The sequence below is a fragment of the Enterobacter sp. 04-C-12-SI-ECC genome, from assembly GCF_047530715.1.
Taxonomy (GTDB): Bacteria; Pseudomonadota; Gammaproteobacteria; order Enterobacterales; family Enterobacteriaceae; genus Enterobacter; species Enterobacter bugandensis.
The window spans coordinates 57672-173014 of record NZ_JBLKDI010000007.1 but is presented as its reverse complement, the minus strand read 5'-3'; the positions used below and the strand labels follow the sequence as shown (position 1 = coordinate 173014).

General features: G+C 56.2%; 104 protein-coding genes and 1 pseudogene (2 of these 105 cut by a window edge). 51 read left to right on the top strand and 54 right to left on the bottom strand.

Going from position 1 to position 115343, the window contains the following annotated elements:
- The 12 genes from trpS to ACMWL8_RS12385 all read right to left on the bottom strand — a co-directional run.
- Positions 1–504 carry the 5' portion of a tryptophan--tRNA ligase gene (trpS, locus tag ACMWL8_RS12440; protein ID WP_023298773.1) on the bottom strand. Its footprint begins 501 nt before the window's first position, so only the first 504 of its 1005 coding nucleotides appear in the window; its start codon is at positions 502–504; its stop codon lies beyond the left edge, outside the window.
- Entirely contained in the window at positions 497–1258 is a 762-nt protein-coding gene (gene gph, locus ACMWL8_RS12435; RefSeq protein WP_045259348.1) for a phosphoglycolate phosphatase, read from the bottom strand. The genes trpS and gph overlap by 8 nt, the downstream gene beginning before the upstream one ends.
- Entirely contained in the window at positions 1251–1928 is a 678-nt protein-coding gene (rpe, locus tag ACMWL8_RS12430; RefSeq protein WP_023333698.1) for a ribulose-phosphate 3-epimerase, read from the bottom strand. The genes gph and rpe overlap by 8 nt, the downstream gene beginning before the upstream one ends.
- Before the next feature lie 41 nt (positions 1929–1969).
- Entirely contained in the window at positions 1970–2782 is an 813-nt protein-coding gene (gene dam, locus ACMWL8_RS12425) for an adenine-specific DNA-methyltransferase (protein WP_028014659.1), read from the bottom strand.
- 67 nt (positions 2783–2849) lie between these two features.
- A complete protein-coding gene (damX, locus tag ACMWL8_RS12420; protein ID WP_045259349.1) occupies positions 2850–4151 on the bottom strand; it encodes a cell division protein DamX in 1302 nt (433 codons plus the stop codon).
- A gap of 92 nt (positions 4152–4243) precedes the next feature.
- Positions 4244–5332: a 3-dehydroquinate synthase gene (gene aroB, locus ACMWL8_RS12415; protein ID WP_045259350.1), complete on the bottom strand. Its 1089-nt coding sequence runs from the start codon at positions 5330–5332 to the stop codon at positions 4244–4246.
- A gap of 57 nt (positions 5333–5389) precedes the next feature.
- A complete protein-coding gene (aroK, locus tag ACMWL8_RS12410; protein WP_003861630.1) occupies positions 5390–5911 on the bottom strand; it encodes a shikimate kinase AroK in 522 nt (173 codons plus the stop codon).
- 287 nt (positions 5912–6198) lie between these two features.
- The gene (gene hofQ / locus ACMWL8_RS12405) at positions 6199–7437 is read right to left on the bottom strand and encodes a DNA uptake porin HofQ (RefSeq protein WP_045259351.1); all 1239 of its coding nucleotides are present in this window, start codon (positions 7435–7437) and stop codon (positions 6199–6201) included.
- Positions 7349–7753 carry a HofP DNA utilization family protein gene (locus ACMWL8_RS12400; RefSeq protein WP_045259352.1) on the bottom strand — a complete coding sequence of 135 codons (405 nt, stop codon included), beginning with the start codon at positions 7751–7753 and terminating at the stop codon, positions 7349–7351. The genes hofQ and ACMWL8_RS12400 overlap by 89 nt, the downstream gene beginning before the upstream one ends.
- A complete protein-coding gene (locus tag ACMWL8_RS12395; RefSeq protein ID WP_045259353.1) occupies positions 7743–8198 on the bottom strand; it encodes a hypothetical protein in 456 nt (151 codons plus the stop codon). The genes ACMWL8_RS12400 and ACMWL8_RS12395 overlap by 11 nt, the downstream gene beginning before the upstream one ends.
- Before the next feature lie 3 nt (positions 8199–8201).
- Positions 8202–8696: a PilN domain-containing protein gene (locus tag ACMWL8_RS12390; RefSeq protein WP_045259354.1), complete on the bottom strand. Its 495-nt coding sequence runs from the start codon at positions 8694–8696 to the stop codon at positions 8202–8204.
- Positions 8693–9469, bottom strand: a complete 777-nt coding sequence (locus ACMWL8_RS12385) for a hypothetical protein (RefSeq protein ID WP_045259355.1) — start codon at positions 9467–9469, stop codon at positions 8693–8695. Before ACMWL8_RS12385 ends, ACMWL8_RS12390 begins: the two co-directional genes overlap by 4 nt.
- A 120-nt stretch (positions 9470–9589) precedes the next feature.
- Between ACMWL8_RS12385 and mrcA the strand changes: the two genes are divergently transcribed.
- A complete protein-coding gene (gene mrcA / locus ACMWL8_RS12380; protein ID WP_045259356.1) occupies positions 9590–12142 on the top strand; it encodes a peptidoglycan glycosyltransferase/peptidoglycan DD-transpeptidase MrcA in 2553 nt (850 codons plus the stop codon).
- 79 nt (positions 12143–12221) lie between these two features.
- On the opposite strand, the gene nudE is transcribed toward mrcA, so the two are convergent.
- Positions 12222–12782, bottom strand: a complete 561-nt coding sequence (nudE, locus tag ACMWL8_RS12375; protein WP_028014666.1) for an ADP compounds hydrolase NudE — start codon at positions 12780–12782, stop codon at positions 12222–12224.
- A 322-nt stretch (positions 12783–13104) separates the two neighbouring features.
- Between nudE and ACMWL8_RS12370 the strand changes: the two genes are divergently transcribed.
- The 5 genes from ACMWL8_RS12370 (at position 13105) to pckA (ending at position 19268) form a co-directional block, all read left to right on the top strand.
- Entirely contained in the window at positions 13105–15240 is a 2136-nt protein-coding gene (locus ACMWL8_RS12370; RefSeq protein WP_045259357.1) for an intracellular growth attenuator family protein, read from the top strand.
- 67 nt (positions 15241–15307) lie between these two features.
- Positions 15308–15991, top strand: a complete 684-nt coding sequence (gene yrfG, locus ACMWL8_RS12365) for a GMP/IMP nucleotidase (protein ID WP_045259358.1) — start codon at positions 15308–15310, stop codon at positions 15989–15991.
- The gene (gene hslR / locus ACMWL8_RS12360; RefSeq protein ID WP_028014669.1) at positions 15988–16389 is read left to right on the top strand and encodes a ribosome-associated heat shock protein Hsp15; all 402 of its coding nucleotides are present in this window, start codon (positions 15988–15990) and stop codon (positions 16387–16389) included. The genes yrfG and hslR overlap by 4 nt, the downstream gene beginning before the upstream one ends.
- An 18-nt stretch (positions 16390–16407) precedes the next feature.
- Positions 16408–17292, top strand: coding sequence for an Hsp33 family molecular chaperone HslO (hslO, locus tag ACMWL8_RS12355; RefSeq protein ID WP_161495995.1), 885 nt, complete (start codon positions 16408–16410; stop codon positions 17290–17292).
- A 356-nt stretch (positions 17293–17648) separates the two neighbouring features.
- On the top strand, positions 17649–19268 hold the full coding sequence (gene pckA / locus ACMWL8_RS12350) for a phosphoenolpyruvate carboxykinase (ATP) (protein ID WP_045259359.1): 1620 nt from the start codon (positions 17649–17651) through the stop codon (positions 19266–19268).
- A gap of 66 nt (positions 19269–19334) precedes the next feature.
- Here the strand turns inward: pckA and envZ are convergent, their stop codons facing one another.
- Together envZ and ompR are read right to left on the bottom strand one after the other, a co-directional pair.
- Positions 19335–20681, bottom strand: a complete 1347-nt coding sequence (envZ, locus tag ACMWL8_RS12345; protein WP_045259360.1) for a two-component system sensor histidine kinase EnvZ — start codon at positions 20679–20681, stop codon at positions 19335–19337.
- The gene (gene ompR / locus ACMWL8_RS12340) at positions 20678–21397 is read right to left on the bottom strand and encodes a two-component system response regulator OmpR (RefSeq protein WP_001157751.1); all 720 of its coding nucleotides are present in this window, start codon (positions 21395–21397) and stop codon (positions 20678–20680) included. The genes envZ and ompR overlap by 4 nt, the downstream gene beginning before the upstream one ends.
- Positions 21398–21625: 228 nt before the next feature.
- Between ompR and greB the strand changes: the two genes are divergently transcribed.
- The 5 genes from greB to feoC all read left to right on the top strand — a co-directional run bounded on the left by greB (position 21626) and on the right by feoC (position 27619).
- Positions 21626–22099, top strand: a complete 474-nt coding sequence (greB, locus tag ACMWL8_RS12335) for a transcription elongation factor GreB (protein WP_014885539.1) — start codon at positions 21626–21628, stop codon at positions 22097–22099.
- Positions 22100–22185: 86 nt separating this feature from the next.
- Positions 22186–24516 carry a Tex family protein gene (locus tag ACMWL8_RS12330; RefSeq protein ID WP_045259361.1) on the top strand — a complete coding sequence of 777 codons (2331 nt, stop codon included), beginning with the start codon at positions 22186–22188 and terminating at the stop codon, positions 24514–24516.
- Positions 24517–24793: 277 nt separating this feature from the next.
- Positions 24794–25021: a ferrous iron transporter A gene (feoA, locus tag ACMWL8_RS12325; protein ID WP_006177893.1), complete on the top strand. Its 228-nt coding sequence runs from the start codon at positions 24794–24796 to the stop codon at positions 25019–25021.
- Positions 25022–25051: 30 nt separating this feature from the next.
- The gene (gene feoB / locus ACMWL8_RS12320; RefSeq protein WP_045259362.1) at positions 25052–27370 is read left to right on the top strand and encodes a Fe(2+) transporter permease subunit FeoB; all 2319 of its coding nucleotides are present in this window, start codon (positions 25052–25054) and stop codon (positions 27368–27370) included.
- Between the two features lie 12 nt (positions 27371–27382).
- On the top strand, positions 27383–27619 hold the full coding sequence (feoC, locus tag ACMWL8_RS12315; RefSeq protein WP_045259363.1) for a [Fe-S]-dependent transcriptional repressor FeoC: 237 nt from the start codon (positions 27383–27385) through the stop codon (positions 27617–27619).
- Positions 27620–27652: 33 nt separating this feature from the next.
- Here the strand turns inward: feoC and ACMWL8_RS12310 are convergent, their stop codons facing one another.
- Together ACMWL8_RS12310 and bioH are read right to left on the bottom strand one after the other, a co-directional pair.
- Positions 27653–27922, bottom strand: a complete 270-nt coding sequence (locus tag ACMWL8_RS12310) for a YdgH/BhsA/McbA-like domain containing protein (protein WP_045259364.1) — start codon at positions 27920–27922, stop codon at positions 27653–27655.
- A gap of 111 nt (positions 27923–28033) precedes the next feature.
- Positions 28034–28807 carry a pimeloyl-ACP methyl ester esterase BioH gene (gene bioH / locus ACMWL8_RS12305; protein WP_045259365.1) on the bottom strand — a complete coding sequence of 258 codons (774 nt, stop codon included), beginning with the start codon at positions 28805–28807 and terminating at the stop codon, positions 28034–28036.
- Positions 28808–28842: 35 nt separating this feature from the next.
- Between bioH and gntX the strand changes: the two genes are divergently transcribed.
- The 3 genes from gntX to gntT all read left to right on the top strand — a co-directional run bounded on the left by gntX (position 28843) and on the right by gntT (position 31786).
- On the top strand, positions 28843–29526 hold the full coding sequence (gene gntX, locus ACMWL8_RS12300; protein ID WP_045259366.1) for a DNA utilization protein GntX: 684 nt from the start codon (positions 28843–28845) through the stop codon (positions 29524–29526).
- 61 nt (positions 29527–29587) lie between these two features.
- On the top strand, positions 29588–30163 hold the full coding sequence (nfuA, locus tag ACMWL8_RS12295) for a Fe-S biogenesis protein NfuA (RefSeq protein ID WP_003861601.1): 576 nt from the start codon (positions 29588–29590) through the stop codon (positions 30161–30163).
- 306 nt (positions 30164–30469) lie between these two features.
- Entirely contained in the window at positions 30470–31786 is a 1317-nt protein-coding gene (gene gntT / locus ACMWL8_RS12290; RefSeq protein ID WP_028014680.1) for a gluconate transporter, read from the top strand.
- Between the two features lie 59 nt (positions 31787–31845).
- Here gntT and malQ read toward each other — a convergent pair whose 3' ends face one another.
- Positions 31846–33927, bottom strand: a complete 2082-nt coding sequence (gene malQ, locus ACMWL8_RS12285; RefSeq protein ID WP_045259367.1) for a 4-alpha-glucanotransferase — start codon at positions 33925–33927, stop codon at positions 31846–31848.
- Positions 33928–33936: 9 nt separating this feature from the next.
- Positions 33937–36330, bottom strand: a complete 2394-nt coding sequence (malP, locus tag ACMWL8_RS12280; protein ID WP_045259368.1) for a maltodextrin phosphorylase — start codon at positions 36328–36330, stop codon at positions 33937–33939.
- Positions 36331–36915: 585 nt separating this feature from the next.
- Here malP and malT point away from each other — a divergent pair.
- On the top strand, positions 36916–39621 hold the full coding sequence (gene malT, locus ACMWL8_RS12275; RefSeq protein ID WP_045259369.1) for an HTH-type transcriptional regulator MalT: 2706 nt from the start codon (positions 36916–36918) through the stop codon (positions 39619–39621).
- Positions 39622–39682: 61 nt separating this feature from the next.
- Here the strand turns inward: malT and ACMWL8_RS12270 are convergent, their stop codons facing one another.
- From ACMWL8_RS12270 to glpE, 3 genes are read right to left on the bottom strand one after another with little or no spacing between them, the layout of a single operon-like run.
- Entirely contained in the window at positions 39683–40441 is a 759-nt protein-coding gene (locus tag ACMWL8_RS12270; RefSeq protein ID WP_045259370.1) for a DeoR/GlpR family transcriptional regulator, read from the bottom strand.
- Positions 40442–40457: 16 nt separating this feature from the next.
- On the bottom strand, positions 40458–41288 hold the full coding sequence (gene glpG, locus ACMWL8_RS12265) for a rhomboid family intramembrane serine protease GlpG (protein WP_045259371.1): 831 nt from the start codon (positions 41286–41288) through the stop codon (positions 40458–40460).
- 47 nt (positions 41289–41335) lie between these two features.
- Positions 41336–41668, bottom strand: a complete 333-nt coding sequence (gene glpE / locus ACMWL8_RS12260; protein ID WP_028014686.1) for a thiosulfate sulfurtransferase GlpE — start codon at positions 41666–41668, stop codon at positions 41336–41338.
- A 188-nt stretch (positions 41669–41856) separates the two neighbouring features.
- Between glpE and glpD the strand changes: the two genes are divergently transcribed.
- Positions 41857–43365 carry a glycerol-3-phosphate dehydrogenase gene (glpD, locus tag ACMWL8_RS12255; protein WP_045259372.1) on the top strand — a complete coding sequence of 503 codons (1509 nt, stop codon included), beginning with the start codon at positions 41857–41859 and terminating at the stop codon, positions 43363–43365.
- Between the two features lie 36 nt (positions 43366–43401).
- On the opposite strand, the gene glgP is transcribed toward glpD, so the two are convergent.
- From glgP to asd, 6 genes are all read right to left on the bottom strand, one after another.
- Positions 43402–45849 (bottom strand): glycogen phosphorylase, encoded by a 2448-nt coding sequence (gene glgP, locus ACMWL8_RS12250; protein ID WP_041911899.1) that lies wholly within the window; start codon positions 45847–45849, stop codon positions 43402–43404.
- A gap of 18 nt (positions 45850–45867) precedes the next feature.
- Positions 45868–47301 carry a glycogen synthase GlgA gene (gene glgA / locus ACMWL8_RS12245; protein ID WP_041911898.1) on the bottom strand — a complete coding sequence of 478 codons (1434 nt, stop codon included), beginning with the start codon at positions 47299–47301 and terminating at the stop codon, positions 45868–45870.
- Positions 47301–48596 carry a glucose-1-phosphate adenylyltransferase gene (gene glgC / locus ACMWL8_RS12240; protein ID WP_028014690.1) on the bottom strand — a complete coding sequence of 432 codons (1296 nt, stop codon included), beginning with the start codon at positions 48594–48596 and terminating at the stop codon, positions 47301–47303. Before glgC ends, glgA begins: the two co-directional genes overlap by 1 nt.
- A gap of 17 nt (positions 48597–48613) precedes the next feature.
- On the bottom strand, positions 48614–50587 hold the full coding sequence (gene glgX / locus ACMWL8_RS12235) for a glycogen debranching protein GlgX (RefSeq protein ID WP_045259373.1): 1974 nt from the start codon (positions 50585–50587) through the stop codon (positions 48614–48616).
- Positions 50584–52770: a 1,4-alpha-glucan branching enzyme gene (glgB, locus tag ACMWL8_RS12230; protein ID WP_045259374.1), complete on the bottom strand. Its 2187-nt coding sequence runs from the start codon at positions 52768–52770 to the stop codon at positions 50584–50586. Before glgB ends, glgX begins: the two co-directional genes overlap by 4 nt.
- A 239-nt stretch (positions 52771–53009) precedes the next feature.
- A complete protein-coding gene (asd, locus tag ACMWL8_RS12225; RefSeq protein WP_414751591.1) occupies positions 53010–54113 on the bottom strand; it encodes an aspartate-semialdehyde dehydrogenase in 1104 nt (367 codons plus the stop codon).
- A gap of 177 nt (positions 54114–54290) precedes the next feature.
- Here asd and yhgN point away from each other — a divergent pair, with 177 nt between their 5' ends.
- Entirely contained in the window at positions 54291–54884 is a 594-nt protein-coding gene (gene yhgN / locus ACMWL8_RS12220; protein WP_003861574.1) for an NAAT family transporter YhgN, read from the top strand.
- Between the two features lie 63 nt (positions 54885–54947).
- Here the strand turns inward: yhgN and tusA are convergent, their stop codons facing one another.
- Positions 54948–55190, bottom strand: coding sequence for a sulfurtransferase TusA (gene tusA / locus ACMWL8_RS12215; RefSeq protein ID WP_032653764.1), 243 nt, complete (start codon positions 55188–55190; stop codon positions 54948–54950).
- A gap of 167 nt (positions 55191–55357) precedes the next feature.
- Here tusA and ACMWL8_RS12210 point away from each other — a divergent pair, with 167 nt between their 5' ends.
- The gene (locus ACMWL8_RS12210) at positions 55358–56023 is read left to right on the top strand and encodes a 7-cyano-7-deazaguanine/7-aminomethyl-7-deazaguanine transporter (protein WP_028014693.1); all 666 of its coding nucleotides are present in this window, start codon (positions 55358–55360) and stop codon (positions 56021–56023) included.
- Positions 56024–56095: 72 nt separating this feature from the next.
- Entirely contained in the window at positions 56096–56653 is a 558-nt protein-coding gene (locus ACMWL8_RS12205; protein ID WP_028014694.1) for a DcrB family lipoprotein, read from the top strand.
- A 4-nt stretch (positions 56654–56657) separates the two neighbouring features.
- On the opposite strand, the gene ACMWL8_RS12200 is transcribed toward ACMWL8_RS12205, so the two are convergent.
- Positions 56658–57875, bottom strand: a complete 1218-nt coding sequence (locus ACMWL8_RS12200; protein WP_045259375.1) for an MFS transporter — start codon at positions 57873–57875, stop codon at positions 56658–56660.
- A gap of 145 nt (positions 57876–58020) precedes the next feature.
- Between ACMWL8_RS12200 and ACMWL8_RS12195 the strand changes: the two genes are divergently transcribed.
- The 20 genes and pseudogenes from ACMWL8_RS12195 (at position 58021) to acpT (ending at position 75064) form a co-directional block, all read left to right on the top strand.
- Positions 58021–59070, top strand: coding sequence for an AI-2E family transporter (locus tag ACMWL8_RS12195; protein WP_041911893.1), 1050 nt, complete (start codon positions 58021–58023; stop codon positions 59068–59070).
- A gap of 321 nt (positions 59071–59391) precedes the next feature.
- Complete coding sequence (locus tag ACMWL8_RS12190; RefSeq protein WP_045259376.1) at positions 59392–59781, top strand: hypothetical protein; 390 nt, start codon at positions 59392–59394, stop codon at positions 59779–59781.
- Between the two features lie 68 nt (positions 59782–59849).
- Positions 59850–60914, top strand: coding sequence for a class I SAM-dependent methyltransferase (locus ACMWL8_RS12185; RefSeq protein WP_045259377.1), 1065 nt, complete (start codon positions 59850–59852; stop codon positions 60912–60914).
- A 47-nt stretch (positions 60915–60961) separates the two neighbouring features.
- Positions 60962–61684 (top strand): beta-ketoacyl synthase chain length factor, encoded by a 723-nt coding sequence (locus tag ACMWL8_RS12180; protein ID WP_045259378.1) that lies wholly within the window; start codon positions 60962–60964, stop codon positions 61682–61684.
- A complete protein-coding gene (locus ACMWL8_RS12175) occupies positions 61681–62496 on the top strand; it encodes a lysophospholipid acyltransferase family protein (RefSeq protein ID WP_045259415.1) in 816 nt (271 codons plus the stop codon). Before ACMWL8_RS12180 ends, ACMWL8_RS12175 begins: the two co-directional genes overlap by 4 nt.
- Positions 62477–62734 (top strand): phosphopantetheine-binding protein, encoded by a 258-nt coding sequence (locus tag ACMWL8_RS12170; RefSeq protein ID WP_028014701.1) that lies wholly within the window; start codon positions 62477–62479, stop codon positions 62732–62734. Before ACMWL8_RS12175 ends, ACMWL8_RS12170 begins: the two co-directional genes overlap by 20 nt.
- A gap of 10 nt (positions 62735–62744) precedes the next feature.
- Positions 62745–62996, top strand: coding sequence for an acyl carrier protein (locus ACMWL8_RS12165; RefSeq protein ID WP_024908875.1), 252 nt, complete (start codon positions 62745–62747; stop codon positions 62994–62996).
- Between the two features lie 6 nt (positions 62997–63002).
- Positions 63003–63590 (top strand): hypothetical protein, encoded by a 588-nt coding sequence (locus ACMWL8_RS12160; protein ID WP_045259379.1) that lies wholly within the window; start codon positions 63003–63005, stop codon positions 63588–63590.
- Positions 63583–64944: an acyl-CoA synthetase gene (locus tag ACMWL8_RS12155; protein ID WP_045259380.1), complete on the top strand. Its 1362-nt coding sequence runs from the start codon at positions 63583–63585 to the stop codon at positions 64942–64944. The genes ACMWL8_RS12160 and ACMWL8_RS12155 overlap by 8 nt, the downstream gene beginning before the upstream one ends.
- Complete coding sequence (locus ACMWL8_RS12150; RefSeq protein WP_028014704.1) at positions 64931–65284, top strand: hydroxymyristoyl-ACP dehydratase; 354 nt, start codon at positions 64931–64933, stop codon at positions 65282–65284. The genes ACMWL8_RS12155 and ACMWL8_RS12150 overlap by 14 nt, the downstream gene beginning before the upstream one ends.
- Positions 65275–66966: a glycosyltransferase family 2 protein gene (locus tag ACMWL8_RS12145; RefSeq protein ID WP_045259381.1), complete on the top strand. Its 1692-nt coding sequence runs from the start codon at positions 65275–65277 to the stop codon at positions 66964–66966. Before ACMWL8_RS12150 ends, ACMWL8_RS12145 begins: the two co-directional genes overlap by 10 nt.
- A gap of 3 nt (positions 66967–66969) precedes the next feature.
- Entirely contained in the window at positions 66970–67392 is a 423-nt protein-coding gene (locus ACMWL8_RS12140; RefSeq protein WP_045259382.1) for an acyl-CoA thioesterase, read from the top strand.
- The gene (locus tag ACMWL8_RS12135) at positions 67389–67994 is read left to right on the top strand and encodes an outer membrane lipoprotein carrier protein LolA (protein ID WP_414751590.1); all 606 of its coding nucleotides are present in this window, start codon (positions 67389–67391) and stop codon (positions 67992–67994) included. Before ACMWL8_RS12140 ends, ACMWL8_RS12135 begins: the two co-directional genes overlap by 4 nt.
- The gene (locus ACMWL8_RS12130) at positions 67963–70287 is read left to right on the top strand and encodes an MMPL family transporter (RefSeq protein ID WP_045259384.1); all 2325 of its coding nucleotides are present in this window, start codon (positions 67963–67965) and stop codon (positions 70285–70287) included. The genes ACMWL8_RS12135 and ACMWL8_RS12130 overlap by 32 nt, the downstream gene beginning before the upstream one ends.
- Positions 70284–70862 carry a DUF3261 domain-containing protein gene (locus ACMWL8_RS12125; protein ID WP_045259385.1) on the top strand — a complete coding sequence of 193 codons (579 nt, stop codon included), beginning with the start codon at positions 70284–70286 and terminating at the stop codon, positions 70860–70862. The genes ACMWL8_RS12130 and ACMWL8_RS12125 overlap by 4 nt, the downstream gene beginning before the upstream one ends.
- Before the next feature lies 1 nt (position 70863).
- A complete protein-coding gene (locus ACMWL8_RS12120; protein ID WP_045259386.1) occupies positions 70864–72033 on the top strand; it encodes a beta-ketoacyl-[acyl-carrier-protein] synthase family protein in 1170 nt (389 codons plus the stop codon).
- Positions 72030–72503, top strand: coding sequence for a 3-hydroxy-fatty acyl-ACP dehydratase (locus ACMWL8_RS12115; protein ID WP_045259387.1), 474 nt, complete (start codon positions 72030–72032; stop codon positions 72501–72503). Before ACMWL8_RS12120 ends, ACMWL8_RS12115 begins: the two co-directional genes overlap by 4 nt.
- Complete coding sequence (locus ACMWL8_RS12110; RefSeq protein ID WP_028014712.1) at positions 72500–73231, top strand: 3-ketoacyl-ACP reductase FabG2; 732 nt, start codon at positions 72500–72502, stop codon at positions 73229–73231. The genes ACMWL8_RS12115 and ACMWL8_RS12110 overlap by 4 nt, the downstream gene beginning before the upstream one ends.
- Positions 73228–74457 carry a beta-ketoacyl-ACP synthase gene (locus ACMWL8_RS12105; RefSeq protein WP_045259388.1) on the top strand — a complete coding sequence of 410 codons (1230 nt, stop codon included), beginning with the start codon at positions 73228–73230 and terminating at the stop codon, positions 74455–74457. The genes ACMWL8_RS12110 and ACMWL8_RS12105 overlap by 4 nt, the downstream gene beginning before the upstream one ends.
- Positions 74458–74459: 2 nt before the next feature.
- A pseudogene (acpT, locus tag ACMWL8_RS12100) lies at positions 74460–75064 on the top strand (4'-phosphopantetheinyl transferase AcpT).
- Here acpT and arnF read toward each other — a convergent pair.
- The 8 genes from arnF to ACMWL8_RS12060 form a co-directional block, all read right to left on the bottom strand.
- Entirely contained in the window at positions 75021–75401 is a 381-nt protein-coding gene (arnF, locus tag ACMWL8_RS12095; protein ID WP_028014715.1) for a 4-amino-4-deoxy-L-arabinose-phosphoundecaprenol flippase subunit ArnF, read from the bottom strand. The pseudogene acpT and the gene arnF sit on opposite strands and share 44 nt — an antisense overlap.
- Positions 75398–75733 (bottom strand): 4-amino-4-deoxy-L-arabinose-phosphoundecaprenol flippase subunit ArnE, encoded by a 336-nt coding sequence (arnE, locus tag ACMWL8_RS12090; protein ID WP_045259389.1) that lies wholly within the window; start codon positions 75731–75733, stop codon positions 75398–75400. The genes arnF and arnE overlap by 4 nt, the downstream gene beginning before the upstream one ends.
- Positions 75733–77388 carry a lipid IV(A) 4-amino-4-deoxy-L-arabinosyltransferase gene (arnT, locus tag ACMWL8_RS12085; RefSeq protein WP_045259390.1) on the bottom strand — a complete coding sequence of 552 codons (1656 nt, stop codon included), beginning with the start codon at positions 77386–77388 and terminating at the stop codon, positions 75733–75735. The genes arnE and arnT overlap by 1 nt, the downstream gene beginning before the upstream one ends.
- Complete coding sequence (arnD, locus tag ACMWL8_RS12080) at positions 77385–78287, bottom strand: 4-deoxy-4-formamido-L-arabinose-phosphoundecaprenol deformylase (protein WP_045259391.1); 903 nt, start codon at positions 78285–78287, stop codon at positions 77385–77387. The genes arnT and arnD overlap by 4 nt, the downstream gene beginning before the upstream one ends.
- The gene (gene arnA / locus ACMWL8_RS12075; RefSeq protein WP_045259392.1) at positions 78284–80266 is read right to left on the bottom strand and encodes a bifunctional UDP-4-amino-4-deoxy-L-arabinose formyltransferase/UDP-glucuronic acid oxidase ArnA; all 1983 of its coding nucleotides are present in this window, start codon (positions 80264–80266) and stop codon (positions 78284–78286) included. Before arnA ends, arnD begins: the two co-directional genes overlap by 4 nt.
- On the bottom strand, positions 80263–81246 hold the full coding sequence (gene arnC / locus ACMWL8_RS12070) for an undecaprenyl-phosphate 4-deoxy-4-formamido-L-arabinose transferase (RefSeq protein ID WP_041911876.1): 984 nt from the start codon (positions 81244–81246) through the stop codon (positions 80263–80265). The genes arnA and arnC overlap by 4 nt, the downstream gene beginning before the upstream one ends.
- Position 81247: 1 nt before the next feature.
- Entirely contained in the window at positions 81248–82387 is a 1140-nt protein-coding gene (gene arnB, locus ACMWL8_RS12065) for a UDP-4-amino-4-deoxy-L-arabinose aminotransferase (RefSeq protein ID WP_045259393.1), read from the bottom strand.
- Positions 82388–82711: 324 nt separating this feature from the next.
- On the bottom strand, positions 82712–83218 hold the full coding sequence (locus ACMWL8_RS12060) for a phenolic acid decarboxylase (RefSeq protein ID WP_028014722.1): 507 nt from the start codon (positions 83216–83218) through the stop codon (positions 82712–82714).
- A gap of 99 nt (positions 83219–83317) precedes the next feature.
- Between ACMWL8_RS12060 and ACMWL8_RS12055 the strand changes: the two genes are divergently transcribed.
- Together ACMWL8_RS12055 and ACMWL8_RS12050 are read left to right on the top strand one after the other, a co-directional pair.
- Positions 83318–84199, top strand: coding sequence for a LysR family transcriptional regulator (locus tag ACMWL8_RS12055; protein ID WP_045259394.1), 882 nt, complete (start codon positions 83318–83320; stop codon positions 84197–84199).
- A gap of 32 nt (positions 84200–84231) precedes the next feature.
- A complete protein-coding gene (locus ACMWL8_RS12050; RefSeq protein WP_028014724.1) occupies positions 84232–85026 on the top strand; it encodes an SDR family NAD(P)-dependent oxidoreductase in 795 nt (264 codons plus the stop codon).
- Positions 85027–85031: 5 nt separating this feature from the next.
- Here the strand turns inward: ACMWL8_RS12050 and ACMWL8_RS12045 are convergent, their stop codons facing one another.
- Positions 85032–85559: an NlpC/P60 family protein gene (locus ACMWL8_RS12045; protein WP_045259395.1), complete on the bottom strand. Its 528-nt coding sequence runs from the start codon at positions 85557–85559 to the stop codon at positions 85032–85034.
- A gap of 240 nt (positions 85560–85799) precedes the next feature.
- On the opposite strand from ACMWL8_RS12045, the gene ACMWL8_RS12040 reads away from it, so the two are divergent.
- Positions 85800–86462, top strand: coding sequence for an HAD family hydrolase (locus ACMWL8_RS12040; RefSeq protein ID WP_028014726.1), 663 nt, complete (start codon positions 85800–85802; stop codon positions 86460–86462).
- Positions 86463–86957: 495 nt separating this feature from the next.
- On the opposite strand, the gene ACMWL8_RS12035 is transcribed toward ACMWL8_RS12040, so the two are convergent.
- Positions 86958–87983, bottom strand: a complete 1026-nt coding sequence (locus tag ACMWL8_RS12035; RefSeq protein WP_045259396.1) for a TerC/Alx family metal homeostasis membrane protein — start codon at positions 87981–87983, stop codon at positions 86958–86960.
- Between the two features lie 576 nt (positions 87984–88559).
- Between ACMWL8_RS12035 and ACMWL8_RS12030 the strand changes: the two genes are divergently transcribed.
- From ACMWL8_RS12030 to ACMWL8_RS12010, 5 genes are all read left to right on the top strand, one after another.
- Positions 88560–89114, top strand: coding sequence for a fimbrial protein (locus ACMWL8_RS12030; RefSeq protein WP_045259397.1), 555 nt, complete (start codon positions 88560–88562; stop codon positions 89112–89114).
- Positions 89115–89169: 55 nt separating this feature from the next.
- Positions 89170–89853, top strand: coding sequence for a molecular chaperone (locus tag ACMWL8_RS12025; RefSeq protein WP_041911869.1), 684 nt, complete (start codon positions 89170–89172; stop codon positions 89851–89853).
- A 37-nt stretch (positions 89854–89890) separates the two neighbouring features.
- Entirely contained in the window at positions 89891–92398 is a 2508-nt protein-coding gene (locus ACMWL8_RS12020) for a fimbria/pilus outer membrane usher protein (protein WP_065366017.1), read from the top strand.
- Positions 92399–92409: 11 nt separating this feature from the next.
- Entirely contained in the window at positions 92410–93453 is a 1044-nt protein-coding gene (locus tag ACMWL8_RS12015) for a fimbrial protein (RefSeq protein ID WP_045259398.1), read from the top strand.
- Between the two features lie 107 nt (positions 93454–93560).
- Positions 93561–95384 (top strand): integrin alpha, encoded by a 1824-nt coding sequence (locus ACMWL8_RS12010; RefSeq protein WP_045259399.1) that lies wholly within the window; start codon positions 93561–93563, stop codon positions 95382–95384.
- Positions 95385–95776: 392 nt separating this feature from the next.
- Here ACMWL8_RS12010 and pcoE read toward each other — a convergent pair whose 3' ends face one another.
- The 7 genes from pcoE to pcoA all read right to left on the bottom strand — a co-directional run bounded on the left by pcoE (position 95777) and on the right by pcoA (position 102628).
- Positions 95777–96211, bottom strand: coding sequence for a copper resistance system metallochaperone PcoE (pcoE, locus tag ACMWL8_RS12005; protein WP_000723069.1), 435 nt, complete (start codon positions 96209–96211; stop codon positions 95777–95779).
- Between the two features lie 217 nt (positions 96212–96428).
- A complete protein-coding gene (pcoS, locus tag ACMWL8_RS12000) occupies positions 96429–97829 on the bottom strand; it encodes a copper resistance membrane spanning protein PcoS (protein WP_001211180.1) in 1401 nt (466 codons plus the stop codon).
- Positions 97826–98506, bottom strand: coding sequence for a copper response regulator transcription factor PcoR (gene pcoR, locus ACMWL8_RS11995; protein WP_001188930.1), 681 nt, complete (start codon positions 98504–98506; stop codon positions 97826–97828). The genes pcoS and pcoR overlap by 4 nt, the downstream gene beginning before the upstream one ends.
- 54 nt (positions 98507–98560) lie before the next feature.
- Positions 98561–99439 (bottom strand): copper resistance inner membrane protein PcoD, encoded by an 879-nt coding sequence (gene pcoD, locus ACMWL8_RS11990; RefSeq protein WP_229692861.1) that lies wholly within the window; start codon positions 99437–99439, stop codon positions 98561–98563.
- Between the two features lie 55 nt (positions 99440–99494).
- Positions 99495–99875, bottom strand: coding sequence for a copper resistance system metallochaperone PcoC (gene pcoC, locus ACMWL8_RS11985; RefSeq protein WP_000025662.1), 381 nt, complete (start codon positions 99873–99875; stop codon positions 99495–99497).
- 39 nt (positions 99876–99914) lie between these two features.
- Positions 99915–100805, bottom strand: coding sequence for a copper resistance outer membrane transporter PcoB (gene pcoB / locus ACMWL8_RS11980; RefSeq protein ID WP_001378118.1), 891 nt, complete (start codon positions 100803–100805; stop codon positions 99915–99917).
- Between the two features lie 5 nt (positions 100806–100810).
- The gene (gene pcoA / locus ACMWL8_RS11975; RefSeq protein ID WP_000925240.1) at positions 100811–102628 is read right to left on the bottom strand and encodes a multicopper oxidase PcoA; all 1818 of its coding nucleotides are present in this window, start codon (positions 102626–102628) and stop codon (positions 100811–100813) included.
- Positions 102629–102886: 258 nt separating this feature from the next.
- Between pcoA and ACMWL8_RS11970 the strand changes: the two genes are divergently transcribed.
- Together ACMWL8_RS11970 and ACMWL8_RS11965 are read left to right on the top strand one after the other, a co-directional pair.
- The gene (locus tag ACMWL8_RS11970) at positions 102887–103336 is read left to right on the top strand and encodes a copper resistance protein (protein ID WP_001023257.1); all 450 of its coding nucleotides are present in this window, start codon (positions 102887–102889) and stop codon (positions 103334–103336) included.
- A 288-nt stretch (positions 103337–103624) separates the two neighbouring features.
- Positions 103625–104362, top strand: a complete 738-nt coding sequence (locus tag ACMWL8_RS11965; RefSeq protein WP_001724005.1) for a peptidoglycan DD-metalloendopeptidase family protein — start codon at positions 103625–103627, stop codon at positions 104360–104362.
- Between the two features lie 33 nt (positions 104363–104395).
- On the opposite strand, the gene ACMWL8_RS11960 is transcribed toward ACMWL8_RS11965, so the two are convergent.
- From ACMWL8_RS11960 to silC, 7 genes are all read right to left on the bottom strand, one after another.
- Positions 104396–104593: a DUF2933 domain-containing protein gene (locus ACMWL8_RS11960; protein ID WP_000843494.1), complete on the bottom strand. Its 198-nt coding sequence runs from the start codon at positions 104591–104593 to the stop codon at positions 104396–104398.
- A 40-nt stretch (positions 104594–104633) separates the two neighbouring features.
- The gene (gene silP, locus ACMWL8_RS11955) at positions 104634–107081 is read right to left on the bottom strand and encodes an Ag(+)-translocating P-type ATPase SilP (protein ID WP_001353604.1); all 2448 of its coding nucleotides are present in this window, start codon (positions 107079–107081) and stop codon (positions 104634–104636) included.
- Between the two features lie 126 nt (positions 107082–107207).
- The gene (locus tag ACMWL8_RS11950) at positions 107208–107648 is read right to left on the bottom strand and encodes a DUF411 domain-containing protein (RefSeq protein ID WP_000758225.1); all 441 of its coding nucleotides are present in this window, start codon (positions 107646–107648) and stop codon (positions 107208–107210) included.
- 86 nt (positions 107649–107734) lie between these two features.
- The gene (gene silA / locus ACMWL8_RS11945) at positions 107735–110881 is read right to left on the bottom strand and encodes a Cu(+)/Ag(+) efflux RND transporter permease subunit SilA (RefSeq protein ID WP_000574029.1); all 3147 of its coding nucleotides are present in this window, start codon (positions 110879–110881) and stop codon (positions 107735–107737) included.
- 10 nt (positions 110882–110891) lie between these two features.
- A complete protein-coding gene (gene silB / locus ACMWL8_RS11940) occupies positions 110892–112184 on the bottom strand; it encodes a Cu(+)/Ag(+) efflux RND transporter periplasmic adaptor subunit SilB (RefSeq protein ID WP_000157620.1) in 1293 nt (430 codons plus the stop codon).
- Between the two features lie 113 nt (positions 112185–112297).
- Positions 112298–112651 carry a cation efflux system protein CusF gene (gene cusF / locus ACMWL8_RS11935; RefSeq protein WP_001246155.1) on the bottom strand — a complete coding sequence of 118 codons (354 nt, stop codon included), beginning with the start codon at positions 112649–112651 and terminating at the stop codon, positions 112298–112300.
- Positions 112652–112678: 27 nt separating this feature from the next.
- Positions 112679–114064 (bottom strand): Cu(+)/Ag(+) efflux RND transporter outer membrane channel SilC, encoded by a 1386-nt coding sequence (gene silC, locus ACMWL8_RS11930; RefSeq protein ID WP_000475506.1) that lies wholly within the window; start codon positions 114062–114064, stop codon positions 112679–112681.
- A gap of 189 nt (positions 114065–114253) precedes the next feature.
- Here silC and silR point away from each other — a divergent pair, with 189 nt between their 5' ends.
- On the top strand, positions 114254–114934 hold the full coding sequence (gene silR / locus ACMWL8_RS11925) for a copper/silver response regulator transcription factor SilR (protein WP_000697968.1): 681 nt from the start codon (positions 114254–114256) through the stop codon (positions 114932–114934).
- Positions 114927–115343, top strand: partial view of a copper/silver sensor histidine kinase SilS gene (gene silS / locus ACMWL8_RS11920; protein WP_000555736.1) — the 5' end (the start) only. The gene runs 1065 nt beyond the window's last position; 417 of the gene's 1482 nt are visible here — the first part of the coding sequence; it begins with the start codon at positions 114927–114929; the stop codon falls past the right edge of the window. The genes silR and silS overlap by 8 nt, the downstream gene beginning before the upstream one ends.

The following is a 115343-nucleotide window of genomic DNA, read 5'->3' as shown; positions in this document are numbered from 1 at the left end:
GTAAAGCGCGTTAAAGCGCTGGGCGATATCACGGCTCAGCTCCAGGTGCTGCTTCTGGTCTTCACCCACCGGCACCTGGTTGGTCTGGTACAGCAGGATGTCGGCCGCCATCAGCACCGGATAGTCGAACAGGCCAGCGTTGATGTTTTCAGAGTAGCGGGCAGACTTATCCTTGAACTGGGTCATGCGGCTCAGCTCGCCGAAATAGGTATAGCAGTTCAGCGCCCAGCCCAGCTGCGCATGCTCCGGCACGTGAGACTGAACGAAAATGGTGCTCTTTTCAGGATCGATACCGCAGGCCAGATAGAGGGCCAGGGTGTCCAGGGTGGCTTTGCGCAGCTTCTCAGGATCCTGACGCGCGGTGATAGCATGCAAATCTACGATGCAGTAAATGCAATGGTAGTCATCCTGCATGCTGACCCACTGACGCAACGCACCCATGTAGTTACCAATGGTCAATTCACCTGAAGGCTGTGCGCCACTAAAAACGATGGGCTTAGTCATTATTCAATTCCTGATGTTCACTGTGCGAAAGCCCGAGTGCGGGCAACAAATCTTTGAAGTGGTCGAACACAACATCCGGCTCACTCAGCGTAATGGCCTCACCGTAGTTGTAGCCATAGGTTAAACCGACGGAAGGACACCCCGCCGCTCGGGCAGCCAGAATATCATTACGCGAATCCCCGACAAAGAGTAGCTCCGCAGGCGTTAAGGATAATTTTCCTGCCACCAGCAATAGCGGCTCCGGATGCGGCTTTTTGTTCTGCACGTCATCCCCGCCTACAATCACGGAGAAATATTTCGCGATATCCAGCGCCTCCAGCAGCGGCGCAACAAACGGCGTCGGCTTGTTGGTCACCAGTCCCAGCGGGATGCCTTTCGCGTGCAGCACGCTCAGGGTTTCCTGGACGTCCGGGAACAGGAAGCTCCCCTCCTCGACGGCCTCTTCGTAGAAGCGATCGAACAGCTTGCGCAGAATACGCAGCTGCTCATCCTGCGGGATATCGGCGTGATCGACGCTTGGTTTCCCCTGCGCGGAACGCTGCGACGCGCGTTCCTGACGAGCCCACGTCAACGCGCGCTCCATCAGGACATCGGCACCGTTGCCAATCCATGTAATCACACGATCTTCGCCCGCAACGGGCAGTTCCAGTGCATACAGCGCCTGATCGACGGCGCTCGTTAAGCCCGGCGCGCTGTCCACCAGCGTGCCGTCGAGGTCGAATGCCACACCCCGAATTGCCTGCAATTTATCCATGACTTACCTTCGCCAGCTCGCGGCGCATTTCATCAATGACTTTTTTGTAATCCGGTTGGTCGAAAATTGCCGAACCTGCAACGAACATATCCGCGCCCGCTGCCGCAATTTCGCCAATATTATTCACTTTCACACCGCCGTCCACTTCCAGACGAATATCATAGCCAGACTCGTCAATGCGACGGCGCACTTCGCGCAGCTTATCCAGCGTGTGAGGGATGAACGACTGGCCGCCAAAGCCCGGGTTAACGGACATCAGCAAAATCACGTCCAGCTTGTCCATCACGTAATCGAGATAGCTCAACGGTGTTGCCGGGTTAAACACCAGCCCCGCCTTACAGCCGTTCTCTTTGATCAGCTGCAGCGTGCGGTCAACGTGCTCGGAGGCTTCCGGATGGAAAGTGATAATGCTGGCGCCCGCTGCGGCAAAGTCAGGCACGATGCGGTCGACAGGCTTCACCATCAGGTGAACGTCGATCGGTGCGGTAATGCCGTAGTTACGCAGGGCCTTGAGCACCATCGGACCGATGGTCAGATTGGGAACGTAGTGGTTATCCATAACGTCGAAATGGACGACATCTGCGCCAGCTGCGAGAGCTTCCGCCGTGTCTTCACCCAGGCGGGCAAAATCGGCCGACAGAATTGAGGGGGCAATCAAAAACTGTTTCATCCGCATCTCCTTGAAATGTGTTTACCGGCGGGCAAAACGGCTCAGGGGCGATAAAGAGCCAGGAGTTCGTCCACCTTTTTACGTGTGCCGCCGTTGCTGCTAATGCTACGCCGCACCTTAACCTGAAAATGCTTCGCGGCTTTGTACCATTCGCGCGTATCAGGGGTATCGTGATTTGAAATTAACACCGGAATTCTTTTGCTGACCAGTTTTTCCGCCATCTCCGCCAGGCGGGCCTGTTCGGCCGGGCTGAAGCTATTGGTGTGGTAGGCGGTGAAGTTCGCCGTCGCAGACAGCGGCGCATAAGGCGGATCGCAGTAAACCACCGAGTTTACGCCTGCCAGTTCCATGCACTCTTCATAGGAGAGGCAGTGGAACTCTGCATTCTGCGCTTTCTTCGCAAAATGATACAGCTCGTCCTGCGGGAAGTACGGGCGCTTATAACGACCAAACGGCACGTTAAATTCGCCGCGCAGATTATACCGGCACAGGCCGTTGTAACCATGACGGTTGAGGTAAAGGAACAGCAGCGCGCGGCGGAACGGATCCTGGCTCTGATTAAATTCCGTGCGGAACTGATAGTAAACGTCAGGGCTGTTGTTCTCTGGCGTAAACAGCTTGCGCGCCTCTTCCACATACTCATCGGTACGCAGCTTAACGATGTTATAGAGGCTGATAAGGTCGCTGTTGATATCCGCCAGGATATAACGAGAAAAATCGGTGTTCAGGAACACCGATCCCGCGCCCACGAAGGGCTCGATCAGACACTCGCCTTTTGGCAGGTGCTTTTTAATATCATCGAGCAGGGGGTATTTCCCCCCTGCCCATTTCAGAAAAGCGCGATTTTTTTTCATGCTGACTAACTGATTACACCTTCTCCGGCTGTGGAGAAAGCTCCGACAGCATCCTGCGCTTTAAACATTACTTCAGATCGGCCTGCACCTGATGAATCGGCTTCGCCCACGGGTTTTTCGCCTGAACGTCTGCTGGCAGTGTCGCCACGGCGCGCTTCGCTTCATCTTTGGAAGCATACACACCGCTCACCAGCACGTACCACGGCTGTCCGTTACGGGTTGTCTGATAAACCACGTAGTTTTTCAGATTCGATTTCTTCGCCCAGCCGTTGAGGTTGTCATAGTTAGACGAACTGCTCAACTGCAGCGTGTAGTTGCTGGACGGTGCAGATTTCAGCGAACCGACGTTGCCAGCTGTTTTACCTGCTGCAGCACTGGAAGCCGTCGCCGTCGCGGCAGGCGCAGCGGTGGCAGCAGGTGCCGTTGTGGTTGCCGTTGCTTTCGGCGCAGTCTGCGTGACTGACGCTTTGGCCGGCTCGCTCACGGCAGCCGTTTCAGTGCGTTTCGGCTGTGCCGGTGCGGCTTTCACTTCAGGCGCTTTTACCACGGCCTGAGGCTTGGTTTCACGCTTCGGCTCAATGACCGCCTGCTTACGTTCAGGACGCGTCGCAGTTTGCGTCTGGCGCGGTTTAGTTTCCGTTGCTGCCGTCTGCGGCTGCGCGGTAGCACCGTGGATCGGCGCGACGGTTGCAGGTTCAGTTGGCAGCGTAGAGTTAACCACAACGTTATCAACCTGCTGCTGGTTTTGCGGCTGCATCAGCGCATTGTTCAGGTCTCCCTGAACTTCAACACGCTGCTGGCCTTCGGGCGTGACAGGTGCCTGGCCCTGAGCAGGCGTTGATGAAACGGGCGGCAGAGAAACATCCTGCGGCGTCGTTGTGTTGCTGGCAGTCTGCTCAGCGGAAGTGGTGCCCGGCGCTGGCTGTGCACCATTCGCCTGATCCGTCGCATCATTACCGGAGAGGTTGATGCTCTTCTCTGCGGAGGCGGTTTGATCGGTTGAGTTGGTGGACGGTGCTTTCAGCGCGGAGCCAATGCCAACAATCAGCAGCACAAGCACCAGAACGCCAAGTCCCATCATGATGTACTGACGGGAGGCCGGTTTCTGCGCAGCGGCTTTTTTACGTTTACGCGGGCGACGCTCTACAGGCTGTTCGTCCATTGAATCTTCTTCGGACTCATAATCCTCTTCTTCTCGCTCATCACGCGCGTTGCGGCTGCGCGAAGGGCGACGATCGTCTGCATCCAGATCAACATCGTCAAAGTTGATCTGCGGCTCGTTATCACGTTCTGAAGATTGACGAGAACGACCAGTACGACGATCGCTGGGATCGGGTTTCAGCTCGTCTTCTGGTTTGAATTCATCCATTTAACACCCCACTCAAAGGCTTATGCCTACGTCTTTGCATTTCGCCTGAAGCTAAACGACCACCGATAACAGTGGCCTGACCTTTCTAGTTGTTACGCCAGCTGGCAATCAGCAATGGCGCCAAGAACGACATCGTGCGACACTCCGCCGCGCACTTCACTCTTCCCTATTGCAAGCGGGAGTACAAGACGCATCTCACCTGCCAATACTTTTTTATCGCGCATCATGTGGGGTAAATACGCCTGCGCCGACATCTCCTGCGGCCCGGTTACCGGCAAACCTGCACGTTCAAGTAGCGCAATGATACGTGCCGTCTCTTCCGATTTAAACTGCCCAAGACGTTCAGAGGTGCGGGCTGCCATGACCATGCCAGCCGCGACGGCTTCACCGTGCAGCCAGTTGCCGTAACCCATTTCAGCTTCAATGGCGTGGCCAAACGTATGCCCAAGATTCAGTAAAGCACGTAAGCCGGTTTCACGCTCGTCTGCCGCGACAACTTCTGCTTTCAGCTCACAACAACGACGAATGCAGTATGCCAGTTTCGCCTCATCCAGGCGCAGCAGCGCATCCATATTCTCTTCAAGCCAGTTAAAGAACTCGCCATCCAGAATAATGCCGTATTTGATCACTTCAGCCAGGCCAGAGGCCAGCTCGCGTTTCGGCAGGGTTTTCAGGCAGTCGAGATCCACCACCACCGACGCAGGCTGGTAGAACGCGCCAATCATGTTTTTGCCGAGGGGATGGTTGACTGCCGTTTTGCCACCGACAGAGGAGTCGACCTGAGACAGCAACGTGGTAGGGATTTGAATAAACCGAACGCCACGCTGATAGCTTGCGGCCGCAAAGCCGGTCAGATCGCCCACAACACCGCCGCCCAGGGCAAGCAGTGTTGTATCGCGACCGTGCGGTTTTTGCAGCAATGCGGTAAAGACGGTATCGAGTACCGTCAGGCTTTTATACTGCTCGCCATCGGGCAGAATCACATTGTCGACTTTTACGCCTGCCTGCTCAAGCAGGTGGCGCACGCGGTCGAGATAAAGCGGAGCCAGCGTCTCATTGGTGACCAGCATCGCCTGATCACCCGCTTTTAGTGGTAAAAAGGAAGCTGGGTCGTTAAACAAACCAGCCGCGATGGTGATAGGGTAACTACGTTCCCCGAGAGTAACTGTAATCCTCTCCATGACGCGACATCCACCTTTAATGCTTTTACCCGCAGGCGAGTGTATATAAAGCCAGAATCAGTTGCTTTCCAGCATATGAATAATCTGGTTTGCAACCACTTTAGCGCTCTGATCGTCAGTACGAATGGTCACATCGGCAATCTCTTCATACAGGGGATTGCGTTCGTCGGCCAACGCTTCCAGAACTTCGCGTGGTGGCGTTTCAACCTGCAGCAGCGGGCGCTTTTTATCGCGCTGCGTACGTGCCAGCTGTTTCTCAATGGTCGTCTCAAGATAGACCACTACGCCACGGGCGGAGAGACGGTTGCGGGTTTCGCGAGATTTCACAGAGCCGCCGCCTGTTGCCAGTACGATGCCCTGTTTTTCCGTGAGTTCGTTGATCACTTTTTCTTCTCGGTCACGGAAACCTTCTTCGCCTTCTACATCGAAAACCCAGCCCACATCAGCTCCGGTTCGTTTCTCAATCTCTTGATCAGAATCGTAAAATTCCATATTGAGTTGTTGAGCTAACTGACGCCCAATAGTGCTTTTGCCGGCACCCATAGGCCCAACCAGAAAGATATTGCGTTTCTCTGCCATTTTATCGGTACTACTAAGACTATTCGTTAATGGTAATCCCCGCTTCGCAGACACCCGGCGTAGCAGGACATGAACTGAAACCTCATATGCAATAGAGCGAGAGTCAGACTAAAAATTATCTCAATACTCCGGCTTGTTTGGCAACTGATTAAATCACCGCGCCGGACGCATAAGGTAATAAGACGTAAGTCCAACTCAAATCGGTACTCCTTGTATGCTAATTCATGCCCCACGTCAAACATCTGCAACAAACTGAATGCAAAATCATTGCGGGGGATCGTTACCCGTTAGTGAATACCGACCAGACGTGGCGTAATAAACACCACTAACTCACGCCGCTCATTATCTTTTCCATCATGGCGAAAAAGCTGTCCCAGCCAGGGGATGCTCCCAAGCCCGGGCACGCTGTCACTGCCGGTTTTGTTCTTTTGCGAGAAAATTCCCCCCAGCGCCAGCGTTTCTCCACTTTTTACCTCCACCTGGGTTTCTATCTCCTGCTTATCGATGGCAAGCGTTTCGCCATCGGCCTGCTGCAGCACCTGTCCCGGCATGTTTTCACTGATGTGTAGTTTCAGGCGCACGCGCCCACCGGGCAATACTACCGGCGTGACCTCCATTCCTAGTACCGCCTCTTTGAACTCCACCGAGGTCGCCCCGCTTTCACCGCTTGAAACCTGATACGGGATCTCACTCCCCTGCTTAATGCTGGCCGGTTGCATGTGCGAGGCCAGCAGCCGCGGGCTGGCAATGATATCGACCTGCTGTTTTTGCTCCAGCGCAGAGAGCTCCAGATCCAGCAGCCTGCCGTTAATCCGCCCGATGTTAAACCCCGCATGCGTGGTAGCACTGGCCACGGAAAGATCGCTGCCAAGCGTCGTGAGCTGTCCAACCTTGCCCGCCTCAGTGGCCTCGGCAAGATTCCACTTCACCCCCAACTCCCGCAGGCTTTTTTCATTAATGGTGACAATGTGCGCCGCCAGTTCGACCTGCTCGACGGGAATATCCATCTGAGCCGCCCACTGCTGCAGCGCCTCCAGTACCACCTGGTTATCCCTGATGAGTAGACGGTTGGTGCGTTTGTCGACAGATAAACTCCCCTTTGGGCTCAGGAGCTTTTCAGCCGCTTTTTGCAGTTCTCCGGCATCCGCATAAGAAAATGGGATGCTGTGCGAGACCAGCGGAGCATCAAGCTGTCGACGCGCTCGCTCCTGCTCTAAACGTTCCCGCTGTTCACGCTGCCAGGCCGCGGTATGGACATAATAAATACCGCCCTCCTCTCGTAAAACGAGTCCGGCGCTGGTGACTACCGTCTGTAACGCCTGCCGCCAGGGAACGCGCGTCAGGTTAAGCGAGAGCGTGCCGCCGACATCCGGCGATACCACCAGATTACGGTTCTCCTGCGCAACCAGCGCCTGTAGCACCTGAACCACCGGCACGTCATCCACCACCAGCGTGACCGGCTTTGGCGCGACTGCCCACAGCGGGCGGCTGAACGCCAGCAGCAACAGCACTATCCTTAACTTCATTTTTATCCTTTCCTTCTCGTTGCCACGCCCATTCTTCGGGATCGCATGTGTCACCCACATCAACAACCAGTTCCGTTTCATTGATGGCCGTTATCCGCCAGCCCGCCGGGAAACGATCGTGCTCTTTCAGACGATGCCAGCGCCGTTGCCCATCCAGCAAAATACCAACGCGCTGCTGCCCTCCCACCATTCCGCGGTAGTGCCACTGTGCCAGTTCGGCTGTGGCGCAGGGGTCGTCCGGCGGGCGAAACGGATCGCGCATGCCGGTCAACAGCAGCGCCGAGCAAACCAGCAGGTATCTCGCGCTATTTCGCATGTTCCAGCTCCAGCCTCAGGCGTAACGCCGTACTTTGTGGCGCAAGCGTGAAAGCAGCGACCCGCACATCCCGCTGCGCCAGCCGGGAAAAAAGAGGCGGGATCGCCTGCCACTCCGCCTCCAGCGCCAGTTCACCGCCGTTTTTCAACGGCTTCCAGTGAAGAAGCCTTGTGCCCTCTCCCTGAAAATCGAGCGGTGAAAAGGGCTTTATCTCCAGTGCCGTCCGGGTTTGCGGGCTAAACGGCACCTGACTGGCGGTGGGCCACAGCGACGCGTTAGTCCTCGCCGCCTGGCTCAACTGCTGCCGCTGATCCGCACACTGCCTCTCTGCTGGCCGGAGCAATACACCCCATGCAGTCAGGCCCATCAGGAGAATACCCAGCCCCCCACAGACCAGCCGACACCAGGGACGACTTTCACACCAGCGTTCTAGCAAGGTCTCCACGCATTACCCCTCGCTTTTCAGGTGCAAAGTGAACATCCAGCGCCCCTGGCTATCCTGCCGGAGTTCCCCCTCAGAACCGGGCGTAAAGCCGTCTATGTGCTCCAGCCCATTACGCAAGGCAGAAAGCGCCTGCAGGGTAGTGGCATATCCGATCAACATCAGAGCAGGAGGCTGATAACGCAGCTCTGTCAGCCATACCTGCGCAGGCATGGACTCAGAAAGTGACTCCAGCACCCGTTGCCATGCGCGGCGCGGCGGCGTGCCCGCAGGGTTCTGCACCTCTGCGGTGGGTCGCTGGCGAGACAAAAGACCACGCTGCACGGACTGCGTACCTGCCAGTTGAGCCTGCAGCGCGCGCAGCGTTACCAGATGATTCATCCTTATGCTAAAAACGGCCATCAGCATGAGCAGCAGTGCGCCGACAAATACGCCGCCCCAGAAACGCAGGCATCGCGCGCGCCGCTGCTGACGCCAGGGCAGGAAGTTGGTCACGTTCATTCAGGCACCTCGCTCATGGCCAGCGCCAGCGCGACGGTATAGTCAGCCCCGCATTCGGGAAGAGGCGCATGCCAGCGCTGCAGCGTTTCCCATGGGGACCGTTCGGCATCAAAGAACGCGATGTCATTCTGGTTGAGGGCCAGCAGCGCCGCCAGCTCAGTGACGTTTTCTGCTTCAGTGGTATAACGACGCCCCCACTTATGGCGCATAGCCCACAGCCAGTGATGCGCATCCCGCCAGGCGACGCACTGCGTCGGCGCTAACGCAGGCAGCAGGTTCGTCAGCGCGCTGGCATCCGGGGTGATGGTCGCCAGCCGCAAACGTAGCGTTTTCGCCAGGTCAAGAAGCGTTTCAACCTCTTTGTTTTGTGCGGCAGTCACGTGAAACGTATTGCTGAACGTGTCCTGGGTGTAGTCGAAACAGAGGGACTCTGTCGACATCTCCAGTTCGCGCGAAAGCGCCGCCCCCATCCACGAGAGCTGCTCGCTGTCGCGCAATGCAAGAGCCGGTCGGGGCAACGTTTTTTGCAGAGTCCGTGCAGCAGGAAAGGAGAGAAATATCCGGTGGTAGTGCGGGAGCGCTTTTCGCCAGTCGCGTAAGGCATCGGCCAGCGCTTCTGGCTGACAAATTTTGCCGTCACGAATGATGCCTTCGGCCAGAGAAATGGCCCACCAGCGGCGTAAGCACCAGCCGCCTCTCTCCCGGACCAGTGCCGTAATCAGGACCTTATCCTGTTGAATATGAACGCCCGTTTGCCATGTTTTGAAAGCCATGCTTCACGATCTCCTTATCGCCCGTCGCCTTGACGGCTATATCAATGAATCAGGCTTGCCTTTATACTACCGCGCGATTGTTTAGAAACTGCCCAAGTGAAACCAAATGGGAAATCTCCGGTGAAGTTCGTAAAGTATTTATTCATCCTTGCAGTCTGTTGCATTCTGCTGGGAGCAGGCTCGATTTACGGTTTGTACAAATATATTGAGCCACAGCTACCTGATGTCGCCACGCTCCGCGATGTGCGTCTCCAGATCCCAATGCAGGTCTATAGCGCCGATGGCGAGCTGATGGCGCAGTATGGCGAGAAGCGTCGTATCCCGCTGACCTTAAACCAAATTCCCCCCGTGATGGTGAAAGCTTTTATCGCCACGGAGGACAGCCGTTTCTACGAGCACCACGGTGTCGATCCGGTCGGGATTTTCCGTGCTGCAAGCATTGCGTTGTTCTCCGGTCACGCCTCCCAGGGGGCGAGCACCATTACGCAACAGCTGGCGCGTAACTTCTTCCTCAGCCCTGAAAAGACGCTGACGCGTAAGATCAAAGAGGTGTTCCTGGCGATCCGTATTGAGCAACTGCTGAACAAGGACGAGATCCTTGAGCTGTACCTCAATAAAATCTATCTGGGCTACCGTGCCTATGGCGTGGGGGCAGCCGCGCAGGTGTACTTCGGTAAGCCTGTTGAACAGCTCACCCTAAGCGAAATGGCAACCATTGCCGGTCTGCCAAAAGCGCCGTCCACGTTTAACCCGCTTTACTCGCTCGATCGCGCTACCTCACGTCGTAATGTCGTCCTGTCACGTATGCTGAGCGAAGGCTATATCAGCCAGAGCGAGTACGACCAGGCGCGTAACGACGTCATTGACGCCAATTATCACGCCCCTGAGATCGCCTTCTCTGCCCCTTATTTGACCGAAATGGTGCGCCAGGAGATGGTGAGTCGTTATGGCGACAAGGCCTATGAAGATGGCTATCGCGTGTACACCACCGTTACCCGTAAAGTGCAGCAGGCGGCTCAGGACGCGGTGCGCAATAACGTGATGGATTACGATATGCGTCACGGCTATCGCGGACCGTCGAACGTGCTCTGGAAAGTGGGCGGAAGCGCATGGGACAGCAAAAAAATCACCAGCACGCTGAAAGCGCTCCCAACCTATGGTCCGCTCCTTCCAGCCGTAGTGACGCAGGCCGATCCTCAGGAAGCCGTTGCGACGCTGGCGGACGGCACGTCCGTCTCCCTGCGCATGGACGGTATTCGCTGGGCGCGTCCATACCGTTCGGACACCCTGCAGGGGCCAACGCCGCGCAAGGTGACCGACGTGGTACAGGCCGGGCAGCAGATTTGGGTGCGCAAGTCAGGCGATGCCTGGTGGCTGGCGCAGGTACCGGATGTGAACTCGGCTCTGGTCTCCATCAACCCACAGAACGGGGCGGTAATGGCGCTGGTCGGCGGGTTCGATTTCAATCAGAGCAAATTTAACCGCGCCACCCAGGCGCTGCGTCAGGTGGGTTCCAACATCAAGCCGTTCCTCTACACGGCTGCGATGGATAAGGGACTGACCCTTGCCAGCATCCTTAACGACGTGCCGATCTCCCGCTGGGATGCCGGTGCCGGTTCCGACTGGCAGCCGAAGAACTCTCCTGCGGAGTATGCCGGTCCTATTCGTCTTCGCCAGGGTCTGGGGCAGTCGAAAAACGTGGTGATGGTGCGTGCCATGCGCGCGATGGGCGTCGACTATGCGGCAGAGTACCTGCAGCGCTTCGGCTTCCCGGCGCAGAACATCGTTCGCACCGAGTCGCTGGCGCTGGGCTCAGCCTCCTTTACGCCGCTTCAGGTCGCCCGCGGATACTCGGTGATGGCCAACGGCGGCTTCCTGGTTGACCCGTACTTCATCAGCAAAATCGAGAACGACCAGGGCGGCGTGCTGTTTGAAGCAAAGCCGAAAATTGCCTGCCCTGAATGTGATATTCCGGTCATTTACGGCAATACGCCGAAATCCGAGGTGCTCGAAAATAAGGACATGGAAGACCCTGCCGTTTCTCAGGAGCAGCCAAATATCGTCTTGCCGCAGCCGCAGCTGGAGCAGGCTAACCAGTCGCTGGTGGCGCAAATCGGCGCGCAGGAGTACGCACCGCACGTGATCAACACGCCGCTGGCGTTCCTGATCAAGAGCGCGCTGAACACCAACATCTTCGGTGAACCCGGCTGGCAGGGTACCGGCTGGCGAGCAGGGCGCGATCTGCAGCGCCATGATATCGGCGGTAAAACCGGGACAACTAACAGCTCGAAGGATGCGTGGTTCTCCGGCTATGGGCCGGGCGTGGTGACGTCAGTCTGGATCGGTTTCGACGATCATCGCCGTGATTTAGGCCGTACCACGGCATCCGGCGCGATTAAAGATCAGATTTCCGGCTACGAAGGCGGTGCCAAAAGCGCGCAGCCGGCCTGGGATGCCTACATGAAATCCGTTCTTGAAGGCGTGCCGGAGCAGCCGCTGACGCCGCCACCGGGCGTGGTGACGGTCAATATTGACCGCAGCACCGGCCAGCTCGCTAACGGCGGTAATAGCCGTGCCGAGTATTTCATCGAAGGTACGCAGCCAACCACACAGGCGGTGCATGAGGTGGGTACAGAGATAATTGATAACGGCGAGACGCACGAGCTGTTTTAAGCATAAAAATGCCCGGTAAAAACCGGGCAAAGAATTGCAGGCCGGGTAAGGCGAAGCCGCCACCCGGCTTTTTTATGGCCTACAGCCGCCCTTGCCCCTTCAGCCACTCGCGAACCAGGAATAGCGCGCTCACGTTGCGAGCCTCGTTAAAGTCAGGGTCTTCAAGCAGATCCATCAGATGCGCCAGCGGCCAGCGAACCTGCGGCAGCGGCTCTGGCTCATCTCCCTCCAGCGATTCAGGATAGAGATCTTCAGCCACCACAATGTTCATTTTGCTGGAAAAATAGGACGGCGCCATGCTCAGCTTTTTCAGGAACGACAGTTCGTTCGCGCCAAAACCCACCTCTTCTTTCAGCTCGCGGTTTGCTGCTTCAAAGACCGTTTCACCCGGATCGATGAGCCCTTTCGAGAACCCAAGCTCGTAAGATTCCGTCCCCACGGCGTATTCGCGGATCAAAATCAGATGATCGTCGACGATAGGGACAATCATCACCGCTTCGCGCGAAGAGGGGCGCATACGCTCATAAACACGACGCACACCGTTGCTGAACTCCAGATCCACACTCTCGACGTTAAACAGGCGCGATTTGGCGACAGTTTCAACGTGCAGAATGGTGGGTTTTTGTAGTGGTTTGCTCATCTTGATGGGGTCTTAGCAGTGTGAACTGGCGTTATTGTGCGATATGCCGCACGGTTTCGGCAATGTCAATTGTTCTTTATTTACATTTATGCAACGCAGCAGGGATCAATCCTCAATTCAAAACAAATGTCAAGAGGTTGAAATGTTTCCAGGAATTTGCTGATATCGCGCCATGACAGGCTTTGCTATCATCACCGGTCACTGGGATGCGCTTTAGAATGCTCAAGTTCGACTCCATACTTGCCGATAGCCAGCCACAGACTCTCATTCAATGTAAAGGTGCTACTGACTACACCTGTAAGATAAGTAAGATGGGGAAAGCATGAGCACCATTTTGATTGTTCTCGCTGCTATGCTGGTCAGCGCATTGATTGCAGGGTGGCTGTACAGGCGACGCATACAGCGCCGTTACCGGCTGCCCTTTTTAAATGCCTTCGCGGGTGCGACAACGCGTAAACTCACGCAAGACGAGCGCGATGCAGTTGAAAACTATCTCGAAACGCTGAACCGTTCTCAGTTAACGCCTGGGCCGACGGGAGCCACGACTGCACCTGTCGCGCTTAAGCTTAACGCGCAAAGTGACACCGTGCTCTGCGTGACGCGCTCCATCACGCGCTACGGCATTACGACTGACGACCCCAACAAGTGGCGCTACTACCTGGATTCGGTTGAGGTGCATCTTCCTCCGTCCTGGGAGCAGTACATTAACGACGAAAACAGCGTTGAGCTGATTCACACCGATTCGCTGCCGCTGGTAATCTCGCTCAACGGCCATACCCTGAATGACTATCTTCACGAAGCCCCGCGCTTTGCGCTGGAACGCGCGAGTTCAACGCAGGCCTCTATTCGTGGTGAAGAGACCGAGCAGATTGAACTGCTGAATATTCGTCAGGAGACGCATGAAGAGTACGCCCTGAGCCGTCCGGACGGTATTCGTGAAGCCATCCTGATCGTTGCCGCTTTCCTGCTCTTTTTTGTCTGCCTGCTGACGCCGGACGTCTTTGTCCCATGGCTGGCGGGTGGCGCGGTGTTGCTTCTTGCGGCCGGGCTGTGGGGGCTCTTTGCCCCGCCGGCCAAAACCTCGCTGCGGGAGATCCACTGCCTGCGCGGCACGCCAAAGCGCTGGGGCCTGTTCGGTGAGAACGATCAGGAGCATCTCAACAATATCTCACTCGGGATTATTGACCTGATCTACCCGCGCCACTGGCAACCGTGGATTGCGCAGGATTTAGGGCAGAAAACCGATATTGATATCTATCTTGACCGCCACGTTGTGCGACAGGGGCGCTTCTTATCCCTGCATGATGAAGTAAAAAATTTCCCGCTTCAGCACTGGCTCCGCAGCACGGTCATCGCCGCCGGCGCCGGGCTGGTGTTTATCATGCTGCTGCTTTTCGTGCCGCTGGATATGCCCATCAAATTTACCCTGTCGTGGATCAAAGGCGCGCAGACCATCGAGGCGACCAGCGTCAACCAGCTCGATGAAGCGGGTGTACGGGTGGGCGATACGCTGCGCCTGAAAGGCACCGGAATGTGTAATATCCATACTCCGGGGGCGTGGAACACGCGCCAGAATTCACCGTTCACGCCGTTCGACTGTTCGCAAATTATCTGGAACGACGCCCCGCCGCTGCCGCTACCAGAATCCGAAGTGGTGAATAAAGCCACGGCGCTGACCCAGACGGTCAACCGCCAGCTGCACCCGAAACCGGACGATGATTCACGCGTCAGCCCCGCGCTGCGTTCCGCCATTCAGAAATCAGGCATGATTCTGCTGGATGATTTTGGCGACATTGTCCTGAAAACCCAGGACTTGTGCTCATCGCAGGATGAGTGCATACGCCTCAAGAACGCGCTGGTTAACCTCGGGAACAGTAAAGACTGGGACTCGCTGGTGAAACGCGCCGAGGCGGGACGACTGGATGGCGTCAACGTGCTGCTGCGTCCGGTCAGCGCGGAATCGCTTGATAACCTGGTCGCCACCTCGACATCGCCGTTTATGATGCGCGAAACCACCCGGGCGGCTCAGGCGCTCAACAGTCCGGCACCAGGCGGCTTTGTGATTGCCAGCGATGAAGGCAGCGACCTGGTCGATCAGCCTTACCCGCAGGTAGCGCTTTATGACTACCCGGCCCAGGAGCAGTGGAGCCAGTTCCAGCGTCTGGCGCAGATGCTGATGCAAACGCCGTTCAGTGCCGAAGGGATTGTCACAAGCATCTACACCGACGCCAACGGCACGCGCCATATCGGCCTGCACCGGATGCCGGACAGCGCAGGATTGTGGCGTTACATTGGCACCTCTCTGCTGATGATCGCCATGCTGATCGCCATTTTCTGGAACGGTTTTATGGCCCTGCGCCGCTACCAGCGCTCCCGCACGCGTCTGGCTGAGATCCAACAATATTATGAGAATTGCCTCAATCCTAAGCTGATCCCCTCCTCTGAGAGCGTGATCTGATAACGTCGTTGCGCGACAAGATGTGCTACCCTGTCGCGCACGTTTCTTCTGGCTGGAGTTCCCCCCTATGCATCTTGATATCGACTGGCAGCAGGTCGACACCGTTCTGCTGGATATGGACGGCACGTTGCTCGATCTCGCCTTTGATAACTATTTCTGGCAAAAGCTGGTGCCGGAAACCTATGGTGAGCAGCAGGGTATCTCCCCGGCAGAAGCGCAGGCGTTCATTCGTTCGCAATATAGCGCGGTGCAACATACGCTAAACTGGTACTGTCTGGACTACTGGAGCGAGCGCCTCGGTTTGGATATTTGTGCCATGACCACTACCCAGGGACCACGCGCCGTGCTGCGCGAAGATACGGTTCCGTTCCTGGACGCGCTGAAAGCAAGCGGCAAGCGCCGTATTTTGCTGACTAACGCGCATCCACATAACCTGGCCGTGAAGCTGGAGCATACGGGACTGGCGTCGCACCTTGATTTATTACTTTCCACCCACACATTTGGTTATCCGAAAGAGGATCAGCGGTTGTGGCATGCGGTGAAGGAAGAGACCGGCCTGCAGCCGGAGCGCACGCTGTTCATTGACGACAGCGAGCCTATTCTGGATTCTGCGGCAACGTTTGGCATTCGCTACTGTCTGGGCGTCACTAATCCTGACTCTGGCCTGGCTGAAAAAAGCTATCTGCGCCATCCGGGACTGAACGACTACCGCCAGATGATCCCCTCACTGACCGTGAAGGAGACGCCATGAAAGAAAAGCCCTCAGATGGGGTAAGACTGGATAAATGGCTGTGGGCAGCCCGTTTTTATAAAACGCGCGCCCTTGCCCGTGAAATGGTTGACGGCGGTAAAGTGCATTACAACGGCCAGCGCAGCAAGCCGAGCAAGCTGGTTGAGCTGAACGCCACCTTAACGCTGCGCCAGGGCAACGACGAACGTACGGTAGTGATTAAAGCCATTACCGAACAGCGGCGGCCCGCATCGGAAGCCGTACTGCTTTACGAAGAGACGGCTGAAAGCGTTGAAAAGCGCGAGAAGACCGCGCTGGCGCGCAAAATGAATGCGCTGACCATGCCCCACCCGGACCGGCGACCGGATAAAAAAGAGCGCCGCGATCTGATGAAATTTAAACACGGTGAGAGCGAGTAACCCTCACCCGCACGAGAGATGAAAATGGCCCAACACGACCAATTACACCGCTATCTGTTTGAACAATTCGCCGTGCGCGGCGAGCTGGTCACCGTATCCGAAACCTGGAAACAGATTCTGGAAAACCACAACTACCCGCTGCCGGTGAAGACCCTGTTGGGCGAACTGCTGGTTGCCACCAGCCTGCTGACCGCAACGCTGAAGTTTGCCGGTGATATCACCGTGCAGCTGCAGGGTGACGGCCCGATGACGCTGGCGGTGATCAACGGCAATAACCAGCAGCAGATGCGCGGCGTAGCGCGCGTTCAGGGCGACGTTCCTGAAAATGCGGATCTCAAAACGCTGGTGGGCAATGGCTACCTGGTGATCACCATCTCCCCGGAGGAAGGTGAACGCTATCAGGGCGTGGTCGGTCTGGAAGGCGATACCCTGGCAGCCTGCCTGGAAGATTACTTCATGCGCTCCGAACAGCTGCCGACGCGTCTGTTCATCCGTACCGGTGAAGTGGACGGCCAACCTGCTGCGGGCGGCATGCTGCTGCAGGTTCTGCCAGCGCAGGACGCGCAGACCAATGACTTTGAGCATCTGGCGACGCTGACCGAAACCATCAAGGCGGAAGAACTGTTCAACCTGTCGGCGACTGACGTGCTGTGGCGTCTGTACCACGAAGAAGAAGTGACCGTGTACGATCCGCAGTCCGTGGAGTTTAAGTGTACCTGCTCGCGCGAGCGCTGCGCTGGCGCACTGAAAACTCTGCCGGATGAAGAGATCGACAGCATCATGGCTGAAGACGGCGAAATTGATATGCACTGTGACTACTGCGGTACGCACTACGTGTTCAATTCAATGGATATCGCTGAAATCCGCAATAATGCCTCTCCGGCAGATCCGCAGGTTCATTAATACGCTACCCCTCACCCTGCCCTTTTCCCTTTGCGGAGAGGGTTAGGGTGAGGGGCAAAAATCTCCCAAAAGCTGAATCGTTTTCCCTGTGTAACTCTTACGTAATTTTCTTACATGTATGCGATTACATTCACATTCTTTCCGATAAAATCACCACCTCTTAACCTTTTCGGAACATTTTCCCCAACCAAAAAGCGATTCCTGCGATAATCCGCCTGCACTGTGACTGGAGTCGCAGCGTTTTCCGTTAGTAAGGGTTTTATCCAGATGCACAAATCTATGAGCCCCGTCGCGGTTAACATCCCCAGAAAAACCCTACAATTTCAGGCAGTACATATTGGCTAAGGAGCAGTGATATGCGTGTTACTGGTTTAACCCCGCAAGATCTCAAGGCTTATGGTATTCACGACGTCCAGGAAGTGGTCTACAACCCCGATTACGATACGCTGTATCAGGAAGAGCTCAATCCAGCACTGGAAGGATACGAGCGCGGTGTGTTGACGAACCTTGGTGCTATCGCCGTCGATACCGGTATCTTTACCGGTCGTTCGCCGAAAGATAAGTATATCGTCCGAGACGAAACTACCCGCGATACGCTGTGGTGGGCTGACAAGGGCAAAGGGAAGAACGACAACAAACCGCTCTCCCCGGAAACCTGGCAGCATCTGAAAGGGCTCGTCACCCATCAACTTTCCGGCAAGCGTCTGTTCATTGTCGACGCTTTCTGCGGCGCTAACGCCGACACCCGCCTTTCCGTGCGTTTCATTACCGAAGTGGCCTGGCAGGCGCATTTCGTTAAGAATATGTTTATTCGTCCGACCGACGAAGAGCTGCAGGACTTCACACCTGACTTCATCGTGATGAACGGTGCGAAATGCACTAACCCACAGTGGAAAGAGCAGGGTCTGAACTCCGAAAACTTCATTGCCTTCAACCTGACCGAACGTATTCAGCTGATCGGCGGTACCTGGTATGGCGGCGAAATGAAGAAAGGGATGTTCTCGGTCATGAACTACCTGCTGCCGCTGCGCGGTATTGCCTCTATGCACTGCTCGGCGAACGTCGGCGAGAAAGGCGACGTCGCGGTGTTCTTCGGGCTGTCCGGCACCGGCAAAACCACCCTGTCTACCGATCCAAAACGTCGTCTGATCGGCGATGACGAACACGGCTGGGACGATGACGGGGTGTTTAACTTCGAAGGCGGTTGCTACGCGAAGACCATTCGCCTGTCTGAAGAGGCCGAGCCGGATATCTTCCACGCGATCCGCCGCGACGCGCTGCTGGAAAACGTCACCGTGCGTGCCGACGGCTCTATCGACTTCGACGATGCGTCAAAAACCGAAAACACCCGCGTCTCTTACCCGATCTACCACATCGACAACATCGTGAAGCCGGTGTCAAAAGCGGGCCATGCCACGAAGGTGATTTTCCTGACGGCGGATGCGTTCGGCGTGCTGCCACCGGTTTCCCGCCTGACCGCCAGCCAGACGCAGTACCACTTCCTCTCTGGCTTTACCGCCAAGCTGGCGGGTACCGAGCGTGGCGTCACGGAGCCAACCCCAACCTTCTCCGCCTGCTTCGGCGCGGCATTCCTGTCGCTGCACCCGACGCAATACGCTGAGGTGCTGGTGAAACGCATGCAGGCATCCGGCGCGCAGGCCTACCTGGTGAATACCGGCTGGAACGGTACCGGCAAGCGTATCTCCATCAAAGATACCCGCGCCATTATCGACGCCATTCTGGATGGTTCTCTGGATAACGCCGAAACCTTCACGTTGCCGATGTTCGATCTGGCCATTCCGACGGAACTGCCGGGTGTGGACACGCGTATCCTCGACCCGCGCAATACCTACGGATCGCCGGAACAGTGGCGCGAGAAGGCGGAATCGCTGGCGAAGCTGTTTATCGAGAACTTCGAGAAGTACACCGATACCCCGGCAGGTGAAGCGCTGGTGAGCGCGGGTCCGAAGCTGTAGTCCATGTCGGGTGGCGGCTTCGCCTTACCCGACCTGCAAAAAAGGGTGGCTCGTGCCACCCTTTTTTCAACTCTCTTTCACCTGCCCTCGCGTCACCGGAACCGGCAACCAGGCGCGAATGCTCAACCCGCCCCGCTCGCTGGTACCAATCTCCAGCAACCCGTTATGGTTATCCACAATACGCTGCACAATCGCCAGGCCTAAGCCCGTACCGCTGGTGCTGCGCGCGCTGTCGCCGCGCACAAACGGCTGGAACAGATGCTTACGCTGCTCGGGCTTAATGCCCGGGCCGTCGTCTTCCACCTGGAACCAGGCGCGGTTGAGTTCAGACCCGCTGCTAACCTTAATCCAGCCGTTACCGTAGCGCGCCGCGTTAACCACCATATTGGCCACCGCACGCTTAATGGAAAGCGGGTGCATACGAACCTGAATTTCACCGTCCTGAAGGTCAGTATCAATTTCACGCTCATAGCCACTTTCTGCGGCCACCACTTCGCCCAGCACCGCGTTCAGATCGGCCATTTCCATCGGCATCTCCTGACCGGTGCGCAGGTAGTCGATGAACTGCTCGATAATGGCGTTACACTCTTCGATGTCCTTGTTAATAGACTCGGCGAGATAACCGTCCTCTTCACCCATCATCTCCGTCGCCAGACGAATACGCGTTAGCGGGGTGCGCAGGTCATGACTGACGCCGGCCATCAGCAGCGTACGGTCATCCGCCAGCTGCTTAACGCCTGCCGCCATGTGGTTAAACGCGCGCGTTACTGAACGCACTTCAGAGGCACCATATTCGCGCAGTGGAGGAGGAATAATGCCTTTACCGACCTGGAGCGCCGCGTGCTCCAGGTCGACCAGCGGTCGGTTCTGGATACGGATAAACAGCCACGCGCCGCCTATCGCCAGCAGCATAATGGCAAGGGTGTAGCGGAACAGCGGCGAGAAATCGCCCTGATGGATTTCAGTCAGCGGAACGCGTACCCAGATGTTGGGTGACAGCCAGGTTTTCAGCCAGACGACGGGCGAGCTTTTGTTGACCTCAACGCGCACTTCCGTTGGGCCACCCAGCTGCTGCGCCATCTGCTGGCTGAGGAATTCATAGTGCTGCGCCCAGCGCAGGCCAGCATCTTCCGCCGCTTCATTGGAGTAAAGCGAAATGCCCAGTTCACGGTAGATTTCACGGCGAAATGCCGGGGGAACAACCAGCTGCGTGCCGTCCTCCAGCTGCAGTTTATCGGTCATCAGCATACGCACTTCGTAGGCCAGAACCTTATTAAACTGCTGGAGGCTCGGCAGAATCGCAAAGTTCAGCACCACCAGGTAGGTCGTCACCAGGCTGACGAACAGCAGGGTGACGATCAGTAAGAGGGTGCGGGCAAACGAGCTTCGCGGCGAGAAGCGCATTCGCCTCATGCTTTAGAGCCGTCCGGAACGAACACGTAGCCCAGACCCCATACGGTCTGAATATAACGAGGATGCGCCGGATCTTCTTCCACCATGCGGCGCAGGCGGGAGATCTGCACGTCGATGGAGCGTTCCATTGCGGAGTATTCGCGACCGCGCGCCAGGTTCATCAGCTTGTCGCGGGAAAGCGGCTCGCGCGGGTGGCTGACCAGCGCTTTCAGTACGGCAAACTCGCCGCTGGTGAGCGGCATTGGCTCATCTTCACGGAACATCTCGCGCGTGCCGAGGTTCAGCTTGAACTTGCCGAAGGCAATGACGGCTTCTTCCTGGGACGGCGCGCCCGGCAGTTCGTTCGCCTGACGGCGCAGCACGGCACGAATACGCGCCAGCAGCTCGCGCGGGTTAAACGGTTTTGGAATGTAGTCGTCGGCGCCGATTTCGAGGCCCACGATACGGTCAACTTCTTCGCCCTTCGCCGTCACCATGATGATCGGCATCGGGTTGCTCTGGCTGCGCAGACGGCGGCAGATAGAAAGCCCGTCTTCACCCGGCAGCATCAGGTCGAGAACCATCAGATGGAAAGATTCGCGGGTCAGCAGACGGTCCATCTGCTCAGCGTTCGCGACGCTACGAACCTGGAAGCCCTGCTCGGTCAGATAACGCTCAAGCAGCGCGCGCAGGCGCATGTCGTCATCCACGACCAGAATTTTGTAGTTTTCTTGCATTGTGTGTACTCCCAAAGGTTCGGATAGTCTTTGTAACAGCGTATTCTAAAAAAGTGCACGTATTCGACCAGTTAATTCTGGTATAAATTCTAGTCGAAATTGTTACAAAGCATATTTAACAGCAGCTTATCTGTTCATTTCATCACATAAATCATTATTAATCCTGTCTGTTACACTGTGTGGTACGTATTGTGCGCAAAACAGAGAACCGGCAGCAAAGGCAGCACCATGAAAACGCCCCTGATCACCCGCGAAGGGTACGAAAAGCTCAAAAAAGAGATGGATTACCTGTGGCGCGAAGAGCGTCCTGAAGTAACCAAAAAGGTGACCTGGGCGGCAAGCCTGGGCGATCGCAGCGAAAATGCTGATTATCAGTACAACAAGAAGCGGCTGCGCGAAATTGACCGCCGGGTACGCTATCTGACGAAGTGTCTTGAGAATCTAAAAATCGTCGATTACTCCCCGCAGCAGGAGGGCAAAGTGTTCTTCGGCGCGTGGGTGGAGATTGAAAACGACGATGGTGACACCCTGCGTTTTCGCATCGTCGGTTACGATGAAATTTTTGGTCGTAAAGATTACATTTCTATCGACTCCCCTATGGCCCGCGCGCTGCTGAAAAAGGAAGTGGGCGATTTAGCCGTCGTGCAGACCCCAGCCGGTGAAGCCAGTTGGTACGTCAATGAGATCGTCTACGTAAAATAGTCCGAGAGCGCCCTCCCCGGCTGGCATTTTGCCGTGTCAGCCCGTATAACTATCCCCTGATTTTTGACCCACAAGATGATAAAGCCATGATGAAAGATTCGCTCTGCCGCATTATTGCGGGTGAACTTCAGGCCAGAGCCGAACAGGTAGAAGCTGCCGTTCGCCTGCTTGATGAAGGGAACACCGTGCCGTTTATTGCACGTTATCGTAAGGAAGTCACAGGCGGTCTGGATGACACGCAGCTGCGTAACCTGGAGACCCGTCTGGGCTATCTGCGCGAGCTGGAAGAACGTCGTCAGGCGATCCTCAAATCCATCGGCGAACAGGGCAAGCTGACCAGCGAGCTGGAAAGCGCCATCAATGGCACCCTGAGCAAAACCGAACTCGAAGACCTCTATCTCCCGTACAAACCGAAGCGCCGTACCCGCGGGCAGATTGCGATTGAAGCGGGTCTTGAGCCGCTGGCCGACCTGCTGTGGAACGAGCCGTCTCACGACCCGGAAACCGAAGCGGCGAAATTCATCGACGCCGACAAAGGCGTAGCGGACACCAAGGCCGCCCTCGACGGCGCGCGCTACATTCTGATGGAGCGCTTCGCGGAAGACGCCGCCCTGCTGGCCAAAGTGCGTGATTATCTGTGGAAGAACGCCCATATCGTCTCTACCGTCGTCGCGGGTAAAGAGGAAGAAGGCGCGAAGTTCCGCGACTACTTCGATCACCACGAACCAATTTCGACCACCCCTTCCCACCGCGCGCTGGCAATGTTCCGCGGCCGCAACGAAGGCGTGCTCCAGCTCTCCCTGAACGCCGACCCGCAGTTTGACGAGCCGCCGAAAGAGAGCCACTGCGAGCAGATTATCATCGACCATCTCGGCCTGCGCCTGAACAACGCCCCGGCGGACAGCTGGCGCAAAGGCGTGGTGAGCTGGACCTGGCGCATCAAGGTGCTGATGCACCTGGAAACCGAGCTGATGGGCACCGTGCGCGAGCGTGCCGAAGATGAAGCGATCAACGTCTTCGCCCGTAACCTGCACGACCTGCTGATGGCCGCTCCTGCGGGCCTGCGCGCCACCATGGGGCTCGATCCGGGCCTGCGTACCGGCGTGAAGGTGGCGGTCGTTGACGGCACCGGCAAGCTGGTCGCCACCGATACCATTTACCCGCACACCGGCCAGGCAGCGAAAGCCGCCGTCGTGGTGGCGGCGCTGTGCGAGAAGTACAACGTGGAGCTGGTTGCCATCGGTAACGGCACCGCATCACGCGAAACCGAGCGTTTCTACCTCGACGTGCAGAAGCAGTTCCCGAAAGTGACGGCACAGAAAGTGATCGTCAGCGAAGCGGGCGCATCGGTCTATTCCGCCTCTGAGCTGGCGGCGCAGGAATTCCCTGACCTGGACGTTTCCCTGCGCGGCGCGGTCTCCATCGCCCGTCGTCTGCAGGATCCGCTGGCGGAGCTGGTGAAGATCGATCCGAAATCCATCGGCGTGGGCCAGTATCAGCACGACGTGAGCCAGACGCAGCTGGCGCGCAAGCTGGACGCGGTCGTGGAAGACTGCGTAAACGCCGTCGGCGTGGACCTGAACACCGCCTCCGTTCCCCTGCTGACCCGCGTGGCGGGGTTAACCCGCATGATGGCGCAGAACATCGTCGCCTGGCGCGATGAGAATGGCCAGTTCCAGAACCGTCAGCAGCTGCTGAAAGTGAGCCGTCTTGGGCCGAAAGCGTTTGAGCAGTGCGCGGGCTTCCTGCGCATCAACCACGGCGATAACCCGCTGGATGCCTCTACCGTTCACCCGGAAGCGTATCCAGTGGTGGAACGCATCCTGGCCGCCACCCAGCAGGCGCTGAAGGATCTCATGGGCGACAGCAGCGCTCTGCGCAACCTGAAAGCCGTTGATTTCACCGACGAAAAATTTGGTGTACCAACCGTTACCGACATTATCAAAGAGCTGGAAAAACCGGGCCGCGATCCGCGTCCTGAGTTCAAAACGGCGACCTTTGCTGACGGCATCGAGACCATGAACGATCTCCTGCCGGGCATGGTGCTGGAAGGTGCGGTGACCAACGTCACCAACTTCGGCGCGTTTGTGGATATCGGCGTGCACCAGGACGGTCTGGTGCATATCTCTTCCCTTGCCGACAAGTTCGTTGAAGACCCGCACACCGTGGTCAAAGCGGGCGACATCGTGAAGGTGAAAGTGCTGGAGGTGGATCTGCAGCGCAAGCGTATCGCCCTGACCATGCGTCTGGATGAGCAGCCGGGCGACACCAGCGCGCGCCGTGGCGGCAACGGCGGAGGCCGCGAGCAGCAGCGTCCGGCCACGAAAGCCACAAAACCGCGCGGGCGTGACGCGCAGCCTGCGGGCAACAGCGCGATGATGGACGCGCTGGCGGCGGCGATGGGTAAGAAACGCTAAGGTAACCCCCCTCTCCCCAAAAGGGAGAGGGGAATAAAATCCTCTCGAAATATATGAAACCGATTGCACACCCATATTTAAACCGCTATTTATCACTCCATTAACAAATACGCTTTTTATTCCTTCCCGGGTAATTCTGCAAATATTGAGCAAGGTCAATCAGACCGCAAATTAATACGATTAACAACATCCCGTCACATTTTTATTATTGCTGATAAAAACTATTCTCATTATCATCGCAGTGTAGATTATTTAACCTCTCGTGGAATCAGGCATTATGCAATTCACTCCAGACAGTGCATGGAAAATTACCGGTTTTACCCGCGAAATTAGCCCGGCCTATCGGCAGAAGCTGCTGTCACTTGGCATGCTGCCCGGCTCATCATTCCAGGTCGTGCGTGTGGCGCCGTTGGGCGATCCAGTTCATATCGAAACCCGGCGCGTAAATCTGGTTCTGCGCAAAAAAGACCTCGCATTAATTGAAGTTGAATCTTTATCCCGTTAACAAGCCAGCGGTTTCGGTGGGTCTAATACAATGAAAAAATTAACTATTGGCTTAATTGGCAATCCTAATTCCGGCAAGACAACCTTATTTAATCAGTTAACCGGCGCGCGCCAGCGCGTGGGAAATTGGGCAGGCGTAACGGTTGAACGTAAAGAAGGCCAGTTCACGACAACGGACAATCAGGTCACCCTGGTTGACCTTCCCGGCACCTACTCCTTAACCACGATTTCATCCCAGACTTCGCTCGATGAGCAAATTGCCTGCCACTACATTCTAGGCGGCGACGCGGATCTGCTGATCAACGTGGTCGACGCTTCGAACCTCGAGCGAAACCTTTACCTGACGCTACAGCTGCTGGAGCTGGGGATCCCCTGCATCGTGGCGCTCAACATGCTCGACATTGCGGAAAAACAAAAGCTGCGCATCGACGTCGATGCGCTCTCCGCGCGCCTGGGCTGTCCGGTGGTTCCGCTGGTCTCGACCCGCGCTCGCGGTATCGACGCCCTTAAGCTGGCGATTGACCGCCACGCGGGAAACCGCGACGTTGAGCTGGTGCACTACGCCCAGCCGCTGCTGCGCGAAGCCGAACGGCTGGCGCAGGAAATGGACAACAGCATGCCTGCAAAACAGCGCCTGTGGCTCGGCCTGCAGATGCTGGAAGGGGATATCTACAGCCGCGCCTATGCCGGACATGCGGCGGATAAACTGGACGTGGCCCTCGCCCGTCTCAGCGACGAGCTGGACGATCCGGCGCTGCACATCGCCGATGCGCGTTATCAGGCCATTGCGTCAATTTGCGACGTGGTCAGCAACGCCCTTACCGCAGAGCCCAGCCGCTTCACGGCGGCGGTGGATAAGATTGTGCTCAACCGCTTCCTCGGCTTACCCATCTTCCTGCTGGTGATGTACGTGATGTTCCTGCTCGCGATTAACATCGGTGGCGCGCTGCAGCCGATTTTTGACGCCGGTTCTGTCGCGGTCTTCGTACACGGTATTCAGTGGGTAGGTTACACCCTGCACTTCCCGGAATGGCTGACCATCTTCCTTGCCCAGGGGATTGGCGGCGGTATCAACACCGTTCTGCCGCTGGTACCGCAGATCGGCATGATGTATCTGTTCCTCTCGTTCCTCGAAGATTCCGGCTACATGGCGCGCGCCGCCTTCGTGATGGACCGCCTGATGCAGGCGCTGGGCCTGCCGGGCAAGTCCTTCGTCCCGCTGATCGTCGGCTTCGGCTGTAACGTGCCGTCGGTAATGGGCGCGCGCACCCTGGATGCACCGCGTGAACGCCTGATGACCATTATGATGGCGCCGTTTATGTCCTGCGGTGCCCGACTGGCGATCTTTGCGGTCTTCGCGGCAGCCTTTTTTGGCCAGCAGGGCGCGCTGGCGGTCTTCTCGCTGTACGTGCTGGGCATCGTGATGGCGATCCTGACCGGCTTAATGCTGAAACACACCATCATGCGTGGTGAAGCGTCACCGTTCGTGATGGAGCTGCCGGTGTACCACGTTCCCCATCTGAAAAGCCTGGCGATCCAGACCTGGCAGCGCCTGAAAGGCTTTGTGCTGCGCGCCGGTAAGGTGATTGTTATTGTCAGTATTTTCCTGAGCGCGCTGAACAGCTTCACCCTCACCGGTCAGGCGGCAGATAACATCAACGACTCTGCCCTCGCCACCGTCAGCCGCGTCATCACGCCGGTCTTCAAACCGATTGGCGTACAGGAGGATAACTGGCAGGCGACCGTGGGCCTGTTTACCGGTGCAATGGCGAAAGAGGTGGTCGTCGGGACCCTGAACACGCTCTACACCGCAGAGAACATTCAAGAGCAGGAATTTAACCCGGCGGAGTTTCACCTCGGTGACGAACTGCTGGGTGCCGTAGAGGAGACCTGGCAGAGCCTGAAAGACACCTTCAGCCTGAGCGTGCTGGCTAACCCGATTGAGGCCAGCAAAGGCGATGGCGAAATGGCGACCGGTGCCATGGGCGTGATGGGCGAGAAGTTTGGCAGCGCGTCAGCGGCCTACAGCTATCTCATCTTCGTTCTGCTCTATATTCCGTGCATCTCGGTGATGGGGGCGATTGCCCGTGAGTCCAGCCGCGGCTGGATGGGCTTCTCCATTCTGTGGGGGCTGAATATCGCCTACTCGCTGGCGACGCTGTTTTACCAGACCGTTAACTTCAGCCAGCACCCGCGCTACAGCCTGGTCTGCATCCTGGCGGTCATCCTGTTTAACGTGATTGTGATTGGCCTGCTGCGCCGGGCGCGAAGCCGCGTTGATATCAACCTGCTGGCGACGCGTAAAACCCCGGCCACCTGCTGCAACAGCCCGGCTGGCGACTGTCACTAAGGGAAAAAACAGATGGCATCGTTGATTCAGGTTCGTAACTTACTGGCATTGCAGGGACGCATGGAGGCAAAACAGCTCAGCCTTAGCCTGCATACCCCGCAGCCGATGATCGATGCCATGCTGGAGCGCCTGGAAGCCATGGGTAAAGCCGTGCGGATTCAGGAAGAAGCAGAGGGTTGCCTCTCCGGCAGTTGTAAAAGCTGTCCGGAAGGAAAGGCCTGTCTCAGGGAGTGGTGGGCACTGCGCTAATAAAGCCGGGCATTGGTGCCCGGCTTTATCGTATTACTTATAGACGTCCGCAGTAGCGCGTACGTTTTTGGTATATTTCTCAGCGCTGGTAATCACGTAGTAAGTGCCGCCAAGCTCATCCGCTTTCTTAGACAGCTCACGTTTCGCGTCCATCGGCGCAGTGGTGTCAGACGTAGAAATCTCACCAATTTTCGTCAGATTCATCCCGGCAACCTTATCTTTTTCCAGCTCTTTTGCCGCAAAGGCGCCAAATGACAATGACCCAATAACCAGAGAAGTGACAATACCCGTAACAAGTTTCATAGCCTGACTCTCCATAGGATTGTTGTTTTGATTATCGTAGGCAGAACAACCGCAACGACATCTGGAGTATGGTTGCGGTGTGTAACTTTTTCCAGGCAGGATAGAAAATAATCAGTCTAAACGTTGACTTAACGCAACCAACGCTGAACAAAATTCCGTCGGATGAGAGATAAACGGCGCATGCGCGGCTTTTGCTATGACATGTGATTCGCTGTCCGGCCAGAGGGAATCCAGAAGTGGGATCACTTTGCGCGGCACCAGCCCGTCGAGATAGCCATAGATGCGCAGGTGCGGCATGCTCAGCCCGGCCAGCGGCTCGCGCAGATCGGCCGTTTTCAGGATCTCCAGACCGCCGTTAAGCACCTCGACGTCCGGCATCGGCAGGGAGAGCACCACCTGCTTTAACGCTCTGGCATCCTGACGCGCGGTTTCGGTGCCCATCGTCTGCAAGGCGAGGAATCGCTCGACGGTCCGCTGGAAATCGTCGCTCAGCTGCTGCTGGAAGCCCGCCAGAACGTCAGGTTTGATGCCGGGCCACGCCTCTTGTGCGCTAAAGCATGGCGACGAGGCCACGGTGACCAGCGCCCTAACGCGCTCGGGCCAGGAGAGCGCAATCTGGCTTGCCACCAGCCCGCCCAGACTCCAGCCCAGCCAGATGGCATTTTGCGGCGCGGCGTCTACAACGTGCTGCGCCATTTCATCAAGCGACATCGCGCCAAAGCCACGGCTGCGACCATAGCCCGGCAGATCAACCAGATGTAATGTAAATTGCGAGGCAAGTTCCTCGCTTATGCAATGCCACACTTCCGCATTCAGGCCCCATCCGTGCAGCAGCACAAGATGGCAATTTCCTGTCCCTACGGTCTGCCACCACAGCGTATTCATCAGTTACTGTTCTCTTTTTCACATGGAGGTTGCACATGCTAACAGTGCCTGGCTTGTGCTGGCTATGCAAAATGCCGCTTGCCCTCAGCGCGTGGGGCGTCTGTTCCGTCTGCACGCGTTCGCTGGAAAGGCGTATCACAACCTGCCCGCAATGTGGTTTACCGGCGGCGAACCGCGATTTGCCCTGCGGCCGCTGCCTGAAAAAATCCCCGCCGTGGAGCGCGCTGGTGGCCGTGGATGATTATGTTCCGCCGCTGAGCGGGCTTATTCACGCCCTGAAGTTTTCCGGCCAGAGTTCGCTGGCGCAGCCCCTTGCCCGCCTGCTTTTGCTGGCCGTTTTACAGGCGCGACGAACCCGCGCTTTGCCGAAAATCGACATGGTGGTGAATGTCCCCTTATACCGACGCCGGCACTGGCGGCGCGGATATAATCAAAGCGACCTGCTCTGCCGCCCGCTCGCCCGGTGGCTGGGTTGTCGCTACGATGCCAGCGCGCTTACCCGCGTTCATGCCACCGCCATCCAGCATCAGCTCAACGCCCGGCTTCGCAAAAGGAACCTGAAAAACGCCTTTCGCCTTGAATTGCCGGTCCACGGCCTCCATATCGCCATCGTGGATGACGTCGTCACCACAGGCAGTACCGTTGCTGAACTTTCCCGACTGCTTTTGCAAAGCGGCGCCGCGTCGGTTCAGGTATGGTGTCTGTGCCGTACCTTGTAGCCCTTCTTCAATGGGCGTATGATTATACCCAGGTAATTTAGTCAACTATTAGGCCAAAGCTATGATCCGTATTTCCGATTCTGCACAAGCGCACTTTGCCAAACTGCTGGCAAATCAGGAAGAAGGGACGCAGATCCGCGTGTTTGTGATCAATCCAGGCACTCCGAATGCAGAATGTGGTGTCTCTTATTGTCCTCCGGACGCTGTGGAAGCAACTGACACTGCCCTTAAATTTGAACAGCTCACCGCTTACGTCGATGAACTGAGCGCGCCGTATCTTGAAGATGCGGAAATCGACTTTGTCACCGACCAGCTGGGTTCTCAGCTGACCCTGAAAGCGCCAAACGCCAAAATGCGTAAAGTCTCTGACGATGCGCCGCTGATGGAGCGCGTTGAGTATCTGCTGCAGTCCCAGATCAACCCACAACTGGCCGGCCACGGTGGTCGCGTTTCCCTGATGGAAATCACGGAAGACGGCCTGGCGATCCTGCAGTTCGGCGGCGGCTGTAACGGTTGCTCCATGGTCGACGTGACCCTGAAAGAAGGGATCGAGAAGCAGCTGCTGAACGAATTCCCGGAACTGAAAGGCGTGCGCGACCTGACAGAGCACCAGCGCGGCGAGCACTCTTACTACTAATTCAGTACCCGTCTGTATTGCCCGGTGGCGCTGCGCTTACCGGGCCTGACTCCCTTGCCTTCCCCCTCTATATGTTGACCTGCGTCTCATAATTCAAATTTTGCCTCACCGGGTGATTCTCAACCACGATATGTTACCCGTATCATTCTCGTGGGCACTCAACACCCTTATAACAGCCGACTAAACTTAACTGTTTCACAGGCATCAGTATGAGTGCCGTTAACCACTCTGTTCCCAGTTGGGACAACCGGAATTTGTCGTTGAAACAATGACGTTACCCATAACAATTCAAAGGCCAGGTAAATCATGCCATTAGTCATCGTTGCTATCGGTGTTGTGTTATTACTGCTCTTGATGATCCGCTTCAAAATGAACGGATTTATCGCTCTGGTTCTGGTGGCACTTGCAGTCGGTCTGATGCAGGGGATGCCGCTGGTTAAAGTTATCAGCTCTATCAAAGCCGGTGTCGGCGGCACGCTCGGCAGCCTGGCGCTGATCATGGGCTTCGGCGCCATGCTCGGTAAAATGCTGGCGGACTGCGGGGGCGCGCAGCGTATTGCCACCACGCTTATCGAAAAGTTTGGCAAGAAGAACATCCAGTGGGCGGTGGTGTTAACCGGTTTTACCGTCGGTTTCGCGCTGTTCTATGAAGTGGGCTTCGTGCTGATGCTGCCGCTGGTGTTCACCATCGCCGCCGCGGCCAACATCCCGCTGCTGTTCGTGGGTGTGCCAATGGCTGCTGCGCTGTCCGTGACCCACGGCTTCCTGCCGCCGCACCCGGGTCCAACCGCCATCGCCACCATCTTCCACGCCGATATGGGTAAAACCCTGCTGTTCGGTACGATTCTGGCGATCCCGACCGTAATTCTGGCAGGCCCGGTGTATGCCCGCTTCCTGAAAGGCATTGATAAGCCTATTCCGGAAGGTCTGTACAGCGCCAAAACCTTCACTGAAGAAGAGATGCCAGGCTTTGGCGTCAGCGTCTGGACCTCGCTGGTACCGGTGATCCTGATGGCAATGCGCGCCGTGGCGGAGATGATCCTGCCGAAAGGCCACGCTTTCCTGGCCGTTGCCGAGTTCCTCGGCGACCCGGTGATGGCAACGCTGATTGCGGTATTGATTGCGATGTTCACCTTCGGCCTGAACCGTGGCCGCTCCATGGATCAGATCAACGACACGCTGACCTCGTCCATCAAAATCATTGCCATGATGCTGCTGATTATCGGCGGTGGCGGTGCGTTCAAGCAGGTGCTGGTCGACAGCGGCGTGGACAAATACATCGCTTCCATGATGCATGAAACCAATATCTCTCCAATCCTGATGGCGTGGTCTATTGCTGCCGTGCTGCGTATCGCGCTGGGTTCTGCAACCGTTGCGGCGATTACAGCGGGCGGTATCGTTGCGCCGCTGATTGCCACCACGGGCGTCAGCCCTGAGCTGATGGTTATTGCGGTAGGCTCCGGCAGCGTGATTTTCTCTCACGTAAACGATCCGGGCTTCTGGCTGTTCAAGGAGTACTTCAACCTGACCATCGGTGAGACCATCAAGTCCTGGTCAATGCTGGAAACCATTATTTCGGTCTGCGGCCTGGTAGGGTGTCTGCTGTTGAATATGGCTCTCTGACTCTCCTGCTCGATCGGTTCCCTCTCCCCTTTGGGGAGAGGGCTAGGGTGAGGGGCAAATTACGACTTCTTACCCACCGCCTTTCTGCGCTTATCCAAATCTTTAATCAGCCTGTTCACCCCGTCATCGGTAAACATCGTCTCAAGCGTTGTGGACAGCTTGCGGCGCCAGTTCTTGTACTGATAGCTGGTGCCCGGAACGTTCACCGGCTCCGCCATATCAATCCAGTCTTCCGGCTGCAGGCCGAGCAAAGCGCTGTTGCTGTCGGCAATATAGCGCTGCAGGCCACGGTTGAGCGTTGGGGTCATTGCCATCAGCGACGCCTTATGTCCGGCACGCTTCGGCAGACAGCCATGCTTGTGCAGCGCGTCCAGCAGCCCCTGCTTCGCCAGCTCGCGGTCCTGATACAGTCCGCGCAGAACCTCTTCATCTGGATAGAGGCCCAGCGTTTTGCCGAGGGTCAGATCGCCGCTTTCCCAGTAGCCTCTGAGCGTAGGAAGATCATGCGTCGTCGCGACTGCCATTGACTGTTCAGGGTACGCTTTCGGCGCGCGGAAGGTTTTCTCATGGTCGTTTTCAAAATAGAGCACTTTGTAGGAATAAACCCCGCTGTCGCGGAGCTTGCTGACAATTTCCACCGGTACGGTACCGAGATCTTCACCGATCACCATGCACTGATGACGTTTACTCTCCAGCGCCAGGATCGACAGCAGATCGTCAACCGGATACTGCACGTACGCCCCGTGATCGGCCGTTTCACCGTACGGGATCCACCACAGGCGCAGCACGGACATCACGTGGTCGATGCGCAGCGCCCCGCAGTTCTGCATGTTCGCGCGCAGCAGGTCGATAAACGGCTCGTAGGCGCGCGCCGCCATCACGTGCGGATCCATCGGCGGCAGGCCCCAGTTCTGACCGAGCGGGCCGAGGATATCCGGCGGCGCGCCGACGGACGCTTTCAGGCAGTAAAGCTCACGGTCACACCAGGTTTCCGCGCCGCCTTCCGCCACGCCCACGGCCAGATCGCGATACAGGCCGATCGGCATCTTATAGCCCTGGCTCACCTGCCAGCAGGCGGCAAACTGGCTGTACGCCAGCCACTGCAGCCACAGGTAGAAGTCCACCTCGTCGGCATGATTTTTACAGAAGGCTTTGACTTCAGGGGTATCCACGGTCTGATACGCTTCCGGCCAGACCGGCCAGCCCCAGCGCATTTCGTCCTCTTTCACCTGATACGCGTGCAGCGCATCAAATGCCGCCTGCCAGTAGAGGCTTTCACCTTCCTGCATCACGAACTGGCGGAAGGCCGCCATCTGCTCGTCGTCGCGCTTCGCAAAGCCTTTCCACGCCAGGTGCAGAGCCGCCATTTTCAGCGCGGTCACGGAGGCATAATCTACCCAGTCCGCATTGCGGGCCTGCTTCAGCAGCTGCTGGGTGGTCTCAAGCTTCCACCACGCCTGCGCCTCTTTGCTGTTTTTGAAATCGTCTAACGCGTTAACGTCGATGTAAATCACGTTCAGCCAGCGTCGGGAAGACGGGCTGTACGGGCTCGCGCTTTCCGGGTTGGCCGGATAGAGCGCGTGGATCGGGTTGAGGCCGATAAACGCGCCGCCGCGCTCACCAACAGATGCCAGCATCTTTTTCAGATCGCCAAAATCGCCGATGCCCCAGTTGCTGTCTGAACGCAGCGTATAGAGCTGCACGCAGGCGCCCCACAGCTTTTTGCCTTCGAGCAATGCCTGCGGCTCATAGCAGCGTTTTGGCGCGACGATCACCCGGCAGTGAAAACGCTGTTCGTCCTGGGTGAGCGTCAGGCTGTGATAGCCCTCCGGCAGCTTTGCCGGAAGGTTTAACGTTTTGCCGCCGGTGGCGTGGCCTTTATGCTGATGCCCCTCTTCGGTGGTGAGCAGCCAGCTATACTCGCCGCGCCCCTCCACCGCCAGCGGCATCTTTTTGCCTGCGGTAAAGACCTTCACGTTTGGCACCGGAGCAACCGACGCGTTCGCGTCGGTTTTGTGCATGGCATCCAGCAAACGTCTTTTGGTGTCCGCACCAATAGACTGCGGTTTGCCGTGCGCATTGATGTAACTGAGGCTAATTCCCGCCGCCTGCGCGGCACTGTCCAGACGTTTACTCTCCATCGCGCTTCCTTAGCGTTTTGCCTGCCAGATACGGGCCTGATAATCACGGATTGAGCGGTCAGAGCTGAACATGCCGCAGCGCGCGGTGTTCAGAATGCACGCCCGGGTCCACGCCTCCTGGTCGCGGTACAGCACGTCGACCTGTTTCTGCGCTTCAACGTAGGCCGTGAAGTCCGCCATCACCAGGTACGGGTCGCCGCCGTGTTTGTCCATGCTGTGCAGCATCTGGTCAAACGCGTGCTTGTCGCCATCACTGTATTTGCCGCTTTCCAGCTCCTTCAGCACCGCATCCAGCACTTTGTCTTTTTTACGCCATTTCACCGGGTCGTAGCCTTTGGCCTTGATGGCTTTCACTTCTTCAACAGTATGGCCGAAGATAAAGATGTTCTCTTCACCGACCTTCTCGGCGATTTCGACGTTCGCACCGTCCAGCGTGCCGACGGTCAGCGCGCCGTTCAGCGCCAGCTTCATGTTGCCAGTACCGGACGCTTCTTTCCCTGCGGTCGAGATCTGCTCGGAGATATCCGCCGCCGGGATCAGCATTTCAGCCGCCGAGACGCAGTAATCCGGCAGGAACACGACCTTCAGCTTGTCGCCCACTTTCGGATCGCTGTTGATCGCCGCCGCCACTTTATTGATGGCGAGGATAATGTTTTTCGCCAGGTAGTAGCCCGGCGCCGCCTTCGCACCGAACAGGAACACGCGCGGCACGCGGTCGGCCTGCGGGTTCTCGCGGATCTCTTTGTACAGCGCCAGAATGTGCAGCAGGTTCAGGTGCTGACGCTTGTACTCGTGCAGGCGTTTGATCTGGATATCGAAAATCGCGTTCGGGTTGATCTCAATCCCGGTACGCATTTTCACAAACTCCGCCAGGCGAACCTTGTTCTCCAGCTTGATCGCGCGGTACTGCTCGCGGAATTTCGCGTCGTCGGCGTATTTTTCCAGGTTAATCAGCTGGTCCAGATCGTTGGCCCACTCTTTCTTCAGGGTCTTATCCAGCAGGCCGGCCAGCAGCGGATTGCACTGCTTGATCCAGCGACGCGGCGTAATGCCGTTGGTCACGTTGTGGAACTTAGTCGGCCACAGCTGGTGATATTCCGGGAACAGATCTTTCACCACCAGATCGGAGTGCAGCGCCGCCACGCCGTTAACGGCAAAGCCGCTCACCACGCACATGTTCGCCATACGCACCTGTTTGTCGTGCACCACCGCCAGCTTCGCCCAGACGGCTTTGTCGCCCGGCCAGGTTTTCTCCACCAGCGTTTTGAACTGGTCATTAATCTTGTTGATGATCTGCATGTGGCGCGGCAGCAGCGTTTTCACCAGCTTCTCATCCCAGCACTCCAGCGCTTCCGGCATCAGGGTGTGGTTGGTATAGGCGAAGGTGCGGCTGGTGATGGCCCAGGCGTCGTCCCAGCTCAGCTGATGCTCGTCAATCAGCACGCGCAGCAGTTCCGGGATGGCAATAGTCGGGTGCGTATCGTTAAGCTGAATGACTTCGAAGTCCGGCAGTTGCGCCAGCTTGCGGCCCGCCAGGTGATGGCGACGCAGAATATCCGCCACGGAGCAGGCGCACTGGAAGTACTGCTGCATCAGGCGCAGCTTTTTACCCGCCAGGTGGTTATCGTTCGGATAGAGGACTTTGGTCAGCTTCTCGGCGTCGATCCCCTGCTGCTCGGCGCGCAGGAAATCGCCGTCGTTGAATTTGGTCAGGTTGAACGGATGCGCGTGCTTCGCCTGCCACAGACGCAGCGGCTGCGCCACGCCGTTACGGTAGCCGAGCACCGGCAGGTCCCAGGCTTCACCGGTAATAGTGAACGCCGGTTCCCAGAGCCCCTGCTTCGTCACTTTCCCGCCGATGCCGACCTGCACGTCCAGCTGCGCGTTGTGGCGGAACCACGGGTAGGTATTGCGATGCCAGTCGTCCGGCGCTTCCATCTGGTGGCCGTCGGCAAACGACTGACGGAACAGGCCGTACTGGTAGTTCAGGCCATAGCCAATCGCCGACTGGCCGACCGTTGCCATAGAGTCAAGGAAACAGGCCGCCAGACGCCCCAGTCCGCCGTTGCCCAGCGCCGGGTCGATCTCTTCTTCCAGCAGGTCGGTCAGGTTAATGTCGTGCTCTTTCAGCACATCACCCACCTCCTGATACCAGCCAAGGTTCAGCAGGTTGTTGCCGGTCAGGCGGCCAATCAGGAACTCCATCGAGATATAGTTAACGTGACGCTGGCCTTTGACGGGCTTCGCCATGGGCTGAGCATCCAGCTGCTCTGCGAGCGCCCCGCTCACCGCCTGCCACCACTGGTGAGGCGTCATCTCGTTTGCAGCATGAAGGCCAAAACGCTGCCACTGACGCGTCAGGGCAGCCTGGAATTGAGCTTTGTTGAAGGTAGGCTGTGACATAGGGGATCGGCATCCTTTAGAAAGAAAACACAAGTTGGCGCTAGTGTGCCTGGCTCATTTCACCTCTTCCTCCTCCCGTGGGGGATTAGACAGGGAGGAGTGGCGGGGATGAGCGTAAAAGTGTGATCGAGGCCACTCTGAGAGCATAGCTTGAGTGTGCCCGGAAGATAAAAAAGTAACCGGGGAGAATGTCAAAGAAATGAAATGCGGTTTTGGATGAAATTAATCCACGCTGAAATGATTGCTTACGGAGAATAATATTTCAGCAATCGGGTCCTGCCTAAGGAGATTATTAATCTCACTCAACTTTACCCGAAGTTTATTAAATTCGACGTCATTATACCTTTCTGAAACCAGTTTCAGCCCAGCCTCGTGACATCCATACAAGCCAGCATTGACGCGGCATCAAAGCCTTTTCAAAAAAGTTCCAGCACTGGCCGGAATGTTTTGTGACAGAGTGCAAATTCAGAGCCACAAAAGCCAGACATAACTTGCAATAGTTCTCTTTCTGACCGACCTTATAGCTATTAATTACGAAGCGCAAAAAAAATAAATTCTCTCGTTCCCCACAGTGAAGTGAAACCTATGTTGATTCCGTCAAAATTAAGTCGCCCGGTTCGTCTTGACCATACAGTGGTCCGCGAGCGTCTGCTGGCTAAACTTTCCGGCGCGCATAATTTCCGACTGGCGCTGGTTACGAGCCCTGCAGGTTATGGAAAAACAACGCTCATTTCACAATGGGCCGCAGGTAAGAGCGATCTTGGCTGGTACTCCCTCGACGAGGGCGATAACCAGCAAGAGCGTTTTGCCAGCTATCTGATTGCCGCTATTCAACAGGCAACCAACGGACACTGCGTCGCCAGCGAGGCAATGGTGCAAAAGCGCCAGTACGCCAGTCTGTCCTCCCTTTTCTCTCAGCTGTTTATCGAACTGGCCGAATGGCATCGCCCGCTGTACGTGGTGATTGATGACTATCATCTGATCACGAACCCGGTTATCCATGAGTCTATGCGCTTCTTCCTGCGCCACCAGCCGGAAAACCTGACCCTGGTCGTGCTGTCACGCAACCTGCCGCAGCTCGGTATTGCCAACCTGCGCGTGCGCGATCAGCTTCTGGAAGTGGGCAGCCAGCAGCTGGCCTTTACCCACCAGGAAGCGAAACAGTTCTTTGACTGCCGCCTGACCTCACCCATTGAGGCCTCCGAAAGCAGCCGCTTGTGTGATGATGTCGCAGGCTGGGCCACGGCGCTACAGCTGATTGCCCTTTCTGCCCGGCAAAACAACAGCCCGACGCACCAGTCTGCGCGCCGTCTGGCCGGCATCAACGCCAGCCATCTTTCGGATTACCTGGTGGATGAGGTGCTGAACAGCGTCGATCCCTCCACCCGCAATTTCCTGCTGAAAAGCTCCCTGCTGCGCTCCATGAACGACGCGCTGATTGTGCGCGTAACAGGCTGTGAGAACGGTCAGCTGCAGCTGGAAGAGATTGAACGTCAGGGCCTGTTCCTGACGCGCATGGACGACCCCGGCGAGTGGTTCAGCTATCACCCGCTGTTTGGCAGCTTCCTGCGCCAGCGCTGCCAGTGGGAGCTGGCAACGGAATTGCCGGAAATCCACCGCGCCGCCGCCGAAAGCTGGATGGCGCAAGGCTTCCCGAGCGAGGCCATTCACCACGCGCTTGCCGCCGGTGACGCCAGCATGCTGCGCGATATCCTGCTTAACCACGCGTGGGGGCTGTTTAACCACAGCGAACTGACGCTGCTGGAAGAGTCGTTGAAAGCCTTGCCGTGGGAGAGCCTGCTGGAGAACCCGCGTCTGGTGCTGCTCCAGGCCTGGCTGATGCAGAGCCAGCACCGCTACAGCGAAGTGAATACCCTGCTGGCGCGCGCCGAGCAGGAGATGGAAAGCGAAATGGATATCACCCTGCACGGCGAATTTAACGCCCTGCGGGCGCAGGTCGCGATTAACGACGGCGATGCGGATGAAGCGGAACGGCTGGCGATGGTCGCGCTGGATGAACTGCCGCTGGCGAATTTCTACAGCCGGATTGTGGCTACCTCGGTGCACGGCGAAGTGCTGCACTGCAAGGGCGAACTGACGCGCTCCCTTTCGCTGATGCAGCAAACCGAGCAGATGGCGCGCCGCCATGATGTGTGGCACTACGCCCTGTGGAGCCTGATTCAGCAAAGCGAGATTTTATTCGCACAGGGGTTCCTGCAGGCCGCCTGGGAAAATCAGGAAAAAGCGTTCCAGCTGATTCGTGAACAGCACCTGGAACAGCTGCCGATGCACGAGTTCCTGTTGCGTATTCGCGCTCAACTGCTGTGGGCATGGTCGCGTCTGGATGAAGCAGAAAGCTGCGCCCGTCAGGGTGTGAACGTGCTCTCTGGCTTCCAGCCTCAGCAGCAATTGCAGTGTCTGGCCCTGCTGGTGCAGTGCTCGCTGGCGCGTGGCGATCTGGATAACGCCCGCAATCACCTTAACCGTCTGGAAAACCTGCTCGGCAACGGTCAGTACCACAGCGACTGGGTATCGAACGCCGACAAGGTTCGGGTGATTTACTGGCAGATGACGGGAGACAAAAAATCCGCCGCCAACTGGCTGCGCCAGACGCCTAAACCGGAATTTGCCAATAACCACTTCCTGCAAAGCCAGTGGCGCAACATCGCCCGCGTGCAGATCCTGCTGGGTGACTTTGAGCCTGCCGAAATTGTGCTGGAAGAGTTAAACGAAAACGCCCGCAACCTGCGTTTGATGAGCGACCTGAACCGCAACCTGCTGCTGCTCAACCAGCTTTACTGGCAGGCGGGCCGCAAAAATGATGCCCAGCGCGTGCTGCTGGAAGCCTTGCAGCTGGCGAACCGCACCGGGTTTATTAGCCACTTCGTGATTGAAGGTGAAGTGATGGCGCAGCAGCTGCGCCAGCTGATTCAGCTCAACACGCTGCCGGAGCTGGATCAGCATCGCGCCCAGCGCATTCTGCGCGAGATTAATCAGCACCATCGCCACAAGTTTGCGCATTTTGACGAGAACTTTGTTGAACGCCTGCTGAACCACCCGGAAGTGCCGGAGCTTATTCGCACCAGCCCGCTCACCCAGCGCGAATGGCAGGTGCTGGGGCTGATCTATTCAGGCTATAGCAACGAGCAGATTGCCGGTGAGCTGGCGGTGGCGGCAACCACCATCAAAACGCACATTCGCAATCTGTATCAGAAGCTGGGCGTGGCGCACCGTCAGGACGCGGTGCAGCATGCGCAGCAGCTGTTGAAGATGATGGGGTACGGAGTTTAGTTTTGTGCGGCCTGATGCCCTCACCCCGGCCCTCTCACTGTGGGAGAGGGAGAACGGCTTTTCAACACAACTCTAACTGCACATTATTATCCTTAATCACCTGCATTACGCCCGCCGGTGGCATCACGTCGGTGTAGACCGCATTCACCATGCTGATGCTGCCCATGTTCACCATCGCGTTTCGGCCAAACTTCGAATGGTCCACTACCAGCATCACGTGGCGCGAGTTTTCAATAATCGCGCGCTTGGTGCGCACCTCGTGGTAATCAAACTCCAGCAGCGAGCCATCGGTGTCGATGCCGCTGATCCCCAGGATGCCGAAGTCGAGGCGGAACTGAGAGATAAAGTCGAGCGTCGCTTCGCCGATAATTCCGCCGTCGCGGCTGCGCAGTTCGCCGCCCGCGAGGATGATGCGGAAATCATCTTTCTGCATCAACGTGTTGGCGACGTTCAGGTTGTTGGTCACCACGCGCAGGTTCTCGTGATCCAGCAGCGCATGGGCGACCGCTTCCGGCGTGGTGCCGATGTCAATAAACAGCGTCGCACCGTTCGGGATTTGGCTCGCCACTTTACGCGCAATGCGCTCTTTCTCGGCCGTCTGCGTGGCTTTACGGTCGTGCCAGGAGGTGTTGACCGAGCTGGACGGCAGCGCCGCGCCGCCGTGGTGGCGCAAAATACGGTTCTGATCGGCCAGATCGTTCAGGTCACGACGGATGGTTTGCGGGCTGACGGCAAACTGCTCGACCAGCTCTTCGGTGCTGACGTATCCCTGTTTTTTGACCAGTTCGATAATGGCGTCATGACGTTGTGTTTGTTTCATCAATTATCCCTGAGAATTATGTTCGTTTTCGCGCATGGAGCGTGTCGGCAAGCGCCATTGCAAGACCGACGGCGAGGCCGGTGACGTGCGCACCATTGGCGATAGACATACCAAACAGATCAAACCATCCGGCAATTAGCCATATTAACGCAAAGGCTATTAATCCGCGTTGTAAATAGATGCCGCTTTCCGGGTCGCGCTCCCCGCGAAGCCAGACGTAGCCCATCAAAGCGTAGACGACACCCGACAGCCCGCCGAACCACGGGCCGCTGAATTTATGCTGTACATAGCCGCTCAGCAGGGCGCTGATTACGGTGATGACAATCAGCTTGCCGCTGCCGAGCCGCTTCTCAACGATACCGCCGAGATACCACCACCACAGCAGGTTAAAGAGGATATGCATCACCGAGAAATGCATCAGCGCGTGGGTAAAGTAGCGCCAGACGTCAAAATCCAGCGACGGATCATACGGCCACGCCAGCGCGATCATCACGCTCTGGTCGCCCACCACGTTCATAATAATGAAGACGATAATGCAGGCTGCCATCAGCAGCAGCGTAAACGGGCCCGCGCGCTCGCGAATCGTGGCAAGGAAGGGAAAGCGGCTGTAATGCAGTCCGCTGCCGGTCTGCCCGGATTGCCAGCTGGCCGCCAGATAACGCGGGTCGCCGGGGTTCTCAAGGAAACGCGCCAGCTCCTCGTTGACCCGCCCTGCCTGGCTCTCATCGGCCAGCCAGACGTCGGTCTGAGTATGTTGCTGAATGGTCAGAATAACGCCCTGCGTCGCCATATAGTCGACAAACGCCTGGGCGACGCGCGGGTTGGTAAAAGAGGTGATCATCAACATGGGCAGCGGTCGCTTATTTCCACACAAAAGGGGACAGTATAGCGGGATTAGCGCTCAAACGCGTATTCCACTTCTGCCGGGAAATGACGATGCCAGGCATCAAAGCCGCCGTCGACGCTGTATACCGCGTCATAGCCTTGCTGAATCAGATACTGCGCCGCGCCTTTGCTGCTGTTGCCGTGGTAGCACATGACCATAACGGGCGTTTCGAAGTCGTTATCGCGCATAAACGCGCCCAGCGTGTCGTTGGTCAGATGAAACGCGCCCGGCGTGTGGCCCATCGCAAAACTCTGCGGGTCGCGGATGTCCACCAGCACCGCTTTTCCCTGGTGCATCTTCTGGTGGGCTTCTTCTACGTTAATACATTCAAACTGATCCATGGTGTTCTCTTTACAGTGGTCAACGACAAGATTTTACCCCGTAGTGTACGTCCTGGCGGCGGGTAAACGCCATTATGTTATCCATATCACTCTAAATTGTTTTTTTGATGTTACCAAAAGCGCGTTCCTTTGCTATTATGAGCGATATCGAACATTTTTGAGCTTTAACGAAAGTGCATGAGGGTGTTATGGAAACCAAAGATCTGATTGTGATAGGCGGTGGCATCAACGGTGCCGGTATTGCGGTTGATGCCGCAGGACGCGGTTTATCCGTGCTGATGCTGGAAGCTAACGATCTCGCCTGCGCGACGTCGTCCGCCAGCTCCAAGCTGATCCACGGTGGCCTGCGCTACCTGGAACACTACGAATTCCGCCTGGTCAGCGAAGCGCTGGCCGAACGCGAAGTGCTGCTGAAAATGGCCCCGCATCTGGCGATCCCGATGCGCTTCCGCCTGCCGCACCGTCCGCACCTGCGTCCGGCGTGGATGATCCGCATCGGCCTGTTTATGTACGATCATCTGGGCAAACGCACCAGCCTGCCGGGTTCGAATGGTTTGCGTTTTGGCTCAGAATCGGTCCTTAAGCCGGAAATCGTGCGCGGTTTCGAATATTCAGACTGCTGGGTGGACGATGCGCGCCTGGTTCTGGCGAATGCGCAGATGGTCGAGAAGAAAGGCGGCGAGGTGAAAACCCGCACCCGCGCGACCGCCGCCCGCCGCGAAAACGGCCTGTGGATTGTGGAAGCGGAAGACGTGGATACCGGCGAGAAGTTCAGCTGGAAGGCGCGCGGCCTGGTGAACGCCACCGGCCCGTGGGTGAAGCAGTTCTTCGACGACGGCATGCACCTGCCTTCCCCGTACGGCATCCGCCTGATCAAAGGCAGCCACATTGTGGTGCCGCGCGTGCATACCCAGAAGCAGGCCTACATTCTGCAGAACGAAGACAAACGCATCGTGTTTGTGATCCCGTGGATGGACGAATTCTCCATCATCGGGACCACCGACGTGGAGTACAAGGGCGATCCGAAGAACGTCGAGATCGACGAGAGCGAAGTGAACTACCTGTTGAAAGTGTATAACGCGCACTTTAAGAAACAGCTGTCGCGCGACGACGTGGTCTGGACCTACTCTGGCGTGCGTCCGCTGTGCGATGACGAGTCTGACTCACCGCAGGCCATCACCCGCGACTACACGCTTGATATCCACGACGTAGACGGTCAGGCACCGCTGCTGTCGGTGTTTGGCGGCAAGCTGACTACCTACCGCAAGCTGGCCGAGCACGCGCTGGAAAAACTGGCGCCGTACTACAAAGGTATTGGCCCGGCGTGGACCAAAGAGGCAGTGCTGCCCGGCGGAGATATTGGCGGAAACCGCGACGATTACGCCGCGAAGCTGCGCCGTCGCTTCCCGTTCATCACCGAAGGAATGGCGCGCCACTATGCCCGCACCTACGGCAGCAATACCGAGCTGTTCCTGGGCGATGCGAAATCGCTTGCCGATCTGGGCGAGCATTTCGGCCACGAGCTGTACGAGGCCGAACTGCGCTACCTGGTTGAGCACGAGTGGGTGCGTCGTCTGGACGATGCTATCTGGCGCCGTACTAAGGAAGGGATGTGGCTCAACGCCGAGCAGCAGTCTCGCGTGGCGCAGTGGCTGCAGCAGCATGCGGGGAAGCGTGAGCTGTCGCTGGCGTCGTGATGTAAAAAAGCCCGGTGGCGCCACCGGGCTTTGTTTTTACAACCGCACCGGATCAATATGCCAGATGTTCTCGGCATACTCCTTGATGGTCCTGTCAGACGAGAAATACCCCATGTTGGCGATGTTGTGCATCGCCGCGCTGGTCCACTTCTCCTGCTGACGGTACAGCTCGTCCACTTTATCCTGGCAGTCCACGTAGCTGCGATAATCCGCCAGCACCTGATAGTGGTCGCCAAAGTTAATCAGCGAATCCACCAGATCGCGATAGCGGCCCGGCTCGTCGGGGCTGAACACACCGGTCGCAATCTGCGTCAGGACCTGACGTAGCTCTTCATCCCCTTCATAAAACTCACGCGGGGAATAGCCTTTCCTGCGCAGCGCCTCCACTTCTTCGGTGGTATTGCCGAAGATAAAGATATTCTCTTCCCCTACGTGCTCCAGCATCTCGACGTTCGCCCCGTCCAGGGTGCCGATGGTCAGCGCGCCGTTGAGGGCAAACTTCATGTTGCTGGTGCCGGACGCTTCCGTTCCCGCCGTGGAGATCTGCTCGGAGAGATCTGCCGCCGGGATGATCAGCTGCGCCAGGCTGACGCTGTAGTTCGGGATGAATACCACCTTCAGCTTGTCGCCAATCTCCGGATCCTGGTTCACCACCTTCGCCACGTCGTTGATCAGGTGAATAATGTGCTTCGCCATGTAGTAGGCGGAAGCCGCCTTACCGGCGAAGATCTTCACGCGCGGCACCCACTCTGCGGTTGGATCGGCCTTAATGCGGTTGTAGTGGGTAATCACGTGCAGCACGTTCATCAGCTGACGCTTGTACTCGTGGATGCGCTTGATCTGCACGTCAAACAGCGCTTTCGGGTTTGCGACCACGTTGAGGTGCATCGCCAGCCAGACCGCCAGACGTTTCTTGTTCAGCAGCTTGGCTTCCCGCACTGCCTTGTTCACCGTCGGGAAATCAATATGCTGCTTAAGCTCGCTCAGCTGGCTCAAATCGGTGCGCCAGGTGCGGCCGATATTCTCATCCAGCACGTCAGAGAGCGGCTGGTTGGCCAGCGCCAGCCAGCGGCGCGGCGTAACGCCGTTGGTGACGTTGCAGAAGCGTGTCGGGAAGATCTTCGCGAAGTCCGCAAACAGGGACTGCACCATCAGGTTCGAGTGCAGCTCGGACACCCCGTTGACCTTGTGGCTGATGACAACCGCCAGCCAGGCCATGCGCACGCGACGACCGTTGGATTCATCAATGATCGAGGCACGGCTCAGCAGCCCGGTATCGTTCGGGTACTGCTCCTGCAGCGTCTTGAGGAAGTAGTCGTTGATCTCGAAGATGATTTGCAGGTGGCGCGGCAGAATTTTGCCGAGCATGTCCACCGGCCAGGTCTCCAGCGCTTCGCTCATCAGGGTGTGATTGGTGTAGGAGAACACCTGGCACGTCACCTCAAACGCGTCGTCCCAACTGAACTTGTGCTCGTCGATCAGCAGGCGCATCAGCTCGGGAATGGAGAGCACCGGATGGGTGTCGTTAAGGTGAATCGCGGTTTTCTCCGCCAGGTTGGCGTAGGTTTTGTGCAGCTGATGGTGACGGCTGAGGATGTCCTGAATCGTCGCGGAGACGAGGAAATACTCCTGACGCAGGCGCAGCTCGCGCCCGGAGTAGGTTGAGTCATCCGGGTACAGCACGCGGGAGACGTTCTCGGAGTGGTTTTTATCTTCCACCGCCGCAAAGTAGTCGCCCTGGTTAAATTTACCGAGGTTGATTTCGCTACTCGCCTGGGCGTTCCACAGGCGCAGCGTATTGGTCGCATCGGTGTCATAGCCGGGGATGATCTGATCATAGGCCACGGCGAGGATCTCTTCGGTTTCCACCCAGCGGGACTTTTTCCCTTCCTGCTGAATGCGTCCGCCAAAGCGCACCTTGTAGCGCGTGTTGTGGCGCTTGAACTCCCACGGGTTGCCGTATTCCAGCCAGTAGTCCGGGGACTCTTTCTGGCGGCCGTCAACGATGTTCTGCTTGAACATGCCGTAGTCGTAGCGAATACCGTAGCCGCGCCCCGGCAGCGCCAGCGTTGCCAGCGAGTCAAGGAAGCAGGCGGCAAGACGGCCGAGACCGCCGTTACCCAGCCCCGGGTCGTTCTCTTCGTCAATCAGCTCTTCTAAATCCAGCCCCATCTCTTCCAGCGCGGTTTTGACGTCGTCGTAGATACCGAGCGACAGCAGCGCGTTGGAGAGGGTGCGGCCAATCAAAAATTCCATCGACAGGTAGTAAACCTGCCGCGTCTCCTGCGAAAGCTGGGCGCGGTTAGAGCGCAGCCAGCGTTCGACCATGCGGTCACGCACCGCAAACAGGGTGGCGTTCAGCCACTCGTGTTTGTTGGCGATGACCGGATCTTTCCCGATGGTAAACATCAGCTTGTAGGCGATGGAGTGCTTTAACGCCTCAACGCTGAGCGTGGGGGAAGAGTAGCTAAATGGAGCGTTCATATCAGTAACTTCGCCTCGTTACATCAAGCGTTGATAAAGGTCGCGGTACGACTGCGCCGCAACGTGCCAGCTAAAGTCCATGGACATCGCCTGACGCTGAACGTAACGCCACAGGGATGGACGGGACCACAAGACGAACGCACGCCGAATCGCCCGAAGCAGCGACCAGGCATTACTGTCTTCAAAGACAAACCCGCTGGCGATACCATCCGCCAGGTTTTCCAGAGAGCTATCCGACACCGTATCCGCCAGCCCGCCCGTGCGGCGCACCAGCGGCAGCGTGCCGTATTTCAGGCCGTAGAGCTGCGTCAGGCCGCAGGGTTCGAAACGGCTTGGCACCAGAATCACGTCCGCGCCGCCCATAATGCGGTGCGAGAACGCTTCGTGATAGCCAATCTGCACGCCCACCTGCCCCGGATGTTCCGCGGCGGCGGCGAGGAAACCTTCCTGCAGCACCGGGTCGCCCGCGCCGAGCAGCGCCAGCTGTCCGCCCTGCTCCAGTAAACCGGGCAGCGCCTCCAGCACCAGATCCAGCCCTTTCTGGCTGGTCAGGCGGCTGACCACCGCAAACAGCGGCACCTTGTCGTTGACCTTCAGCCCCATCGCAATTTGCAGCTGGCGTTTGTTTTCAGCTTTATCTTCCACCGAGTCGCGGCCATAGCGCGCGGCAAGCAGGAGATCGGTTTCAGGGCTCCAGATCTGCTCATCCACGCCGTTCAGAATGCCCGACAGGCGGCCTTCACGATGGCGCTGCTGCAGCAGCCCTTCCAGACCGTAGCCAAACTCCGGCTGGGTAATTTCACGCGCGTAGGTGGGGCTCACCGCCGTGATGTGGTCGGCGTAGTACAGCCCGGCCTTCAGGAACGAAATTTGCCCGTTGAACTCCAGCCCGTGCATGTTATAGAACGACCATGGCAGATCGATGTCATTCATATGATGCGCATAGTACATGCCCTGATACGCCAGGTTGTGCACCGTAAACACCGATTTTGCCGGATGCCCTTTTGCCGCCAGATACGCTGGCGTCAGCCCGGCGTGCCAGTCGTGCGCGTGGACCACATCCGGACGCCAGAATGGATCCAGCCCGACGGCCATCTCCGCCCCCACCCAGCCGAGCAGCGCAAAGCGCAGCACGTTGTCGGTATAGGCGAACAGGTTGGTATCGTGATACGGGCTGCCCGGACGGTCGTACAGATGCGGCGCGTCGATCAGGTAGATCCCTACGCCGTTGTAATGCCCAAACAGCAGGGTGATGCGTCCGGCAAACGTTTCACGGCGGGTCACCACCTTTGCATCAGGTATGCCGCGCCGGATATCCGGAAAGGCGGGCAGCAGGACGCGGGTATCGACTCCACCGGCGATTTGCGCCGCCGGTAATGCACCAAGAACATCCGCCAGGCCGCCCGTTTTTAACAACGGGAACATCTCAGAACATACGTGTAAAACCTGCATCATCGCTCCTGTTTGATCTGCAGCTTCCGCAACATTTCCCGTGTGACTAACACGATCCCCTCTTCAGAACGGTAGAAGCGACGCGCATCTTCTTCCGCGTTTTCACCAATCACCATTCCCTCAGGAATGACGCAGGCACGGTCGATCACGCAGCGACGCAGACGACACGAACGCCCTACCCAGACATCCGGCAGCAGAACCGCCGAATCGATATTACAGAATGAGTTTATACGCACGCGCGGGAACAGCACGGACTGCACCACCACCGAACCGGAGATGATGCACCCGCCGGAGACCAGCGAGTTCAGGGTCATGCCGTGGCTGCCGGAGCGGTCCTGCACGAACTTCGCCGGCGGCAGGGATTCCATGTGGGTACGAATCGGCCAGTTCTGGTCGTACATATCCAGCTCAGGCGTCACGGACGCCAGATCGAGGTTGGCTTTCCAGTACGCTTCCAGGGTTCCCACATCACGCCAGTATGGCTCCGCATTCGGATCGGACTGCACGCAGGACAATGGGAAGGGATGTGCATAGGCCATGCCAGCTTTGGTAATTTTCGGGATGATGTCTTTACCGAAGTCGTGGCTGGAGCTTTCGTCTTTGTCGTCTTCTTCGAGCAGCTCATAAAGATAATCTGCATCAAAGACATAGATCCCCATGCTGGCGAGCGATTTGGTGTCATCGCCCGGCATGGTTGGCGGGTTCGCCGGTTTTTCAACGAAGTCGATAATCTTGTCGTCCGCATCCACGTGCATCACGCCAAACGCCGTCGCCTCGGCAACGGGCACCGGCAGACACGCCACGGTGCAGCGCGCCCCTTTTTCGACGTGGTCGATAAGCATGTGCGAGTAATCCTGCTTGTAGATGTGGTCACCCGCGAGGATCACGATGTATTCCGCGCTGTAGCGGCGAATAATGTCGAGGTTTTGGGTCACCGCATCCGCCGTGCCGCGGTACCAGTTTTCCCCGTGTACGCGCTGCTGCGCCGGGAGCAGATCGACAAACTCGTTCATCTCTTCGCTGAAGAATGACCAGCCGCGCTGAATGTGCTGTACCAGGGTGTGCGACTGATACTGAGTAATGACGCCAATGCGGCGAATGCCCGAGTTCAGGCAGTTTGAGAGCGCAAAGTCGATAATGCGGAACTTACCACCAAAGTGAACGGCCGGCTTGGCGCGCTTGATGGTCAAATCTTTCAGACGGGTACCACGCCCGCCCGCAAGTATCAGGGCAACGGTTTTTAATGGTAGCTGGCGCGCCAACATTAACGGATCGTTCTTCTCTAATCTAACCATGACTAACTCCTTTTTTATCATCTTTGGAATACGCACACTCCGTGCGCAGGCCCGTGCCAGACAGCCATTACTACCGGATTATCCGCTCCGGCAAAGGGGGGAACAGCTCGCCACTCCCCGTCAGGTAAAACAATCTCTGCGACGTCGTCCGTCGCGTTCAGCGTCACCAGCCACTTATCCGAAAGCAGGATTTGCAGGCAGGTGATGCCGTGTTGCCACTCTTGCGCGCTCAACGGCTGCGCGTCTTTATTCAGCCAGCTAACGTTGCCGTCGCCCTCTTCCCACCAGCTGTCGGCGGTAAGGGCGGGGATCTGCTGGCGAAGGTGGATCAGCGCCGCGGTGAAATGGGTCAACCCGCTGTTCGCCTCCCCCCAGTCGAGCCAGGTTAAGGTATTGTCCTGGCAATAGGCGTTGTTATTGCCGTGCTGGCTGTGGCCGTACTCGTCGCCCGCCAGCAGCATCGGCGTGCCCTGAGACAGCAAAAGCGTCGTCAGCAGCGCATGAACGCTGGCGCGTCGCCGCTCGATCACATCCAGACTTCCGCCTAACCCTTCTATACCATGATTGAAGCTATGGTTATTGTTAGTGCCATCGCGATTCTCTTCGCCGTTGGCCTCATTGTGTTTCTGATTGAAACAAACGCAGTCGCGCAGCGTAAAACCGTCATGCGCCGTCACCAGGTTGATGGTGGCCGACGGACGTTTTCCGTCGCGCTTAAAGAGATCGCTGGAGCCGGCAAAGCGTCCGGCGAACTCGCCCAGCGACAAATCGCGCGCCAGCCAGAAGCGGCGGATGGCATCGCGGTAGTGGTCGTTCCACTCGGCAAACAGCGGCGGGAAGTTCCCCACCTGATAACCGCCTTCACCAATGTCCCAGGGTTCCGCAATCAGCTTCACCGTTGAGAGCACCGGGCAGTTTTTTATCGCCTCAAACAGCGGCGCCTGCTGGCTAAATGCTGGAGTGCGCCCCATCACCGGCGCCAGGTCGAAACGAAAACCGTCCACGTGGAACGTTTCAACCCAGTATTTCAGGCACTCGTACGCGTAATGCGTGACCGCCGGATGGCTGAGGTTGAGGGTGTTACCGCACCCGGTCCAGTTCTCGTAATCACCATCTTCCCTGATCCAATAATAGCTACGGTTATCGATTCCGCGCTGTGAGAGCGTCGGGCCGTCAAGATCGCTTTCCGCACTGTGGTTCAGCACCACGTCCAGAATGACCTCAATGCCCGCGGCGTGGAGTGCCTTCACCGCGTCGCGAAACTCGTCCCGCGCTTTCTCCGGATGCACCGCGTAGCGCGGGTCGAGAGCGAACATCGCCAGCGGGTTGTAGCCCCAGTAGTTGCTTAACCCAAGACGCTGAAGACGCGGCTCGCTGGCGAAATGCGCCACCGGAAGCAGCTCCAGCGCGGTGATGCCCAAATGCTTCAGGTAAGCGACCATGGTCGGATGCCCCAGCGCTTTGTAGGTGCCGCGCATCTCTTTGGGGATCGACGGGTGCAGGTAGGTCAGCCCTTTGACGTGCGCTTCATAGATGACGGTGTTACCCCACGGCGTGCGCGGCGGGGCATCGTCTTCCCAGTCGTAGAGATCGTGCACCACCGCGCTTTTCGGCGCGACGGGCGCGCTGTCGCGGTGGTCCGGTTCGCCGTAGCCGACGTGGAACAGCGGGTCGTCTTTAAACTCGCCGTCCACGCGGCGCGCGCACGGGTCAATCAGCAGCTTCGCCGGGTTAAACCAGTGCCCCTGAGAAGGCTCCCACAGGCCGTGTACGCGAAAACCGTAGTGCATTCCCGGACGCCCGCCGGACAGGTAACCGTGCCAGATGTCTCCCGTGCGGGACGGTAAATCGTAACGGTGCTCGTTACCCTCCCCGTCAAACACGCAGAGCTCCACCCGCTCCGCGTGAGCAGAAAAGAGCGTGAAGTTCACACCCTTTCCGTCAAAACTCGCGCCGAGCGGTTCGGGTTTACCTGCCGTAAGCTGCGTCATTCTCCCTCCCGCATCAGCCAGATGGTGCCAAGCGGCGGCAGCGTCAGGCTCAGGGAGTTTGGACGCCCGTGGCTTTCAATCGCATCGCTCTGCACCAGCCCGCCATTACCGGCGTTACTGCCGTGGTAATGCATGGAATCGGTATTCAGGATCTCGCGCCATTTGCCCGGCTGGTTAATGCCGAAGCGGTAGTGTTCGCGCGGCACCGGCGTGAAGTTGCTGGCGACGATAATCTCGTTGCCCGCTTTATCGCGACGTACAAAGACAAACACCGAGCGCTCGTGGTCGTCCACCACCAGCCACTCAAAGCCGTACGGGTCGAAGTCCAGCTCGTGTAGCGCTTTGTGGTGGCGGTAGGTCAGGTTCAGGTCGCGCACCAGACGCTGTACGCCGTGGTGCCAGTTGTCGCCGCCCTCCAGCAGATGCCAGTCGAGGCTGGTGTCGTGGTTCCACTCGCGACCCTGGGCGAACTCATTGCCCATAAACAGCAGCTTTTTGCCCGGGAAGGCAAACATCCAGCCGTAGTAGGCGCGCAGGTTGGCAAACTTCTGCCACGCGTCGCCCGGCATGCGGTCGAGAATGGATTTTTTGCCGTGCACCACTTCATCGTGCGACAGCGGCAGCATGAAGTTTTCGGTGTAGTTGTAGAGCAGCCCGAAGGTGAGCTTATCGTGGTGATACTGACGATAAACCGGGTCGAGCTTCATGTAGTCGAGCGTGTCGTGCATCCAGCCCAGGTTCCACTTGTACCAGAACCCCAGGCCGCCTGATGACGGAGGGCGGGAGACGCCCGCAAAATCCGTCGACTCTTCCGCCATGGTCACGGCGCCTTCCACCTGCTCGCCAATGATGCGGTTGGTGTTGCGCAGAAACTCAATCGCTTCGAGGTTTTCACGGCCGCCATACTCGTTCGGGATCCACTCCCCCTCTTTGCGGCTGTAGTCGCGGTAGATCATCGAGGCCACCGCATCCACGCGCAGGGCATCAATGCCGAAGCGTTCGATCCAGTACAGCGCATTCCCCACCAGGTAATTCGACACTTCACGGCGACCGTAGTTGTAGATGAGCGTGTTCCAGTCCTGGTGATAGCCTTCGCGCGGGTCGCTGTGCTCGTACAGCTTCGTGCCGTCGAACTCTGCCAGCGCAAAATCGTCCGACGGGAAATGGCCCGGCACCCAGTCGAGGATCACGTTCAGCCCGGCGGCGTGCGCGGCATCAATGAAATAGCGGAAATCATCGCGCGTGCCGAAGCGCCGCGTGGGCGCATACAGCCCGGTGGGCTGATAGCCCCAGCTGCCGTCGAACGGGTGCTCGTTAACCGGCAGCAGTTCGAGGTGGGTAAAGCCCATCCATTTGGCGTACGGCACCAGCTGGTCGGCGAGCTCCCGGTAGCTGAGCCAGAAGTTGTTATCGGTGTGGCGGCGCCAGGAGCCGAGATGCACTTCGTAAACGGAGATCGGCGCATCAAAGCGGTTGGCCTGCTTGCGCTCCTCGGTCTGGACGACCTTCTCCGGCAGGCCGCAGATCAGCGATGCGGTATCCGGGCGCATCTGCGCCTCAAAGGCGTACGGGTCGGCTTTAATGCGCAGCTTGCCGTGCGCGTCGATCATCTCAAATTTGTAGAGCTGGCCGTTATGCGCCCCGGGGATAAACAGCTCCCAGATGCCCGTCTCACGGCGCAGGCGCATCGGGTGGCGGCGACCGTCCCAGTAGTTGAACTGCCCAACGACGGAAACGCGCTGGGCGTTTGGCGCCCATACGGCAAAGCGCGTGCCAGTGATACCGTCCATGGTATCCGCGTGGGCACCCAGCGTTTCGTAGGGGCGTAAATGGGTCCCTTCGGACAGCAGCCAGGCATCCATCTCTTTTAAGAGCGGCCCAAAGCTGTAGGGATCGTCAATCAGGTTTTGCTGGCCGTGCCAGATAACGGCGAGCTGATAGCGAAAGGGGTTTTTACGGCGGGGCATGACGCCCGAGAAGAAGCCGCGCGAGTCGAGGCATTCCAGATTACCCACCTTGCGGCCGGTTTTGGGTTCGATAACCCACACTTCTGTCGCATCCGGCAACAGCGCCCGAACTTCCAGTCCGGCCTCTGTACGGTGCATCCCTAGCACAGAAAAGGGGTCAGCAAAATGACCCGCAATAAGCGCATTAATCACGTCTCTCGAAATACGATCGGACATGGTATTCATCCTGTTTTTTTATGTCGCCCTTTTTACGCGCTCCGGGACGACTTTTAATGTGACCTAAACGGTGCAGTTGATCCTCTCTGCTCCGCCCTACCCTCAGGTGAGAAATAAATCTTCCTTAAAGCATAGCCAACGTCGTGGTTCCTCCTGATAAAAAATAAGACATCTGCGTTTTACTCCATGTAGTACGCAAAAAAAGGGGGTGACAATCACCCCCCGTGTTTAACAAATTATTACGCCAGCTGGCGCAGCATGCGGCGCAGCGGCTCGGCGGCCCCCCACAGGAGCTGGTCGCCGACGGTGAACGCGGAGAGATACTCCGGCCCCATGTTCAGCTTGCGCAGGCGGCCAACCGGCGTGGTCAGCGTGCCGGTAACGGCAGCCGGGGTCAGTTCACGCATGGTGATATCGCGATCGTTTGGTACCACTTTCGCCCACGGGTTGTGCGCGGCCAGCAGCTCTTCCACGGTCGGAATAGACACATCTTTTTTCAGTTTAATGGTGAAGGCCTGGCTGTGGCAGCGCAGCGCGCCGATACGCACGCACAGACCGTCAACCGGAATGGTATTCGCGGTGGCGAGAATTTTGTTGGTCTCCGCCTGGCCCTTCCACTCTTCGCGGGTCTGGCCGTTATCCAGCTGTTTGTCGATCCACGGGATCAGACCGCCGGCCAGCGGTACGCCGAAGTTATCCACCGGCAGCTCGCCGCTGCGGGTCAGCTGAGTGACTTTGCGCTCGATGTCGAGGATGGCGGACGCCGGGTTTGCCAGCTCGGTCGCGACGCTTTGGTGCAGCTGGCCCATCTGGGTCAGCAGCTCGCGCATGTGTCGCGCGCCGCCGCCGGACGCGGCCTGGTAGGTCGCCACGGAGACCCACTCCACCAGGTCCTGCGCGAACAGGCCGCCGAGTGACATCAGCATCAGGCTGACGGTGCAGTTGCCGCCAACAAAGATTTTCACGCCGTTGTTCAGGCCGTCGGTGATGACGTCCTGGTTAACCGGGTCGAGAATAATGATGGCATCGTCTTTCATGCGCAGTGAAGAGGCCGCGTCAATCCAGTAGCCCTGCCAGCCGCTTTCACGCAGCTTTGGATAGATTTCGTTGGTATAATCGCCGCCCTGGCAGGTCACAATAATGTCGAGTGCCTTCAGCGCTTCCAGATCGTAAGCGTCCTGCAACGTGCCTGTGGTACCACCAAAGGACGGAGCAGCCTGGCCGAGCTGAGAAGTGGAGAAGAAGACCGGGCGGATAGCGTCGAAATCGCGCTCTTCAACCATGCGTTGCATGAGTACAGAGCCGACCATACCGCGCCAGCCGATGAAACCAACGTTTTTCATAGCATTTTTTTCCTGCTGAGGGTGTGTGCTGATTGTGCAAGCCAGTATTGAACTGGGATATGCTTCACATTACAAAATGCTGCCAAAGTCGCAAGCGAAATTAATCGATGATTGCCCGGCAATCAGAAATACAGCTAATTATCATAATAACCATAGAGAGTTTCAGGGATAATTTACATGAGTGAAATCATTTCAGCAGCGGTTTTATTGATCCTGATAATGGATCCACTGGGCAACCTGCCCATCTTCATGTCGGTGCTGAAGCACACCGAGCCGAAGCGCCGCCGGGCGATCATGATCCGCGAGCTGCTTATTGCCCTGCTGGTGATGTTTATCTTCCTGTTTGCCGGTGAAAAAATCCTCGCGTTCCTGAACCTGCGCGCCGAAACGGTCTCTATTTCCGGCGGGATTATTCTCTTCCTGATTGCCATTAAGATGATCTTCCCGAGCGCCGAAGGCAGCAGCAGCGGCCTGCCCGCGGGCGAAGAGCCGTTTATCGTGCCGCTGGCGATTCCCCTCGTCGCGGGGCCAACCATTCTGGCGACGCTGATGCTGCTGTCGCATCAGTATCCGAATCAGATGAGCCATCTGGTGATTGCCCTGCTGATTGCCTGGGGCGGAACGTTTATTATCCTGCTGCAGTCGTCGCTGTTCCTGCGCCTGCTGGGTGAGAAAGGGGTGAACGCGCTGGAGCGTCTGATGGGGCTGATTCTGGTAATGATGGCGACGCAGATGTTCCTGGACGGCATCCGGGCGTGGATGAAAGGATGACTTTCTCCCTCTCCCCGTGGGAGAGGGCCGGGGTGAGGGCATCAGGCCGCTGAGGCCGACCACCTACCCCTTACGAATCAAATACCGGTACGGCAGCGTTTCCGTCTGCTGTGCCACCAGTTCATGCTCCATAAAGGTACAAAAACCGGGAATATCGCGCGTGGTGGCCGGATCGTCGGCAATAATCAGCAGCGTTTCACCGGTCTGCATGTTACGCACGGTCTTACGTACCATCATTACCGGCTCCGGGCAGCGAAGGCCCTGGGCATCAAGGGTGTGGTCTGGGCTGGAAAACAGGTCGGTCATGATCTTCTCGGTCAGATAAAAACGGCAGTAGTTTACGCCCCGGCGCGGGCAATGCAAACCAGGTTAACGATTGCGCAAAAACTAACCATTGCAAAGTCCAGCCAAAGCAGTATCATGCTGCGGTTTTTATTGGGTTCCCTCACCCCAACGTATAAAAAGGTCACAATATGACGCAGTTCTCTGAATCACAGCGCGTAAAAGCGTTGTTCTGGCTTTCGCTTTTCCATTTGCTGGTGATCACCTCCAGCAACTACCTGGTGCAGCTCCCGATCTCCATTTTTGGTTTTCATACCACCTGGGGCGCGTTCAGCTTTCCGTTTATTTTCCTCGCCACCGATCTGACCGTGCGTATCTTCGGCGCACCGCTGGCGCGCCGCATTATCTTTGCGGTCATGCTTCCGGCGCTGTTCATCTCGTACGTGATCTCCTCCCTGTTTTACATGGGTAGCTGGCAGGGCTTTGAGGCGCTGACACACTTCAACCTGTTTGTCGCCCGTATCGCCGCGGCAAGCTTTATGGCCTACGCGCTGGGGCAGATCCTCGACGTGCACGTGTTTAACCGCCTGCGTCAGAATCACCGCTGGTGGATGGCGCCGACCGCGTCCACGCTGTTCGGCAACGTGAGCGATACGCTGGCCTTCTTCTTCATCGCCTTCTGGCGCAGCCCGGATGCCTTTATGGCCGAACACTGGATGGAGATCGCGCTGGTGGACTACTGCTTCAAGGTGCTCATCAGCATTGTTTTCTTCCTGCCGATGTACGGCGTGCTGCTGAATATGCTGCTGAAAAGGCTGGCAGATAAATCTGAAATCACGGCATTGCAGGCTGGTTAAGAGTTCGCTTTATCAGTTGTGATAAGATGGGTGAATGAGCCGCTATGGCCGTTTATCGAAAGGAAGAAGTCAATGCGCAATCTGGTTAAATATGTCGGGATTGGCCTGCTGGTTGTGGGTCTTGCAGCCTGTGATAACAGCGACACGAAAACGCCTGCTCAGGGCGCATCCGCAGAAAGCAACGCGACCGGTCAGCCGGTGAATCTGATGGATGGCAAACTCAGTTTCTCTCTGCCAGCCGATATGACTGACCAGAGCGGCAAGCTGGGCACCCAGGCGAATAACATGCATGTTTACTCCGACGCAACCGGCCAGAAAGCGGTCATTGTGATTGTGGGCGACGACACCAGCGAAGACCTGGCCGTCCTGTCCAAACGTCTGGAAGATCAGCAGCGCGGCCGCGACCCGCAGCTGCAGGTGGTAACCAATAAATCCATCGAGCTGAAAGGCCATAAGCTGCAGCAGCTGGACAGCATCATCTCCGCAAAGGGCCAGACCGCCTGGTCTTCTGTGGTGCTGGGCAAGGTTGATAACAAACTGCTGACCCTGCAGATCACCCTGCCAGCGGAAGATCAGCAGAAAGCGCAGACGGCTGCTGAAAACATCATTAACACCATCGTGATCCAGTAACCCTTCACGACGATGACGTGGCCTCCGGTGCCTGCACCGGGGGCCATTTTTTTAGCCGCCACGTCAGCAGCAGGGCAATTATCACCAGACCCGCCGCGGCAAGATAGATCACCGGTACCCCCGCCCAGGCCATCACCAGCCCCGCCAGCGGCCCGGTTATGCCTAAAGACATATCCATAAATACCGTATAGGTCGCCAGCGCCGCCCCCTGGTTCTGCTGCGGCACCGCTTTAACCGCCACCACGCCCAGTGCCGGGAAGACCAGAGAGAAACCGGCTCCCGCCAGGAAGACGCCAATTTTCGCCATCCAGGGCGCGCTGGCGATGCCGGTTAACAGCAGCCCGACAATCTCTACCGCAAAGCAGATCATCGCCACGTTCAGCCCACCCAGACGGTTGATACCGTTCGGGAAAAGCAGGCGTGCGCCAACAAACGCACCACTGAAAAGGGTTAACGCAAAGGCCGCGCCCTCCCAGCCTTTGGCGTCATAAAACAGAGTAATGAAGGTCGCAATGACGCCGAAGCCGGTGGTCGCCAGGGCCAGCGCCATGCCGTACGGCCAGACGCGCCCCAGCACGGCCCGAAACGGCAGCGGCTTGCCCTTGCTGGCCTTCACCTTCGGGCGCGGCAGCGCAAACAGTATCGCCACAAGCGCGACCGCTATAATGGTCAGCGACAGTCCATACAGACCGCCAAAAGCGTAACAGGCCACGCCAAGCGGCGCGCCGAGCGCCATCGCCCCGTAGGTGACGATCCCGTTCCACGAGATAACCCGGCCAATGTGTGGTGCACCGACAACCCCCACACCCCATAGCGTCGAGCCGGTTCCTGCCAGGCTTTGCCCAATCCCGAGAATGACGCGGCCCAGGCAAAGCAGCGCCAGGCTGACCAGCGGCCAGTGGCTGGTAGCGGCAGCCAGCAGGTAGCTCAGACCACTGAGCAAACAGCCGCACAATCCCACTACCACGATGCTTTTGGGACCGAACAGGTCGGCGTAGCGCCCGGCGTGCGGGCGGCTAAGGAGCGTGGCGAAATACTGCAGGCTGATGACCAGCCCCGCCCAGAACGCGCTAAAACCCATCACGTCATGGACGTAGCCCGGCAGAACCGCCAGCGGCAGGCCGATCGTGAAATAGCTGGCAAAGTTGAAGATAACGACGGAAACAATGCGCAGATTGAGGCGCAATCCGCTCAGTGCCGGTTCGGCGGCAGGTTCTGGCATGGGGTTCTACCTGAATTTTTTGCAACAGTGTTTCACTATTACCACGGAGCAATAAGAAAATCAGCCCCGACTTTCAGATTATCGGTGCCAGACGAAGCGGCCCTAAGGCACTACACTTATCGGGTCATCTTATTAAGGAACGCGCATGTTAGCTCCCCAGCCTGATAAAGCAGGACTCCACATCTTATTAAAACTCGCCTGTCTGGTGGTTATCCTTGCGGGTATACATGCTGCCGCTGACATTATCGTCCAGCTCCTGCTGGCGCTCTTTTTTGCCATTGTCCTCAATCCGCTGGTGACCTGGTTTTTACGCCGGGGCGTGAGCCGCCCGGTGGCCATCACCATCGTGGTTATCGTGATGCTGATTGGCCTGACGGCGCTCTTCGGCGTACTGGCGGCATCGCTGAGCGAATTCTCCACCATGTTGCCGCAGTACAATAAAGAGCTGACGCGTAAAATCGTCGCGCTGCAGGAGATGATGCCCTTTCTTAACCTGCATATTTCGCCAGAACGGATGCTGCGCAGGATGGATTCCGAGAAGGTCATGACCTACGCCACCACGCTGATGACCGGTCTTTCCGGCGCGATGGCCAGCATTTTGCTGCTGGTCATGACGGTAGTGTTTATGCTGTTCGAAGTGCGCCATGTTCCGTATAAGCTGCGCTTTGCTTTAAATAACCCGCAAATACACATTGCCGGCCTACACCGCGCCTTAAAGGGCGTCTCCAAATATCTGGCGCTGAAAACGCTGCTAAGCGTCTGGACCGGGATTATTGTCTGGCTGGGGCTGATGCTGATGGATGTTCAGTTCGCGCTGATGTGGGGGGTGCTGGCGTTTCTGCTGAACTACGTGCCGAATATTGGCGCGGTGCTTTCCGCCGTGCCGCCGATGATTCAGGCGTTTCTGTTTAATGGTTTCTACGAATGTATGCTGGTCGGGGCGCTGTTCCTCGTCGTGCATATGGTGCTGGGCAATATTCTTGAACCGCGCATGATGGGGCACCGGCTGGGTATGTCGACGCTGGTGGTGTTTTTATCCTTGCTGATTTGGGGATGGCTGCTGGGCCCTGTCGGCATGCTGCTGTCGGTCCCGCTGACCAGCGTATGTAAAATCTGGATGGAAACCACCAAAGGGGGCAGCAAGCTGGCGATCCTGCTTGGGCCGGGGCGGCCGAAAAGCCGGTTGCCGGGGTAACGTATCTGTCTGTGTAAACGGGTTTATACCGTCAAATACCGCGACGCTCACCGTCGCGGTATTTTTATTTGCGTTAAGGCTTATTTCTTCCGTTTTTTATCAACTCAGCCAGATTTCGCTTAAATGCACCCCTCCCCCTTAATGCAAATTAAAAAAAACGGAATGATTAATTATTTTGCGTGATATTATACCCCACCTTAGCGACTACGTAATGTAAACATTAATATTGATTAAAACACATCTGACTTAATCCCTAAGCCTGGTGATGCTTATTTGTAAAAAACACTACCTTTAATTGTTATTATTGATATGGAGTTGTTGATGAAAAAGCTCGTTAAATGGTGCACTGCCGCCGTATTCATTGGCGCACTGGCTGGCTGTGCGCGTACCGCCCCTATCGCTCAGGTTCACTCTGTCGTGAGCGCGGGTCATACTGCCGATCAGGTGAAAACAGCCATTTTGAAAGCAGGCCAGAAGCGTGACTGGATCATGACGGAAGCGGGCCCGGGCGTGATTAAGGGCCGTCTGCAGGCACGCGATCACTCGGTCCAGGTGCGTATTCCCTACTCTGCGACAAGTTATTCAATTAATTACGAAAGCAGCCTGAACCTGAAAGCGGCAGACGGTAAAATTCACAAAAATTATAACCGCTGGGTGAACAACCTCGACCACGATATTCAGCTGAACCTTTCTGCGGGTGCCGCGCTGTAATATTTTTCTAAAGTCGGGCCGGACATGGCCCGATAACCTCATTTCTTACCCTGAAAGGTTACGCAACAATGTACGAAAAGGACACGCTCAGCGCGCTGGATGCCATTACCGAAGCGCAACGCATCGCTTTTGCGCCGATGTTATTTCAGACCGCGCTTTGTCTGCGTAACTCGGGCGTTCTCGCCTGGCTCGATAAACAGGGTAATAAGGGGGCGAGCCTCGACGAAATAACCGAAAACAGTACACTGAGCAGTTATGCCGTCAGCGTATTGTTAGATATGGGATTAAGCGGACGGATAATTACTTATAAAGATAGCCGTTATTTCCTGGCGAAAGTGGGCCATTTCTTACTCCACGATCCCATGACCCGCGTTAATATGGATTTCACGCAGGACGTCTGTTACCAGGGGTTATTTTATCTGGCCGATGCCCTGCAGAAAGAAAAACCGGCTGGATTATCCGTGTTTGGCGACTGGCCAACCATCTATCCGGCTTTATCCCAGCTTCCTGCCCCGGCAAAAGAGAGCTGGTTTGCCTTCGATCATTACTATTCCGACGCCGCTTTTGACGCTGCGTTGCCATATATATTCGCAAGCTCGCCGACAAAATTGTACGATGTGGGCGGAAATACAGGTAAATGGTCGTTACGCTGCTGCCGCTATGACGACAATGTTGCCGTGACGATCCTCGATCTCCCGCAGCAGATAGCGCTGGCGCAGGAAAACATCGAAAAAGCAGGTTTTTCTCATCGTATTGGATTCCATGCTGTCGATATGCTTAGTCCGTCGGCATTGCCGGGAGATGCCGACGTCTGGTGGATGAGCCAGTTCCTCGACTGTTTCTCTCCGGATCAGATTGTCGCCATGCTGACGCGCGTCGCAGAGGTCATGAAGCCTGGCGCACGGTTGTGCATCATAGAGCTTTTCTGGGATGCCCAGAAATATGAAGCGGCGGCTTTCAGCCTGAATGCCACCTCGCTCTATTTCACCTGTATGGCGAATGGCAATAGCCGGTTTTACAGCGTAGAGAAGTTTTATCACTACCTGGAAAGGGCGGGCTTCAGCATAGCACAGCGGCTGGATAACCTTGGGGTAGGTCATACCCTGTTAATTTGCACCAAACGTGAACAATAGCGCAGCCTGGCTGCCCTTTGAATACGGTATTCCGCGGACGCGCGTAGATGAAATTTTCACTGAACATTATTGACTGGCAGGCAAGAGCGCCAGGACTAAGCGATGCCGCAGAGTGGCAGGCGTGGTCGCGCCTGCAGTCGACCATCGACCCAACGGCTCCTCTACCCCGCCTGACCGCGTTACCCATGATGACCGCGCGCCGCCTTAACTCAGGCAGTAAGCTGGCGGTGGATATTGGTCTTGCCATGCTGCAAAGCCACGCCATAGACGCCGTCGTCTATTCCAGCCGCCACGGCGAACTGGAGCGCAATTACCGTATTCTGCATACGCTGGCGACCGGGCAGGCCGTCTCGCCTACCGACTTCGCCATGTCCGTGCACAATTCCGCGGTGGGCAATCTCACGATCGCCGCTCGTCAGCCTGTTGTCTCATCATCCATTTCCGCCGGGCTGGACACCTTCCAGCAGGCTCTGTGTGAAGTGCTGAGCCTGCTGCATGCGGGCTACTCCCGCGTCCTGCTGGTGGATTTTGACGGCGCGCTGCCGGAATTTTACCATCCGGCGTTACCGCCGCAGATGCCTACCTGGCCGTACGCGGTGGCGCTGGTGGTTGAAGCCGGCAGCGAATGGCAGTGCGAAACCCGCAGCGGCAGCACAGGCGAGGAAGCCGCCCTGCCGCAAAGCCTGATGTTCCTGCAACGCTATCTCCGCGAGGAACGGCAGTTTGTGGTGCCCGGCGAACGTTTGCTGTGGCAGTGGGCGCGCCAATGAACCGCCTGACCGCCCGGATCAACTGGCTATGGCGTCTGGCCATGACCGGATTCTGCTTCGTGCTGTTTGGCGCGGGCGGGCTGCTGTTGTCGCTGGTCTGGTTCAACCTGCTGCTGATTGCCCAGCGCGATCGCGCCAAACGCCGTCGCCTGGCGCGCCGCAGCATCGCGGCCAGCTTCCGCTTCTTCTTAACCGTTGCCCGCGGCACCGGGGTGCTCGACTATCGCATCCACAATCTTGATGCTCTGCGCGGCGATCGGGGCTGCCTGGTGGTGGCTAACCACCCTACGTTAATTGACTACGTGATTCTGGCGTCGGTAATACCCGAAACCGACTGTCTGGTGAAAAGCGCGCTGCTGCGCAATCCGTTTGTCAGCGGCGTTATCCGCGCGGCAGATTATCTGATTAACAGCGAGGCCGAGCCTCTGCTCGCCGCCAGCCAGCAGCGTCTGGCCCAGGGCGACACGCTGTTAATCTTCCCGGAAGGGACGCGTACCCGCCCAGGTGAGGCGATGTCCCTCCAGCGTGGCGCGGCAAATATCGCCGTGCGCTGCGGCAGCGATCTGCGGATCGTACTCATCCACTGCAGCGAGCACCTGCTGGATAAAAAAAGCCGCTGGTATGATGTACCGCCCGCAAAACCTGTCTTTACCGTCGATGTGCGCGATCGCGTGAACATCGACGAATTTTACGATGCAAGGCAACAAGAACCGGCACTGGCGGCAAGGCAGTTAAACCGGCACCTGCAGCATCGATTAACATCAGGCCTTCAATCTTTGTCAGGAATTAATGATGCAAGCGCTTTATCTTGAAATTAAGAATCTCATTATCACCACGCTGAATCTGGACGAGCTTACCGCAGAGGATATTGATACCGATGCCGCGCTGTTTGGCGACGGGCTGGGTCTCGACTCTATCGACGCGCTGGAGCTGGGTCTGGCGGTGAAAAACCAGTATGGCGTGGTGCTTTCTGCCGAAAGCGAAGAGATGCGCCAGCACTTCTTTTCCGTCGCCACCCTGGCGTCCTTTATCCACGCCCAACGCGCCTGAGATGTGAACTATGACCGAACAAGAAACCATTTATCAGGAAGTCTGCGGCCTTCTGACCAAACTCTTTGAAATCGACCCGCAGGACATTACGCCCGAAGCCCGTCTTTACGAAGACCTGGAGCTGGACAGCATTGACGCGGTGGACATGATTGTCCATCTGCAGAAGAAAACCGGTAAGAAAATCAAGCCGGAAACCTTCAAATCGGTTCGTACCGTTCAGGATGTGGTAGACGCCGTCGAACAGCTGCTGCGCGAAGAGTAAGACACCGTGCGTGGTGGACGGACGTTCCCGGTCATCCCACTTCTGACGGGGCTGATGCTGCTGGCGTGGCCCTTCCTGATTGGATTTGGGCTGACGCATAACAGCCTGCCGTGGCTGCTGCCGGTGATGGCGCTGCTGTTGCTGCTGCGGCTGCGTCAGGCGCGGCGTAACACCGGCCCGATGCGGTATGTGGTGCAGTGCGTGGCGCTGGCGGGGATCGCGCTCTGCGCGGCAAGCTACCTGCTGAAAACCCACCAGTGGCTGCTGTTTTACCCTGTGGTCGTTAATCTTGTCATGCTCGCCGTCTTCGGCGGTTCGCTCTGGACAGCGATGCCGCTGGTCGAACGCCTGGCGCGCCTGCGAGAGCCAAATTTGCCGCCGGAGGGCGTTCGCTATACCCGCAGAGTGACCCTCGTCTGGTGCGGATTTTTCATCGGCAACGGGGCGATGGCGCTGTATACCGTCCTGCACGGCGACATGCACCTGTGGACGCTGTGGAACGGTATGGTGGCTTACATCCTGATGGGGACGCTGATGGCGGCAGAGTGGCTGGTGCGCCAGCGGGTGATAAAAAAAGAGATGCACAATGAATAACCCCCTTCCGCTGGGCCAGTGGTTAAACGCGCCCCGCCCTGACGACACGCCCGTCGCCTGGCTCGACGATCGTACCTGGACGCTGGGCCAGCTGCGCCACGACGTGACGTTACTGGTCGACACCCTGCGTCAGCAGGAAGGCGAGCGCTGGGCGCTGTGCTTTGAAAACAGCTACCTGTTTATCGTTGCGCTGCTGGCCTCGCTGCATGCCGGTAAAACGCCGGTCATTCCCGGCCATAGCCGCGTTTCGCTGCTTGAGGAGCAGCAGCCGCTGTTTAGTGGCGTCCTGAGCGATCGGTCCCTCGATATTGACGGGCAGCTGATTGTGGTAGCCTCCCGCCGCCAGACGATCGCCCGCTGGGTACCCCTGCCGGAGATTAACGAAAACCGCTTCGTCGAGCTGTTCACCTCCGGCTCCACGGGAATGCCGCGCCGGGTGGTTAAGCACATCGTCAGCCTGGATCGCGAAGCCCGCCTGCTGGCTGACCGCTTCGGCGAACGCCTGGCTGGCTGTAGCGTTGTGGCCTCCGTCGTCCCGCAACATCTTTACGGCCTGACATTTCGCATCGTACTGCCGATGGCGATGGGCCTGCCGCTGCATGCCGCGATGCTCTACTACGCAGAGCAGCTGGCCGCCCTTCCTCATGACCGGCATTACCTGTTCATCAGCAGCCCGGCGTTCCTGAAGCGCCTGGATACCGAACTGGCCGCGCCGCCCGTCAGGATGCTGATTTCCGCGGGCGGAATGCTGCCCTGGCGTGACGTCTCCACCACGGTTGGCTGGCTTAACATCTGGCCGGACGAAATTTATGGCAGCACCGAAACCGGGATCCTCGCCTGGCGCCATCGCGTGGAAGATAACCTGCCGTGGCGACCCTTCCCCGGCGTAAACTTCCATCAGGAAGATGACGCCTGCCGCGTCACTTCGCCGCTTATCCATGAGGCTGAAGGACTCCAGCTGGACGATATCCTCCACTTCGACAGTGTGGGGCTGTTTAGCATCGCCGGTCGTCGCGGGCGAGTGGTCAAAATTGAAGAAAAGCGCATCTCGCTTAACGAGATTGAGCGTCGCCTGCTGGAGCTCGACGGCGTTTGCGAGGCGGCTGCGCTGCCGGTTACGCGCGGGGGCCGTCAGGGGATTGGCGTCCTGCTGGTGCTGGATGAGGCGGTTCGTCAGCGCTGGCATCTGCAGGATAAAAAAGCGCAGGAGTTCGCCTGGCGACGCGCCCTGCTGCCGTGGCTTGAGCCGGTCGCCGTTCCACGCTACTGGCGCATTGTCGATGAGATGCCGGTAAACAGTATGAACAAGCGTGTCTATGCGCAGTTAGAGGAGTTATTTCATGAAAATTCATGAAATCGAGCGCCATCAGGCACAGCCGGAGAAGCTGGAGATCGTGTTGCATCTCGACGCCTCTCTGTTCTGGTTTCAGGGCCATTTTGCCGTACAGCCGCTGCTGCCCGGCGTTGCGCAGCTTGACTGGGTGATGCACTACGCAACGACTTTACTGGCACCGGGCTACCGCTTTCACAGCATTCAAAACGTGAAGTTCCAGGCGCCTCTGCTGCCGGAAACCACGGTGACGCTGGTGCTTGAGTGGCATGCCGGGCGCAAACTGCTGACCTTCAGCTACCTGCGTCATGACGGGGCTGAACGCCATACCGCCAGCAGCGGGAAAATTCGTCTATGTCAGTAACCTTCCGCCCCTGCGTGCTGATCCCGTGCTACAACCACGGCGCCACGATGGCCAGCGTGCTGTCGCGCCTCTCGCCGTTTGGCCTGCCGTGCCTGGTAGTGGATGACGGCAGCGAAGCCGCCACCCGCCAGGAGCTTGAGCGGCTGGCGGCAGAGCAGCCGCAGATGACGCTGGTCCGTCTGGCGCAAAACGCCGGCAAAGGTGCCGCGGTCATCAGGGGGCTGGAGGAGTGCGCGCGTGCGGGCTATACCCACGCCCTGCAGGTGGACGCGGACGGCCAGCATGCCATCGAAGATATTCCCAAAATGCTGGCGCTGGCGGAGCGCCACCCGGACGCGCTGATTTCCGGCCAGCCTGTTTACGATGATTCCATCCCGCGCTCGCGGCTCTACGGGCGCTGGGTCACCCACGTCTGGGTATGGATTGAGACCTTATCCCTGCAGCTTAAAGACAGCATGTGCGGCTTTCGAGTCTACCCGGTCTCGCCCACGCTGCGGCTCGCCGCGCGTGAAACGCTCGGTAAACGGATGGACTTTGACACCGAAGTGATGGTCCGTCTCTACTGGCAGGGCAACACCAGCGTCTTTCTGCCCACCCGCGTGACCTATCCGCAGGACGGGTTGTCCCACTTCGACGCGTTGAAAGATAACGTGCGGATCTCCCTGATGCATACCCGGCTGTTCTTCGGCATGCTTCCGCGCATTCCCGGCCTGCTCTTCCGTCGACGCGGCCAGCACTGGGCGCAGCAGGACGAGGTTAAAGGCCTGTGGGGCATGCGCCTGATGCTGCGCGTCTGGCAGCTGCTGGGGCGGCGGGCGTTTACCGTGCTGCTGTGGCCGGTTATCGGCGTCTACTGGCTGATCGCGCGTCCGGCACGGCAGGCTTCGCGGCAGTGGATTGCACGCGTGAAGCAGGTGCTGATGCAGCGGAACATGCCTGTTCCAGCACGTCTCAACAGCTTTTTCCATTTCATGCGCTTCGGCAACGCGATGCTGGACAAAGTCGCCAGCTGGCGCGGCGAGCTGAAGTTTAAGCGCGACGTGGTCTTTGCACCCGGCGCGAGCGAAACGCTTAATATCGCGGCGCCGCAGGGCAAGCTGCTGCTGGCCTCGCATCTTGGCGACGTAGAAGCCTGCCGGGCGCTGGCCCAGCTGGACGGCAGCAAAACCATCAACGCCCTGGTCTTCAGCGAGAACGCCCGGCGTTTTAAGCAAATTATGAGCGAAATGGCGCCCCAGGCCGGCGTGAATTTGATGTCGGTCACCGACATCGGCCCGGACACCGCCATTGCCATCAAAGAGAAGCTTGAGCGCGGAGAATGGGTCGCGATCGTGGGCGACCGCATCGCCGTCAACCCGCAGCGTGGCGGCGAGTGGCGGGTGATCTGGAGCCAGTTTATGGGCCAGCCCGCACCGTTCCCTCAGGGGCCGTTTATCCTGGCCTCCATCCTGCGCTGTCCGGTGGTGTTGATTTTCGCCCTGCGCCAGCAGGGTAAGCTCGTCCTTCACAGCGAGCCGTTTGCCGACCCGCTGATCCTGCCGCGCGGGGAACGCCAGCAGGCGCTGCAGGCTACCGTCGATCGCTACGCGCAGCGGCTGGAGCATTACGCCCTGATGTCGCCGCTCGACTGGTTTAATTTTTTCGATTTCTGGCATCTGCCAGAGTCCAGAGAGAAGGAGTAAAGGGTGCTGACCGATCCCCGCTTTACGACTGAAGTTGAGATCACCGTTCCGTTCCACGACGTCGATATGATGGGCGTGGTCTGGCACGGCAACTATTTTCGCTACTTTGAGATCGCCCGCGAGGCGCTGCTCAATCAGTTTGACTATGGCTATCGCCAGATGAAGGCCTCCGGCTACGTCTGGCCCGTTGTCGACACGCGGGTGAAATACCGCGATGCGGTGACCTTTGAGCAGCGCATTCGCGTTCGCGCGCAGATTGAAGAGTATGAAAACCGCCTGCGCATTGCCTATCAAATTTTCGATGCGCAGAGCGGCAAACGCACCACCACCGGCTACACCATCCAGGTGGCGGTAGAAGAAGCCACCCGCGAAATGTGCTTTGTCAGTCCGGCAGTACTGTTTGAACGTATGGGAGTCACGCCATGAAATGGTTGCGTTTGCTGGCGCTGATCGTCAGCCCGCTGGTCAGCGCCGTGACGCTGGATGAACTGCAGCAGCGTTTCACCGAGCAGCCCGTGGTGCGCGCGCACTTCGAACAGGTCCGCACGATAAAAGATATGCCGCAGCCGCTGCGCTCGCAGGGCGAGATGCTGATCGCCCGCGACAGCGGCCTGCTGTGGGATCAAAAAGCGCCGTTTCCGATGACGCTGCTGCTGGACGACAAGCGGATGGTACAGGCGATCAACGGCCAGCCGCCGCAGACCATCACCGCCGACAATAATCCGCAGATGTTCCAGTTCAACCACCTGCTGCGGGCCCTGTTCCAGGCCGACCGCAAGGTGCTGGAAGAGAACTTCCGCATCGATTTTAAAGACCTGGGCGCGGGCCGCTGGTCGCTGGTGCTTACCCCAAAAACGACGCCGCTGGACAAGATTTTCGCCACCCTCGATCTGGGCGGCGCGACCTATCTTGAGACGATCCGCCTGAACGACAGGCAGGGCGACCGTACCGATATCGCCCTTTCAAAGCACCAACTGACGCCCGCCAGCCTGACCGATGACGAACGCCAACGCTTTGCCGCACCGTAAATCCCTGCGCCCGGCGCTGCTGTGGGCCACGGTATGTCTGGTTATGCTGGGCGTGCTGCTGTCGCTGCTGCCCGGCGCGCGGCTGAACAGCAGCGTGCTGGCCATGCTGCCGAAGCAGACGCTGGGGGCGATCCCTCCGGCGCTCAACGACGGGTTTATGCAGCGTCTCGACCGCCAGCTGGTCTGGCTGGTCAGCCCCGGCAAAGAACCCGATCCGCGCGTGGCGCAGCAGTGGCTTGAACTGCTGCACAGCAGCGACGCGCTCCGCGAGGTCAAAGGCCCGATGGACGCCGCCGGGCAAAAGGCCTGGGGAGAGTTCTTCTGGCAGCACCGCAACGGGCTGATTGATCCGGCCACCCGCGCCCGCCTGCAAAACGGCGGAGAAGCGCAGGCGCAGTGGATTTTATCCCAGCTCTACTCCGCCTTCTCCGGCGTCAGCGGTAAAGAGCTGCAAAACGATCCGCTGATGCTGATGCGCGGCTCGCAGCTCGCCCTGGCGCAAAACGGCCAGAAGCTGCGGCTGATGGACGGCTGGCTGGTCACGCAAGATGAAGCGGGAAACTACTGGTATCTGCTGCACGGCGAACTGGCGGGCTCGTCATTTGATATGCAGCAGACCCACCGGCTCGTGACGACGCTTAATGCGCTGCAACAGACGCTGAAAGCGCGTTACCCGCAGGCGCAGCTGCTTTCGCGCGGGACGGTGTTCTACAGCGATTATGCCAGCCAGCAGGCTAAACGCGACGTCTCAACGCTAGGCATCGCCACCCTGCTTGGGGTGTTCCTGCTGATCGTGGCGGTGTTCCGCTCTCTGCGCCCGCTGCTGCTGAGCGTGCTCTCCATTGCCATCGGCGCGCTGGCGGGCACGGTGGTGACGCTGCTGCTCTTTGGCGAACTGCACCTGATGACGCTGGTGATGAGCATGAGCATCATCGGTATTTCGGCCGACTATACGCTTTACTACCTGACCGAACGGATGGTGCACGGCGCGGAGCTCTCTCCCTGGCAAAGCCTGGCCAAAGTGCGCAATGCGCTGCTGCTGGCGCTGCTGACGACCGTCGCCGCCTACCTGATTATGATGCTGGCCCCCTTCCCCGGGATCCGCCAGATGGCGGTATTTGCCGCGACGGGGCTGAGCGCCTCCTGCCTGACGGTGATTTTCTGGCATCCGTGGCTGTGCCGGGGTTTGCCGGTGCGCCCGGTTCCCTTTATGGTCCTGATGTTGCGCTGGCTGGCCGCCTGGCGACGCAGTAAAAAACTGTCCGTTGGTCTGCCCGTCGCGCTGGCGCTGCTCTCCGCCGTGGGAATGAGCACCCTGAAGGTGGACGACGACATCGCCCAGCTGCAGGCGCTGCCGAAAGATATTCTGGCGCAGGAGAAAACCATTACCGCCCTGACCGGCCAAAGCGTCGATCAGAAATGGTTTGTGGTACATGGCGCTTCGCCCCAGCAAACGCTGGAGCGGCTGGAAGCCTTTACTCCCGCGCTGGCCGAGGCGCAAAAGGCGGGGGATCTCACCCGCTGGCGCACCCTGCCGCTGAACTCGCTGGCCCGCCAGAAAAGCGACCTTGCGCTGCTGCGGGACGCCGCGCCTGCGGTGACGAACGTGCTGAAAAGCGCAAGGCTCAACGCCGTTTCCCCCAATCTGGACGCCATGCCGGTCGGCGTGGACGCGTGGCTTGAAAGTCCGGCCAGCGAGGGCTGGCGTCTGCTCTGGCTGACCCTGCCGGGCGGGGAAAGCGGCGTGCTCGTGCCGGTGGACGGCGCAAAAAACAGCGCGGCGCTCGGTGAGCTGGCCGCGCGCCATGACGGCGTCGTCTGGGTGGACCGCAAGGCCAGCTTTGACAGCCTGTTTGCCCTCTACCGCACGCTGCTGACGGGGCTACTGTTTGCGGCGCTGGCGGTGATTGCCTGCGGGGCGATGCTGCGCCTCGGCTGGCGCAAAGGGCTGATAAGCCTGGTGCCGTCCGCACTGTCGCTGAGCTGCGGGCTGGCCGCGCTGGCCGCAACGGGCCACCCGGTAAATCTGTTTTCACTGCTGGCGCTGGTACTGGTGCTCGGCATTGGCATTAACTACACGCTGTTCTTCAGCAACCCGCGCGGTACGCCGCTGACTTCGATGCTGGCGATTACCCTGGCCATGATGACCACCCTGCTGACGCTGGGCATGCTCGTCTTCAGCGCCACCCAGGCCATCAGCAGCTTTGGTATTGTGCTGGTGAGCGGTATTTTCACCGCCTTCCTGCTGGCACCGCTGGCGATGCCGGATAAGAAAGAGAGAAAACGTAAATGAACGCTGTTTATCGCGCCGTCGCGCTGGCCGCGGCGCTGCTGCTGGCAGGCTGCAGCCATTCGACCGATACCAAAGAGACGCGGCCTCAGGCCTGGCTTCAGCCTGGCACCAAAGTCACTCTGCCGCCGCCCGGCATCAGCCCGGCGGTAAGCTCCCAGCAGCTGCTGAACGGCAGCTTTAACGGGCAAACGCAGTCCCTGCTGGTGATGCTCAACGCGGATGCGCATAAGGTCACGCTGGCCGGCCTCTCTTCCGTGGGCATTCGCCTGTTCCTGGCAACGTACGACGAGAGCGGTATTCATACCGAGCAGTCGATCGTCGTGCCGCAGCTGCCGCCCGCCAGCCAGGTGCTGGCCGACGTGATGCTCAGCCACTGGCCGATTAGCGCCTGGCAGCCGCAGTTGCCGAAGGGCTGGACGTTAACGGACAATGGCGATCGGCGCGAGCTGCGCAACGCCAGCGGCAAGCTGGTGACGGAGATTGTCTATCTCCAGCGCAAAGGCAAGCGCGAGCCGATCAGCATCGAGCAACACGTATTCAAATACCACATCACCATTCAATATCTGGGTGACTGAGATGATTTATATATCCGCTGTTGGCATGGTCAACGCGCTGGGCAACTCGCCTGATGAAATTGCCGCCAACCTGGCTGCGGGCGTGGCGCCGGGCATGCACGCCCGGACCGGCTGGCTGCAGGGAATGCCCGAAGCGGTACTGGGCGGGGTGGAAGGCGAACTGCCGCTCATCCCGGACACCTTCTCTGCACACCGCACCCGCAACAACCAGCTGCTGCTGGCCGCGCTGGCGCAGATTCAGCCCGCCGTTGACGAGGCCATCGCCCGCGTTGGTCGCGACCGCGTGGCCGTGGTGCTGGGAACCAGCACCTCCGGGCTGGATGAAGGCGATGAGCACGTGCGTCTCATGACCGACGGCGAGACCAGCACGCTCTGGCAGTATCCGCAGCAGGAGCTGGGCGATCCTTCCCGCTTTCTCGCCAACTGGCTGCAGCTTGAAGGCCCGGCCTATACGATCTCCACCGCCTGCTCCTCCAGCGCGCGGGCGATGATCGGCGGCAAACGCCTGATCGAAGCCGGGCTGGTGGATATCGCCATTGTCGGCGGAGCAGACACCCTGAGCCGGATGCCCGTGAACGGCTTTAACAGTCTTGAATCCTTCTCCCCCACGCTCTGCGAGCCGTTTGGCCGGGACCGCCGGGGGATCACCATCGGTGAAGCGGCGGCGCTGATGGTATTAAGCCGGGAACCCGCGGACGTGGCGCTGCTCGGCACGGGCGAATCCAGCGATGCGTACCATATTTCCGCCCCGCATCCGCAGGGCGACGGGGCGATAAGGGCTATCACTCAGGCGCTCAGCGAAGCGGGCATGCAGCCAGACGACATCGGCTACATCAACCTGCACGGCACGGCCACGCCGCTCAACGATCAGATTGAATCACAGGTGGTTCACGATCTCTTCGGAGAAAGCGTGCCGTGCAGTTCAACCAAACACCTTACCGGCCACACGCTGGGCGCTGCCGGCATTACCGAAGCGGCTTTGAGCTGGCTTATCCTGACGCGCGATCTGCCCTTGCCGCCGCAGGATTTTTCCCGCTACGCTCCGGACGAGACGCTGGCGCCGTGCGGCCTGCTGCACCAGAGCACCGCCCTGAAAAAGCCGGTGATTTTGTCTAACTCGTTCGCGTTTGGCGGCAATAACGCCAGCATTCTGATGGGGAGAGCGTCATGAGCTATCTATCACCCGAAGCCTATTTGCCGCACGATGCGCCCATGATGCTGCTGGGGTCCGTTGAAAATGTGACGGATGACATGGCGGTCTGCCGCGTGGCGGTTGACAGGCAAAGCGTGCTGGCGCCGTTTCTCAATGCCGATGGCGACCTGCCGGGCTGGTACGCGCTCGAGCTAATGGCGCAGACCGTTGGCGTCTGGTCGGGCTGGCATCGTCAGCAGCAGGGGCAGGAACATATCGCGCTGGGCATGGTGCTCGGCGCGCGCGAGCTGGTCTGCGCCAGCGGGCGTTTCGCCAAAGGCTTAACGCTGGACATTACCGTTAAGCTGCTGATGCAGGACGAACGCTTCGGCAGTTTTGAATGCACGATTTGCGCAGGTGAAGAGACGCTGGCCACGGGCCGGGTCAATACCTTCCAGCCGACTGCAGAAGAATTAACATCGCTTTTTAATCAGGGATCCCACGCATGAGTCGTTCCGTACTGGTCACAGGGGCCAGCAAAGGCATTGGTCGCGCCATCGCCCGCCAGCTTGCCGCTGACGGGTTCACCGTCGGCGTGCATTACCATCGTGATGCCGCAGGCGCGCAGGAGACGCTGGACGCCATTACGCAGGCGGGCGGCAGCGGCCGTTTACTCTCGTTTGACGTAGGCAACCGCGAGCAGTGCCGTGAAGTGCTTGAGCAGGAAATTGATGCCCATGGCGCATGGTATGGCGTGGTCAGCAACGCCGGAATTACCCGCGATGGCGCTTTTCCGGCACTGAGTGAAGACGACTGGGACAGCGTGATCCACACCAATCTCGACAGCTTTTATAACGTCATACATCCCTGCATTATGCCCATGATCGGCACCCGTCAGGGCGGGCGCATTATTACCTTATCCTCCGTCTCCGGCGTGATGGGCAACCGCGGCCAGGTGAACTACAGCGCGGCCAAAGCGGGCATTATCGGCGCCACCAAAGCGCTGGCAATCGAGCTGGCAAAACGCAAAATCACCGTGAACTGCATTGCGCCAGGGCTGATTGATACCGGCATGATTGAAATGGAGGAGGCCGCGCTTAAGGAAGCGATGTCCATCATCCCAATGAAACGTATGGGCCAGGCTGAGGAGGTCGCCGGGCTGGCAAGCTATCTGATGTCGGATATTGCGGGCTACGTCACCCGCCAGGTCATTTCGATTAATGGAGGAATGCTATGACGCGTCGCGTGGTGATTACGGGCATGGGCGGCGTCACCGCCTTTGGCGAGAACTGGCAGTCCGTTTCCAGCCGGCTGCTGGCGTATGAAAACGCCGTGCGTAAAATGCCGGAATGGCAGGTTTATGATGGCCTGCACACCCTGCTGGGCGCGCCGATCGACGATTTCGCGCTGCCGGAACACTATACCCGCAAGCGTATTCGCGCCATGGGCCGCGTGTCGCTGATGTCTACCCGCGCCACCGAGCTGGCGCTGGAGCAGGCGGGGCTGATTGGCGAAGCGGTGCTCACCAACGGGCAAACCGGCATCGCCTACGGTTCTTCGACAGGCAGCACCGGCCCGGTCAGCGAATTCGCGACCATGCTTACCGAAAAGCACACCAATAACATCACCGGGACAACCTACGTCCAGATGATGCCGCACACCACCGCGGTGAATACCGGCCTGTTCTTTGGACTACGTGGCCGCGTGATCCCAACGTCGAGCGCCTGTACCTCCGGCAGCCAGGCGATTGGCTACGCCTGGGAGGCAATTCGCCACGGGTATCAGACCGTGATGGTCGCGGGGGGCGCGGAAGAGCTTTGTCCGTCTGAAGCGGCGGTGTTTGACACGCTGTTTGCCACCAGCCAGCGCAACGACGAACCCAAAACCACCCCCTCGCCGTTCGATACGCAGCGCGATGGTTTGGTGATTGGGGAAGGCGCAGGCACCCTGATTCTGGAGGAGCTGGAGCACGCCAGAGCGCGCGGGGCCACCATCTACGGTGAGATCGTGGGCTTTGCCACCAACTGTGACGCGGCCCATATCACCCAGCCGCAGCGTGACACCATGCAGATTTGCATGGAGCAGTCGCTGGCGATGGCGGGGTTAAGCGCCCGGGATATGGGGTATATCTCCGCGCACGGTACCGCCACCGACCGCGGCGATATCGCCGAAAGCCAGGCCACGGCCGCCATCTACGGTGACAGCGTGCCGGTTTCTTCGCTGAAGAGGTATTTTGGCCACACGCTGGGGGCCTGCGGCGCGCTGGAAGCGTGGATGAGCCTGCAGATGATGCGCGAAGGCTGGTTTGCCCCGACGCTCAATTTAACGCAGCCGGATGAGCAATGCGGGGCTTTAGATTATATTATGGGAGAAGCCCGTCAGATTGACTGCGAGTATCTGCAGAGCAATAACTTCGCGTTTGGCGGCATCAATACCTCGATTATCATTAAACGCTGGGCGTAACTATGTACCGGTTTGTTCTGGGAAAAATTTCCACCCTTTGCGCGGACCCGCTGGCGTCAACGCTTGCAGATAAGGCACCTCAGGGTGCACGACAGGCCTCCTGGCTGGCCGGACGCTGCTCGCCAGAACATTATCCCCTCACCCGCTCCCCGACATCATTTACGGCGAACAGGGGAAGCCGGCATTTGCGAAGGGGGATCCGCTGTGGTTCAACCTGAGCCATAGCGGTGATGATATCGCCCTGCTGATGAGCGATGAAGGCGAAGTGGGCTGCGATATCGAAGTGATTCGCCCCCGCAAGAACTGGCAGGCGCTGGCCAACGCCGTTTTCAGCCTGACAGAGCATGACGAGCTGGAGCGTGAAGCGCCCGAGGAACAGCTTTCTGCCTTCTGGCGTATCTGGACGCGCAAAGAAGCGATTGTGAAACAGCGCGGCGGCAGCGCCTGGCAGATTGTCAGCATCGACAGCACGGCGCAGTCGCACTCGGTCAGCCAGCTGCAGCTCGGTTCTCTGAGCCTTGCCGTCTGTACCTCGACCCCTTACACCCTGACCACCGAGTCGATTATTCACGTCGGGGCAGGAAAATCACCAGTACACCCAGCATAATCAACGCGACGCCCAGTAGCCCATGCCAGGAGAAGTGCTCCCCCCAGCCGGGCAGCAGGATTGCCGCACCCCACACCAGGATATAGCTGAGGCTCAGCAAGGCATACGCTTTGCTGAGCGCCATGCGATGCAGCGCCAGATACCAGCAGCCCATGGAGGCAACGTATCCCGTTAACCCCAGCAGCAGCGCGCCCGTGCCGGACGAAACGTGCCACAGCGCGGAGATAAACGTCAGAAAATCGCTGACCGGCGGCAGAGCCTGCATGGCATCGCGCAGCAACAGCTGTGCGGCGCTGACTAACAGCACGCTGCATAAAGCCCAGAACGCGCCTTTCACAGGCTTCCTCCCAGCACGATAATCCCCATGATAATGAACCCGACCCCCAGCCAGTGGTGCACAGCAACGTGCTCGCGCCAGAAGACCTTCGCCGCCAGCGTCACCCAGACAAAATTGAGGCTCAGCATAGGGTAAGCTACGCCGACGGGCAGGCTCTGCAGCACCACCAGCCAGACCAGCATTCCGCAGCCCAGCGCCAGCATCGCCAGGCCAAGCCACCGCATGATGTGCGCGCCACGCCGCCCGCCTTTCGCCGGACGGGTAGCCTGTTTCTGGCACAGCTGTCCCGCGCAGCTCAGCAGGCTTGCCAGTATGAGCCAGGTCCAGGTCATCACTTCGGCAGATACTCCAGCAGGGCCAGACGCCCCTGGATATAGAGATTGTCCGGCTGCGGTAAATTCGCCTCTGCAATATCGTCACGTTTAGACAGCAGCATCACCAGCGACACGCTTCCCTGCTTACGATGCGTTGCCAGCCACTGCGCGAAGTCGTCTTCACTGACAAAGCGATCTTTCGCATCGGGATAATCCAGCCCGTAGCGCAGCTCGCCGCTCTGAGCAAACAGCGTGATGTCACTGCGCTTCAGCTCCCACGCCAGGCCCGCGGCCACGCCAACGTTATTGGTCAGCACAAAGCGGCTGCCCTGAAGCGGCTCGCGCACGGTATCCACCAGCGACTGCGGCTGTTTGGAATCCACCACCAGGTTCGGAATGGCAAAACCAATCAGCAACGCCAGGCCCGCAGGACACAGCGCCGCCAGCCACCAGCGCCGCTGGCTCTGCCGCAGCGTAAACCAGCCTACCGCGCCCCAGATAAGGAACGCCACCACCGCGCAGAAGACTTTATACAGTTCGACCGACGTCCAGACCGGATGCTTAGCCAGCCCCCACGGCGAGACCACCAGCGCCGCCACCACGCCGATAGCGCCAAACGCCAGATTAATGCCGCCGTTAATGCGTAACGCTCTGGCCCCTTTTTCCGCCGCGAGGCAGGCATAGCGCGCCATCAGGATAGCCAGCGGGGCAAAACAGGGCAGGATATAGGTCGGCAGCTTGCCTTTAGCGATGCTGAAAAACAGCAGCGGCATCACCACCCAACCCAGCAGGTAGAACCCTCCGCCCGCGTTTTGTCTGTCATTCCAGCCAAGACGCAGCGCGCCTGGCAGCAGCGCCAGCCACGGCAGGCTGCCCGCGAGCAGGAACGGCAGGTAATACCAGAACGGAGCTTTATGCTGCGCGTCGCTCTGGGCAAAACGCTGAATATGCTCAACCCAGAAGAAGTAGCGCCAGAAATCAGGCTCGCGGTGCGCAATGGCCAGCCCCCACGGCAGAACAATCAGCACGCAGCTCAGGACCGCGAGCCAGCCAAAAATCAGCACCTCTTTCCAGCGCTTTTGGGCAATCACCCACGGCAGCACGCCGATCACTGGTACCGCCAGCGCCAGGAAGCCTTTGGTCATCACCCCCATCCCGCAGGCCAGCCCAAGCAGCACATAGCCGCCCGCTTTTCCGGCCACGGTGCGCGCCTGTGAGGCGAGCCAGAAGCTGCACATCGCCGCCACCAGCCACAGAGTGACGATGGGGTCCAGCACCGCATAGGTGCCGATGCCATACACCAGGAACAGGGTCAGGAAGATCAGGCCGGAGAAAATGGCCGTACGCTTATCCCGCCAGAGACGCCAGGCCATCCAGATCACCAGCAGCGCCGCGAGCCCGGTGGAGAAGATCGACCCGGCGCGTACGGCAAAGTTCGTGTGCCCGAACAGCCATTGTCCGATAGTGTTGATCCAGTAGCCGGCAATCGGCTTTTCAAAGTAGCGCAGCCCGAGGAAATGCGGGACAACCCAGTCACCCGTTGCCAGCATTTCGCGGCTGATTTCCGCATAGCGCGTTTCATCAGGCTGCCACAGCAGGCGAATATCGACCGGAATGAAGTAATAAACGATAAACAGTGCGAAAAGCGCTACGCAATAACGGGCTGTTTTCATGGGACCGGACTCACGGTTTGTTGATAGCCAAGCCAGCCTTCCCGGCCAGCCAGTTCATTACGGACGACTTTACCCACGGGCAGGGTGCTGAGGTCGTCCGGCAGCAGCTCGCTCATCGGACAGAACGCAATACCTTCCTGAGCGGCCATCGTCAGCAGTTCATCGAAATCATGCTGCCAGGCAATCCCTTCCACTTCGGCATGGATGGTATAGACCGGCGTTCCGGCGTCACGATGGATGCGGTCCAGAATGTAGCGATTAAATGCTTCCGCCTTCACCTCGCGCCCCACCACCTCATCCCACGTGGGAAGCGTGACCGGAATTTGCACCGTACCGTAGCGATTTTCGCCCAACAGCGGCAAAAACGGCCCGGTTCCACGACAGTCGCTATTGTAGCGAAACGCGAAATGCTCTTTGGCTTTGACCACCCGCTGGTCGGCACGCCATCCCGCCACGGCGGAGCAGCGCACGGGCTGACCGATGATGGCCTCAAGCTCCAGCATTCCACGCTCGACCTCACGGGACAGGCGCGGGATATCCCAGACGCCCGCCCACGCCTGCCAGGCGTGATGATCCCAGGCATGCAGGCCGACCTCGTGTTGCTGCGCCGCCGCGCGGATAACCGCTTCATTACCCGCGCCGATGCGTCTGCCGGGCCAGGCGGTGCCGGCCAGCAAAATATCCCAGCCGTAGAGCGATGCCGCGCGCGAGCGCAGCATTTTGAACAGAAATGCCGGTTTAACCAGACGCCATAAATGGCGTCCCATGTTGTCAGGCCCCACGCTGAAGAAAATGCTGGCACGCACGCCGTGCCTGCTCAGCAGTTCCAGCAGTCTGGGCACGCCGTCACGCGTTCCCCTGAAGGTGTCGACATCAATGCGTAAACCGACTTTTTTCATGAGGCCTGTTCCGATAGCTCCACGGTGCGCAGGAAGAAGTCGAGCGTTTCATCAATGGTCTGCTCCATCTTCACCGTCGGCGTCCAGTTCAGGCAGCGCTTCGCGTTGCGGATGCTTGGCTTACGGTGCTCGACGTCCTGGTAGCCCTTTCCGTAGTAGCTGCTGCTTTCCACTTCGCGGAAACCGGCAAACGGCGGGAAGCGATCGCGCAGCGGGTGGCGCTCAAAGCTTGCCAGCAGCATCTCTGCCAGCTCGCGAATGCTCGCCTCGTTTTCCGGGTTACCGATGTTGATGATCTCACCGTTGCAGCGGTTATCTTTGTTCTCAATGATGCGGAACAGGGCTTCGATACCGTCGCTGATGTCCGTAAAGCAGCGTTTCTGACTCCCACCTTCAATCAGCTTGATAGGCGAGCCTTCAACCAGGTTCAGGATCAGCTGAGTGATCGCGCGGGAGCTGCCGATTCGCGCCGCGTTCAGGTTATCCAGACGCGGGCCCATCCAGTTGAACGGACGGAACAGGGTAAAGCGCAGACCCTCTTTCTCGCCGTAGGCCCAAATCACGCGGTCCAGCAGCTGCTTGGAGACAGAGTAGATCCAGCGCTGCTTGTTGATCGGCCCGACCACCAGGCTGGAGGCATCCTCATCGAAGTTTTTGTCGGTACACATGCCGTACACTTCAGAGGTGGACGGGAAGATGATGCGCTTGTCGTATTTCACGCAGTCGCGGATGATCTTCAGGTTCTCCTCGAAGTCCAGCTCGAACACGCGCAGCGGGTTACGGGTGTACTCGATTGGCGTGGCGATGGCGACCAGCGGCAGCACCACGTCGCATTTTTTAATGTGATATTCGATCCACTCGGAGTGAATGCTGATATCCCCTTCCACAAAGTGGAAGCGCGGGTTGTTGAGGAAACGGCTGATGGCGTCAGAGCCGATATCCAGACCGTAAATCTCGTAGTTATCGTCTTTGAGCAGACGTTCGGTCAGGTGGTTCCCGATAAAGCCGTTCACGCCGAGGATCAGCACGCGCGTGCGGCGCTTGATGGCAACCACCGGCGCGCTGGTGATCAGCGCCCCGGCCACCAGACCCAGAGATTGCGCCAGCTGCGTGCCCTGAACGTACAGGCCGTTGTCGGTCTGCCCGGTGACGATCTCCAGCGCCTGCTCGCCGCAGCTCACAATCAGCGGGGAGACGGAGACAACGGTGCCCGGCTTAGCGGCCGGGATATCGTCACGCACGCGGGATTTCCAGACGATAAATTTGCTTACGCCCGCAAAGCTGTACGCGCCCGGCCACGGGTCGGTCACGGCGCGCACCAGGTTGTGCAGCTGGCGGGCGGGTTTATTCCAGTCCAGGCGACCATCTTCCGGCGCGCGGCGGCCAAAGCAGCTGGCCTTGCTTTCGTCCTGCTCGCTCTCGCTGAAGGTGCCGTTGAGGATGGCTGGCAGCGCGTCACGCAGCAGGCTTTGCGCCGCGGTGCAGAGTTTATGATGCAGCTCAAGCGCGGTTTCATCCGCGTCGATTGCCACGCGCTGCTGGGCGACGATGGCCCCGGCATCTGCGCGGCGTACCATGCGGTGCAGCGTCACGCCCGTTTCCGTTTCGCCGTTGACCAGCACCCAGTTCAGCGGCGCGCGGCCACGGTAGGCGGGCAGCAGAGAGCCGTGAAGGTTAAACGCCCCTTTTGCGGCCAGGCCTAAGATCTCGTCGCAGATCAGGTTGCGATAGTAGAACGAGAAGATGACATCAGGTGCGAGCGCGCGGATGCGATCCACCCACAGCGGGTGGTTGACGTCGTCCGGAGCATACACCGGAATACCGCGCTCGGCGGCGATACGCGCCACGGAGCCGAAGAAGTGATTCTCTCCCGCCACGTCCGGATGGGTAAAGATTGCAGCAATGTCATAGCCCGCTTCCAGCAGGGCCAGCGTGCCCGCGCACCCCATATCGTGATAGGCAAATACAACGGCTTTCATGGGTGGTTTTCCTCTTGAGATGCTTTGTGTTCCTGACGGACAACACGTTGAATAAAGTAGCGCGGACGTGCGCGAACATCGTTATAGATACGGCCTATGTATTCACCGAGCAGGCCCATTCCGACGAACTGGGCGCCGATGAACATAAACAGCACGGCAAAAAGCATGAAGACCCCTTCCGCCGCCCACTGCGGGCCAAAGACCAGCCTCAGCACCACCAGCAGGACGGACAGCGTAAAGCCGGCCAGGGCGATGATGCTGCCGAACACGCTCAGCAGGCGCAGCGGCGTGGTGGTCAGGCAGGTGACGAGGTCGTACATCAGATTGATGAGACGCATAAAGCTGTACTTCGATTCCCCGTGCTCGCGCTCGGCGTGCAGGACCGGAATTTCCGTTGCCTTGCGGGCAAAGGTGTTGGCGAGGATCGGAATAAAGGTGCTGCGCTCATGGCAGTGCAGCATGGCGTCGACTATATGGCGGCGGTAGGCGCGCAGCATGCAGCCGTAATCGCCCATTGCTTTACCGGTGGTGCGCTGAATAAGGCGGTTTATGGTGCGCGAGGCCAGCTTGCGGAACAGGCTGTCCTGACGGTTCTGACGTACTGTGCCGACCACGTCATAGCCTTCATCGGCTTTCGCCACCAGGCGCGGGATCTCCTCCGGCGGGTTTTGCAGATCCGCGTCCAGGGTGATAATCAGATCGCCCGTAACGTGGCTGAACCCGGCCATAATGGCGGAGTGCTGGCCATAGTTACGGTTGAGCAGCACGGCGACAATATGGCTGCCTTCGGCCTGGGCGGCTTCGGTCAGCATCAGCGCGGAATCATCACTGCTGCCGTCGTCCACCAGCAGAATTTCATAGGCTTTGCCCAGCGTATCGCAGGCTGCCGTGGTGCGGCGGATCAGCTCGGGCAGGCTCTCCTGCTCGTTATAAACTGGGATGACCACAGAAACTTTTTGTACAGGCGGTGCGCTGAACATATCAATGTCCTGCAAGCTGATGGAGCGCGGTAATGACGCGGGTTGTGTCGTCATGAGTCATGTCCGGGAAAAGAGGGAGAGAACAAATACGCGCGCTGTTCCATTCCGAATTCGGAAGCGATACATCAGGAAAACGCTCGCGGTAGTATTTTTGGGTGTGCGCCGCGCGGAAATGAAGGCCGGTGCCGATGCCTTGCTCCTTAAGCGCCGCCATCAGGTTGTCGCGTGAGATCCCGCAGCGCGCTTCATCAACGCGAATAATAAACAGGTGCCAGGCGTGAACGTGTGGCCATGACGGAATGCTCAGCGGCTGGAACGGCGTATCGGCAAGCTCGCGCAGGTAGCGTTGCGCGATTGCCTCGCGGCGTAGGTTGGCCTCTTTCAGCTTACCCAGCTGTACCAGCGCCAGCGCGGCGTTGATATCTGCGAGGTTGTACTTAAAGCCCGGGGAGATCACTTCGGCCTGCGGCGCGCGGCCGTGCGTCTGGCGGTCATAGGCATCCACGCCCAGGCCGTGGAATTTCAGGCTGCGGATCCGCGCGGCAAGCCGGGCGTTATCCGTGACGACTAAACCACCTTCCGCGCAGGTCATGTTTTTGATGGCGTGGAAGGAAAAAATCGCCGTGCCTTTCCAGCCCACGTGACGGTTCTTGTAGTACGTTCCGGCGGCATGGGCCGCGTCTTCAATCACCGTAATACCGTGACGCTCACCGACGGCATGAATGGCGTCGATATCACACGGCGCGCCGGCGTAATGCACGGGAATAATCGCTTTGGTACGCGGGGTAATGGCGGCTTCAACCGCTTCCGGCGTCACCATCAATGTCTCGTTGTCCACATCGATCATGACCGGCGTGGCGCCCAGCAGCACGATCATATTCAGCGTGGAGACCCAGGTTTGGGAGGGGGTAATGACCTCATCGCCCGGACCAATATCCAGCGCCATCAGCGTGACGTGCATGCCCGCCGTCGCCGAGCAGACGGCAATCGCGTGCTGGTTCCCCGTCAGCTGACAAAATGCCGCTTCAAGTTCCTGATTTTTAGGCCCTGTGGTGATCCAGCCGGAGGTTAAAACCTCCTGCAACGCCGCTAATTCCTCACTACCCATCGACGGGCGGGAAAAAGGCAAAAAATCACTCATCATTAATTTCCTTGCAATAAGAATGGCACGCGCTTGATATTAACCAATTACTTTTTCGTTTATTTCAACGAACCATAAACTCATATCAAGGTATCGTTCATTTCTTAGGGAAAAATTAAGATGCGTAATTTAGTTGTAACAAAACCAATATTAATTCATTTATAAACAATGGCTTATGCAATTATGAATTATTTATTTCGTGATCAAACTCAATTTTTACAAAATGTTATTTTAAACCAAACATAAACAAACAAAAAAAAATCCCGGTTATTTCTGTAAAAGCAGAAATAACCGGGAACTTTTCTTTTTAGTTAACTGTCGCGCTTATTTTAAGTTATCGGGAAAGTTTTTCGGTAACTCGCTGGCCGCGCAGGCAATCACGCTTTCGTTGTTCGCACCGCAGTCGCGTACAAAGGTGATGGTGGCAAATTCGTCAATCACTTCTGTTGGATATGCCGGCCCCGCATCGCGATAGCTGTTCATCAGCGGAATATGGTCGTTCTGGAAGCAGACGGTTTTTTCCGGGTTGTTCATGACCCAACGCGGGAAGAAGATGGTGCCGTGGAACAGTTTGTCGCCCAGGTTCACAATCAGGCTAACGTCCGTACCGGTTGGCTCGGTCCAGGAGATTTTATAGATGCTCTCCCCTACCCGCACGATGTAAGCCTGCTGATCTTTAACCCAACGGTTTGCCACCAGGCCGCTGTGAATACGGTAGTCGAGAGTAGTCTCGTTTTTGACGTAAATTTCGTAATTCCAGCCGTTGTCATAGGTATAAACCAGATGTTTGCCAACGAAGCCGCTTAAGTCGTGTTTGTCGAATGTGTTCATAAGATGTCTCCTTCGTTTTGATGAGACGATCTTAAGCCTTCAAAAAATGAATGAATAACGCTATGTTTTAATCAAATTCATCCAATTTTTAGATAAATTATGCACAAGACGACGCTGGAACAGTGGGCCTTACTGGAAAAAGTGGTGGATGCGGGCAGCTTTGCCAAAGCTGCAGAAGAAACCCACCGCAGTCAGTCCTCGGTGAGCTATAACCTGTCGCTGCTGCAGGAGCGGCTGGGCGTGGCGCTGCTGGCGCCGGAGGGGCGCAGGGCGGTGTTGACCCCGGCCGGTGAACTGCTTCTCGGCCAGGTGAAACCGCTGCTGAAAGCGTTTTCGTATGTCGAGACGCGCGCGGCGACCCTTCGTAACGGGATGCGCACGCGGCTGGACCTGGTGGTGGACTCGATTTTCCCACGCCGCCGCCTGTTCGCCATTCTGCGTCAGTTCCAGCAGCAATATCCGCAAACTCAGGTCCGCCTCACGGAGGTGCTGGAAAATACCCGCGCCGATGCCATGAACAACGAGGCCGATGTGATGGTTTTAACCCGCCGCCAGGACATTACCGGGCTCGGCGAATGGCTGATGAACATTGACTTTGTCGCCGTGGCGCATCACCGGCATCCCCTCTTTAGCCTCGACGCGCCGCTGAATGATGAGATGCTGCGCCCGTGGCCGCTAATCCAGATTGCGGACAGCCAGAACGCCGCGCGGGCTGCCGGCGAGTCGTGGACGTTCTCGACCATCGACGCTGCCATAGAGGCGGTCGTCTCGCAGGTCGGCTACGGCTGGCTGCCAGAGGAACGCATTCAGCCCCAGCTGGAGCAAGGCGTACTGAAACTCCTCCCGCTGAGCCACGGCGTTCGTCGGGCCACGCCGCTGCATCTGATCGTGAAGCGCACCCTCGCCCCGCTGGATGAGCAGGTTGAAACCCTGCTGCGCCTTTTTAGCCAGGAGCCGTCATCATCACCTGCTACGCTTTAAGGTCCGAACGTTAAAACGATAAGGAGCCGATGATGAAAATCGACTTTGCGGGGAAAGTGGCCCTGGTCACCGCCTCAACCGGCGGGATCGGGTTTGCCATTGCCAGAGGCCTGGCAGAAAGCGGCGCGGAAGTGATCGTTAATGGCCGCAGCACCGACTCGGTGAACAAAGGTATTCAGCAGCTGCAGCAGGTTGTGCCTGGCGTGCAGGTGCGTGCAGCCATTGCCGATCTCAGCACCGCGGAAGGGGTTGAATCGCTGCTGAAGGTTGCGAGCGACGTCGATATTCTGGTGAACAACGCCGGGATTTACGGCCCGCAGGATTTCTATGGCACCGACGATGAAACCTGGGAGCGCTACTGGCAGACCAACGTGATGTCCGGCGTGCGCCTCTCCCGCGCCCTGCTGCCGGGCATGGTGAAAAAAGGCTGGGGCCGCGTGGTGTTTATCTCCTCCGAGTCAGCCTGCAATATCCCGGCAGACATGATCCACTACGGGGTGACCAAAACGGCACAGCTTTCGCTGGCGCGCGGGCTGGCGAAGTTCGTGGCGGGAAGCGGTGTGACGGTGAACAGCGTGCTGCCGGGCCCGACGATGTCCGACGGTTTCGCTGAAATGATGAAAGATGAGATCGAGAAAACCGGTAAATCGCTGGAGCAGCTGGCGAAAGAATTTGTCATGACCAACCGCCCCAGCTCGGTTATCCAGCGTGCCGCCACCGTTGAAGAGGTGGCTAATATGGTGATTTATGTCTGTTCGACGCAGGCCTCCGCCACCTCGGGCGCGGCATTGCGCGTCGATGGTGGCGTGGTGGATGACATTATTTAATGTCGTCAGGCAGCGCTGCCCGCGACACGACGGGCGGTAATGTAACGATCCTGCCAGTAGTCATCAGTCAGGGTTGATACCGTTACGCCCTGGCTGCCGGAGGCATGAATAAACTGGCTGTTACCGATATACACGCCAACGTGCCTGCGGTTCGGGCCCGTCTGGAAGAAGACCAAATCTCCCGCCTTCAGACGGTATTGCGCTACCTGTACACCGCGATGGATCTGCTCGCTCGTCGTGCGCGGCAGATAAAGATGCGCCGCATCGCTGAACAGATGCTGCATAAGCGCGGAGCAATCCACTCCGCGGTGCGTGGTGCCGCCCCACTGATAGTGAGTCCCTTTCCATTTCTGGTATTGATCCAGTATCCGGGAGCGGAGTGGGCCTGTCTCCTGGTGAAGCAGGGCCGACTTCACCGGCGATTCCGCAAATGTGCTATCGGCGGAGATCATCGATGCGGGCAACTGAAAACTCAGTGCGGAAAACGAAGCAAAACTTAACGTGAGGATTGAAATAAGCGATCTGAATGTCATATCTAAACAGGAGCTAAGAGTTAATTTATCCTTACCTGTGGGGGCCAACGTTCCCCCGAAATATCTTTCGATGTGGCGATAATATAGACTGCTCACTTTTTCACCAATCATTATTGAGGCCAAAATTGGACTCACTTTCAGATCGCAAGATTGAGAAAAAAAAGGGTGGTGATGTAAGGACTGTTCAGATAAAGCAGGTAAACTGATCGACAGAATGTGTAATTCAGCTAAGACGTATTTATGACCAATATGATTGCCGACGAGACGGTGGCGAAATCCAGCGTGCTCTCTGTCTTTGACTTTGACGGGACGCTCACGCACCACGACAGCTTTATCCCTTTCCTGCGTTTTGCCTTTGGGAAACGCTACTTTGCGGGTCGTCTGGTGCGCATGGCGCTGCCCACGCTCCACTGCGTGCGCCGCAAGCTGACGCGTGATGAGCTGAAGGAAGTGCTGATTAAAACGTTCCTGACGGGCGTGGACGAACACTGGCTACGCCAGCAGGCGGAAGCCTTTTGCGAAAAATACTGGAACAAGCTGATGCGCCCCGAAGGGGTTCTGGCGGTGGCGGCTGAGGTAAATTCCGGCGCGGAAGTGACGATCTGCTCTGCGTCGCCGGCGCTGGTGCTCCAGCCGTGGGCGGACAGGCTCGGCATTAAGCTGATTGGCACGCAGCTGGAAGTGAAGGACGGCAAGCTGACGGGACGCATTACGGGCAATAACTGCCGCTGCGCCCAGAAAGTGGCGAGGCTGGAGAAGGTGTATGGCGATCTGAACGACTATCATCTGCGAGCCTGGGGCGACACCCGCGGCGACCACGAACTGCTGGCCGCGGCGCAGGATCCACACTGGCGGCACTTCCATCACCCACGCAAGCGCCGGAATTCACCGATTAAGGGTTAGGTGCGGTCTGTTGCCCTCACCCCAGCCCTCTCCCACAGGGCTGAGGGTTCCCCACAAATTAATGCTAGCACTGAACAATCCCCTCGCCCCTATGGGGAGAGGGTTAGGGTGAGGGGAACATACGGCTGTGGTAGTCATTCCGTTCACTTTATGTTCCCTGCTACTCTGTAACGACATGACCGGTGAACGTGCCAGGGTGGCTCAGTCGCCACCACCCTGGCGACCCGGGCTCCCGGCGGTAAATCGCCGCTTCGCGGTGCCTTCGGCTTATTCCTTCCGGCTTATCGGGTACGGGCGGAGGTAACATCCCTGTAAAGCCCGCCCTCTCGGCGCATCCCTGCGCCTCGCCCCGGCCTGCAGGAAACGCCTCAGCGATTTACAGCCGGACCAGAGCATCGCTGAAAGCCTTAAATCGTTCTGAAACAACGTTAATGCTTCTGCTTAAAAATTACTGGGGATTCCTCAGCCCACAGGGAGAGAGAGAAAAGCGGTGCATCAGGCCTCACGTTTCCCCGGGAACAACACGCTCGCAATAATCCCCAGCGCCAGCACACCTAACACCACAAACAGGCTGGCCGTCGCGCCAATGCTGTAACCGTGGTGCCAGAAGTGATCGGTCGCATTCAGACCCAGCTTGAACGCCACGAAGAACAGCAGCAGCACCACCGCTTTCTCCAGGTGCACCAGATACTGCTTAAGCGCTTCCAGCACAAAGTAGAGGGTACGCAGGCCGAGAATGGCGAACATCATGGCGCTGTAGATAATCAGCGGCTCGCGGCTTACCGCAATAATCGCCGGTACGGAGTCAAAAGCGAACATCACGTCAGAGAGTTCCACCACCGCCACGCAGAGCAGCAGCGGCGTTGCGTAGCGCTTCGCCTTCTTCACGCGGCCAACCGTTACGTCCTGGTTTTCCGGCTTTTCAAGCTCCGCATCCACCTCTTTCTGCGTCAGGATAAACGCGTTGCTGCTGATTTTGGGCCAGACGGGATAGAAGCGTTTCACCAGGCGATAGGCAAGGTGGCCCGAGTAATCTTCCACTTCGTCACTTTCTTCATTGCGCTTGAGCATCATCACCGCCGTCCAGCCGACGACCAGCGCAAAAATAACCTCCACGTACGGCCCCAGGCTCAGCAGGCTGGTGCCGATCGCCACGAAAATACCGCGGAAGACAATCGCCCCCAGCACGCCCCAATAGAGCACACGGTGACGGTACTTATCCGGCACGCCGAACCAGGCAAAGATCGCCATCATCACGAACAGGTTATCGATGGAGAGCACCTCTTCCAGCGCGTAACCGGTGAGGAACAGGCTCGCCATCTCGGCGCCGTGGTGGATGTACAGAAAACCGGCGAAGGCCATCGCCATCGAGAACCAGAAAACGGACCACATGGCCGCACTTTTCAGCGAAACAGGTTTATCGTGACGGTGCATGAAGAGGTCGATAAACATCGCCCCAACGGCCATCACCACAAAGACAACAACGGTTTCAGTCGGGAAACCGAGATGAGCAGAAGCCATGAATCTATCCTTAACCTTCATCTGCGCGCTGGCAGAGGCAACGTTTGCAACAAAAAAAAGAAAACGCCCGTATCACCGGGCAAGAGAATAATAATAACACTTCTTGACGCCAGCCCGGCAATGTAAATGTGATGTTAAAAGTGCCAGGATTTCTCTTACGTCTTCCGGGAAGGCAACGTGTTCTTCCGGAGATTATTCTTTCATTATTATGAAAGTTTTATTATCTGAGCTGAACCTGACACACGGCAAGTAGTAAATAAGCCGTAAAATTCTCACACTGAATTGCTGATAAAACCCTGATAAAAACAACCTAACTCATTGATTTTAAAACCACCAAAGACAAATCATGACGTTCTCACTTTATTTTTTTTAAACGCTTGTTAACCTGACCCAGAAAAATATTCAGACTTCTTGTGATGGAAGTTTTTCACATGGACTGGTAAGCGATGATGAATATCCACCTTAATGTTTCATATTAGCGGAATATCCACATCCCGTGACCACAACAACGCTTTCGAGTGACTAACCCGAAATAATACTGTTCTACCTTTTACACACTGAGGAATATTTTAAAAAATGAATAAATCCGTTATTACCATGGGATTTTTATTGGCTGCAATTGCCAGTCCTTCCAGCCATGCAGCGCCAGGTAAAGGCGCAGGGACGATTGAATTCACGGGTATGATTACCGCGAGCACCTGTGATGTCGATATTAACGGTCAGGGGGGGAACCCAACGATCGATATGGGTACCATCTCGTCTTCAGCATTTAAAGAAAAAGGTGACGTTGCGGGTATTCACCGTATCCAGATAGAACTGTCTAACTGCGATACCGCCGTCCTTAAATCAGCCGGAGCACGATTTGGCGGTGCCTATGATGCTAATGACAATAATCTGCTCGCGCTTAAAACCGGTGGCGACGCCGCAACGGGTTTGGGTATTGAATTCCTGAATGAAGATGGAACATCGTTAAAACTGGGCGACAACCCGAATAAATTTGTTCCTATTACCGGTGATGGCACCACGGGGGCAGCCACCCTGCTGTATTCAGCCCGTTATAAAGCATCCCTGGATGCTGTGACCGCCGGTAAGGCAGATGCGGTTGCGGATTACACCATTATCTATAAATAAATCATTCAACTCAGTTCCGGGCAATGAATAACAGCCCGGAACGCAAGGACGTTTTATGTTAAGGAAACGCTATCTGACGCTGCTGGCTCTGCTCTTTGGCTCTTGTATGTCACACGCCAGTGTGACCTTATCCAATACGCGGGTGGTATATCATGCGGACAAGAAAGAGAGCAATATTACAGTCAGAAATAATACTGCCAGCCCGTTCCTGGTACAGAGCTGGGTACAGGGCAAAGATTCACAGGGCACCAAAGCCCCGTTTATTGTGACGCCACCGCTTTTTCGCATGGATGCAGGTAAGTCCAACGCGCTACGTATTATCTATAACGGCGCGCCTTTACCGCAGGATCGCGAGTCGCTTTTCTGGATCAACGTAAAATCGATCCCCTCCTCTTCCAGAGAGGATATTAATAAACTGCAGATAGCGGTAAATACCCGGATCAAATTATTTTATCGTCCGTCAAATTTAATGGATGAACCCACGGATATTAGTAAGAATGTGCAATGGTCTGTTAAAAATAACGAACTCATTGTACGCAACAACTCGTCTTATTATATTTCCTTTGCGGAGGTGAAGATCAATAACAAAGCATGGTCAGAGATTGACATGCTCGCGCCTAAAAGCAGCACAACATTCACGCTCAGGAACACGCTTTTGAAAAACAATGCCACCGTGCAATGGAAATATATCAATGATTATGGCGGCAACAGCCAGTTAATCACACAAAAAATAGAATAACGATTTTAAAACAATAACCTCACAGGGGTATTTTTTCATGACTATATTTTGGGGCATTCGTCCAGCGCTTTGCTTTGCCTGGATATTACCCAGCGCATTATACGCCAGTGATTACTTCGACCCGGCCTTTCTGGAAACGGGTGGCGCGCCGCGTACCGCCGTCGATCTTTCTCTCTTTGAGAACAAAGAGAGCCAGACACCCGGCGTTTATCGTGTTGACCTGTTTATTAACAATAAAATGTTCGACACGCGCGATATCACGTTTCGACTCGAAGAGAACGCGCAGCATAAAAATATCCTCGCACCGTGCCTCAGCGAGGAGACGCTCCAGTCGTTTGGTGTTAAAACGGCGGCATTCCCGTTGCTCCGGGACGATACCCAGGGCTGCGCGAGTCTGTCGGCGATCCCTCTCGCAAGCAGCGAATTTGACTTCAGCGAGCAGGCGTTAAGGCTCAGCATTCCCCAGGCGGCCCTGGACAGCCACGCTCACGGCTACATCGATCCTGCGCGTCGGGAACAGGGTATTCCGGGCCTGATGCTCAGCTACAACTACAGCGGCGCCACGTGGACCTCGCACAACGGGACGGGAACCGATAGCCAGTACCTCAGCCTGCGTCCGGGACTGAACGTTGGACCCTGGCGTTTACGCAATTTCTCGACCTGGAGTAACAGCCAGGGACAAGCTGGGCGCTGGGAATCGGTTTATACCTATCTGCAGCGTGATATCAGCGCCCTGAATAGCCAGCTGATTGTCGGGGATAACAGTTCTACCGCAGAAGTCTTTGATAGCACCCCGTTTCGCGGCGTTCAGCTTTACTCGGATGAACAGATGCTTCCGGGCAGCCTGCGAGGCTATGCGCCGGTGATCCGCGGTATTGCTCGTACTAATGCCCAGATCACTATTTTTCAGAACGGCTACAGCATTTATCAAAGCTATGTCCCGCCCGGTGAATTTGTCATCAACGATCTTTACCTCGGCAGCAGCGGCGAGCTGAAAGTTGTGGTGAAAGAGGCGGATGGCAGCGAACAAGTCTCTTTAGTGCCTTACGCGTCGTTAGCGGTTATGCAGCGGGAAGGGCAATACAAATATGAAGTCATTAGCGGCAGCTATCGTTCCAGCAGCAGCGATGCTGAGAATGCCCTGTTTTCACAAGGGAGCCTGATTTACGGTCTGCCGTGGGAAACCTCGATATACGGAGGCATGCAGGCTGCCAGCCAATATCAGTCCCTGCTTTTTGGCATGGGTAAAAACATGGGCGATTTTGGCGCACTGTCATTTGATATTACCCAGGCCTGGGCCACCACTAAACAGGCAGAGAAAAACCGGGGACAGTCGCTACGCCTGCGCTATAACAAAAATTTGCTGTCTACCGGCACTAACGTTGCGATTGCGGGCTATCGCTACTCGACGTCCGATTTCTACACGCTCGGTGAAACCCTGAGCAGCTATCACTCGCAACCCTCGCGCCTGGATCGACGCCGTAGCCGTACAGAACTGACGCTAAACCAAAACCTGGGAGAAAACCTCGGCTATCTCTCCGCCATGCTGGTCAGCGAGGACTACCACACGAGCCAAAAACGCACGACCTCCGCCACGCTGGGCTATGGCAACAGCTGGAACGGGATCAGCTATAGCCTGAATTACAACCACTATCTGAACGTGACAAAAGAGGATAACCAGCGTCTCTATAACCAGGACAATCTGTTCAGCCTGAGCGTGAGCGTCCCTCTGGACAAATGGCTCCGCTCCACGCGTGCCGGTTACACCTTCTCTGCGGCGGAAAAACGCTCGCCAGGCCACAGTGTTTCCCTGAGCGGCAGCGCCCTTGAGGACAATAACCTGAACTGGAGCGTACAGCAGAATATCAACCCAGGGAGCCAGGCAAACAGCAGCGATGCCTCGCTTAGCTATAACGGACGCTATGCGCAGGTTGGCGCCGGGTATGGCTATAGCCGGGACGCGCAGCGGCTGAATTACAGCCTGCGCGGGGGCGTGCTGGTTCATCCTCATGGCGTCACGCTGGCACAGTCGCTGGGTGAAACGGTCGCTCTGGTTGAAGCGCCGGATGCCGCAGGTGTCAGCGTCCGTAACCACACTGGCGTGCGCACCGACCCCTGGGGCTATGCGGTGGTGCCTTACCTGACACCTTATCAGGAGAGCAATATCCAGCTGCGTCCCGATACATTACCTGACGATGTCGAGCTGGAAAGTAACAGCCATAAAGTCGTTCCCACCCGGGGGGCCATCGTTCGGGCACGTTTCACCACGGCGGTGGGTAAACGCCTGATGATGACGCTGAAAGATGCGCAGGGCAAACCCGTTCCGTTCGGTGCCATTGTTTCTCAGAATACCACCAGCAGCATTGTGGGTGATGAAGGCAGCGTATTCCTCACCGGGATGGCAGAAAAAGGGACGTTAGACGTGAGCTGGGGTAAGAAACCCGATCAGCGTTGCCAGGTTCACTATCAGCTTTCTGGCCAGGAACCCACGATTAGCGGAATTGTGCAGTTAACGCAGACCTGCAAATCATCCGTTAATAAATAAAGGAATTAAAAATGAAAAAATTAACGTTACTCGCGTGCCTGGCAGCAGGGGGATTGATGGGCGCGCCAGCTTATGCTGATGTTGTAGGAAGCTGCTGGCCGACATCAACCGTATCTGGTCAGGCGCACAAGTTTGATATTATCGAAAACCTTACTGCCGACGACGTACCCGGCACAACCCAATCCGCATGGAATAATAAAGGTAATTTTAATGGTATCTGCTTCTGTCAGGACTCCAGCTTGCAAGAAAGTATCTTATTTCTATTTACCAGTTCGAAACTGGGCACAGGAGGCGGCAAACGTAACGCAGACTTTATCTATTATCCTCTGGATGCGGAAAAGGGTATTAATATCGGTATAAATGTCGTTCTTGGTGGCGAGGATGAATTGCGGTATATCCCGGTTGATTTGAGTAATACCGCCGGTGTTGATAATGGACGTCCTGCGACAAATAACTGTAATGATAAAAACGACCATACTCTGTTCGCAACCGGCTCCAGCGGGACTGTCTCTCTGGAATTAACTAAACCGCTTCCTTCAGGCCGCATTGATATTCCTATGCAGGAATTAGTGACCATTTTTGCCAAAAAACAGACGGGGAGTTATGACAGATCCAGACCTTTTGTCACACTTAATTTCCAACTGTCAATTGATATTCCACCACAATGCATGATTAATGACGGGCAAACCATCAAGGTCCCGTTTGGCAGTATTACCGCGAATGAATTTAAGCCCGAGGCCACCGGTAAGCAAAAAAGCGTGGATATTCGTGTGACTTGCAAAAATCCTGAAGATGAAAGCAAGGTGAGTATTAAGTTCCGCGCGTCCGATTTTAATGGCTCTGGTTTTATCAAGACCCATAATGATGAAGGTGAGCGCAATGATTTAGGGATAAAACTTGAACACAACGGGAATAAAATTGATAGCAACAGTTCGGCCGTACCAACGCAGGAGGGGAATGTCACTATTATAGCAACACCTGTCCAACAAGGAGAAAAGTCTCCACAACCGGGAAAATTTGAAGCCACATCCACGCTGGATTTCGAGTTTAAATAAAGAAAAAACTTAATACAGCGTAGAAACCTCTTATTTCCCGGCAACACATAGCGCTATACAAATGAGTTGCCGGGTATGAAAAATGGATTTGTATAAGGATATATACTATGAAACTCAAAACGAAAACGCGTGTAGCGCTTTGCGTTGCAGCTTTATCAGGTACTGGCATCACGGCATCACAGGTTATTGCCAGCGATATCGAGCCTTATTCTGTCCCTGTATCTATTAAGGGTGAAAAACAAAAAGACTATTTCGGTATGACGATGACCACGATCGGTAAGTTTTCCGATAAGGACAATGGTTCGCATATCGCGGGTGAAGATATTGTCATTACGGCTCCCTGGGGGGATGGCGCAAAAGGGATCGCGTACGTCATTTTCGGGACTTCCGGTGGGAAACCCATGCAGCAAGTCAATAACGTAGGTGAATTCGATCCGCAAAACGCGCTTAAAATTATCCACAGCAATAAAGCGAATAAGCCTGGCTCAGTGACGACAAAATGGATGGGCGTCGCGGTACGTAAAATAGGTGATATTAACGGCGATGGATATGATGATTTAGTCATCGCCTCCCACTGGCATGATCAGGTCTATATTATCTGGGGCGGACCGCATCACCGTACCGGCGCGCGTCTTTCTAATCAGATTGACCTCAATGATATCGACAACGGCGACGCTCGCCTGGGTATTCGCATCCGTACGGTGAATTCTTCAGGCAATGCGAATACCGGCGGCTGGTTTGGCGCCGCGGTAGGCCCAATTAAATATAAAAATTCTGCCGTGGCTAACAAGATGGTCGATCTTGCTATCGGCGATATCGAAGGCACGGGCGGACGCGGCGGCGCCGTCATTATCTACGGCGCTCAAAAGCCAGGCGATCAGTGGCAGAACATTGATATTAAGCGCAACAACCTGGGCGACTGGGAGATCCCTGCCGCGACCGGTGCCTATATTCGTCCGCAGATGACCGCCACCAACGGTCCGGATAAACCCCTTAACGCCAACCTTGGGCAGCAGATCAGCGATGTCGGGGATATTAACGGCGACGGCTTCAGTGATTACCTGATCGTCGACCCGGAATCGGTCAATGAAGGCCGTAAATCAGAGAACAGCGGCACTGATGGACGCGGCACGGCCTATCTCGTCTACGGCAGCAGCTTCAATCAGGGGAATCTCGACATCGCCTCGCTAAACTCGACGCAGGCAACCCGCATTCACGGTATGGGGGCGGCTTTCCTGGGTGGTCAGTCCGGCGGAGGTGAAGGAAGTAACGATCATAGCGCGTATACACAGGATAAGCCCAATAACGGCACCATTACGCCATTAGGTAATTTCCTGAATGCTCACGCTAACGCTTTTGCGATTAGCGCCCCTGCCGACATGGGTATTGATAAAAAACGTTCCGGGCTGGTCTGGATTATTAAAGGTAAGGCCGACGGCAGTAAGCTGCCATCGTCTCTGTTCCTCGATGCGGCGCACACCCGGCTGAACTACAACAAAACATTTAGCGTACACGATGGCTATGCTATTTACGCCGACAGGCCTGGCAGCAAGCTGGCAGGGTTCGGGAACAGCATTCTCGGTAATGTGGACTTGAACGGCGACGGTAAAAAGGATCTGGTGATTGGCGATCCGAATGCGGTGAACGGCAGCGGCACGCAGGTGGGTGCCGTGTATGTCATCAACGGCGGTAAAAGCCTGGATGACTACGCTGACGATGAAGAAGGCATGATCAATATTAATACGCTGGTGAGAGAAGGCGTTGCGAAAGTCTACTGGGGTAAAAATCAGTATGAAAAATTCGGCGCGTCCATTGCGGCCGGGAGCTTCAATGGCTTCACTCAGGACAGTCTCGCCATTGGTTCTTACCGTGATAACACCTGGACAGGTAAGGTCACCTTCCGCATTGCGGATTACGCTATACCGGATTAATGCTTACATCATCTGAATGGGCAACACCGCCGGGGAGGAGACTCCCCGGCAATTTATTGCGCATTTTGCTGTGTAGAGACATTAAAGTTGTATCCTTTAACCTGAAAAAGACTTTAAAGTTGTAAAGTTTTAAAAAAACACATACAAAACATGATGCTAAGTGTGTATCACACGCTGTTCCAACATTATGCCTTGATGTTCTTGCAGGAACTGCAATTTACAGGAGGAAAAAGGTGTTTTTGTAGTTATCTGGCGTTACGTGACAGTGTTGGTCAGATACTTCCACCTCTTCAGAGTTAAAGTTTGATATATGGGAAAAAAAACGCTCCCGGACGGGAGCGTAAGCCAGTGACTTCGGCGTCAAATGAGGGTCTAACAAGTGGAGCTGCGGGTTAATTCTGGGTGATCTGACTGCGATGCTTATCAGCCTGCTGCTGGTGAACAACGGAAGACTGACCATTATTCGCCTTCTCATGTACAGCTGCGGCCTTCTCATGCTCGCTCATTTCAGAAAATGACTTTGCTGTTTCGTTGGTAGCTCCGGGTTTAGCTTTCATCATTTTTTTATGCATTTCAGCCATGTCCTGGTGGGCAGCAGAATTGCTGTTTTGCATCATGTCATGGGACATTGCGGCCTGATCGTGACTGCTCATATCCATCATTGTCATGCTGTCTCCCTGAATTGCACTTTTTTCAGCAGATGACTGCATCTGGTGGGCAGGTGCCTGTGCATTATTTACCTGGTCATGCATGTTCATTGTCTCTGCAGCCATGGCAGATGAAGCGGCAGCCATAATGGCAACAAATGATACGAGAATCTTTTTCATGGTTGGGTCTCCGGTGTTTACATACCCAAACAATCAATGGCTTATAACAGAGAAAGCAGTTGATCTCAGGGCGGGTTAATCATCACTCCAGGAACCAGGTGATTGTGTTATCACGCTGCTCCTGATTTATGAATAATTATAAAAAACCGCCTCTGTTTATCGCGTGACTGAATGATGACAATTTTGTCACCTTCCAGGTTTCTCCTGAACAACGGGATTAATCCATTAACAGGCGCACTTTGAACACAATTTCACGCCCCTGCTGTTCTGCTGACAGCTCGCCGCCGTGAGCATGAATGATCGACCTTGTAATTGATAATCCCAGCCCCGCGCCTTCCGTGTTGTAGAACCTTGATGAGTCTGCGCGATAGAACCGGTCAAACAAACGTTCCAGATTAGCGGGAACCTGGCCGGACATCGTATTCGTAATCATCACGTTCACACAGTCACTGTCACGCTCAAGGTGTATCGCTGTACAGGTGTTATCGGGAGAATACTTGATTGCATTGGAAAGCAGGTTACTGAAAGCACGTCGGAGCATATCGCTGTCTCCGGCAACAACGCCCTCTCCTTCAACCGTGATTGTCTTTCCTGTTTCGTCTGCCAGGGGCTCGAACAACTCACGTAATTCATTCAGTTCGGCTGCCAGATCCACATCATGTTTATCCAGCCGCAGCAGACCATGCTCTGAACGTGCCAGAAAAAGCATGTCACTGGTCATTCGTGACAACCTTTTCAGTTCTTCCAGGTTAGCGAATAAAATTTCGCGGTAATGCGAAACATCCCTTTCCTTAGCCAGTGCAAACTGCGTCTGCATCATCAGATTACTGACTGGTGTGCGCAGCTCATGCGCGATGTCAGACGAGAAATCTGACAGTTTCCGGAATGCCCCCTCCAGGCGATCAAACATATTATTGAACTCCTGCATGGTCTCAGAGATTTCCGGCGGAGCCAGATCGGGATTTAGACGCTGATCCAGGCTGTGTACGGTCATGGAGGAAGCCAGACTGGTCATTTCCCGTAGCGGTTTCAGACCAATACGTGTGGTCAGCCAGCCCAGAAAAACAGAAATAAAGACCAGACCGATATTGAACCAGAACAGCCAGGTACTGAGTTTGTCCATAAACAGGGTGTGATACCCAGTATCCGTGGCAACCGTAATGATGACATGTTTGCTTTTACCCTGTTCCGGCGTCACGGCAACCCGCCGCGAGATACTGCGGTACACGGTGTTATTTTCTTCCGTCTGGATCATATAGTCGAGAATATCACCCGACTTATTAAGCAGGACCGCTGGAACAACAGAATTTTTGGCATAGAGTTCAACAATTTTTTCATTTTCCATGTTTTTTATAGAAATGAATAAGCCATTGTGCCCCACCATCGCATCGTTTATTTTTTCTGATAATGACTTAATATCCGTTTTGTTCCTGAACGTCTCTGTTTTAAGAAACTCTTCGGTGAGCTGAAGTTTACCTGTCAGAAAATCGCGGTCCTGATTATCGAAATAGCCATTAAGGGTGCTAATCAGGATAAAACTTGATAACCACCATACCGTAAGCATCACCGCAGAAAAAATCAGGCTCAGGCGTGTGGTCAGGGAAATTTTGAACCTCACTCTTCTCTGATCTCCAGGACATATCCGGCACCGCGAACGGTATGGATCAGTTTTGGCTCAAAGTCATCATCAATTTTACTTCTCAGACGTCTCACGGCGACATCAATCACATTCGTATCACTGTCAAAATTCATGTTCCAGACCAGGGACGAGATAAGACTCCTGGGTAACACTTCTCCGGTGCGTTGCAGCAGCAACTCAAGCAGAACGTATTCTTTACCGGTGAGATGGATCTTCTTCCCCGAACGGATCACGGTCCGGCGCACCATATCAACGGTCATATCGGCGATGGTGCAGACTGTTGCGGCCTGCGAGCGTGCCCGGCGCAGTAGGGTTCTTACACGTGCAACCAGCTCCGTAAAATCAAAGGGCTTAATCAGGTAGTCATCTGCGCCAAGCTCCAGTCCTTTCACTTTGTCCCGCACGTTGTCCTTTGCGGTTAAAAACAGGACCGGTTCTTCGTGCCCGGACTCCCTCAGTGCGCTGATGATTTGCCACCCGTCGAGGAAAGGCAGCATCACGTCCAGTATTATCAAATCATACTGTCCCTTCGACGCGGCCCCGAGACCATCGCGGCCATTATTAAAGAGATCGGCCTGATAGCCTTCCTCAACCAGTCCCTGCTGCAGGTAACGACCTGTTTTTTGTTCGTCTTCAACGATTAAAATACGCTGCATGGTCAACTCGCTGATATGAAAGTAAAAATCTCACGCATGAGCTTTGGCTGTCCCCTAGCTGACCTGAGACGGAGCAAGCATTCCGAGCCACGCTACGGCGCCCAGAATGATAATCGCAACAACGAATTCTGTCAGGATGCTGTTTCGCATCAGGGCAACGCTGCGATCATAATTCCCTTCCCTGACCATAACTTCAAGCCGGGGACCCAGGTGAAACCGGTTTGCTGCAGCCAGAAGAAGCATCAGAACAAACAGAGCCGTCTTGGCAAGCAATATCCTCCCCCAGGAACTGTTGAATAAGGGAGTTAAGTTACCCTCAGCAATATACAGATAGTTGACCAGCGCACTCAGGATCAGGGCTACAACAATCACCGTTCCTGCCGTGGCAAATTTTGCCAGGGAGTCAGATATCACAATGACGCTCTGTGCATTATGCTCGTTTCTGCGCATCAGCAGGATAGCAAATGCAACCAGAGCACCTGTCCAGGCACCTGCAGCGCCGAGATGGGTCAGATCGCTCAGTAAATGGAGATAGTAATGCAGACCGTCATGCATAACGGCGTGTCCTCCCCAGGCAAGTGTAGCCAGCGCCACGCCCCCACTCATCGTCATCAGCAGGCAGGACAATACTCTCTTATTAGTGTAAAGGAACAAAGCACCGAGTGTGGTAAACAGGGCACAGAGCCTGACAATCCAGCTAATACCCACATCAGTTTCTTCTATCACCATCTCGATAACATGGATGGATAATTCTCTGAGGTCAGTTACTCCACTCATGGCATTAGATACCAGGAGCATATTAATGCCAGTAAGAATGATGCCTGTAACAACAGCAAAAGTTATAAACGACCTGAAATTAGTCAGGTTATAGGTTTCATGTCTGACACCGCTTATTCCATATATCTGAAAAAATGGCAATCCAAATATTACCATCAAATCCAGATAAAGAAGAAAACGAATAACAATCATAATCAGGTCGTTCATAATATTACTTCACTGTAAAGGTGTAATTACCGGTAATAGGGTGCGTATCTGAAGAAACCGCGCGCCAGTCAACACGATAAGTGCCAGCGGGTAAAGGCTCTCGCGGAATAATGACCATCGATTTAGGGTCAGCGCCTGGCGCCACTTTTGCCGCGACCGGCATCGGAGAATGTGATGACATGCCTTTCATACCCGTCATCGTTAATTTTGCACCTGAGAATTTCACGGTCAGATTTTCCGAGAAATTAAGCTGAATCTTTTCCGGGGCCGCTACGGCTGAATCAGCCTGTGGCACAGAGCTTTTTAATTCCGGATGGGCCATAGCAGAGAAAGCAACGCCCATAACGAGGCCACCTGTAAGAATGGCTTTATTTAAAATCGACATTTTATTTACCTGTTTAGTTGAGTGTTTTATATCAGTGCGTTAAAACCAGATTCTGGCTCCCGCCAGGAATACTACCTGATGGTCTTTCTCACCTTCTCTTTTCGCCATATCGGATGTTTTCCCGTAAAGTTGATTCCAGGAAACGCCTATATAGGGTGCAAACTCACGGCGTATTTCATAGCGCAGCCGGAGCCCCAGCTCTGTGTCAGTCAGTCCCCTGCCGCGACCCCGCGATTCATCATCCTGACTGTAGAAATTCACCTCATAGGATGGCTGGAGTATGAGCCGGTTAGTCAGTAAAACGTCGTATTCTCCTCCCAGACGAAGGGCTGCTTTTCCGCCATTACTGACAAAACCCGTAATTTCAGACTCAAAATTATAGAGTGCCAGCCCCTGAAAACCGACAGCAGCCCAGGTCCGGGCAGAAGCAGGTCTGAAATCCTGCCTGACACCCGCAACCAAATCCCACCATGGGCCAACCGCATGTCCCCAGAGTAACTGCGCTTCAGCCGCCTCCGTTTCCCCATTGCTTCGTTCACCTTCACTCTTTAGCCAAATCCGATCTGTGTCGCCTCCAATCCAGCTGTTAACACTCCAGCTGAAATTGTTGGTGTTATCCGACCGTTGCCATTCCAGTTGATCCAGCAGAACCAGATAATTAATCGCACTGTCGTGAATCGCATGCCCCTGTAAATTGCCGAATGCAGCCTTCCGGTCGGCATCGGTAACAGGCGGAATTGGCGTTCTGCTCTCAGTTACAATGGGCTCCATTGACGTCATCTCAGTGAAATTCTCATCTGCTGGCATCTGCATGGCAGACATGTCGTGCCCGGCGTGGGGATCTGCAGAGACGGAGCCCGCCGCAATAGAAAGCTGTGAGGTAAACAAACCGGCGACCAGAACAGGTATGGCCTTCAAATTTCTCTTCATTCGCATCATTCCTCCACCCGGACTTCACGAAACATTCCCATTTCCATGTGATAGAGCAAATGGCAGTGATACGCCCAGCGGCCAAGCGCATCTGCTGTCACTCTGTAACTGCGTTTTGTACCAGGGGGAACATCTATTGTGTGTTTACGAACCATGAAATTACCGTTTTCATCTTCCAGATCGCTCCACATACCATGCAGGTGAATGGGGTGAGTCATCATGGTATCGTTGATCAGCGTGATCCTGAGCCGCTCACCGTATTTCAGCAGCACCGGTGCGGCATCTGAAAACTTGATTCCGTTAAATGACCAGGCAAACTTTTCCATGTGGCCGGTTAAATGCAGTTCTATGGTACGGCCAGGTTCACGTCCGTCAGGATCCTCAAAGCGGCTTTTCAAATCCGCGTACGTGAGAACCTTTCTTCCGTTATTTCGAAGACCAATACCCGGATCATTTAATTTCGGAGAGACGCTCATCGCCTGCATATCAACCAGTGGGTTATCCGTTTCTGACGCAGGATGACTTTGCATACCCGGCATTCCGGCCATCCGGGAATGATCCATACCGGCCATGCTGCTGTGATCCATGGGCGCGGAGGATGTCCCGCTATCCGGAAGGTCAGCACCGTCCATAGACATCATCTCTCCGCTGTTATCCATGCCTCCCATCTGGCTGTGGTCCATTCCTGCCATATCATGTCCCATTCCCCCCATACCCATATCTTCCATGGTCAACAGAGGACGGGGATCGAGGGGGGGAACGGCAGCACTTAACCCCTCTCTCGTGGCCAGTGTCCCTCGAGCGTAACCGGTCCTGTCCATGGATTGTGCGAAGATGGTATAGGCCTCACCCTGAGGCTCCACAATGACATCATAGGTTTCGGCAACGGCAATCCTGAATTCGTCAACGGTAACCGGGTTTACATACTGGCCATCTGCAGCCACGACCGTCATTTTCAGCCCGGGGATACGGATATCGAAATAGGTCATTGCCGAGCCGTTGATAAACCGTAAGCGTATCTTTTCACCGGGACGGAACAGTCCGGTCCAGTTTTTCAGCGGGGCCTGCCCGTTCATGAGATAGGTGTAGGTGTAGCCACTGACATCCGCGAGGTCAGTCGGATTCATTTTCATTTCAGCCCACATTTTCCGATCGGCAATGGTGGCTGACAGCCCCCTGGTATTCACGTCGCGGAAAAAAGAGCCAACGGTTGGTTTATTGAAATTGTAGTAATCCGACTGTTTTTTTAATTTTTTCAGCAGGCTGTGAGGATTTTCATCGGTCCAGTCAGACAACATGACCACATGCTCACGATCGTAAGTAAACGGTTCTGGCTCCCCGGCATCGATGATAATGGCACCGTATACCCCCTCCTGTTCCTGCAGACCGGAATGGCTGTGGTACCAGTAAGTCCCGTTCTGCTTAACCTTAAAGGTGTAAACGTAGGTATCATCAGGCTCTATGCCCATAAAACTCAGCCCCGGAACACCATCCATATTGGCCGGAAGAATAATGCCGTGCCAGTGAATGGACGTCTGTTCATTAAGACGGTTTTTGACCTTCAGGGTAATGGTGTCACCTTCTTTCCAGCGAAGAACGGGCCCCGGCAGGCCTCCATTGATTGTTTTGGCCTGACGCTCACTGCCCGTGATATTGACGGCCGTTTCACCAATGGTCAGGTCAAACTGAGTACCCTGCAGGGATGCGGCAACTGGCAGGCTCAGACTGGAACGCGCATTGAAACTCCATACGCCAAGACTTCCGGCTACGCCAGAGAGGGTTAACCCCTTCAGGAAAGTTCGTCGAGACGTTTTCAACAGCATGCGCATTCCCTTATTTAAAGTATGGTTACTGACAGAATTCGAGAACCGATTTAAATTAAATTACTGGTTCATCCACTTACAATGAAATGAATCTAGCACACCTTAAGAAACAAATTCATTACAATCGTGTAATGTACATAGCTGTATTACATTTACGTCATCTTCCCCACAGGTTGATTATTTTTATATATGATCATAAGGACATCTTTTATGTACCTCATAAGGACATCTTTTATGTACCTCAGAAGGTAATTACACATGAATATATTAATCACGACCACTGCGTTTACAGCTTTATTTTGTGGGGCAGCTTTTGCTCAGTCCAGTGATATTGCCCATGAAGCACATCGATTTGTTAATAATGCCTCAGCCGTCAGTCATGTGAATTCCTCGACGCATGAAAACTTACCGGACAGGGTTAATAAAAACAACACGCCCTCATTCTCTGAAATGAATGAACATGAAAGGGCCATTGTTGCTCATTCATTTATGAACAACAGCGCGTCCTATGCGCATCAGAAAATGATTGAGGAACATAAAAAAATGCTGTCCGGCAGTGATGCAAATTCAAAGACCTCGTCTTCTTCTTTTAACGAACTGAATGCCGGAGAAAAAGCCGCTCTCGTGCATGAGCAGGTCAATAATGCCGGTGCGGAAGCACATCAGACGCAGGCAAGAAAGCTTCGCGGGCTGTATTCGACCAGGTAACTGCAGGCGGGTTAGTGCTTAGCGTCAGGTGCGCAGCAGGGCTTTACTGACGGGTTACGTAGCAGGACATGAGCCCCATATTGCTCTGCCGTAACCTGTTTCAGTCCCGTTAATCATCACCGTCGGGCTGGTCATACAGTTCCCAGAGCTTCAGGAGCAAACGGGAAACAAGATATGTTACAAAAATGACGACCATCAACGGTGCTCCCGATTAACTGACAGATGACACGCCTCCTGAAAACCCCTAGCATACGCCGCAGTGTTCATGCTAACGGCGAATTCCAGTAAATGTATTCTACCGATGTCGTAAAAGAAAATGCCTACCTTTCAGCCACCCGCTCGGGGCTGGAATCGAACGAGATCGCTACTCTTCAGCGCTCCTTGCCTTCCCGGTTTAATCTGCGGCATTTGAAAAAAAATGAATCATTAAAACTCGTACTGCAAAAGAAAGCGGGAAAATCACGTGTCGTGGCCTATAAATTTACGTCCGGTTCATTTAATTACACGGCGTATCGTATATCAGATAAAAAGTTCTATAACCTTTCCGATACTTCCGGGAAAGGCAGTCTCGATTATCCGTTACCGGCCACAGCAAGACTCAGTTCGCCTTTCAATCCTGCAAGACTTAACCCGGTATCGGGAAAAGTGAGTCCCCATAATGGCATTGATTATTCCATGCCCATGAACACGAAAATAGTCAGCGTCATCGACGGAAAAATCACCCGGGCCGAATACAACAGTACCATGGGATATTTTGTTGAAGTAACGGGAAAAGCCGGTATTAAAACTCGCTATCTCCACCTCAATAAAATACTCGTTACTAAAGGGGCCAGGGTTACACGGGGAGGTGCTATTGCGTTATCCGGTAACAGCGGACGTTCATCCGGTCCTCATCTGCATTACGAGCTGGTCATCAATAACAACCCTGTTAACTCTCTGGCGTTCCGGGCAGCGGCACCCGCTGATAACAAACTCGAACAGCATGCCTTTGCGCATGCCAGAGACTACGAACGATACCTGGACTGATAACGGGACCGCGACGCGGCCCCGTCTGCCGGATTAATTTTTTTTATCGTTTTCACTTCCGTGATGTTGATGATCTCCATGCCCTCCGTGGCCGTGGAAAAGATGCATTAGCGGGCAGACCAGCAATAACAGATATGGCCAGTAACCTGCCACATGTGACCAGTGTTCGCGCAGGAGGGCAAATGCCGCGATCGCGGCGACAGCAATAAGCGCATAGGTGGTACTTTTCATACTGGACTCCTTCTGTTCGTAACTGACCCTTCACTCAGTGTTATTTCCCGAGCCTGACACTTTTCAGACGCAACGCATTCACAATGACGCTGACGGAGGAAAGAGCCATGGCCGCCGCCGCAATAACTGGCGACAGCAGTATTCCATACACAGGATAAAGCAGACCTGCAGCCACAGGCACGCCAAGTGCGTTGTAGATAAATGCAAAAAACAGATTCTGACGGATATTTTTCATGGTGATCTCTGACAGATGACGGGCCCTGTTCAGTATCATCAAGTCGCCTTTGAGAAGGGTGACTCCGGCACTTTCAATTGCCACATCTGTACCCGTTCCCATGGCTATACCCACGTCAGCCGCTGCCAGCGCCGGGGCATCATTCACACCGTCTCCGGCCATCGCAACCACATGGCCAGACTCTTTCAGTCGGGTTATCACTGCTTTTTTGCCATCCGGCAGAATTCCGGCTTCAACCTCATCTATTCCCAGTTTCCGTGCGACTGCTTCAGCAGTAAGCTGGTTATCCCCGGTGAGCATAACGATGCGGATCCCCGCCTGACGCAAAGCTTTAAGCGCATCCGGCGTGGTTGTTTTCACGGGATCCGAGATAGCTATCAGGCCTGCAAGGTCCCCGTCTGTGGCCACATAGATAACGGTAGCGCCTTCCATCCGCAACGTATCCGCAACGGCCTTTTGATTATCAATAACTATACTGTTTTCCTGCATAGCCAGTTCATTACCAATAACAACCCGTTGACCTTCGACATCGCCTGAGACCCCTTTACCCGACGGTGCATCGAAATGAGTGACTGCGGGTATTGCGATCCCCTTTTCCTGTGCTGCTTTAACTACTGCCATACCCAGCGGATGCTGCGAGCCTTTTTCCACTGCGGCTGTTACACGCAAAAGAGATGTTTCCCCACCCGGATTGAGACTGATAATCCCTGTCACCGTAGGCGAACCTTCCGTGAGCGTGCCTGTTTTGTCGACAACCAGCGTGTCCACTTTTTCAAGACGCTCAAGGGCTTCGGCATTCCTGATTAACACCCCGGCCTGGGCTCCTTTGCCCACCCCCACCATTATCGACATCGGCGTGGCCAGCCCCAGCGCGCAGGGACAGGCAATAATCAGGACCGACACAGCCGCAATGAGACCGTGCGCCATCCTGGGCTCGGGCCCCCAGACAGACCAGATCACGAAAGCAACAACCGCGATAAGTATCACCAGAGGAACAAACCAGCCTGAAACGCTGTCAGCCATTCTCTGGATGGGGGCACGCGAACGCTGTGCATCAGCGACCATCTGAACAATTCGTGAGAGCATTGTTTCATCACCGACTTTCTCTGCACGGATGATGAGACTCCCTGTCTGATTAATGGTCCCCCCGATGACAGGGTCACCCTCCGTTTTGGTAACCGGCATAGATTCCCCGGTCACCATCGATTCATCAACGGTTGTTTTGCCTTCGATCACGATACCGTCGACCGGAATACTCTCTCCAGGTCTGATGCGGAGCTTATCGCCAGGCAGGACATCTTCCGCATTAATATCCGTTTCATGACCGTCATGATCCAGCCGTCTGGCGGTTTTGGGGGCAAGGTTCAGAAGCGCAGTAATGGCGCCTGAGGTTTGTTCCCGTGCCCGCAGCTCAAGAACCTGTCCCAGCAGAACAAGCACCGTAATAACTGCTGCGGCTTCAAAATAAACGGCCACCAGGCCATCCATGTTTCTGAACGATGCAGGAAACCAGGAGGGGAAGACGGTTGCAATGACGCTGTAAACCCAGGCTACGCCGGTCCCCATTGCAACAAGGGTAAACATATTCAGGGAGCGGTTACGTAACGACATTCCGGCCCGGGCGAAGAATGGCCAGCCACACCACAACACGACAGGGGAGGCCAGAAGCAGCTGCAGCCATGTGTTGTACTGTGGCGGTACTGTATTCCTCAACTCGGGAAACAGATGAGATCCCATTTCGAGTACCAGAACCGGAAACGCCAGCAACAACCCCAGCCAGAAGCGTCTTGTCATGTCGTGAAGTTCATCACTCGGCCCCGTGGATGCCGTAGCTACGAGCGGCTCCAGTGCCATTCCACAGACAGGACAGCTTCCGGGACCACTGCGGCGTATCTCCGGGTGCATCGGACATGTCCACACACCTTCAGAATTCTCTTTTTCCGCCTGGTGGTGAGGCTGTTTTATCTGATCAGGGCTGACTTCGTGATGATCGTGGTGATGGTGATGGGAATGTTCACTGGCATCTTCGGTAAGATAACGATCGGGATGGGCTTTAAATTTACTCTCACAGCTGGCGGAGCAGAAATAAAGTTGATGGTCCTGGTATCGAATGCTGCTGTGCGCCCTGTCGGGCAGGATGGCCATCCCGCACACGGGATCTCTCACCTTATGCAATACGTGGCCCTCGTCCGGGGATAATGTCTGCTCAGAAGCAGTCTGGTTGTTGTGTTGCACTGCATTGTCATTTTTCACAGTAACTCTCCTTATGCATACCGAAGCATCTTCTGTCTTCAGGGTATGTCATGGATGCGATTACCACGAATATCGCCGGCACAGGAGTGCCTGCTACCGGCGTCCCGTTATCAGCCGTTCCGCTGACTATTCGATTCGCTGGAAGACTTTTTTACTTCCATCCGGTGAGAATGCGATAACATCGTAAGCTTCTTTTCGGGCTCCCATCTCCATTCCAGGACTTCCTGCTGGCATACCGGGGGTGGCGAGACCGTATATACCTGAACCAGACTGCATTGCCTTATGTATCGTTGTCGCAGGCACATGGCCTTCAATGATCAAATTACCGGCAACCGCGGAATGACAACTTCGCAGTCCTGCAGGAATAGCATGCTTTTCTTTCAGGGCTGACAGCGCCTGATCATTCATGACGTGAGTTCGTACTTCAAACCCGTCTTTTTCCATCGCCTTGCCCCACAGGGAACAACAGCCACAGTTTTCAGATTTGTACATATCAATCACTTTTTCACTCGCCATCGCGGGCAGTGAAAGGCCGAGAGCCAGCGCCATCAGAACCACTTTTTTCATACTCACCTCTGTATATTATCGATTTAAACCCTGACGTCAGGGTGAATCAGTAAAGAAGGACACCCACAGGGGGTGCCCTTTCAGGTTCAGGACACGCTTTTTTTATGTCTGCGCAGCCAGATTAATTTGTAGGCGGCAGGAATAATGAACAGGGACAGCAGCGGAGCCGTGATCATCCCACCAATCATGGGTGCCGCGATACGGCTCATGACTTCTGAACCTGCACCGGTTCCCCAGAGTATTGGCAGCAGACCCGCAATGATCACCGCCACGGTCATGGCTTTCGGCCGGACACGCAGTACGGCACCATGATAGAGGGCTTCATCAAGGCCTTCCGGTGTGAACGTCTCTTTACGGGACAATTCCGGGTGCGCTTCAATGGCATGACGCAGATACATCAGCATGACCACGCCAAACTCTGCTGCCACCCCGGCCAGAGCGATAAACCCCGTTCCGGTTGCGACAGACATATGGAAGCCCTGCCAGTACAGGAACCATATCCCGCCAACCAGGGCGAACGGCAGGCTCATCAGGATCAGCAGGGCTTCATCAACCCGGCGGAATGCCAGATACAACAGGATGAAGATGATCATCACCGTCATCGGCACCATCAGCTTCAGTTTCTTGTTGGCATGCTCAAGCAGTTCAAACTGTCCGGAGAATGACACGCTGGTACCCGGTCTCAGTTTCACTTTCTGACTGATCGCCGTTTTAATGTCATTAACCACCGACACCATATCCCTGCCGCGCGCGTCAATGTAAATCCAGCTGGCTGGACGGGCATTTTCCGTTTTCAGCATAGTCGGCCCGGAAACGACCTTAATATCCGCAACATCGCCCAGCGTGATCTGCTGCTTCATCGGGGTCAGGATCGGCATCTGTTTCAGGGCCTGCGGGCTGTTCCGGTAATCCTGCGGATAGCGTATATTAATCGGGTACCGGGCCACGCCTTCAACCGTTTCCCCTACCGTCGCGCCGCCGATGGCTGATGAGATGAACAGCTGCACATCGCCCACCGTCATTCCGTAGCGGGAGGCTTTTTCCCGGTTGATATCCACATCAATGTAGCGCCCGCCTTCCAGTCGCTCTGCGAGAGCAGACACTACGCCGGGTACGGTTTTGGCGACCGCTTCGATACTCTGCGCCGTTGCATCGATATCGGACAGAACCGTTCCGGACACCTTGATACCTATCGGGCTTTTGATCCCGGTTGAGAGCATATCAATACGGTTACGGATTGGCGGCACCCAGAGGTTTGCCAGCCCCGGTAAACGGACGGTCCTGTCGAGTTCTTCAATAATCTTGTCAATCGTCATGCCTGGACGCCACTGATCCTCAGGTTTGAGCTGGATCGTGGTTTCAACCATTTCGAGCGGTGCGGAATCCGTGGCGGTCTCTGCTTTACCGGTCTTGCCAAATACAGAGGCCACTTCAGGAACGCTTTTGATTAACTTGTCCGTCGTCTGCAGGAGCGCTGCAGCTTCAGCCGGAGAGACACCCGGCAGGGTCGACGGCATATACAACAGGTCGCCCTCGTTAATCTTCGGCAGAAACTCACCGCCCACCTGGCTCAGCGGCCAGATAACGGTGAAAATGGACAAGGCCGCAACCAGCAGGGTTGTTTTTGGCCAGTGGAGAACCCGCAACAGCAATGGATGATACGCTTTGATCAGTACCCGGTTCAGGGGGTTACTGGTCTCTGCAGGAATTTTCCCCCGGATCCAGAATCCCATCAGAATCGGAATGACGATGATGGCCAGCGCGGCCGCGCCCGCCATGGAGTACGTTTTCGTGAATGCCAGCGGGCCAAACAGACGTCCTTCCTGACCTTCCAGGGTAAAGATAGGAATAAAGGACAGGGTGATGATCAGCAGGCTGATAAACAGTGCGGGTCCCACTTCAACGGAGGCATCGGTAATCACCTTCCAGCGGGTGGCGTTGTCAATCTGCTCACCCGGATGCTGATGATCCCACTCCTCAAGCCGCTTATGCGCATTCTCAATCATCACAATGGCGGCATCCACCATCGCACCGACGGCAATCGCTATCCCTCCCAGCGACATGATATTGGCGTTCAGTCCCTGGAAGTGCATGACGATAAAGGCGATACACAGACCAAGCGGCAGAGAGATAATCGCCACCAGGGCAGAACGTACGTGCCACAGGAACAGGGCACAGACGATGGCCACCACGATAAACTCTTCCAGAAGTTTGGAACTGAGGTTATCAATCGCCCGGTCGATGAGCTGGCTGCGATCGTAGGTGGTCACGATTTCAACGCCTTCCGGCAGGCTGGCCTTCAGCGTCTCAAGTTTATCCCTCACTGCCGTGATAACGTCGCGTGCATTTTTACCCGACCGCAGGATCACCACGCCGCCAGCGACTTCGCCCTGGCCGTTCAGCTCGGCAATACCACGCCGCATTTCAGGCCCGGTCTGCACGCGGGCAACATCCCGCAGATAAACCGGCACGCCGTTCTCGCCTGTTTTCAGGACGATGTTATTAAAATCATCAATGCTCTGAAGATAACCGCTGGCACGGACCATATACTCAGCTTCGGCCATTTCAACGGATGAGCCACCGGCCTCCTGGTTAGACGATTCAAGGGCCTGTTTCACTTCGGGCAGGCTGATACCATACTGAGACAATTTTACCGGATTGACCTGAATCTGGTACTGTTTCACCACGCCGCCAACCGAAGCGACCTCAGCCACGTTCGGGATGGTTTTCAGCTCAAATTTCAGGAACCAGTCCTGCAGAGAACGCAGTTCTGAAAGGTCGTGTTTTCCGCTGCGATCGACAAGGGCATATTCAAATATCCAGCCCACCCCCGTGGCGTCCGGACCGATTTCAGAACTCACACCGGCGGGCAGTTTTCCCTGTACCTGGTTCAGGTACTCCAGCACGCGGGAACGGGCCCAGTACAGATCGGTGCCGTCTTCAAAAATGACATACACATACGAATCACCGAACTGTGAAAAACCACGCACGGTTTTTGCGCCAGGCACGGACAGCATGGTGGTGGTAAGTGGATAGGTGACCTGGTTTTCTACAATCTGCGGGGCCTGGCCGGGATAGCTGGTTTTGATAATGACCTGCACATCTGACAGGTCAGGCAAGGCATCGACAGGCGTGTTAATAATCGTCCATGTGCCCCAGATGCTGAGAAACAGGGCCCCCATCATGACCAGGAAACGGTTGGCGACAGAGCGCCGGATAATCCATTCAATCATCGTCGTCTCCTCAGTGCCCTGAATGCATATTTACAGGCTGGTCAGACATTGCTGGCATACTGCTTTCTGTTTTTTCAGGGTGGCGCATACGTTCCAGTGCGCCCGTAATATTGGCTTCAGAGTCAATGAGGAACAGGCCACTGACCACCACGGTATCGCCTTCATTCAGGCCGGAGCCGATGCCGGACTGTTGCTGTGACTCATGCAGAACGTGGATCTGTTTCGGCACAAACTTGCCTTCATCATCAACAGTAATCACGCGCTGTTCTTTGCCGGTATCGATAACGGCCTGGCTTGGTATCAGCAGCATCTCCTGGCTTCTGGTATTCAGTTTCAGATAGGCATTCATGCCCGGCTTGAGAAACTCATCCTTATTAGAAACCTGGAGACGGACCTGAAGCGTACGGGTTGTCTGATCCACGCTGGGAAGAATATTCCATTTTTCGACATGGAATGTTTTATCCGGATAAGCCGGTACCGAAATTTCAAACTGCGACGTATCTTTCAGCAGATAGGCGATAGATTCTGGCACTGCAGCGCTGATCCAGACCGGGTCCATTCCCTGAATCTGAGCCACCACCTTATCTTTCGAAATATTCATGCCGGTGCGCAGGTCAAATGCAGTAATGACACCATCAATAGGTGCTTTAATGGTAAAACGGGTCTGAATGCTCCGGGTAGAACGCAGTCTCTGAATATCCTCTTCCGGCATACCTGCCAGGCGAAGCCGTTCCAGAACGCCTTTAATTTGCGTGGAAGTACCACCGGTGCTGGATAACAGAAGGAATTCACTCTGTGCTTCCACCCAGTCCGGAATGGTAATATCGATAAGTGGCGTCCCCTTCTTCACATGATCGCCAATCGTCATGGGGTAGACTTTTTCGACAAACCCGTCAGAACGCGCCTGCACAATAACAAACTGATACTCGTTATAGCTGACATTAGCCGGGATTGTCTGAGAATAATTCAGCATTCCTCGCGTGACTTTTTGCGTTTTTAATCCCAGATTCTGAACCTGGGTTGGGTCGATACGGATCCCGCCACTGCTTTTATCGCCACTGTCATCAGCATATTTTGGCACCAGGTCCATATCCATAAAGGGCGATTTTCCGGGTTTATCAAATTTGGTATCCGGTTTCATTGGGTCATACCAGAAAAGCACCTTTCGTTCCGGTGCCTTTTGTTCTGTTTTTTCTGTCTTTTGTGCTGAGTTTACATACTGCCAGGCAGTAACCGATATCAGCCCCCCTGCTATGAGGCTGCTGATAATTATTGCAGCATATTTTATCTTTAAAGAAGCCATACAATTTTCCGCTAAAAAATCAAAACACCTGGCATATGCGCCTGACGGTTAACTCACACATATACCTATGTGAATGTACAGGCGCACAGGATGTAATCGCTCCGGACAGCCAATCAGGACTGCGTCACGTTAATGCTTTTGAGTAAGGAGATATTGCCCTGCTGAATAAACGAGAAATCGACATGGTTGCCTGTTTTCAGGGCATTAATAGCATCGTCTGCATTAACAAAAGTAAAGCGCATGGTCATTGCAGGCCAGCCCACCGCTGGAATTGCTTCATGCGAAATGGTGATTTTCTTAGTATTCATATCAATGTCTTTAACGACACCGGTGCCCTTGATAACTTGCTGTACCGAAGCATCACTGGCAGTATTCATATCGCCATGCTGATGTGTTTCAGCATGAAGACCGGCAGAAAACATGACAGAGAAGGCACCAAATAAAACGGCTTTAAGTGAATTACGCATTTTAATTTCCTGATTAATTAAATAAATTTACTCTACCCAACCGCCACCCAGCGCGGTAAACAGATTAATTTCGTTAACCTGCCGGGAATAGGTAAGATCGAGAATGGTTTGCTGGGTAGCGAAGAGGGAACGTTCTGCATCCAGCACTTCGATGTAACTGACAGCACCACTTGCATACAATCCTCTGGCACGCTGGAGAGTTATCTGAAGTGAATCAAGATAACGCTGCTGTGACTCAAGTTGCTGGCTAAGGCTGTCGCGCAGCGCAAGCGTGTCGGAAACATCCTTAAAGGCTGACTGAATTTTTTGTTCGTAATTAACCACCGACTGTTGCTGGCGAATTTCAGCCAGCTTCAGATTGGCTTTATTCCTGCCAGCATTAAATATAGGAATTTCAATTTTAGGGATAAAATTCCACATTCCACTTCCTGACGTAAACAGGCTGGACAGCTCCGTACTGCTTGCGGAAAGACCACTGGTCAGGGTAATTGAGGGGAAAAAGGCCGCTCGCGCTGCGCCAATATTGGCATCAGCCGCTTTCAGCTGATATTCCGCTTCCATAATATCCGGTCGCTGCAGCAAAATTTGTGAAGACAGATTTGGTGGCAATTTTACTGGGGCTATCTCCCCGCCTTTCATCCCTTTTTCTGACGGAAGTGCGCGGTACGTTCCCAGCACCAGTTGCAGGGCATTGTTTGCCTGAGCCAGATCGCCTTCTCGTTTGGCTATTTCGGCGCGGGTACTTTCGATTTGTCCTCGCGCCTGTTCAAGTGCCAGAACGTTCGTACTCCCGGTCACGAGCTGCTGCTCAACGAAAGCATAGGACTGTTGATAATTTTTCAGCGTTTCCCGCGCAATACGAAGTTGTTCGTACGCCAGTTGCTGGCTGAAATAGCTTTGTGAAACGTTGGATACCAGCAGGATGTGTACGGCCCGACGGGCTTCTTCGCTGGCAAAGTAGTTCTGGCGATCAGCATCACTCATGTTCTTAAGTTTGCCGAAAAAATCGAGCTCATAGCTGAGCTCCAGTCTCGCGTCGTACTCCTGTGTGGTCGGCTTGTCACCTTTCAGACCACCGCTGTATGTTATCCCGGATGAGGCATTCAGCTGGGGATAACGATCTGCATCCGTGACGTTGAACTGGGCTCGGGCCTCTTCAACCTTCAGGGCAGCCATTCTCAAATCACGGTTATTAGTCAGAGCTTCACCGATCAACCGGGTAACCTGGGGATCGACAAAAAAGTTACGCCAGCCCGTATCCTGATAGCCATTTACCGCTGGCGTCAGGCTGTTATGGGACAGTGAAAACTGCTGGGGTACCGGTGCTGCGGGCCGCTGATATTCAGGCGCAAGCGACACGCAGCCTGCCAGGATGAATATCGTGCTAATGCTGAGTAATTTTAATTTGAACATAACGCTTCTCGTCCAGGCAGACCTGGTAAATGGTTCAAATGAAGTCCAGAGTATTGATAGGGGTACTTTACCTAACGCTCTCTGTTTGCCGGGTGACAGGATAATGACAATGTTGTCATTTTTGCTGTAATCCGTTGATAACGATCGTGGGCGCAATAGAATGACATTAGCAGCCAGCCGGGGAGCAAGATGAAAATATTGATCGTCGAAGACGAAATTAAAACAGGTGAATATCTCAGCAAAGGGCTTACAGAGGCAGGGTTCGTAGTGGATCACGCTGATAATGGTCTTACCGGATATCATCTCGCCATGACAGCCGAGTATGATTTAGTCATTCTGGATATCATGCTACCTGATGTGAACGGCTGGGATATCATCCGCATGCTGCGCACTGCCGGAAAGGGTATGCCGGTCTTACTGCTGACAGCCCTCGGCACGATCGAACATAGGGTCAAAGGACTGGAACTGGGTGCGGACGATTATCTGGTTAAACCCTTTGCGTTTGCCGAACTGCTCGCCCGGGTGAGAACCCTTCTGAGGCGGGGAAACACGATGATCACGGAAAGCCAGTTTAAGGTGGCTGACCTCTCGATTGATCTCGTATCCAGAAAAGTCAGTCGCGCCGGAAACCGCATTGTGCTCACCAGTAAAGAGTTCAGCCTGCTGGAATTCTTCATTCGCCATCAGGGAGAGGTTCTTCCCCGCTCCCTGATTGCCTCTCAGGTCTGGGACATGAATTTTGACAGCGACACTAATGCGATCGATGTCGCAGTAAAGCGACTCCGCGCTAAAATAGACAACGATTACGAGACAAAGCTGATCCAGACAGTCCGGGGCGTGGGCTACATGCTGGAGGTCCCGGATGCATAGCAAACCTTCCAGACGCCCTTTCTCACTCGCTCTGCGGCTGACCTTTTTTATCAGCCTGTCCACGATACTGGCTTTTATCGCATTCACCTGGTTTATGCTGCATTCTGTTGAAAATCATTTTGCCGAGCAGGATGTCAGCGATCTTCAACAAATCAGCACCACACTGAACCGTATACTGCAGTCCCCGGTGGATCCGGATGATAAAAAAATAAGCAAAATAAAGGAATCAATTGCCAGCTACCGCAACGTTGCCCTTTTGCTCCTCAATCCCAGGGGGGAAGTGCTCTTTAGCTCAGCTCAGGGGGCGGCACTACGCCCGGCAGTGAATTCAGCAGATTTTAGCGAGCACAGCCGCGCACGGGATGTCTTTCTCTGGACGGTGGAGGATCCTGCGGGACCGATGGATACC

What these genes read in the sequence shown, in the direction of transcription:
- gph (WP_045259348.1), bottom strand. Translation starts at nt 1,258, where the DNA reads ATGGATAAATTGCAGGCAATTCGGGGTGTGGCATTCGACCTCGACGGC.
- rpe (WP_023333698.1), bottom strand. Translation starts at nt 1,928, where the DNA reads ATGAAACAGTTTTTGATTGCCCCCTCAATTCTGTCGGCCGATTTTGCC.
- dam (WP_028014659.1), bottom strand. Translation starts at nt 2,782, where the DNA reads ATGAAAAAAAATCGCGCTTTTCTGAAATGGGCAGGGGGGAAATACCCC.
- damX (WP_045259349.1), bottom strand. Translation starts at nt 4,151, where the DNA reads ATGGATGAATTCAAACCAGAAGACGAGCTGAAACCCGATCCCAGCGAT.
- aroB (WP_045259350.1), bottom strand. Translation starts at nt 5,332, where the DNA reads ATGGAGAGGATTACAGTTACTCTCGGGGAACGTAGTTACCCTATCACC.
- aroK (WP_003861630.1), bottom strand. Translation starts at nt 5,911, where the DNA reads ATGGCAGAGAAACGCAATATCTTTCTGGTTGGGCCTATGGGTGCCGGC.
- hofQ (WP_045259351.1), bottom strand. Translation starts at nt 7,437, where the DNA reads ATGAAGTTAAGGATAGTGCTGTTGCTGCTGGCGTTCAGCCGCCCGCTG.
- ACMWL8_RS12400 (WP_045259352.1), bottom strand. Translation starts at nt 7,753, where the DNA reads ATGCGAAATAGCGCGAGATACCTGCTGGTTTGCTCGGCGCTGCTGTTG.
- ACMWL8_RS12390 (WP_045259354.1), bottom strand. Translation starts at nt 8,696, where the DNA reads ATGAACGTGACCAACTTCCTGCCCTGGCGTCAGCAGCGGCGCGCGCGA.
- ACMWL8_RS12385 (WP_045259355.1), bottom strand. Translation starts at nt 9,469, where the DNA reads ATGGCTTTCAAAACATGGCAAACGGGCGTTCATATTCAACAGGATAAG.
- nudE (WP_028014666.1), bottom strand. Translation starts at nt 12,782, where the DNA reads ATGAGCAAACCACTACAAAAACCCACCATTCTGCACGTTGAAACTGTC.
- ACMWL8_RS12370 (WP_045259357.1), top strand. Translation starts at nt 13,105, where the DNA reads ATGAGCACCATTTTGATTGTTCTCGCTGCTATGCTGGTCAGCGCATTG.
- yrfG (WP_045259358.1), top strand. Translation starts at nt 15,308, where the DNA reads ATGCATCTTGATATCGACTGGCAGCAGGTCGACACCGTTCTGCTGGAT.
- hslR (WP_028014669.1), top strand. Translation starts at nt 15,988, where the DNA reads ATGAAAGAAAAGCCCTCAGATGGGGTAAGACTGGATAAATGGCTGTGG.
- hslO (WP_161495995.1), top strand. Translation starts at nt 16,408, where the DNA reads ATGAAAATGGCCCAACACGACCAATTACACCGCTATCTGTTTGAACAA.
- pckA (WP_045259359.1), top strand. Translation starts at nt 17,649, where the DNA reads ATGCGTGTTACTGGTTTAACCCCGCAAGATCTCAAGGCTTATGGTATT.
- envZ (WP_045259360.1), bottom strand. Translation starts at nt 20,681, where the DNA reads ATGAGGCGAATGCGCTTCTCGCCGCGAAGCTCGTTTGCCCGCACCCTC.
- ompR (WP_001157751.1), bottom strand. Translation starts at nt 21,397, where the DNA reads ATGCAAGAAAACTACAAAATTCTGGTCGTGGATGACGACATGCGCCTG.
- greB (WP_014885539.1), top strand. Translation starts at nt 21,626, where the DNA reads ATGAAAACGCCCCTGATCACCCGCGAAGGGTACGAAAAGCTCAAAAAA.
- ACMWL8_RS12330 (WP_045259361.1), top strand. Translation starts at nt 22,186, where the DNA reads ATGATGAAAGATTCGCTCTGCCGCATTATTGCGGGTGAACTTCAGGCC.
- feoA (WP_006177893.1), top strand. Translation starts at nt 24,794, where the DNA reads ATGCAATTCACTCCAGACAGTGCATGGAAAATTACCGGTTTTACCCGC.
- feoB (WP_045259362.1), top strand. Translation starts at nt 25,052, where the DNA reads ATGAAAAAATTAACTATTGGCTTAATTGGCAATCCTAATTCCGGCAAG.
- feoC (WP_045259363.1), top strand. Translation starts at nt 27,383, where the DNA reads ATGGCATCGTTGATTCAGGTTCGTAACTTACTGGCATTGCAGGGACGC.
- ACMWL8_RS12310 (WP_045259364.1), bottom strand. Translation starts at nt 27,922, where the DNA reads ATGAAACTTGTTACGGGTATTGTCACTTCTCTGGTTATTGGGTCATTG.
- bioH (WP_045259365.1), bottom strand. Translation starts at nt 28,807, where the DNA reads ATGAATACGCTGTGGTGGCAGACCGTAGGGACAGGAAATTGCCATCTT.
- gntX (WP_045259366.1), top strand. Translation starts at nt 28,843, where the DNA reads ATGCTAACAGTGCCTGGCTTGTGCTGGCTATGCAAAATGCCGCTTGCC.
- nfuA (WP_003861601.1), top strand. Translation starts at nt 29,588, where the DNA reads ATGATCCGTATTTCCGATTCTGCACAAGCGCACTTTGCCAAACTGCTG.
- gntT (WP_028014680.1), top strand. Translation starts at nt 30,470, where the DNA reads ATGCCATTAGTCATCGTTGCTATCGGTGTTGTGTTATTACTGCTCTTG.
- malQ (WP_045259367.1), bottom strand. Translation starts at nt 33,927, where the DNA reads ATGGAGAGTAAACGTCTGGACAGTGCCGCGCAGGCGGCGGGAATTAGC.
- malP (WP_045259368.1), bottom strand. Translation starts at nt 36,330, where the DNA reads ATGTCACAGCCTACCTTCAACAAAGCTCAATTCCAGGCTGCCCTGACG.
- malT (WP_045259369.1), top strand. Translation starts at nt 36,916, where the DNA reads ATGTTGATTCCGTCAAAATTAAGTCGCCCGGTTCGTCTTGACCATACA.
- ACMWL8_RS12270 (WP_045259370.1), bottom strand. Translation starts at nt 40,441, where the DNA reads ATGAAACAAACACAACGTCATGACGCCATTATCGAACTGGTCAAAAAA.
- glpG (WP_045259371.1), bottom strand. Translation starts at nt 41,288, where the DNA reads ATGTTGATGATCACCTCTTTTACCAACCCGCGCGTCGCCCAGGCGTTT.
- glpE (WP_028014686.1), bottom strand. Translation starts at nt 41,668, where the DNA reads ATGGATCAGTTTGAATGTATTAACGTAGAAGAAGCCCACCAGAAGATG.
- glpD (WP_045259372.1), top strand. Translation starts at nt 41,857, where the DNA reads ATGGAAACCAAAGATCTGATTGTGATAGGCGGTGGCATCAACGGTGCC.
- glgP (WP_041911899.1), bottom strand. Translation starts at nt 45,849, where the DNA reads ATGAACGCTCCATTTAGCTACTCTTCCCCCACGCTCAGCGTTGAGGCG.
- glgA (WP_041911898.1), bottom strand. Translation starts at nt 47,301, where the DNA reads ATGCAGGTTTTACACGTATGTTCTGAGATGTTCCCGTTGTTAAAAACG.
- glgC (WP_028014690.1), bottom strand. Translation starts at nt 48,596, where the DNA reads ATGGTTAGATTAGAGAAGAACGATCCGTTAATGTTGGCGCGCCAGCTA.
- glgX (WP_045259373.1), bottom strand. Translation starts at nt 50,587, where the DNA reads ATGACGCAGCTTACGGCAGGTAAACCCGAACCGCTCGGCGCGAGTTTT.
- glgB (WP_045259374.1), bottom strand. Translation starts at nt 52,770, where the DNA reads ATGTCCGATCGTATTTCGAGAGACGTGATTAATGCGCTTATTGCGGGT.
- asd (WP_414751591.1), bottom strand. Translation starts at nt 54,113, where the DNA reads ATGAAAAACGTTGGTTTCATCGGCTGGCGCGGTATGGTCGGCTCTGTA.
- yhgN (WP_003861574.1), top strand. Translation starts at nt 54,291, where the DNA reads ATGAGTGAAATCATTTCAGCAGCGGTTTTATTGATCCTGATAATGGAT.
- tusA (WP_032653764.1), bottom strand. Translation starts at nt 55,190, where the DNA reads ATGACCGACCTGTTTTCCAGCCCAGACCACACCCTTGATGCCCAGGGC.
- ACMWL8_RS12210 (WP_028014693.1), top strand. Translation starts at nt 55,358, where the DNA reads ATGACGCAGTTCTCTGAATCACAGCGCGTAAAAGCGTTGTTCTGGCTT.
- ACMWL8_RS12205 (WP_028014694.1), top strand. Translation starts at nt 56,096, where the DNA reads ATGCGCAATCTGGTTAAATATGTCGGGATTGGCCTGCTGGTTGTGGGT.
- ACMWL8_RS12200 (WP_045259375.1), bottom strand. Translation starts at nt 57,875, where the DNA reads ATGCCAGAACCTGCCGCCGAACCGGCACTGAGCGGATTGCGCCTCAAT.
- ACMWL8_RS12195 (WP_041911893.1), top strand. Translation starts at nt 58,021, where the DNA reads ATGTTAGCTCCCCAGCCTGATAAAGCAGGACTCCACATCTTATTAAAA.
- ACMWL8_RS12190 (WP_045259376.1), top strand. Translation starts at nt 59,392, where the DNA reads ATGAAAAAGCTCGTTAAATGGTGCACTGCCGCCGTATTCATTGGCGCA.
- ACMWL8_RS12185 (WP_045259377.1), top strand. Translation starts at nt 59,850, where the DNA reads ATGTACGAAAAGGACACGCTCAGCGCGCTGGATGCCATTACCGAAGCG.
- ACMWL8_RS12180 (WP_045259378.1), top strand. Translation starts at nt 60,962, where the DNA reads ATGAAATTTTCACTGAACATTATTGACTGGCAGGCAAGAGCGCCAGGA.
- ACMWL8_RS12175 (WP_045259415.1), top strand. Translation starts at nt 61,681, where the DNA reads ATGAACCGCCTGACCGCCCGGATCAACTGGCTATGGCGTCTGGCCATG.
- ACMWL8_RS12170 (WP_028014701.1), top strand. Translation starts at nt 62,477, where the DNA reads ATGCAAGCGCTTTATCTTGAAATTAAGAATCTCATTATCACCACGCTG.
- ACMWL8_RS12165 (WP_024908875.1), top strand. Translation starts at nt 62,745, where the DNA reads ATGACCGAACAAGAAACCATTTATCAGGAAGTCTGCGGCCTTCTGACC.
- ACMWL8_RS12155 (WP_045259380.1), top strand. Translation starts at nt 63,583, where the DNA reads ATGAATAACCCCCTTCCGCTGGGCCAGTGGTTAAACGCGCCCCGCCCT.
- ACMWL8_RS12150 (WP_028014704.1), top strand. Translation starts at nt 64,931, where the DNA reads ATGAAAATTCATGAAATCGAGCGCCATCAGGCACAGCCGGAGAAGCTG.
- ACMWL8_RS12145 (WP_045259381.1), top strand. Translation starts at nt 65,275, where the DNA reads ATGTCAGTAACCTTCCGCCCCTGCGTGCTGATCCCGTGCTACAACCAC.
- ACMWL8_RS12135 (WP_414751590.1), top strand. Translation starts at nt 67,389, where the DNA reads ATGAAATGGTTGCGTTTGCTGGCGCTGATCGTCAGCCCGCTGGTCAGC.
- ACMWL8_RS12130 (WP_045259384.1), top strand. Translation starts at nt 67,963, where the DNA reads ATGACGAACGCCAACGCTTTGCCGCACCGTAAATCCCTGCGCCCGGCG.
- ACMWL8_RS12125 (WP_045259385.1), top strand. Translation starts at nt 70,284, where the DNA reads ATGAACGCTGTTTATCGCGCCGTCGCGCTGGCCGCGGCGCTGCTGCTG.
- ACMWL8_RS12120 (WP_045259386.1), top strand. Translation starts at nt 70,864, where the DNA reads ATGATTTATATATCCGCTGTTGGCATGGTCAACGCGCTGGGCAACTCG.
- ACMWL8_RS12115 (WP_045259387.1), top strand. Translation starts at nt 72,030, where the DNA reads ATGAGCTATCTATCACCCGAAGCCTATTTGCCGCACGATGCGCCCATG.
- ACMWL8_RS12110 (WP_028014712.1), top strand. Translation starts at nt 72,500, where the DNA reads ATGAGTCGTTCCGTACTGGTCACAGGGGCCAGCAAAGGCATTGGTCGC.
- ACMWL8_RS12105 (WP_045259388.1), top strand. Translation starts at nt 73,228, where the DNA reads ATGACGCGTCGCGTGGTGATTACGGGCATGGGCGGCGTCACCGCCTTT.
- arnE (WP_045259389.1), bottom strand. Translation starts at nt 75,733, where the DNA reads ATGACCTGGACCTGGCTCATACTGGCAAGCCTGCTGAGCTGCGCGGGA.
- arnT (WP_045259390.1), bottom strand. Translation starts at nt 77,388, where the DNA reads ATGAAAACAGCCCGTTATTGCGTAGCGCTTTTCGCACTGTTTATCGTT.
- arnD (WP_045259391.1), bottom strand. Translation starts at nt 78,287, where the DNA reads ATGAAAAAAGTCGGTTTACGCATTGATGTCGACACCTTCAGGGGAACG.
- arnA (WP_045259392.1), bottom strand. Translation starts at nt 80,266, where the DNA reads ATGAAAGCCGTTGTATTTGCCTATCACGATATGGGGTGCGCGGGCACG.
- arnC (WP_041911876.1), bottom strand. Translation starts at nt 81,246, where the DNA reads ATGTTCAGCGCACCGCCTGTACAAAAAGTTTCTGTGGTCATCCCAGTT.
- arnB (WP_045259393.1), bottom strand. Translation starts at nt 82,387, where the DNA reads ATGAGTGATTTTTTGCCTTTTTCCCGCCCGTCGATGGGTAGTGAGGAA.
- ACMWL8_RS12060 (WP_028014722.1), bottom strand. Translation starts at nt 83,218, where the DNA reads ATGAACACATTCGACAAACACGACTTAAGCGGCTTCGTTGGCAAACAT.
- ACMWL8_RS12055 (WP_045259394.1), top strand. Translation starts at nt 83,318, where the DNA reads ATGCACAAGACGACGCTGGAACAGTGGGCCTTACTGGAAAAAGTGGTG.
- ACMWL8_RS12050 (WP_028014724.1), top strand. Translation starts at nt 84,232, where the DNA reads ATGAAAATCGACTTTGCGGGGAAAGTGGCCCTGGTCACCGCCTCAACC.
- ACMWL8_RS12045 (WP_045259395.1), bottom strand. Translation starts at nt 85,559, where the DNA reads ATGACATTCAGATCGCTTATTTCAATCCTCACGTTAAGTTTTGCTTCG.
- ACMWL8_RS12040 (WP_028014726.1), top strand. Translation starts at nt 85,800, where the DNA reads ATGACCAATATGATTGCCGACGAGACGGTGGCGAAATCCAGCGTGCTC.
- ACMWL8_RS12035 (WP_045259396.1), bottom strand. Translation starts at nt 87,983, where the DNA reads ATGGCTTCTGCTCATCTCGGTTTCCCGACTGAAACCGTTGTTGTCTTT.
- ACMWL8_RS12030 (WP_045259397.1), top strand. Translation starts at nt 88,560, where the DNA reads ATGAATAAATCCGTTATTACCATGGGATTTTTATTGGCTGCAATTGCC.
- ACMWL8_RS12025 (WP_041911869.1), top strand. Translation starts at nt 89,170, where the DNA reads ATGTTAAGGAAACGCTATCTGACGCTGCTGGCTCTGCTCTTTGGCTCT.
- ACMWL8_RS12020 (WP_065366017.1), top strand. Translation starts at nt 89,891, where the DNA reads ATGACTATATTTTGGGGCATTCGTCCAGCGCTTTGCTTTGCCTGGATA.
- ACMWL8_RS12015 (WP_045259398.1), top strand. Translation starts at nt 92,410, where the DNA reads ATGAAAAAATTAACGTTACTCGCGTGCCTGGCAGCAGGGGGATTGATG.
- ACMWL8_RS12010 (WP_045259399.1), top strand. Translation starts at nt 93,561, where the DNA reads ATGAAACTCAAAACGAAAACGCGTGTAGCGCTTTGCGTTGCAGCTTTA.
- pcoE (WP_000723069.1), bottom strand. Translation starts at nt 96,211, where the DNA reads ATGAAAAAGATTCTCGTATCATTTGTTGCCATTATGGCTGCCGCTTCA.
- pcoR (WP_001188930.1), bottom strand. Translation starts at nt 98,506, where the DNA reads ATGCAGCGTATTTTAATCGTTGAAGACGAACAAAAAACAGGTCGTTAC.
- pcoD (WP_229692861.1), bottom strand. Translation starts at nt 99,439, where the DNA reads ATGGTAATATTTGGATTGCCATTTTTTCAGATATATGGAATAAGCGGT.
- pcoC (WP_000025662.1), bottom strand. Translation starts at nt 99,875, where the DNA reads ATGTCGATTTTAAATAAAGCCATTCTTACAGGTGGCCTCGTTATGGGC.
- pcoB (WP_001378118.1), bottom strand. Translation starts at nt 100,805, where the DNA reads ATGAAGAGAAATTTGAAGGCCATACCTGTTCTGGTCGCCGGTTTGTTT.
- pcoA (WP_000925240.1), bottom strand. Translation starts at nt 102,628, where the DNA reads ATGCTGTTGAAAACGTCTCGACGAACTTTCCTGAAGGGGTTAACCCTC.
- ACMWL8_RS11970 (WP_001023257.1), top strand. Translation starts at nt 102,887, where the DNA reads ATGAATATATTAATCACGACCACTGCGTTTACAGCTTTATTTTGTGGG.
- ACMWL8_RS11965 (WP_001724005.1), top strand. Translation starts at nt 103,625, where the DNA reads ATGTATTCTACCGATGTCGTAAAAGAAAATGCCTACCTTTCAGCCACC.
- ACMWL8_RS11960 (WP_000843494.1), bottom strand. Translation starts at nt 104,593, where the DNA reads ATGAAAAGTACCACCTATGCGCTTATTGCTGTCGCCGCGATCGCGGCA.
- ACMWL8_RS11950 (WP_000758225.1), bottom strand. Translation starts at nt 107,648, where the DNA reads ATGAAAAAAGTGGTTCTGATGGCGCTGGCTCTCGGCCTTTCACTGCCC.
- silA (WP_000574029.1), bottom strand. Translation starts at nt 110,881, where the DNA reads ATGATTGAATGGATTATCCGGCGCTCTGTCGCCAACCGTTTCCTGGTC.
- silB (WP_000157620.1), bottom strand. Translation starts at nt 112,184, where the DNA reads ATGGCTTCTTTAAAGATAAAATATGCTGCAATAATTATCAGCAGCCTC.
- cusF (WP_001246155.1), bottom strand. Translation starts at nt 112,651, where the DNA reads ATGCGTAATTCACTTAAAGCCGTTTTATTTGGTGCCTTCTCTGTCATG.
- silC (WP_000475506.1), bottom strand. Translation starts at nt 114,064, where the DNA reads ATGTTCAAATTAAAATTACTCAGCATTAGCACGATATTCATCCTGGCA.
- silR (WP_000697968.1), top strand. Translation starts at nt 114,254, where the DNA reads ATGAAAATATTGATCGTCGAAGACGAAATTAAAACAGGTGAATATCTC.